This is a genomic window from Paenarthrobacter nitroguajacolicus (assembly GCF_051027655.1).
GTDB lineage: Bacteria > Actinomycetota > Actinomycetes > Actinomycetales > Micrococcaceae > Arthrobacter > Arthrobacter nitroguajacolicus.
This window is the reverse complement of sequence record NZ_CP073234.1, coordinates 788,201-900,520: the sequence shown is the minus strand read 5'-3', so window position 1 is coordinate 900,520 and position 112,320 is coordinate 788,201. Positions and strand designations below refer to the sequence as shown.

Sequence of the window (112,320 nt, the reverse complement as noted above, 5' to 3'; positions counted from 1 at the left end):
GCAGCAAAGAGCTGCTTCGGCCAGTCGGTCCAAAGGCGCCCCGGCTCGAGGGCCAGAGATCTCTGCTTGGTGGATTGCGTTCGCCGCTGCATCGATGCGTTCCTGGCTCATCGCTCACCTTTCCTGTAGCTGTCGGCGTCATCCTCTGCCCGGGTCTGGGCTTCTTCTTCGATGGCGTCCCAGTCCACCGCCTCAACTGGTTCCAGGCGGGCGTCATGCATCCTGGCTTTGTGGATCATGAGCGGGCCAGCAGCACACACAAACGCAAGCATCAGGATGATCATGACCTTGCCTCCTTCTTCTTCGTCCAGAGCTTCAGTGCGCTGTGATTGCGGCTAGGGGTTGTGGACTTCACGTAGCGGTCCTCGAAGCCTTCGATGTAGCCCAAGCTGCGGGCCTTCGTGAACGCCGTCCCAGGCCAATGCGAATCATCCGGCTCACGCATCTCCCGGCGCAGATCATCAGCCGTGAACGTCTCCTGCTTCTCGGCAATCCCGATAATGGTTGCGACCGCGTCTTCCAGCCACTCGTCCTTGTCCTGCTCAAACGCCATCGCCCTCATGACGCCTCCTTCTCTTGGTATCCGCGCCCGTGGCATGAAGGGCAGAAGTCCGCGCCACTGAAGCAGTGCGCGGCTCGGCAACGGCCACCGGATCGGCGGCCAGTACCTTTGCACTTGACGCATTCAGTCCCGCGCCCAGTTGAGTCGCAAGCCTCGCAAGCAACCCCGTCATTGAGTACGCGCTTCATCTCCGAGTAAGTCCGGGGCGCCCTACCATCAGAGCGGGTGTCCATCTCGTGCTTTAGGAGCTCAACAAGGTTGTCCCACTCGGGCATCAGGCGCCCCCACTGGGTTGAACGCCCAGACATGCGCGACTGCAACTGCTCAGTGGTCAATCGGCCCTCGCAGTACTTGATGCACCGGAGCAAGTCACTCGGATCGTGCGGGTGGTCACTCCCGCCGCCGGCAATTGCCCGGGCTGACAAGCCAAGCTGGGTATCCCAACCCCAATTCATGGCTGGTCCTCAAGGTTCCAAAGGCCAAGCTTTCCGGTGGCCGCGAAAGGGATCTCAACAGGGCGAGCATTCTTGAGCACCCAGTGGAAGTGTTCCGGCATCGCCCACTCAGTGCAGAGGCTTCCTGACTCGGCCCAGTTCTGGCACTCGGTAGCGTGGTGGCAGTCGATGACATCCACGGTGCCGATGACCATGCCAGCCAGTAGCTCTTCATCGGCTGGCATTCCCTCAATGCCGATACCGTCAATACCCTCATCCGCCCAGCCCTTGCCAGCGTGGATGAACAGCTGCCCGCGGTGCTTTGTGGGGCGGGAACGGTTCTCGACGTCCTTACCGCCATGGATCAGCGCCCACGCCCACGGCTGCTTCACTGTCAGTGCCTTCATGGCTGCACCTCATACAGCACCGTCACGGGCAAAGCGATCTCGGTGGCCGGCACGAACCACTTGCACCCCGGCGTTGACCACTGCACATGCTCAGCGTCACCCCACCGCTCAAGCGCATGGCCCTCTGCGTCACGGATCACAGCCTCGAATGGCAGCGCATCCAAGTCCTCGATAGTGGCCACCGTGCGGGGCTTCCGGTAACCATCTGCGCACAGTCCGTCCGCGACATGGGCTGCCACGTGGGCTGGGAACGCGCCCGGCTTAGCGGCGTCCCATTCCTCGATAGCAGCGTTGATACGGCCGTCCAAGATGTCACGGGCTATCTCATCCCGCTCGCTTGCTTGTATAGTCGTCATTGAAGTTCTCCTTGATATGGGTTTTGCTGAAGGCGGTCACCGGGCATGGTGGCCGCCTTCCTCTGTGTTGGGCCCGCGCATCGGCGGGCCGCGTTGGCCTGGTTTAGTAGGTGTCGTTCGGCGTCCACGTTCTCGGACGCTTCCTCCCCGGTCGGATCCCAGTGCTGCAAGACATAAGCGAGAGGATCCACAGCGTTACGGGCTTCCTCGTTCTCTTTGCAGATACGTTCGATCCGGCGGGCGGTTTTCTTCATCTCTGAGAAGGTTGCTGTGATGCCGTGTTGCTTGTTGTAGTGGGCGAGTTTGTGCAGATAATCGGTGTTGGAGGGCATGCCAATTAGCCCCGTTCTTCTCGCAAGGGACACGAGAGTGGTGGTTTTTGTACTGCTGTGGGTGTTTGCCCTGATACGGGCGAGGGTGCCGGCGCTATGCGCTGCAGCGGGGGTCTAGCGGGAGGGTGATTCTGCTGGAAGGGAGTCCAGCCACTCGGCGAGGTCGTCGTGTCTGATGACGCCTTTGGAGTTCGCGTATCGGGCGGCCAGGTTGCCGTCTGCTACTTGTTGTTTGAGGGTTCGTACGCTGTAGCCGCTTTGCTCAGCTGCTTCTTCGAATGTGTAGGCGAGTTTCTGGCTCATGATCCGACCTCCGTGAGGGAAGGGGGAAGGAGGACTTTTGCCGGGACGTTGAGTGCGCCAGCGATAGTGCCAATTTCTCGGATGGTTAGGCTGCGTCCTCCTGTGAGGCTGCGGCGTAGAGTTGGGTAGCTGATGCCCGTTGCGTCTGAAAGTGCTCGGGCGTTTGAGCCCTTCACGATCAGGGCATTTGCGATACGGCTACCAATTTCAGTGTCTGCGGTGGGGACTCCATCGCCCTGTTTGGTATTCATGTCAGTACTCTATGTATTCAAACGAGTACTTGCAAGTCCCAACCAAGTACTCGGCGTGTCGGAAACCTGAGTACTCAATTTGGCAACACAAGTAGCCAATAAGTTGCTTCAAGTACTCATATGCACTTAAACTTGCACACATGACAACAACGTATGGGGAAAAACTCGAGGCCGCTCTTTCCACCCAGATCAAGGTGGAGTTAGTTGAGCGAGATATGACCCAAAAGGATCTCGCCGAGGCGATCGGCGTTGGCCGCCCCGCGATGAACCATTACCTCAAGGGTCACAAGAGCATGCCCATGCCGACCTTTATGAAGGTGGCCGAAGCCCTGGGGCTCACGCCAGTAACCTTAATGGCTCGCGCTGAGGCTCGGATCCAGCCAGAATCACAGTCGGCATAATTCCCCGCTTCGCAGCGAGGTCCCCGAACTCTCGGACTGTCATCCGCTGCACTGCACGGCAAAGCGTCCCCGTCCCGCCTTGGGATAGGGGGCGCTCTTCTCTTTTAAGCGCAACCACGACGTTGTGGTTGCGGGCCGCGGTAGTAGCCGGTGCAGTCAGACGCTCAGAGTCCATGTTCTCCCCAGATTCGAATACATTTTCGAGTGAAATGAAAGCTTACGACGCCCCTATGACATCGAAGCAATCCCGCCGCTGCCTGACAGGATTAAGTCCAGACGCGTTAAAAGCTACCTCTATAAGGCTAGAATCTTAAATCAGACACACAATGTGCGAGTAGCGCATCAGTTCTCTTATAGGTACGCTGTGTGTCTATAGAGATGGTTGAATCTTTGTAGCAACATTCAGCCTCCCCGATGTGCAGCGAAAGAGCGGATAGCATCATGGTCATGCCGTTAGGAAGACAACACCAGTCCGGGCCGTTCGCGCAGGCTGTCTCGGAAGAGATCCGCGCAACCATGGCCCGCAAGAGAGTGAACGGGTCGCAGTTGGCGAGGGCGATGAGCGTGTCGCCTAGTTATGTCTCCACGCGCCTCAGAGATACGTTGCCCTTTACCCTGAATGACGTCGAGGCAGTTTGCCAGGCTCTCGGCCTCAGCCTAGAAGAAACAGTGGCGGCTGCCGCACGAACGGCAGCCCAAGCTAAGTAGCACACAAGTAGAGAGCCCCCACCGCTTGGTGGGGGCTCTTCTTATTTGGTGGGTTCGATCATTTTGGACATCTTCTCTAGCGCTGTGGTGAGTCGCTTGATGTCTACCTTGGTTCGGTATGCCTGGGACATTTGCCGGGTGCTGTGGCCGACGATGTCCTTGATGGTGTCCCAGTCCACTCCGGCGGCGTCTAGGAGGTCTACGGCGGTGTGGCGGGCTCCGTGGAGCACGACGTTGGTTGGTAGGCCGGCTTCGGCCAGGAGTTTCGCCCATGCTTCTGTGGCGCTGTCTGGGTCCCATGGGCGGCCGTCGTTGAGGAACAGTAGCCCTTGGCCGCTGTGGGTCTGCATATGGAGCTGCAGGATGGACTTGAGCGGTTCTACGAGCGGGAGGATGCGCCAGCCGCTACTGGACTTGGGGCGAGTCAGATACATCGTTCCCTGAAGGTGCCGCCATTCATAGTCAGCCGGCACTTTGGTGATGTCGCTGATTCGGATGAGCTGCCATGAGAGGTCGAGCGTGTCCGTGATGCGGTCAGCTTCAAGTCCCAGGATCTCGCCGCGTCGGGCGCCGGTGAGTAGGTAGGTTGCCCAGAGTGCGCGGTCAGGCCGGGCTGCGAGGTGCGCCAGGAGTTGAATGGCCTCATCGGCGCTGAGTGCGTGCTGCTGTGGTTTGGCTTTCTTGGGCGGGTCCACCATTTCGCAGACGTTCCGCGTGGCCTTGCCTTCACGCATGGCTGTCTTGAGTGCTGTGGATAGGACGGCGTGCGCTTTGATGGCCGTGTCGGGCCCAACCATCTTGACGTCGGCCGGCCATTCGCTGGGATCCTTCTCGCGCATCTTCAAGGACTTGGGCGTACTCATGATGACCTTGAACATTTGCCGGACGTGATCGGCGGTGAGCTCATCGATCTTCTTCTTTCCAAGCACGGGGATAAGCCAGCCGTCAGTGGTGGACTTGTATGACGCGTATGAGTTGGGCCGGACCTCGTTGGGCGCGATGTCTTCTATCCACCGACACAGCCACGTCTCAAGCTTGAGTCCCGACGTCGGCAGGTCGCCTAGCTGGTTGAGTTCCTTCTTGACCTCGGCCAGCTTCTTCATGGCCACCTTTTTGTCTTTGCTGCGGATGACCTTCCGCCGGCGTTTCCCATCGGGCCCGGGCGGTAACTCAATGGCTACGGTCCACAGTCCACGGGCGTCCTTGAACAGCGCACCCTCACCCTTGCCCCTAGCCACGGGTGGCGCTCTTTATTGTCACTTCATGCTTGCGGTCGCAGCCATCGCAGGTTGCCACTGCGGACCGTTCGATAATCCTGCCATTGACGTCCATGCGGTAGTGCATCGAGAACCATTGCGAGCCGCACGGGCAGATGTGAGTCTCGGTTGCACGGGGCCTGATCTCCACGACGTTTTGAGCGGTCATTTTCTCCCCATTCGGTAGGTGTAGCCATTAGTGTAGCCATGCATACGCTGGAGCGCGCATGCACATGCCCACTTTCCACCCTGCAAATCCGCGGTTTTCTGCGGATCCCTACTCTCAAGTGTAGCCTAGCGTTTCACTCGTAATGAAAAGGTCATCAGTTCGATTCTGATAGGAAGCTCGGTTGAGAACCCCTGGAAATCAAGGATTTCCAGGGGTTCTCGCGTTTCTACCTGACACCCTGACAAATTCGGCAGGATCTAGTCACCCTGCGGCAGTTTCCCTCCTTGTTGCCCATGCCCCGAACCCTGTTCAGTGGAACAGTGATGAAAGCTGGCAATAATTCGGGCTTCGGAGTTTTCCGGGCAACAGGCATTTATGTTGGGGCGATCTTGGGATCGGGGGTGCTGGTCCTCCCGGCTATCGCAGCCCAGGTGGCGGGCCCGGCATCGCTTCTAGCGTGGGGGCTGCTGTTGCTGTTCTGCACCCCCGTTGCGTTCAGCTTCGCTGAAATGTCCAGGCAGCAACCCGATGCGGGTGGGATTGCCACGTTCGTGACCCGGGCCTTTGGTCAACGAGCGTCAGTGGTGGCCGGGTACCTCTTCTATTTCGCTATCCCGTTCGGAGCACCCGCAACCGCTGTGATCGGCGGCGAATACATTGCCCATGCGGCGGGCGGTGGACACGAAACGGCCCTCTTAGCGGCAGGGCTCATCCTTGCGGCAGGTTTCGTGAGCAACGCCGTGGGGATTCGGGTCTCCAGCAAACTGCAACTCCTCCTGATGGCCCTGCTTGTTGCGCTACTGGCGTTCGCCGTCGCGGTTTCGGCACCGTACGCCAGAGTAGAGAATTTCGTGCCGTTCGCCCCGAATGGATACTGGGCTGTGGGCGGGGCTGCGAGCTTGTTGTTCTTCTGCTTCGCCGGATGGGAGGCCGTGACCCACTTGGCCGGGGAGTTCCGCAACCCTGAGCGCGATCTGAAAAGGGCCACTTGGCTGACGCTCGTCGTCGTGGGTGTTGTGTACATCAGCCTCGTGGCTGCATGCGTTGCCGTCCTTGGTCCTGGTCTCGCCGGTAGCAGTGTCCCCGTGGCCGAACTCCTCGGGAAGGGACTGGGTTCGGCGGCTGCCCCGGTGACAGCTATGGCGGCAGCGGTGCTGACGTTCGGTCCGCTCAACACCTTCATTGCCGGCGCCAGTAAATTGGGTGCGCGCTTGGCGTCCGACGGCGTGCTGCCGCGGGTTCTAGCTCGTGGCGCAGGACCAGGTGAAGTGCCTTCTGCGAGCCTTGCTGCACTCGGTGTCATGGCGTCGATTTCCTTCGCGCTGGCCGCTGCAGGAATCCTCAGCATGGAATTCCAGATCGGCGCAGCGTCCTCTTGCTTCACGGCCGTGACGGCTTTCGGCCTGGCTGCGGGAGTTGTTCTCCTGCGCCGCGGTACTGCCGCCTGGTATGGAGTGATCGTCGCCGCCGCTGTGATGGTCGCGGTGCTCCTGTTCAGCGGCTGGGCTTTGGTGGTTCCTGCATTCTTGGGCCTTGCTGCAGTGTGGGCGGGGCGCCTGTTGTTGAAACCTGCAGCGCCACCCACGGCGCGCATCGTGGTGCCTGCTGTCAGCCCACAGGAAAGATCCCGATGAACCACAGTGAGCCCGCGGCAAATGCGGCAAATGCGGGAATAAGACAACCAACAACCATTTTGGACTGCGCGGCCACTTGGTAGGACTCACCGGGATCTGCCGGGTTGTAAGCCACAGCCAGCGGAGACCCTGGTTCAATTTCGACTGCCGTTGAGATGTCCGATTCTCCCCTGTACACATCACCTCGGCCATCGCTGAACTGGTAGTGCGGCCAGCAACGGCGGGTGCGGGAGGAGTTGCCCACGCCGCTGGTCCAGCCGGACCGGCTGCCCGTCACCGTCGCGAGGACTTTTGGCCACCCAGCCATCAATGCCTCCCGACGCTTCATGTCTTTGATGGTGCGCCAGAGCGAGCATACGACCGCGACGACAAACAGCGCCCAGATAACGTACAGCACAATTTTCACAACTGCTCCCCCACAACAGGTCCTCACGATCAGGTCAGGTGCAGCACCCTCTGCGGGAACCCACAGGAAAGTGATGCTGGCAGTCCTGAAGCAGTTCCCTCAAAAAGCCCTTCGATTTCCCCATGGGCCCATCCTAAAGCGGCTGCGATTATTTGGCTCCGGAGCGCAGGAATAGGGAGTCAGTTGACCTGTCGCTCCAATGGTCAAACACCACCAGTCCAACTCTGTCCGTCCGGGTCGATCGATTTCACCCCGGACTCCGGTGCGCTGGGTCACGGAGGCGACTGGCGTCGTCGAGCGTTAACGGCAGGTGCCCCGCCCCTAAGGGGGACGGGGCACCTGGGTCCGGCGTCGGGGTTAGGCGAAGTCGGAGACTGCCGGGTCGGGACCGATGCGTCCTTCAGCGCCGCGGTCCAGGCCGTTGATGGCCTCGACGTCGGTGGCGTCCAGTGTCACGTTGAGCGCTGCGAAGTTCTCCTGGATGCGCGACTCGGTGACGGACTTGGGGATTACCACGTTGCCGATGGCCAAGTGCCAGGCGATGATGACCTGCGCAGGAGTGGCATCATGCTTGGCGGCGATCTCAGCCACGGTGGCGCTTTCGAGCAGCTCGCCACCCTGGCCCAGCGGGGACCAGGCCTGAGTCAGGATGCCCTTGGAAGCGTTGAATTCGCGAAGGTCGGCCTGATTGAAGAACGGGTGCAGCTCTACCTGGTTGATGGCCGGTACAACACCGGTCTCATCGATGATGTGCTGCAGGCCTTCTTTGGTGAAGTTGGAGACGCCGATGGACTTGACCCGGCCACGCTTCTTGAGCTCAATGAGGGCTTTCCAAGTGTCCACGTACTTTTCCTGCTTGGGCTGCTGCCAGTGGATCAAGTACAGGTCCAGCGTCTCGAGGCCGAGGCGATCCATGGACTCCTCGAAGGCAGCGAGGGTGGATTCGTAGCCCTGGTCGGCGTTCCAGAGTTTGGTGGTGATGAAGATTTCCTCGGTGGAAAGGCCGGAGGAAGCAATGGCACGGCCGACGCCTGCCTCGTTGCCGTAGATCTTGGCGGTATCGATGTGGCGGAACCCGGCTTCGAAAGCCTGGCGCACCACCTTTTCGGCTACATCGTCTTCAACTTGCCACACCCCGTAGCCGAGCTGGGGGATGGTGTTGCCGTCGTTGAAAGTAAGTGTTGGTGACGAAGTCATGTTTGCCATCCTGCCAGCAAGCAGTCGCCAAAAGCGCCGAATGTTACGCAGATCAGCTATGCGCTTAACTTCTTGCATGCAGGGAATAAGGGCGCGCGCGGGTAGTTGCTAACGCGCCGCATTTGGCGCAGTTGGGGTTCAGGCTCCTAGTTGACGCTCCGCGTCAGCAACCTGCTCGAAAACTGATTCCGCCCGGCGTCGAACGGACAACGCGCCCACTGGAACGGGTCCCACGGCCAACCTCAACATAGCTGCGGCCTCAGCCGTAGTGGCCAGGGAATTTCCTGCTTTGGATAGGGCCCTGTGAACGCCGGCAAGTCCTCCCGGGACGTCCAAGCCGTCGCTGGGAGACCTTTTCTGGGCTTCGACGCAGATGGTCCTGACCCGAGGCGACAACTCGGCGAGTTCGTTGGCTATTTGCACGAGCTCGTTGTAGAGCTGCTCATCATCCACGCCCTCGAGGACTTGGTGGTACCGATCCAATCCCCGATGAAAACGGTCATGGGCGCGGCGCCACAGCCCCTTGCCAAGCTCCAGATCGTCTTTCCGCCCTTGCCGGACGGCCCCAAAGAAACCCACCTGCGAACTCAGAGGTACTGACCCGGACCGTGATCGGGGTCTTCCCTGCGGCCCTGGGCGGCAGCGCCGGGCGCACCGGGTGCAGCCGCCCGCTGCGGTTGGCCGTTTTCGCCGATGACGATGCCCGGCGCAATCACAGTTCCCGGCGGGAGCTGACGAAGTTGCATCTGAGCGGCAGCGTGCTCTTTGGCAGCTTGCTGTGCGGCGATCGCCGCCTGGATTCCATGGAACAAGCCTTCAAGCCAGCCAACGAGTTGTGCCTGCGCGATGCGAAGCTCCGCATCAGAAGGGGCTTTTTCGTCCGGGAGGGGCAGACTGATCCGTTCCAACTCCTCGATGAGTTCAGGAGCCAGCCCATCTTCAAGTTCCTTGATGGACCGCTCATGAATCTCAGCAAGGCGACCGCGAGCGGCGTCGTCCAATGGCGCGGCCTTAACTTCTTCCAGGAGCTGGCGGATCATGGTGCCGATCCGCATCACCTTGGCCGGCTCATCAACGAGTTCGTGAAGGTTACCTCCCCTGGGTTTGGCGCCCTTCGCCACCTCTTCCGGCTGGGGTTGCTGTCCGTTGGGCGCCTCGAGGCCCTCTTCCAGCGTTGTTCCCTCCACGGGGGTGTCGTCCGAAGCCTCATCCGTGGGCTGAATGTTGTTCAGATCGCTCATTCGTTCATACTCTCACGTGCTCGACGCGAACCCCTGTCCAGGCCCTGGTTTTGGACTTCGTTCGTAGCGAAACTTCGTCGTGCATGCCGCCTCAGCAGCACCTTCCTTGGGGGTTGGTGTCCTGGCGGTCCATCCGGTCCCGCCAGAACTCGCGTTCAGTCATGGCGGGACCGGAATGGCCGGTAGCTTCAAAATGCTCCAGGTACTTCCGGTACGCGTCCTCACCCATGAGCGAGCCCATGTAGGTGGCGAAGCCCCGAAGGCCCTTAACGACGGAATTCATCAGAGCCGGCCCTCATTAGTGGTGGCCGGCCTTCTGCGTTCGTTTCTCCGCAGGCAGGGCGTTCCATTCTGCTAGCAACGTTTTCTCGGCAGCCGTCGGGATGAGCCCCGCCGGTGCGTACACCTTGGAAGGTACAGGCGGGTCTTCGTGGTCCTGACCGCCGCCGGCGCGGATTGCCTTGATGGTTGCCAGTAGGGCGGCGACAATCACGATGATGCTCAAGGTCACGAAGATCACCGAAAGCACGCCCTGGATCATGGTGTTGCGGACCACGGCTTCCATGGCTGCAACGGTCTTGGCTGTACCAAACTCCGTCTTGCCGTCAGCCAGCGCCTTTGAGAACGCCTGATTGTTGGCGAAGTATCCAACTGCCGGGACTGGCGAGAAGATCTTGTGGAAACTGGCCGTGATGGTCACAACCGCCGCGAAAGTCAGCGGAACTGCCACGATCCACAGCCATTTGAACACTCCGCGTTTAGCCGTGATGGCAAGGCAAACCGCCAGTGCAATGGCTGCCAGCAACTGGTTGGCGATGCCGAACAGCGGGAAGAGCGTGTTGATTCCACCCAGCGGATCGGTGACACCCATCAGCAGCACAGCCCCCCAGGCACCCACCATAATTGCGGTGCACAGCCAGGCTCCGGGCCGCCATGAGGCCTCCTTGAACTTGGGGACAAAGTTGCCGATGGAGTCCTGCAGCATGAAGCGGGCAACACGCGTGCCTGCGTCCACTGCGGTAAGGATGAAGAGGGCCTCGAACATGATGGCGAAGTGGTACCAGAAAGCCATCATTCCCGGGCCGCCGATGAACTGCTGCATGATGTGGGCCAAACCGACTGCCAGCGTGGGAGCGCCACCTGAACGGGAGACAATGCTTTCCTCGCCGACGTCCTTCGCGGTTTGAGCCAGCACGTCCGGGGTGATGTTCACATTGGCCAGGCCAAGGCTGTTCACCCACTGGGCTGCAGATTCCACGGTGCCGCCGGTGAGGGCCAGAGGCGCATTCATGGCGAAGTAGATGCCACGGTCGATGGAGATGGCAGCCACCAGGGCCATGATGGCCACGAAGGATTCCATCAGCATTCCGCCGTAACCGATGAAACGGGTCTGCCGCTCCTTCTCAATCAGCTTGGGGGTGGTTCCCGACGAGATGAGTGCGTGGAACCCGGACAGGGCGCCACAAGCGATGGTGACGAACAGGAACGGGAAGAGGGCGCCGGAGAACACCGGGCCGTTCTCCCGGCTGGCGAACTCACTGAACGCCGGGACGGTGATTTCCGGACGCACCACGATGATGGCCAGCGCGAGCATCACGATCACGCCGATCTTCATGAAGGTGGAGAGGTAGTCACGCGGAGCCAGCAGCAGCCAGACCGGCAGGATTGCGGCGATGAACCCGTAAACGATGATGCCCCAGGCAATGGTGACCTTGTCCAGGTGGAAGAAGGCCGCGCCCCACTCGGTGCCGGCGACGGCGCCGCCTCCAATGATGGCCGCCATCAGGAGCACGAAGCCGATGACGGACACCTCCATCACCTTGCCCGGCCGGATGAAGCGCAGGTAGACACCCATGAACAACGCGATGGGGATGGTCATACCCACCGAGAACACGCCCCACGGGCTCTCACCGAGGGCGTTGACCACCACCAGGGCAAGGATGGCCACGATGATGATCATAATGAGCAGCGTCGCCACGAGGGCTGCCGTACCACCGATAACGCCAAGTTCCTCGCGCGCCATCTGGCCGAGTGAACGGCCACCGCGGCGCATGGAGAAGAACATGACCAGGTAGTCCTGTACGGCGCCTGCAAGAACGACGCCGATGATGATCCAGATAGTGCCGGGAAGGTAGCCCATCTGGGCCGCGATGACGGGTCCCACCAACGGTCCTGCACCGGCAATGGCGGCGAAGTGGTGGCCGAACAACACGTTCCTGTCAGTACGGACGTAGTCCTTGCCATCGGCTTTGTACTCGGCAGGGGTAGCGCGGCGATCGTCCGGTTTGAGCAGGTAACGCTCAATGACTTTGGAGTAGAAGCGGTAGCCGATCAGGTACGTGCAGACAGCGGCGAAAACGAACCAGATGGCGTTGACGGTTTCACCGCGCACCAGGGCGAGCATGAACCACGCCACTGCTCCCAGCAGGGAGATAGCAACCCAAAGACCGATCTTGGCGGGGGTCCACCTGCGTTCCTCCGCTTCGCGCACCGAGTCGTCCACAGCCGGGGCGGGCAGGGTGGAATCCAGCCCTTCCGCGAGTCCGGCTTGGTCAGGAATCTTGCCCATATCTCCTCCTTGAGAACTGCTGCGCTGCCGTGGCACGAACGCGCGTCACGGGCAAGCTAGCAAAGAGGTTCCCCGATGCATGGTGAACTCACCGCAGGATGGATTTCGCTGCGGTGAACGGTAGCTACTGTGCGACCAATGGTTGCCTAAGCAATGCCGGCCCCGCCGTTGCCGCGCCCTTGCACCATGCGGGCCTCGCAGAGATCCAACCAGCGAACTTCGGCCTCTGCCTGGAAAATCAATGAATCGAGCACCAGCAGCCACGCAGTATCCGACGATCTTTGGTTGGCGGAGACCGCCTTTCTCGCCTGCGTATGCTCTTGCAGAGCCTTGACCGAGACCTCGCGTTGGGACTGGATCACCGCAGAAGTATCCACGTCAGGAAGCGTCACTGCGAGCGCCAGCTTGATGGCAATTTCGTTCCTTGGAGGATTGCCCCGGTCCACTGCACCAGCGAACCAGGCCTCAACTTCCTCAGCCCCCGCGTCAGTGATGCTGTAGACGACGTGCCCGCCGCCGTCGTCGCCGTCCTTGCTGACTAAACCGTCGCGCTCAAGCCTGTCCAGGGTTGTATAAACCTGGCCGATGTTCAACGGCCAGGCGGCACCAGTACGGTCCTCGAACTCGACTCGCAGCTCATAGCCGTACCTCGGCTGGTCCTGGAGCAGGGCCAGCAGGCTGTGCCGGATGGACATATGGCTCCTCGCTGCAGTCGGGCGGATAAATACAGTTGAACCGGCGGATCAAAGGAGCAGTAGGACCTTGCCCACATGCTCCCCGGAGTCGAAGTACTCGTGCGCTTCCCGAACATTCTCCAAGGGGAAGGACTTGGCAACGAGTGGCCTGATCCTGCCGTCGGTGAGCATGGGCCACACGAACTCGCGCACGGCGGACATGATGATTCCTTTTTCAGCGACAGGTCGCGGTCGGAGGGCTGTTCCGATAACGGCTGCCCTCTTGCTGAGGAGCAGACCCAAGTTGAGCTCCGCTTTTGTTCCGCCTTGCAGACCGATGACGATGAGTCGTCCGTACTCGGCGAGCGCCTCGACGTTCTGTTGCAGATATTTGGCACCGACGACGTCGAGGATCACGTCGGCGCCTTTGCCTCCGTTGTGCGCCTTGAGGCTTTCAGCGAAGTCTTCTTCGGTGTAGTTGATGGCGATATCGGCGCCGAGGAAGGCCTTGGCGGTGCCGACCTTCTCATCAGTGCCGGCCGTGGTGGCCACCTTCGCACCATAGGCTTTGGCCAGTTGAATAGCCATGGTGCCGATGCCACCGGTGGCGCCATGGATGAGTACAGTCTCGCCGGGTTGCAACTGTGCGGTCATCATCAGGTTCGAGTACACGGTGGCGGCAACTTCGGGCAGGGCAGCGGCTGTAACCAGGTCCACGCCTTCAGGGATGCGGAGTACCTGCTCCGCCGGAACGGCGACCTGCTGGGCGTAGCCACCGCCAGACAACAGTGCCACGACTTTGTCGCCGACTGAGAACGCTTTGGTTACGCCGGGGCCGAAAGCCGAAATGCGGCCGGAGACTTCCAGTCCGGGAACTTCCGATGCTCCCGGGGGCGGCGGGTAGGAGCCGCGCCGCTGCTGGACGTCGGCGCGGTTCAAACCCGCGGCCACTACGTCAATCAGGACCTCGCCCTCACCCGGCACTGGTGACGGGACCTCACGGACTTCGAGGACTTCGGGTCCGCCTGGCTCTGAGATATAGACGGCTTTCATGAAGAACTCCCGGTTTCTTGCTTGTTTTCCAGACCCGGGGCAGGGGCTGGAATACGTGATGTTTTGGAACAGCCAACTCCCTATGAAACACTACTAGGCGAGGAAGGTTGTCCGAGCGGCCTAAGGAGCTGGTCTTGAAAACCAGTGTGCGGTAACCCCGTACCAAGGGTTCAAATCCCTTACCTTCCGCGAATGAAATGCCCCGGGTTCCAGAACCCGGGGCATTTTTGTGTCTTGGTGCCTGTCGTGAGGACGCGTGTCTGCGGCGATGCCGCCCGGAACTGAGAACTGGCACCCGGAAGATCATTGAAAGTGTCAGAGGCCCCGCATAGTGTTCTGACTGTCGCCACCCCACTGACATCGGCCGCAGCTTTGGCTGCGGAATAACAACAGGAGCCTCACCTATGCCCAAGCCTGATATCACTCCCGGTTCCCCCTGCTGGATTGACCTCATGACGTCCGATACGGAGAAGGCCAAGGCCTTCTATACGGCTCTTTTCGGTTGGACCTATGAAACCGGAGACCAGGAGAAGTACGGCGGCTACATCACGGCTTCCAAGGACGGCCGGATGGTGGCGGGCATCATGGAGAAGCAGGCGGACATGGGAGCCATGCCGGACGTTTGGTCCACTTACCTCCGCACGGACGACATCAAGGCGACCACCGAGGCCGCTGCCGCCAATGGCGGCCAGGTGTTCCTGGAACCCATGGAGGTCCCTGAGCAAGGCAGCATGGCCATGTACGGGGATGCCTCAGGTGCCGCTATAGGCGCCTGGCAGTTCGGTGAAATGAAGGGCTACGAGATCGCGGCGGAGGCAGGAGCTCCCGCTTGGCATGAGCTACTGGCCAAGGACTACGATTCCGCGGTCACGTTCTACCAGCGTGTCTTCGGCTGGGAGACGGAGGTCATGAGCGACACTCCCGAGTTCCGTTATACGACCCTCGGCGCCGGTGACGACGCCAAGGCAGGCATCATGGACGCTTCCGGATTCCTGCCGGAACAGGTCCCCTCCATGTGGAGCGTTTACTTCGCGGTGGAGGATACGGATGCCGCCGTGGAGCAGGCGTCGGCCCTCGGTGCCACGGTCATGCAGCCCGCCGAGGACACACCGTTCGGGCGTTTGGCCACGTTGTCCGACCCCACGGGAGCTGTTTTCAAGGTCATTCAGGACTCGGGGCAGACCGCCTAATCGGCCGCTTTCCGGGTCCTTGTCCGGACCCTCATTGTTGACCCAGGGTCAACCCTCTATTCATCCGTTCGTGTTCAGCTAGGCCCGAGGCAGCTTTACCCGGGAGTAACTTCCGGTACCCGCCCACTTCATAAGACAGTGGGCGCCATTCATGGAGCCCCACAGGGCTCACTGATGAAAGTTCGAATGGATGAAACTTATGCATTGGAAATCCTTGGCGGGCGCTGTCCTGTCGGCTGGGTTAATCACCGCCCCGTTGACGGCCGCGCCGGCCTCTGCAGCTGATGAGCTCGCCGTCGGCCCTTCCCCGGTGGTGATCAACGAGGCGTATCTCAGCGGTGGCAGCAGCGGTGCCGCCTTCAAGAACAAGTTCGTTGAACTTTACAATTCCTCGGACGCACCGGTCAGCTTGGCGGGCTGGTCGCTGCAATACCGGGCAGCGACGGCCACAGCAGCACCCACAGGAATCACTCCCCTGACGGGAAGCATTCCCGCGAAGGGGTATTTCCTGGTCCAGGGTGCCACCAACAGCGGTACTTCCACGGCACCGGCGCTTCCCACGGCCGATGTGCAGGCCACAGGAACGCTGAATCCCAGCGGAACCACTGGAACACTCGTCCTGGCCAAGCAGGCCACTGCTGTCTCTCCGCTTCCGGCGGGGTCGGTGACGGGCAACGCCGCCATCGCTGACCTCTTGGGCTATGGCAGCTCCAACACCTTCGAGACTGCCGCTGCCACCGCACCTACCAGCAACGCAGACGTCAAAAGCTTGAACCGCGCCAACGGTGTGGACACCGACTCCAACGCCGCGGACTTCAGCCTCAGCGCAACCATCACCCCCACTGCCTCCAACGGTGGCGGAACCCCGCCGGTTGACCCCCAGCCGGAGCCCGGTGTCAAGACCATTGCCGAGATCCAGGGCACCGGTACGGCCAGTCCGTTTGTTGGCAGCACCGTGACCACCAGCGGCAAGGTCACCGCTGTCTACGCAACCGGCGGCTTCAACGGCTACTACGTGCAGACCGCAGGAAGCGGCGGTGAAAGCGCGGGGGCGGCAAGGACGGCGTCGGACGCTTTGTTCGTCTATTCACCCTCAACGACGTCGGCGGTCCAGGCCGGCGACTACGTGCAACTCACCGGTGTCGTCAGCGAGTTCGCCAGCCAAACCCAGCTCACCGTCGAGGCGGCAGGGTTGCAGAAGCTCACCGAAGCGGCGCCGGAGGTGAAGTCCACACCGTTCGCGCTGCCCGCCAATGAGGCCGCACGGGAAAGCCTGGAGGGCATGCTCCTGGCTCCCCAAGGTGACTTTACGGTCACGGACAACTACTCCCTGAACCAGTACGGCGAGATCGGCCTCGCGGCCGGCAAGTCACCGTTGGTGCAGCCGACAGCGGTAGCCAGCTACGGTTCGGCGGAGTACGCCGCTGTGGTAGCGGATAACGCTCTGCGCGGCATCAAGCTCGACGACGGCGCGTCCACCAACTTCCTCAAGGACGCCACCACCAAAGCGCAGCAGTTGCCGTACCTGACCACGTCGGATCCTGTACGCGTTGGCTCCCCGGCGCAGTTCCGGACCGACGTCATCCTGGGCTACGGCAACAACTCCTGGAAGTTCCAGCCACTTACCGCCCTGACCGCGGCCAATGCTGAGTCGGTTCAGCCTGCCAGCTTCACCGCGACCAGGCCTGAAGGTCCTGCGGATGTAGGGGGCAACCTCAAGCTGGCTTCCTTCAACGTACTGAACTACTTCCCCACCACAGGCGACCAGCTCGCCGGCTGCGTCTTTTACACCGACCGAGACGGCAACCCCATCACGGTCAAGGAAGGCTGCAATGCCCGCGGTGCTGCCAACGCCGAGAATTTCGAGCGCCAGCAAAGGAAGATCGTCGCTGCCATCACCAAGTCCGGCGCCGACGTCGTATCCCTTGAAGAGATCGAAAACTCCGCACAGTTCGGCAAGAACCGCGACGACGCCCTCTCCAAGCTGGTGGACGCCCTCAACGTCAAGACCCCCGGGGTCTGGGACTATGTGCGCACACCCGCCAACGCTCCCCCGCTCAGCGACGAGGACATGATTCGCACCGCGTTCATCTACAAGAAGGCAGTGGCGGAGCCCGTGGGTGAGTCCATCATTCACAACGACACCGTGGCCTTTGCCAGTGCGCGCAAGCCGCTGGCACAAGTCTTCAAGCCGGTTGGCGGAGACGATGACAGGAAGTTCATCGCGATCGTGAACCATTTCAAGTCCAAGGGCTCCGCCGCCACCCCGGATGACACGGACAAGGGCCAGGGCGCCTCGAACATTGCCCGCACCAAGCAGGCTGAATCGCTCCTCGCCTTCTCCAAGGACCTCGAGGCCTCCAAGGGCACGGACAAGGTCTTCCTGATCGGCGACTTCAACGCCTACGCCAAGGAAGACCCCATCAACGTCCTCACTGCAGCCGGCTACACCGACCTCGAGGCGGGTACAGGCAAGCACTCCTACCTCTTCGGCGGCATGGTGGGCTCCCTGGACCACATCCTGGCTTCCCCGGCCGCCCACAAGGTGGTCACCGGAACCGACATCTGGAACATCAACTCCGTGGAGTCCGTCGCGCTGGAGTACAGCAGGTATAACAACAATGTGACCAACTACTATGCCGGGGACGAGTTCCGGGCCAGCGACCACGATCCTGTGGTGGTGGGCCTGAACCTTACTGCTGACCAGCCGGCGACAGTTGACTTGCAGTTCCTGGGTATCAACGACTTCCACGGCCGGATCGACTCCAACACAGTCCTCTTCGCCGGAACGGTTGAGAAGCTCCGCGCTGCAGCTGCCCCCGGCGCTACCGCTTTCATTTCCGCCGGTGACAACATAGGCGCTTCCCTCTTTGCTTCTTCGGTAGCGAAGGACCAGCCAACCATCGACGTCCTGAACGCGCTCGAGCTGCAGGCTTCGGCAGTGGGCAACCACGAGTTCGACGGCGGCTGGGCGGACCTGCGCGACCGTGTCGCAGCCGGAGGTGCCAACGCGAAGTTCGCCTATCTGGGTGCGAATGTCTACCAGAAGGGCACCACAACGCCGGTCCTGCCGGAGTACAAGGTCCTGGACATGAACGGCATGCGGGTGGCAGTGATCGGTACTGTCACGCAGGAAGTTCCTTCCCTGGTGACGCCGGCCGGCATTACCGACCTTGAGTTCGGCGACCCTGTGGAAGCCATCAACCGGGTGGCCGCGAAGATCAAAGCCGAAAACCTGGCCGACCTCATCATCGTGGAAAACCACGACGGCGCTGCTTCAGGAACGCCTGAGGGTGCCACATTGGAGCAGGAAGTTGCAGCCGGCGGACCATTCGCAAAGCTGGTCAACGAAACCACTCCGGACGTCGCCGCAATCTTCACGGGTCACACGCACAAGGAGTACGCCTGGGACGCCCCGGTACTGGACGCCAACGGCCAGCCAACCGGCAAGACCCGACCCATCGTACAGACCGGCAACTACGGCGAGAACGTGGGCAGCGTGACCCTCACAGTGGATACCGCAAGCAAATCAGTCACTGCTTACAAGGCCGCCATCGTGGACCGGACAACCGATACCGCTGAAAGCCTTGTCTCTGCCTACCCGCGGGTGGCTACCGTGAAGACCATCGTGGACAAGGCACTCGCCGAGGCTGCCGTCATCGGCAACCAGCCGGTGGGCGCCGTGACCGCTGATATCACCACAGCCTTCACCCCGGATCCGGCCGGCGGTGCACCTAAGCGTGACGATCGCGCGAACGAATCCACGCTCGGCAACCTGGTGGCGGACTCCCTGGTGGACACGCTCAAGGCACCCGAACTGGGTTCCGCGGAGATCGGCGTCGTGAATCCCGGCGGCTTGCGCAACGAGCTCTACTACGCCCCGGACGGCACCATCACCTACGCCGAGGCAAACGCGGTCCTGCCGTTCGTGAACAACCTCTGGACCACGTCCCTGACCGGCGCGCAGTTCAAGACCCTCCTGGAGCAGCAGTGGCAGACAAACGCTGACGGGACCATCCCCAGCCGCCCGTACCAGCAGCTGGGAGTGTCCAAGAACGTCAACTACACCTATGAGGCCGCCCGCCCGGCGGGTGACCGCATCACCGGCATTTGGGTCAACGGCGCTGTGATCGATCCTGCCAAGCAGTACAGGATCGGGACGTTCAGCTTCCTGGCTACCGGCGGTGACAATTTCCGGATCTTCAAGGAGGGCACGGACACCAAGGACACAGGCCTGGTGGACCGCGATGCGTGGATCAAGTACCTGCGCGAGCACAATCCTGTTTCACCGGACTTCGCACGCCGTGCCGTTGCCGTGGCCAACACCACAGCGGCTGAGGTCAAGGCCGGGGACTCCATCGCCTTGGCTGTCTCCAAGCTGAACCTCACCTCGATCGGCAGCCCCGCCAACGCAACGCTGAACGCCGTCTTCGTGGACTCTAAGGGCGCCGCCGTGGCGCTCGGCTCCGTCCCCGTGACCTCAGGGGCCGCCACAGTGGACCTTAAGGTTCCCGCCGCGGCGGCTGCAGGCACCGGCACAGTGGTGCTCACCGCCGTCGAAAGTGGAACCGTGGTGAAGGCCTTGGTGACAGTGGCTGAGAGCGGTCCGAACCCGCCGCAGTGCACCGCCCCTACCAAGCCGTCCAAGTGGTACGACATCGCAGGATGGCTCCGGTACGCCTTTGCGTGGGTGGAGTATCAGAGGTGCCGGAGGGGCTAACCCCCCGAGCCATCCGGCCTGCCGGAAGCACCAGCGGGGCCCCTCACGATCTTCTTCGTGAGGGGCCCCGCGTTTCTGACTTACTGACGGTTTCCGGCCAAGCTGGTGCGTCACCGGCCGAGAATGCTGCGCGCTATCTCGTCGGCATCGCGAAGGGTTCGCTGGCCGCTCGCGTAAGCAGGTCCGGTACGCGGACGGGCCTCAGCGGCAATGGCTGTCCCCCACTGCGACGCAGACAGTTGGAGGCCCAGGACATACAAGTTCCTGGTGATGGAACCGTTCGCGGCCAGAGGCCTGTAAGGATGCGGTTCAACGTCAAGGCCGGTGGTCTGCATGGGCGTGCCCTCAACACTCATCATGATCTTGGTGCGCACCAGCCCATCGGCCATGAGCTGTTCCAGAAGGGGAGACAGGTTGATGCCCACCCTGTTGGCTGGCGACATCGCCTCCACGAGAGTCCTTGCTTCAACCGGAGCGTCGTGGACCCACGGCGAAACCGCCCGGAACACTTTGGCACCGCGGTCCACGCTGAACTTCGGGTCCGGTCCCACGAAACTCACGACGCCGGCACGCGCCAAAGCGGCCAGCTGCTCCGATCGCAGTGCAGGCGCACCGCTTGCCAGTCCTTCAACAAAAGATTCGAACCAGCCGCGCAAACCACCCAGCCACGATTCATCGGTGATGCCCCCGTCCGCTACTACGGATTTGAGGATCGCCCGCCCGGTGTGGAGGGCACCGATCGCCATCTTGACAGGGTCCGCCTCGCCCAGTGCTGATCGTCGGGCATCATCATCAAGGTAGGCCGTGATGGTGGCGTCCAGCTCGCGGCGGGAAGCGAAGGTCCGCCCAGCGAGCGGCGCCGCGAGCCCCCTCAGGTTCAGCCGGCGGGAAGCGACGACGTGTTTTTCCACGACGTTTCCCACCTCGACTTCCCAGTTCGCGGTGGTGTGCGCATGCGGTTGGAGCGCATCCTCAAGGTCGGCGAGGAACTGTGCGGGGTCCTTGATCGCGGCGGGCTGGGACCGCGCAAGTGTTGAGTAATAGGCCCAAAGTGCATCCCGGTGAAGCAACGGCCAGAGGTCATGATCGAACCCCGGCTGGATACCGGCTGCACGGAAGCGGTCCACCGCATCTTCTGTCAGGTAGCGCATGGTGATGCTGCTGGGGTAATAACCCGCCAACCCGGCCTTCGCGCGGTAAGGGGTACCCCTGCGGGACGCTGCAATGATCCTGGGCTCCCGCCCGGAAGCCCGGTACTCAAGGATACCCGTGCCGGGCGTACCAGCCTCGACGAACTTACCGCCGCGCCCCTCCGTCAACTGGCCCATGACATCGAAGAAGTTCAGACCCATGCCCCGGACCAGCACGGGTTCGTTGTCAGGCACGGCCTGCCAATCAACATCGGCAGGCGGCGCGGGCGGGAAGTACCTCAGGCCCTGCTCCTCCGCGGCGCTCTTAAAGGACCGCTGCTCCGGGTTCAACCTGGACTCGATATGGCCCAGAGCGAGGACCACGGAACCGACGGTGAGCGTCTCGCCGTTGTCGAGTTCGACGTCGAACCCGTATTCCTTTTCGCCCTTAACAGGCTGCGCGGCGACGGCGAGCGCCTTATGAAAGGTGACCTCGACGCCGTCGGGAAGCTGTTCAAGCAGCCCCGCCAAAGTTTGGCGCAGGTACCGCCCGTACAGCGCGCGGCTGGGGAAGTCGTGCGATTCGAGGGTGGCCAGTTCCGCCTTCTCTGCATCGTTCAGTCCCCTGCCATCACGACGGCGGGCCTCGCGCCACTGATCGAACGAACCACCCGCGAGCGGTGGGGCGAGTTGAGGGTCCTCAGGAATGAGGGTGGGATAGAACGATTGGGTGTTCATCAAGTAGAGGCGTGACTGCTCCGGCTGCCACACGTGCCCCGACCCGGCCGGATAAGGGTCCACGACATCGATGAGAAGGGTGGTTCCTGGCGGACTGTCCGCAGCCCAGTTCGCGAGCAACCGCTCGAGGACACTGGTGCCCCGAGGGCCGGCCCCGATCAGGGCAACACGGTTGGTTTGCGATTTAGCCACGCTCAAGCCTAACTTCCTGTGACTTGCTTACTGTTGAAGAGTGTTGCTTGGATGGGGCGATGACCACCACAGAAGCTGATCAGTCGCCACTTCCCGAGAATGAGACCGCGCCGGCCCCCGGCCCGCGGCATGCAGCGGACGTCGCGCCTGAGCCGACGGATGAAAACGTTTGGCTTGAGGACATCCACGGCGAAGAGCAGCTGGCGTGGGTCCGCGAGCAGAATGCCCGCACCGAGGAGTTACTGGAGGACGCCGAGTACGCGGCCGTTGAGGCTGGCATCCTGGAGGTCCTCGACTCCAACGATCGCATCGCAATGGTCTCCAAACGCGGCGATTTCTACTACAACTTCTGGAAAGACCAGGAACACCCCAAGGGCCTTTGGCGTCGAACTACGTGGGAAAGCTATCTCACTGAGGAGCCGGAGTGGGACGTCCTGCTGGATATCGACGCCCTTGCCGCCGCCGAAGGCGTTGAGTGGGTATTCCATGGTGTCGGCTTCCTCCGTCCTGCCGACGGCTCCGAGTACCGCCTGGCCATGGTTTCGCTCTCCCCCGACGGCGGCGACGCTGACCGCCACCGCGAGTTCGACGTCGAGTCCCGCACCTTCGTGGAGGGTGGCTTTGACGTGCCGACAGCCAAAGGCAACGTCAGCTGGCTGGATGCCGACACTTTGCTTGTGTCCAGCACGGCGGATGGGCTCCCCGCAACTACGTCCTCCTATGCCCGCACCGGGGTGAAGCTGCGCCGCGGCCAATCGCTGGCCCAGGCAGAGCGCCTCTTCGAAATCCCCGAGGACCACATGTTGGCCATGGTGGCCCACGATTCCACCCCGGGTTATGAGCGGACCTTCGCCGTGGACTACATCGACTTCTACAACCGGAGTACGTCGCTGCTGCGTGACGACGCCTGGGTGGTTATCGATGTCCCCACGGATGTGAACATCAGCGTCCACCGGGATTGGCTGCTGTTCCGTCCGCAGAAGGACTGGGATGTTGCCGGTGTTCTCTACCCTGCCGGGTCCTTGCTGGCCGCGGACTTCGAGTCTTACCTGGCGGGTTCCCGGTCATTGCTGGTCCTGTTCACGCCGGATGCCCACACGTCGCTGCAGTCGTGGAGCTGGACCAAGGACTACCTCCTGCTGAACCTCCTGCGCGATGTGTCCTCCGAAATCCGGGTGTTGGACCCGGCCCGTCCCGATTCTGAAGGCGGCTGGGCCTCCACCGTCCTGGACGCCTGCCCTCCTCTGCATGACGTCAATGCCTATGCCGTGGATGACGAAGACCCTGGCGCTGAAGGCAACGATTTCTGGCTGGTGGCCACCGGCTTCACCACGCCCACCACGCTGACCAGGGGGACACTTGTTGCCGGGGCGGCGAGCCGGCACGCCGAGGTGAAGCGGTCGCCGTCGTTCTTCAACGAGGCCGACTACGAAGTCCAGCAGCACTTCGCTGTTTCTGACGATGGGACCAAGGTTCCCTACTTCCAGGTCGCGTCCAAGGACTTGGTCTTGGACGGCCAAAACCCCACCCAGCTTTCCGGCTATGGCGGTTTCGAAGTTTCCAGGACTCCGGCCTACAGCGGAACAATCGGGCGGGCCTGGCTGGAACGCCGCACCTTGGGCGTATCCTCCGACGACGGAGCTGCCGCACACTCACGCGGTGGTGTCTTCGTTGTTGCCAACATCCGCGGCGGTGGCGAATACGGTCCGTCCTGGCACCGTGCAGCACTTCAGGAGAACCGGCACCGTGCATACGAGGACTTCGCCGCCGTGGCGAAGGACCTCATCTCGCGAGGCGTCACCAGCCGCCGTCGACTCGGCTGCGTAGGCGGTTCCAACGGCGGCCTCCTGGTGGGCAACATGCTGACCCAGTACCCGGAACTGTTCGGGGCTGTTTCCTGCGGGGTGCCACTCCTGGACATGCGCCGCTACACCAAGCTCTCCGCCGGATACTCCTGGATCGCCGAATACGGTGACCCTGATGTTCCGGTCCAGTGGGAGTTCATCCGCACTTTCTCGCCGTACCACTTGCTACACGACGGTGTGGAATACCCTGAGACTTTCATTTGGACAGCCACCTCCGATGACCGTGTGGGACCTGTCCAGGCCCGCAAAATGGCGGCGCGCATGCAGGCCATGGGCATCCCGAACGTCTGGTTCCATGAAGCTCTTGAAGGCGGTCACGCGGGCGCCTCCGACAACAGGCAGGCAGCAGCGCTCCAGGCCCGGAGCAACCACTTCCTGTGGCGTTCCTTGGCCGGAAGCAACTGACAAGAAGCTGTTTTGCGCTAGACGGCACCTTCTGCGTATCCTTGGTGGGCTAGCAATAGCAAAGGGAGACGTGCCAGAGCGGCCGAATGGGCTTCACTGCTAATGAAGTGTGGGGCACAACTCCACCGGGGGTTCAAATCCCCCCGTCTCCGCGAATAGGTCCCGGTTTTCGAACCGGGACCTTTTGCGTTAAGCCCGCTTCACTCCGCCGCTGACCTCCGCCCCGGCATGACGATGGAGGGCAAGGCTATCCCCCGTACTGATCAGCATCAGGAGGGCCATGGCAATAAACGCGCCCTTATAAGCCGCCACTTGGTCTGCCCCGAACACCTGGGTGGTTTCGAATAGGCGCAGGAACAGGGCACCCACGGCGATGCCTGCCGCCGCCGCCAACTGAACGAGCGTCGCAGAAATAGCGTTGGCTGAGGGCAGCTGTCCCGGGACGATGTCCGCGTACTGCACCGAGGCATACGCGGAGAAACCGATGGAGCGGAACGCACCACTGAACAGCAACAAAGCGAATATCAGTGGCTCGGGTGTTCGGGCGTCCAGGAAGGCGCACAACGCGAATGTGACGGCTGAGGCAAACGATGCAAAGACGAGCACCGGTTTGAATCCAAAGCGCCTTATGAGCGGCGTGGTGGCCGGCTTGATTCCGATGTTGCCGACGAACACTGCGGCGACCATGACTCCGGCTTTGAGGGGATCCCAACCAAAGCCGTCCTGGAACATCAAAGGCAGCAGGAAAGGGACCGAGCTGATGGTCAGCCGGTAAATGAAACCACCGGTGGAAGTCGCCCTGAAAGTCCTGGTCCCAAAGACGCTGAGATTGAACAGGGGAACCCCGGCTTTCCGCATCCACCACACGGCACCGGCCAGGGACAGTAACCCGGCAGCAACCACCGCCACGGCAAGCACATTGGACGCGTGGCCTCCCAAGGTCTCCAGCCCAACTACCAGGGCGCCCACGCCCAGTGTGGTGAGCAGCAGCCCGAACCAGTCCAGTCGACGCCGGGCATCAAACTGTGTTCGCGGTACCAGCCTGAGTGCGGCAATGAAAGCGGCCAGGCCGAGAGGGACGTTGATGATGAAGATCCAGTGCCACGACAGGAAGGTGGTGAGAGCACCACCCACCATCGGGGCCAAGACCGGGGCCAACAAGCCAGGCCACACAAGATACGCGGTGGCGCGGAGAAGCTCCGACTTGGGGGTGCCCCTCAACACCACAAGCGTGCCGACCGGAACCATCATGGCTCCGCCCATGCCCTGGGCCACGCGGCTCAGCGTCAGCATGGTCAGGTCCGTGCTGATGGCGCAAAGCAGGGAGGCGATGGTGAACACCGATATCGCCAGGCAGAAGATCCGCCTGGCACCGAACCGCTCGGCAAGCCAACTGCTCAAAGGAATCCCCATCGCCACCGTCACCAAATATGCGGTCATGGTGATGTTGATGTCTGCCGGCGCTACACGGAAATCGGAGGCGATGCTGGGAATGGCAGTGGTGAGGATGGTCCCGTCGAGGAACTCCATGAAGAACGTTGCCGCCACCAACAAGGCCAGGCGGGGCCGCCAACTGGTTTCGCCGGCAGCTTCGACGTCGGCGGTGGGTTTTGTGCTCATGGCTCCGGTCCAAGTTCTGGCTGGTGGCCCGCGACAGGCAAGCAGGCGTGTTTGCTCGATCCTATAGACGCAGGGTGGGAGCGATCACAACATGACGAAGTTCTACCGCCCCTTAGCTGCTCGCACTGGCTCGCGGGGCGGCCCTATCCAGCTTGGGCCAGCGCCAGCGGCAGAACCGCGCCCACACCGGCTTGGCGCAAGGCACGTGCAGATACGGTCATGGTCCAGCGGCTGTCTATGAGGTCGTCCACCAGCAACACAGGCTGCCCACCCGTGCCCGCCAACGCCTGGGCAAGTTCGGGACCAACAACAAGCCTGTCCCAGACACCGGCCAGCCTGTAAGCACTGTTGCCTCCGCGTGCCCCCGTCGGCCCTCCGTGCTGCGGCTGCAGCTGGCCGAGGTACGGCATCCGTCCTATTCCGGCAATTCCCTGTGCCAAGGACTCGACCAGCTGCGGCTTGCTCCGGGACGGGATGCTGATGACCGCCGCGGGTCGTCCGACGCCGCTCCACGGAGTTCCACCCTCGGCTCCGGACCATTCGCGGAGTACCTGGACGCATGCCTGCAGCATGGCAGGATCCACGTCGCGATCCGGTGCCCCGGCCGCGAACAGCTCCCGTAAAGCACCGCCCCAGCCCAAGTCGGTAAGCCTTGCCAGGATCCGCCCTTCGGAAACGCTCTCATCGGGCTTGATCTTTCCCTTGACGGACACACCGAGCCGATCCATCCCACTGGGCCACTGAAGGCGCGGCTCCACCGCTATACCCGCACGCCGGAGAGTTTGGCCTGCGGCGTCGGCCGCCGACGCTGCCACGTCCACCGGGAACCAGCGGCCGGCGCAGTTGTCGCAGCGTCCACAAGCTGCTGCCGTTTCGTCGTCCAAAACCGAGGTGATGTATTCCATGCGGCAGCCGGCCGTGTCCTGGTAGATCACCATGGAATCCTGCTCATCCACACGGGCCTCGGCGATGCGGGCATAGCGCTCGACGTCATAGTTCCACGGCTTCCCGGTGGATCGCCAACCGCCTCCAACGCGCTCTACGGCCCCATCAACTGCCAGGACTTTGAGGAGGAGTTCCAATGGCGTGCGCCGAAGGTCCACTCTGGCTTCCAGCGCGACGGTGGACAGGGCTGAGCCTGCTTCCCCAAGCACCCTCAGCACAGACTCGGCCTTCTCGGCCGACGGCATGGATGCTGTGGCGAAGTACTGCCAAATTTCGCGGTCTTCGGAGCCCGGCAGCAGCAAAACGTCTGCGTTGGCTGCACCACGGCCAGCGCGGCCAACCTGTTGGTAGTAGGCAACCGGTGACGACGGAGCACCAAGGTGGATGACGAAGCCCAGGTCCGGCTTATCAAACCCCATGCCCAGGGCCGACGTTGCCACGAGGGCCTTCACTTGGTTGTCCTTCAACAGTTGTTCAGCACGTTCCCGGTCCGCAGGGTCCGTCCTCCCCGTGTAGGACAGGACATTGTGCCCGGCCTCCGCAAGAAGCCGGGCAGTGTCTTCGGCCGCCGAGACGGTCAGGGTGTAGATGATGCCACTGCCGGGCATGTCGGTGAGGTGTGTCAGCAGCCAGCCCAGCCGATCCCTGGAATCGGGCAGGGTAAGGACACCTAGCCGCAGCGATTCACGCCCGAGTGCGCCACGTATGGTCAAGACTCCGGCACCAAGTTGTTCCTCAATGTCATGGACCACCCTGGAATTGGCCGTGGCTGTGGTGGCCAAAACCGGAACTGACTTTGGCAACTGTGCAATGAGGTCCGCGATGCGGCGGTAATCGGGGCGGAAATCGTGTCCCCAGTCCGAGATACAGTGTGCCTCGTCAATCACCAGGAGCCCGGTGCGACGAATGAGCTCCGGAAGCTGGTTCTCCCTGAAGGAGGGGTTGGTGAGCCGCTCCGGGGAAACCAGAAGGACATCAACCTCATCTGCGGCGAGCTGGGCCAGGACCGTGTCCCATTCCAGGGCATTGGCGGAGTTTATGGCGACAGCCCGCACCCCTGCCCGGGCAGCTGCGGCCACTTGGTCACGCATGAGCGCAAGCAACGGCGACACAATCAGCGTTGGACCGGCGCCGCGGCGGCGCAACAGCAATGAAGCCACGAAGTAAACCGCAGACTTCCCCCAACCTGTGCGCTGGACTACCAGCGCCCGGCGGCCCGCATCCACCAACGCCTCAATGGCTTCATACTGTCCGTCGTGGAACCGCGCTTCCGGGTGGCCCACCAACTCACGAAGGCATGCCAGCGCCTGCTGATGGGTAGGTGATTGCACGGAAACGGCAGCGTTTGGGGAGTTGTTGGCCATCAACCCAGTATTCCAGCCGACCCTGACAGCCAGAACCTGGGTGTCCCGCTATGTGGATAACGGCTATCCACAGGTCATCTATTCAAGTTCAACCCCAACTGCCTTGCCGCAGTAGGATTGAGCCCGTGACTAGCGAGCAGAACAAGACATTCGACCTCTCGGCTTCCTTCAAGGCGTACGACGTCCGGGGCATCGTGGGTGAAACCATCACGGCTGAAATCGTCGAGGCCGTTGGCGCTGCCTTCATCGACATCCTGGGCTTGGAGGGTGAAACGGTACTGGTTGGCGGCGACATGCGTCCCTCCTCTCCGGAGTTCAGCCAAGCCTTTGCCAACGGGGCAGCCACGCGCGGCGCGAACGTCCAGTTGCTGGACCTCATCTCAACCGACGAGCTCTACTATGCATGCGGTGCCCTGAACGCTGCCGGCGCAACGTTTACCGCAAGTCACAACCCGGCTGCGTATAACGGGATCAAAATGGCCAAGGCCGGCGCCCAGCCCATCTCTTCGGAGAGCGGGCTCAAGGAAATCCAGGCCCTCGCTGAGCAGTACCTGAACACCGGCATTATCCCGGCGGCAGGCACCAGAGGCGAGATCGGCGTCCACGACGTTCTGAAGGACTACTCCGAGTACCTGCGGAAGCTCGTGGACCTTTCCGGCTCCCGTCCACTGAAGATCGTGGTCGATGCTGGCAACGGCATGGCTGGTTTGACCACCCCGGCTGTACTCGGCGACAAACTCCTCCCGGCGCTGCCTTTCGAAATCGTTCCCCTGTATTTCGAACTCGACGGCTCGTTCCCCAACCACCCGGCCAACCCCTTGGAGCCGGAAAACCTGCGTGATCTCCAGGCCGCCGTCGTCAAGCACGGCGCCGACATCGGCCTCGCTTTCGACGGCGACGCGGACCGCTGCTTCGTCATTGATGAAAAGGGCGAGCCCGTTTCCCCGTCCGCGATCACCGGCATGGTGGCCCGTCGGGAGATCGCCCGAGCCCAGGCCGCGGGTGAAGAGACCCCGGTGATCATCCACAACCTCCTCACCTCCAAGGCCGTGCCCGAGCTCGTAGCCAAGGATGGCGGCCGTGCTGTCCGGACCCGGGTGGGGCACTCCTTCATCAAGGCCGTCATGGCCGAGGAAGGTGCCGTGTTCGGCGGTGAGCACTCCGCACACTTCTACTTCCGGGATTTCTGGAACGCTGACACCGGCATGCTTGCCGCCATGCACGTCCTCGCTGCCCTGGGTGAGCAAGACGGCCCCCTCTCCGAACTCGGACGCCAATATGAACCTTACGTTTCCTCCGGCGAGATCAACTCCGAGATCGAAGACAAGGCCGGTGCCGTGGAGCGGGTTCGAGTCGATTTCGAAACCGAAGACATCGAAATCGACCACATGGACGGCAGCACGTTCAATGCCAAGGACGGCAGCTGGTGGTTCAACCTTCGCCCGTCCAACACTGAGCCCTTCCTCCGCCTGAACGCCGAAGCCAAGGACCAGGCAACCATGGAGAAGATCCGTGACCGCGTCCTTGCGCTGGTTCGGGCCTAGGAACGGGCCGGCATGACGCAGATTCCGTCCGAGGCTCGCACCTCGCCCGAATCCGAATTGGCTGCAGTCGTGGCCGAGGCTCTTAAGCTGGCCGACGCCCAGTTGGTAATCAACAAGAGTTTTGCTCCGTTCGTCTTCATGCTCGACACCGACGGCTCCGTCCACCGCGGCGAAGTCCCCAAGGAAATTCAGGGGACCATGCCCCCGGACCCGCTGCTGTCCGTGAAACTGACCATTGATCTCTTCTCGGGCCATGCCGAAAACCTCCTCGCGATGGTTGCCGTACTGGATCCGCAGGCGGGTAAGAACGAAGACACGCTCCACTTGTGGGCCGAACACCGCAGTGGCATCAGCCAAAGCATCCGTGTGGACTTCACTCGCAAGAAGTTCCTGAAGCACCCCACCATGAGTGACCCCCGGGTAGAAGCCCAGCAGCCCTACGTTTGGGCCGACGGAGCCGCTCCTGCGGAGGAATGGTGGCATGAGGGGCTCTCCGAGCAGGCCATCCAGGATGTTTTCGATCTTGTTGGAGCGGCCGTACCCTTCGGCCAGGATCAGTTGGGGAAGAACGGCTCGTTGGCGCCGTATGGTGTCACTACCGATCTCACGGGTGAGATCGCGCACCATATGTCATACCAAGAGCCCACCGAGGACGACGAGGTTGATTCGGAAGAGTCCCTCCAGTTATTGACAGACGGTTTCCGCCAAGGGATCCAGTCATTGCGGGGTACGTGCGTTATCAGCGATGTCCGCCTCACCCCCAGTAACGGCGAAGGCGTTGCCTTTGACGCTCTCAGGCTCCACATCGAACACACTGAAGGTCTTTCGATGCTCCTTCTCAAACCCTATGAAATCGACGAACAGTCCCGGACCGTCGCGTTCGGCGAGACAGCAGTGATGCCAACTCCTGCACGGGTGTGGTCCGCATGAGCGAACTGCCCACCAGCGCGCCGGGTGAAGGCGAATCCGTCCAGGACCGCGAACTCCGCGAGACGCTGGGCACAGCGCTTGGGACCGCCCAGGAGCACATCCAGCAGAATGGCGGATTCTTCCCGTTTGGCATCACGCTGTCGAACGATGGTGAACTGCGGATAGTGATGATTGCCCCGGGCGAGCCGGACGAGAACGGCGACGTGGATGCCGGGCAGATGCTGACCGACATCCATGATTTGCTGCGTCAAGGCCGTGATGATTTCAAAGCCGTGGCTGTTGTGAGCGACGTCAGCTTGCCGGACCATGGTACTGACGGCATCCATGGTGCAGCCGAGCACAGGGATGGCGAAGTCCTTGCAGCAATCATTCCCTACACTCCCGCAGTGGACGGTTTCGCGTTCAGTGCCATGGAGCCCGATACCCACGAACCATCCATCTGGGTGGACTAGACCTTATCCTTGAGCTGAGCCCATGAAAATCAACGCCTTCGCAGATGTCAGCCTCCGCGCAATCATGGTGTTGGCCGCGGCTCCAGAGAGCATGCTGCTGACTACCCAAGCGGTGGCGGATGCCGTGGGAACCCCATACAACCATGTCAGCAAGGCGATGGTGCGCCTGCGTGCACTTGGATACATCGATGTTGAGCGGGGACGGTTGGGCGGTTCCCGGCTCAATGAAACCGGTCGGAGGGCGACTGTTGGCGAAGTCCTCAGGCATCTGGACAGTCGGCAGGATCCAGCTGAGTGTCAATCCCCCACCAAGAACTGCCCTCTCATCAATGAGTGCGGGCTGCGCCACGCAATGAACCGGGCCAGGGAAGCGTTCTACACAGAGCTCGATGCCGTGGTTATCGCGTCCCTCCCCCATGCCCGGCAGATGAACCCCGTGTTCCAATCCATCGGGCTCCGGCCGGAGTTCAGGACCCCGGCCACTCAGTCTTAGTCGTAACAGGCACAACAGCACCTCCAACAGCCGGTTCTGTCCGGCTTGCAGAACTCTTCTACGCAGTGTAGAAATTGGGATATAGATATAAGCATTCCAAATGCCTATATATTTGGTCGACCAAATCGACCCCTACAGCCAGGAGAACCATGCTCTCGGAAAAGTCCCGCCCCATCATTGAAGCCACGCTGCCGCTGGTTGGTTCACGGATCGGCACGATCACCGTCGACTTCTACAAGCGACTCTTCGCCGCGCATCCCGAGTTGCTCGATGGGCTCTTCAGCCGCTCCAACCAGCGTTCCGGAGATCAGCAGCGGGCCCTTGCGGGGAGTATCGCCACCTTCGCGACCCACCTCATCAACAATCCGGGCACCCTCCCCGAAAAAGTACTTTCCCGCATTGCGCACAAGCACGCCTCCCTCGGAATCACCGAGGACCAGTACGGAGTGGTCTACGAACACCTCTTTGCAGCCATCGCCGCGGACTTGGCCGACGTCATCACTCCGGAGATCGCTGAAGCATGGACAGAGGTGTACTGGCTCATGGCAGACGCACTGATCAAACTGGAAAGGGACCTGTACGCATCCCAGGCGAACCACAAAATGTGGATGCCCTGGCGTGTGACCGGCAAGGACCCGGCAGGCACTGATGCGGTGACGTTCACCCTGGAACCGGCAGACGACACCCCGGTAACGCCGGCAGAACCCGGTCAGTACGTCAGTGTCAAGGTCCATCTTCCGGATGGCCTGCGCCAGGTGCGCCAGTATTCGCTTTCCGGTGACGCGGGCACGAGCCGGACCTTCACTACCAAGCTGAACGACGGGGGTGAGGTGTCCACCGCCCTGCACGCCGGCGTCGAACCCGGTGACATCCTCGAAATTTCAAACCCGTACGGGGAGATTACCCTCAGAAACGGTGACGGCCCCGTCATCCTGGCCTCTGCGGGTATTGGCTGCACCCCCACCGCTTCCATTCTGCGGTCGCTCGCTGAGACGGGCACGGATCGGCAGGTCCTGGTCCTTCACGCCGACAAGACCATCGAGAATTGGGCACTCAGCGGCCAGATGACCGCGGACGCAGCGCGGATCGACGCGGACCTGCAGCTTTGGCTCGAGTCTCCCCATCCCGGAACCAACCACGGCTTCATGTCGCTGCGTGAACTGGACATGCCCGCAGACGCGTCGCTTTACCTTTGCGGCCCCCTCCCCTTCATGAAGAAGATCCGCGATGAAGCCATTGATGCCGGAATTCCAGTTACCCGGATCCACTACGAAGTGTTCGGCCCGGACGTGTGGCTCGCCAACTAGGGCACGCACTCCAACGGGGACAATAGCCCCAAGCGCGACGGCGGCCCGCCACCTTTCATTCGAAAGGTGACGGGCCGTCGTCGTTCACTTAAGAACGCCATTGTTCCTAAGAGGTCTAGCCCAGACGGTTCTTGAGACCGTCCAGTTCGGACTGAAGCGCCGCCGGGAGCGACTCGCCGAAGTTGGCGAACCATTCCTCGATGGACGCCAACTCGGTTGCCCATTCCTCGGGATCGACACGAACAGCCGACTCAACCTCGGCCGGGGTCATGTCCAGGCCCTCGAGATCGATGGATTCACCGGTCGGCACGAAACCGATCGGGGTTTCCACGGCGTCAGCCTTGCCCTCGAGGCGCTCGATGGCCCACTTGAGCACACGGGCGTTGTCTCCGAAACCAGGCCAGGCGAAGCCGCCTTCAGCCGTGCGACGGAACCAGTTCACCAGGAAGATCTTGGGCAGACGCTCCGGGTTGGCCTTGGCGGACAGGTTTACCCAGTGGTTCAGGTAGTCACCTGCGTCGTAGCCGATGAACGGCAGCATGGCCATCGGGTCGCGGCGGACCACGCCAACAGCACCGGCGGCCGCAGCCGTGGTTTCGGAGGACAGCGTGGAACCCATGAAGATGCCGTTTGACCAGTCGCGGGCCTCGGTGACCAGCGGGATGGTGGTCTTGCGGCGGCCACCGAACAGAATCGCGGACAGCTCAACGCCGTCCGGGCTGAAGTACTCTTCGGCCAGCATGTCGATCTGGTCGATCGGCGTGCAGAAACGCGAGTTCGGGTGCGCAGCAGGAGCGTCCGAGTCCGGAGTCCAGGACTCGCCGCGCCAGTCAGTCAGGTGTGCCGGGGTTTCCTCCGTCATGCCTTCCCACCAAACGCCACCGTCGTCGGTCAGTGCAACGTTGGTGAAGATGCTGTTGCCCTTGGCGATGGCGCGCATGGCGTTGGGGTTGGTGCCCCAGCCGGTACCCGGAGCAACACCGAACAAGCCGGCTTCGGGGTTGACGGCGCGGAGCTCGCCTTCCTTGCCGAAACGCATCCAGGTGATGTCATCGCCAAGCGTCTCAACCTTCCAGCCCTTAATGGTGGGGTCGAGCAACGCGAGGTTGGTCTTGCCGCAGGCGGACGGGAAAGCGGCGGAGACGTAGTAGGTCTTCTGCTCGGGGGAGGTCAGCTTGAGGATGAGCATGTGCTCAGCCAGCCAGCCTTCGTCGCGGGCCATCACCGAAGCGATGCGCAGCGCGTAGCACTTCTTGCCCAGAAGGGCGTTGCCGCCGTAGCCCGAACCGAAGGACCAAATGGAACGCTCTTCGGGGAAGTGCACAATCCACTTGTCGGTGTTGCACGGCCATGCGACGTCGGCCTGACCGGCTTCCAGTGGTGCGCCCAGCGAGTGGAGGGCGGGAACAAAGAAAGCGTCGGTCTGCGTGATGCGGTCCAGGACGTCCGTACCGATGCGGGCCATGATGCGCATGGAGGCAACAACGTAGGCGGAGTCGGTGATCTCGACGCCAAACTTCGGGTCCTCGGCATCCAAGTGGCCCATAACGAACGGAATGACGTACATGGTGCGGCCGCGCATGGAGCCGGCGAAGAGTCCGCGCAGCTTCTGCTTCATCTCGGCCGGGGCCATCCAGTTGTTGGTGAAGCCTGCGTCGCGCTCGTTCTCGGAGCAGATGAACGTCTGCTCTTCTACACGGGCAACGTCGGCGGGGTCAGAGAACGCCGCGAAGGAATTCGGGAACGTTTCCGGGTTCAGCCGCTTCAGCGTGCCGGCCTCGACGAGTTCGTCGGTGAGCTTCTTGTTTTCTGCTTCGCTGCCATCGACCCAGTGGATGCGGTCCGGCTGAGTCAGCTCGGCAACTTCCTCAACCCAGGCCAGCAGGCGTGCATGCGTAGTAGGTGCCTTCTCAAGCAGCGGCAGTCGCGCCAGATCGCCCATTGCGGTTCCCTTCCTCGGGTTCAGTGGTGTGTCCTAAACGATAGGGGCCGCGGACCAGACCAATCCGCTGTCAGACATCGGACATCCGGAGGCGGAGGAAGCGAAAACCGCTAGAAATCAAGGTTTGACAATCGGAAAGGCTGAATTTAAGTGACGAAGGTCACGTAGACCGGTCTAGTTGCGCAGATTACAGCTTCTCGATTTGGAACTTCACATGAACTTCTGTAAAGTTTATTGAGGTTCGAGGGGGTCAGAGAAACAGACCGCCGAGAATCACGCGAAATGCGCCCATAGCTCAGCTGGATAGAGCGTCTGTCTACGGAACAGAAGGTCAGGGGTTCGAATCCCTTTGGGCGCACAGATGAAGACCCGCACCGGTTCGCCGGTGCGGGTCTTTTGTTTTGCCCGGGCACCCAACTAGGTAACAGTAAATGCTCCACTGAGCCCTCATTGGAGCATTTGCTGTTACCTAGTTGGGTAGCCACGGCGGTAGGTGACCCGCACGCAGAAACGCGAGGACCGCCGTCGTACTTTTCACAGAAGTACGACGGCGGTCCCTTGCGATAAGTGCGGAGCGTTTACTCCCCCACGGCCTCGCTGATGCGGCGACGGATGCCGTCGAAATGCCGGTTGAGCAGTTCAGAAGCCGAAACCTTGTCGCCGGCAGCAACTGCCGCGTAGATACCCCGGTGCATCGCAGCGGTTTTTGCCAGGTCCTCGTTGCCCGGGCCGATCTCCACGTGGATCTTCCGGTAGACCTTCCAGAAGACCCCCATGAGATTGATCAGGAGTTCGTTGTTGAGAGGTTCGAAAAGGCGGCGGTGGAACTCGGCATCGGCGGCGACGAAGTTCTCGCCAGCGGCAGCCAGATCTTCCATCTGCTTCACGGCCTCCTCGATGGAGGCAAGCTGTTCCTTGGTCATGACATCCATGGAAGAGCCAATCAGCCCGGATTCGAGAGCCTGGCGTACATCTACCAGCTGGAGGGCTTCAAGTCCCTGATGGCGAAGCGAAAGCCGCCCCCGGAACGTGAGCCCATCAGCCAATGCATCAAAGTTGCTCGGCGCCACAAACATGCCGAAGCCGTGGCGGATCTCAATCACGCCAAGGGCCTGGAGCACCTTGAGGGATTCGCGGAGAGTGTTTCGGCCTACGCCCAGGGCGACAGAGAGCTCACTCTCCGTGGGCAATGGATCGCCAGCCTCGAGCTCACGCTCAAGGATCAATTCCATAATGTCCGACTGCAAGGCACGCAGCCGGGCCTGTGCACTGAACCGCGCCTGCGGAACCACACCGGAAGTTGTCATGGCTTTCTCCTTGCCGATGCACCTGCCCCGCACTCCGGCGAAGGCCAGGTTGGGGAGCATGTGCGGTGTTAATATTGAGGCGAGCGTAGTGCCCACCAAAGAACGGGTAGCTCGCAGCATACAATATCGGATGTCCCACCTCCGTCATAGCTATGAGCCGGGAATTCCCTGAGATTTCCCGCACGGACCGGCCGCAGCCGTCAATTTCCCCTCGCGCAGGTTAACCCCACCGCGCCTTTTCTTACTTGACGTTCCGTTGTGACCGCCCTTACAGTTTCACTACGAGCATCGGACGTCCTACATCCGATAACCCACGAAATGCGAATGGTGAGGCACCTTATGAGCAAGACGATCCAAAGCCTGCCGCTGGTCAACGACGCCAGCCGCCGGAACTTCCTGAAGCTAAGCGGCGCAGTTGGTGCAGCAGCCGCCTTCACGGCAACCCTCTCCGCGTGCGGCGGCGCTGCCAGCACCACCACTGGGTCAACCGCCAACACTGCGGCCATCAACAAGGACCTCATCATTGAGGCAGGCATTTCCTACGCACTGTCCACCGGCTTCGATCCCCTGAGCTCGTCCGGAGCAACACCGATGGCAGCGAACCTGCACATCTTCGAGGGCCTCATTGAACTCCACCCGGCCACGCGTCAGCCCTACAACGCCCTGGCGGCTACGGATCCCAAGAAGGTCAACGACACCACCTACCAGGTGACCGTCCGCGACGGCGCCAAGTTCCACGACGGCTCCCCCGTCACCACCGAAGACGTCGCTTTCTCCTTCATGCGCGTCATCGACCCGGCGAACAAGTCACTGTTCTCCCAGTTCATCCCCTTCATCCAGGACGTCAAGCCGCTCGATGCAAAGACGGTGGAGTTCACACTCAAGTACGCTTTCCCCGGCTTCGGACCGCGCATCTCTGTAGTGAAGATCGTCCCCAAGGCACTCGCGACCGACCTGAAGGCGTTCGACGCCGCACCTGTCGGCTCCGGCCCCTACAAGCTGGTCTCCGCCGTCAAGGACGACAAGATCGTCTTCGAAGCATTTGCCGACTACAACGGCCCCAAACCCGCACTGGCCAAGGGCATGACCTGGCTGCTGCTCTCCGACGCCGCAGCCCGCGTTACCGCAGTCCAGTCCGGCCGTGTCCAAGCGATTGAGGACGTTCCTTACCTGGACGTTGACGGCCTGAAGTCCAAGGTCAAGGTTGAATCCGTCCAGTCCTTCGGCATGCTGTTCCTCATGTTCAACTGTGCCAAGGCGCCGTTCGACAACAAGCTGGTCCGCCAAGCCCTGCATTACGGCATGGACAAGGAAGCCATCATTAAGAAGGCCCTGTTCGGCAACGCCAAGGCTGCCACGTCCTACTTCCAGGAAGGCCACCCGGACTACGTCAAGGCCAAGAATGTCTACGGCTTCGATACCTCCAAAGCCGAGGAGCTGCTGAAGCAGGCGGGTGTCAACACCCTTGAGTTCGAGCTCCTCACCACGGACACCGCCTGGGTCAAGGACGTTGCCCCGTTGATCCTCGAATCCTGGAACAAGATCCCGGGCGTCAAGGTCACCGTCAAGAGCCTTCAGTCCGGCGCCATGTACAGCGATCGCGTTGGCAAGGGCGACTTCTCCGTGGTGGCAGCCCCCGGCGATCCCTCGGTGTTCGGCAACGATGCCGACCTTCTTTTGAGCTGGTTCTACTCAGGCGCAACGTGGATGGACAAGCGCGCGTTCTGGACCACCCCTGAGCGCACCAAGCTGCAGGAACTCATGAACAAGGGCTCGCAGGCTTCCGGTGACGAGGCTAAGAAGATCGTTAGCGAAATTGTGGACATGGTCTCGGACGAAGTTCCGCTGTATCCAGTGTTCCACCGCCAGCTACCCAGCGCGTGGGACGAGAAGAAACTCAACGGCTTCCAGCCCCTGCCCACCACCGGCCTGTCGTTCATCGACGTCGGACGAACCGCCTAAGCACCCTTCGAGTTGTGAGGCCTGCTCTACGGCCTGAATCCCCCGAATAGCGCGCAGAGCAGGCCCCACAACCAGCAGCACCCAACCAACCGGAGAACAAATTGGTCACGATATTGCGTCTGCTTGGCCGCAGGCTTGCAGCATTGCCATTGATGATCCTGGGCATCACGTTGCTCGTCTTCCTCGTCCTGCAGGCCGCTCCCGGCGACCAGGCCAGCTCGGCCCTCGGTGACGGCGCCAGTGAAGAAGCGAAGCAGCAGTACCGCCAGGAAAATGGCCTCAACGATTCCTTGGTCCTGCAGTACTTCCGATTCCTCGGCAAGCTCCTGCAGTTCGACCTCGGCGTCACTACCCCGCCGGCCAAGTCGGTGGCTTCCATGATCGGCTCGGCGTTCCCCCTGACGTTGCAGCTCACCTTCCTGGGTGTCCTCATCGCGATAGTGCTCTCGCTCGCGTTCGGCATCCTCGGCGCCCTCTACCGCGATAAGTGGCAGGACCAGTTGGTCCGCGTCTTCTCCATCGCGGCGATCCCTACGCCGTCGTTCTGGCTCGGCATCCTCCTCATCCAGTGGTTCGCGCTCGGTGCCAACCCGATGTTCCCCTCAGGCGGAATTGCGACGCCGGAATCCGGCTTCGGCGGTTGGCTCAACTCCATGGTGCTCCCGGCTTTGGCGCTCGGCATCCCCGTGTCAGCCTCGCTGATCCGGGTGGTCCGTACCTCCATGGTGGAAGAACTGGACCGCGATTATGTCCGCACCGCTATCGGCAACGGAGTCCCATACCGCGAGGTTGTCTCCAAGAACGTCCTCCGCAACGCGCTCGTCACCCCGGTGACCGTGCTGGGACTTCGCGTGGGCTACTTGCTGGGTGGCGCCGTCGTGATTGAAATGATTTTCGCCCTGCCCGGCATGGGCCAGCTGATTCTCAACGGCATCACCAATCTGGACGTCAACCTTGTCCAGGGCGTGGTGCTCACCATCTCCGTCACCTTTGTTCTGGTGAACATCGTGGTGGACCTTCTCTACCTGCTCATCAACCCCCGAATCAGGACGGTATAGCTCATGCGCAGCAAGCTCGCAGAACGGCTAAGTGCCCCGGGCATTCGTTTCAAGGCCCTGCCGTGGGGTTCCCGTATCGCCCTGCTCTTCCTCATCATGATTGTCCTGGCGGCTATCTTCGCGCCGGTGATCGCACCGCACGATCCTCTGGAGACCTTCATTCCGGCCACCCCGCCTGGCGCCGAGCACTTCTTCGGCACCGACCGTTTGGGCCGCGACATCTTCTCGCGTCTCCTCTTCGGCGCACAGTCATCGCTCCTGATCGGCCTCGGTGCAGTTGCGCTGGCCATCCTTGCCGGCGCCCTCCTCGGTTCCTTCGCCGCGACGTCCAGCAAGTCCGTCAACGAGATCATCATGCGGCTCATGGACATCCTCATGGCGTTCCCCGGCATCGCGCTGGCTGCTGTGTTGCTGGCCGCCTTCGGCAACTCGGTCCCGACAATCATCATCGCGATCGCCATCATCTACACTCCCCAACTGGCACGTGTGGTCCGCGCCAACGTGCTGGCACAGTACGGCGAAGACTACGTCCGTGCCGAACGCGTGATCGGTGCCGGCCGGTTCTACATCCTGGTCAAGCACATCGTCCGCAACACCGCAGCTCCCGTGCTGGTGTTCGCCACGGTCATGGTTGCCGACGCCATCATCCTCGAAGCCTCGCTTTCCTTCCTGGGCGCCGGTGTGCAGGACCCCGCTCCCTCTTGGGGCAACGTCATTTCCTACGGCCGCAACCTTGTCCTGTCGGGCGGTTGGTGGGCGACCACCTTCGCCGGCGTGACCATCCTGCTCACCGTACTGTCCCTTAACATCCTGGCCGAGGGCCTCACCGACGCCATGGTGAACCCGAAGCTGCGCCGCGCGCCGGTAGTGAAGGACGACGACGGCTCCGCCGCAGTTCTGGCCGTGGACACCGAGATTGCAACGTCCGTAGCCCAGCCTTCGGTGGTTGAGGAACACGAGCTCGACGGCGTCCGCGCATCTTCCGGCGGCACCGTCACCTCTGATGTCGGCACTTCAGCCGTCCTCACCGATGTGAAGCTGGCCGCCGCCAACCCGCACCTCCTGTTGGACCGCGAACTGGAACTGCTGGCAGCCATCGAAGCGAAGCGCACGGACCGCCTCCCGCAGGTCTCTCCCGGAGCCCGCAACGTCCTGGAAGTGAAGAACCTGTCCATCCGCTTCCCGGGACGCTTCGGCGACATCGCGATCGTGGACAACGTCTCCTTCACCGTCCGTGAAGGCGAAACCATTGGTCTGGTGGGCGAATCCGGTTGTGGCAAGTCCATCACCTCGCTCGCAGTCATGGGCTTGCTGCCCAAAACGGCGCAGGTCACCGGGTCCATCATGTTCGACGGCAAGGAACTGCTGGACGCCAAGACCCAACACAGCAACCCCAAAGCCTACGAAGGCCTGCGCGGCGAGCAGATTGCCATGGTCTACCAGGACGCCCTGAGCTCCCTGAACCCGTCCATGAAGATCAAGGACCAGATGGAGCAGCTCACCAAGCGTGGCGGCCGCAAGACTCCCGCCGAGCTGCTGGAAATGGTCAAGCTGGATCCCGTCCGGACCCTGGCCAGCTACCCGCACGAGCTCTCCGGCGGCCAGCGCCAACGCGTGCTGATTGCCATGGCCCTCTCCCGTTCGCCCAAGATCGTTGTTGCCGACGAGCCCACCACCGCCCTGGACGTTACTGTCCAGAAACAGGTTGTGGATCTGCTCAACGAGCTCCGCGAACAACTCGGCTTCGCGATGGTTTTCGTCAGCCACGACCTCGCCTTGGTGGCCTCGCTGGCCCACCGCATCACGGTGATGTACGCCGGCCAGGTAGTGGAATCCGCACCGGCATCCGAGCTCCTGCAAAACCCCAAGCACGAGTACACCCGCGGCCTGCTCGGTGCCGTCCTCTCCATCGAAGCCGACGCCGTCCGGCTGCATCAGATCCCCGGCACGGTCCCGTCCCCCAGGGACTTCGCCACGGGAGACCGCTTCGCCCCACGCTCGCAGCGTGCCGACGCCGACCCACGTCAGAAGCTGGTCCTCACCACGGTTTCTTCGGTTGACTCCGCCAACGGCGGCGATGCCGACCACTACTGGGCGAGCCATTTGAAGGAGGATGCGAAATGAGCGAATCAACCGGCGAGCCGGTCATCGAGCTCAAGGACGTCAAGGTCTACCACCACGCACGAACCGGCGGTCTCTTCCGGCAAAACATCGTCAAAGCCGTGGACGGCGTGGACTTCACTATCAGCCGCGGCGAGACCGTGGGCATCGTTGGTGAGTCCGGCTGCGGCAAGTCCACACTCGCGTCAGTGCTTGTGGGGCTTCAGCCGCCGACGTCGGGCAAGGTCTTGTTCCACGGAAAGCCGGCCATCAAGCGGAACGCGGCCATGCGCAAGCAGTTTGGCCGCTCCGTCTCCGTGGTTTTCCAGGACCCGGCAACAGCATTGAACCCCCGCATGACCATCCAGGACATCCTCACGGATCCGTTGCAGATCCATGGCATCGGCAACGCTGCATCCCGCGCTGCCAAGGTCAAGGAACTGTTGGCGCTGGTGGGCTTGCCGCAATCGGCAGCCGAGGTGACGCCGTCGCAGGTTTCCGGTGGTCAGCGCCAGCGTGTGGCGATCGCCCGGGCCCTTGCCTTGGACCCGGACATCATCGTGGCTGACGAGCCGACGTCGGCCCTGGACGTTTCCGTCCGCGCGCAGGTCCTGAACCTGCTGTCCGACCTGAAGACCCAACTGAACCTCGGCATGGTGTTCATCTCGCACGACATCCAGACCGTCCGCTACGTCTCTGACCGCATCTGCGTCATGTACTTCGGCAAGATCGTCGAACAAGGCTCAGCTGCGCAGGTCTTCGACAACCCGAGTAATGACTACACCAAGAAGCTGCTGGGCGCCGCGCCAAGCCTGCTTCACATCTAGTTTTTCCCTTCACAAGCTACAAACAACGGAGAATTCTGTGTCCACTCAGTTCCAGGGCGTCATCCCCCCGGTCATCACCCCCCGCCACGCAGACGGAAGCATCGACACCGCGTCGTTGAAGAACGTCACCAAACACCTGATCGACGGCGGTGTGTCCGGACTTTTCGTCCTCGGCTCCTCCGGCGAAGTACCCTACCTGACCAACGAGGAGCGTGAGCTGGTGGTCTCCACCATCGCCGACGCCAACGCCGGTGCGGTTCCGCTGATCGTGGGCGCCAACGAACAAACCACCAACCGCGTGATCGAGGAAGCACGCAAAGTGGTTGACCTGGGTGCCGATGCGATCGTGGTCACGTCCATGTACTACGCGATTGGCAACGCCGCGGAGACCGAAACCCACTTCCGCAGCATCCACGCCGCAATCGGGAAGCCGATTTTCGCCTACGACGTCCCCGTTCGCACGCACTTCAAACTGCCTACGGATCTCTTGGTCCGCCTCGGCCGCGACGGCGTCATTGCCGGCGTCAAGGACTCTTCGGGAGACGACGTTTCCTTCCGCCAGTTGCTCCTCGCAGCCAGGGACATCCCCAACTTTGATATCTTCACCGGTCACGAAGTTGTGGTGGACGGCGCCCTTCTGGGCGGCGCGCAGGGCGTTGTTCCGGGCCTTGGCAATGTTGATCCGGCCGGTTATCGCCGCCTGTTCGATGCCGCGCAGGCCGGCGACTGGGCCGGCGCGGCAAGGGAGCAGGACCGCCTGGCCGACGTCTTCGAGATCGTCTACACCCCCAATGGCCGCGTGTCCGGCGGAGCCGCTGGTCTGGGTGCGTTCAAGACCGCGCTGCAGGTGATGGGTGTCATCGAGTCCAACACCATGAGCTCGCCAATGCTTTCCTTGAACGACTCCGAGACTGCCGCGATTCGCGAAATTCTGGAGCGGAACGGGCTGGTTTAGGCTTCGATGACCGCTTCCATGACCCACGTGATCGGCGTTGACCTCGGCGGCACCAAAACCGCCGCCGGGGTTGTTGCGCCTTCCGGCGAAGTGCTGATGTCGGAGACCATCCCGACGCTGAACCGCGCCGGTGGCGAAGCCATCCTCGACGCCACTGCAGCGCTGATCTCGGGCTTGGTGGCGCGCGCTGCCGACGCCGGAATTTCGGTTTCCGGCGTCGGCATCGGCTCCGCTGGGGTCATCGATGCCTCTTCCGGGTCCGTCGTGTCTGCGACCGACGCGATTCAAGGCTGGGCCGGCACTTCACTTGTTGCCGGGCTTTCTGCCCGCCTTTCCCTTCCTGCTGCGGCCGTGCGCGCCGTCAACGACGTCCACGCACATGCCCTGGGTGAAGCCTGGCTGGGTGCGGCCGCCGGCTCCTCAAGTTCGCTCATGGTGGCGTTTGGAACGGGAGTTGGCGGAAGTTTTGTGCTGAACGGCGCTCCTGTTTTGGGTCACCGTTTTGTGGGCGGTCATGTAGGGCACTTCGCTTCGCCTTATGCCTCCTGCGACGGAGTTCCGCTGCCGTGTGTGTGCGGTGGATCTGGACACGTGGAGGCTATCGCTTCGGGGCCCGCGGTTTATGAGTCGTACCTGCGGTTTGGCGGTTCTGCCTTAGAGGCATTGGACACCCGGGGCGTGTTTGCGCTGGTTGATCCTGAAGCTCACGACGGGCTCGACGGCGAAGCTGACGCCCGTTTTGGTGGTAGCCGCGCCGCCGCTTTGCGTGCCATCGAAGTTGGCGCAGCAGCAGCGGGCCAGGCCGTGGGCGGACTCATCAACATCCTCGACCCCGAAACCGTGGTGATCTCCGGTGGCTTGGCCGACGCCGGCGAACTCTGGTGGAAGCCTATGGAGTTTGCCTTGCGACAGGAACTGCTGGCTCCCTTGGTTTCCGTGCCCGTTGTTCGGGCACTCCTCGGCAACACCGCTGCCATTGTTGGCGCCGCAAAACTCGTCCTTAAGTAAGGGAGACATCATGATTCTCACCCCCGAAGGCCTCCAAACACTCCGCTCCCAGTTGATCGTCTCTTGCCAGGCCTATCCGGGAGAGCCCATGCGCGATCCCCGGACCACGGCACAGGTGGCCGCGTCAGCGGTCATCGGCGGGGCTGCGGCCATCCGCGTCCAAGGGTTGGCCGACGTGCAGTTCACGCGAACCGCCGTCGAGGTCCCTGTCATTGGCCTCTGGAAAGACGGGCACGACGGCGTCTTCATCACACCAACCCTTCGCCATGCCCTGGCCGTTGCGAATGCCGGAGCGCATGTTGTGGCGATTGATGGAACCCGGCGGGAGCGGCGGGACGGCCTGTCGCTGTCTGAAACTGTCGCCGGAATTCACGCCGAATCACACGCTTTGGTCATGGCAGATTGTGGCTCGTTCGACGACGCGGTTGCCGCAGTCGAGGCTGGGGCAGATCTCATAGGCACCACTTTGTCCGGATACACCGGCGAGCGCCCGAAGACGGAGGGCCCGGACCTGGCGCTGCTTTCACTCATCGCGTCGGCGGACCTTGGCAAGCCACTCATCGCCGAAGGCCGTATCCACACCCCGGCCCACGCCCGCCAAGCCCTCGACGCCGGAGCCTTTGCTGTGGTGGTTGGCACCGCGATCACGCACCCGGCGAGCATCACGGGCTGGTTCAAGGGCGCGATGCAGGCGTAGTTCCTGCGTTGCGAGGCCTACTCTGCACCCCAAAACCCACCCAAAGCCCGCAAAGCGGGCCTCACAACGAACGGGGGGCGCGTTGCGAGGCCTGCTCTGCACCCCAAAACCCACCCAAAGCCCGCAAAGCGGGCCTCACAACGCATACCAACCCGGCGTAGGCTTTCCCCATGACTGCCGAGAGCTCCCGGGAATTCGACGTAATCGTTATCGGCGCGGGCGCCGTAGGGGAAAACGTGGCGGACCGGGTGGTTCGCGGCGGCCTGACGGCGGTGATCATCGAAAGCGAATTGGTGGGCGGCGAGTGCTCATACTGGGCATGCATCCCGTCCAAGGCGCTCCTCCGTCCGGGGAGTGTGCTCCACGCCGCCCAGGTGGTGCCGGGCGCAAAGGAGGCAATCACTGGAACCATTGATGCCGAGGCCGCGCTGAAGCATCGGGATTGGTTCACCAATAACTGGCAGGACGGCAGCCAGGTCGAATGGCTGGACAGCGCCGGCATTGAGTTAATTCGTGGACGCGGCCGCATCACAGGCCCGCGCGAGGTCCAAGTGGATGGGCTCGATGGCAACAGCTACGCGCTGAAGGCCCACCATGCTGTGGTGATCGCGACAGGTTCAACCCCTACCGTCCCGGACATTGATGGCTTGACGGACGTTCCGTTCTGGACCACCCGCGGCGCCACGGCAGCCAAGGAAGTTCCCAAGCGTTTGGTGGTGCTCGGCGGCGGCGTGGCGGGCGTGGAAATGGCACAGGCATTCGCCCGGCTCGGCTCGGATGTCACGCTGATCGCCCGGGGCCGCCTACTGAGCAGCTACCCGGAGGAAGCCGCGAACCTGGTCTCAGCCGGGCTTCGTGCCGATGGCGTAGCTGTTCATCTTCACACCGATGTGGACAAAACTGAGAAGAACGACGACGGCTCGGTGACAGTCACGTTCGACGGCAAAACCACCACCGCCGACCAACTACTGGTCGCCTCGGGACGGCACCCCGCTTTGGCCAATCTGGGCCTGGAAAATGTGGGCGTTGAAGCACAGGACGGTAAGCCCCTGCGACTCACAACCGAAGCCAGCGGATTGGTGGAAGGCCCCGCAAGTGATGGAACCAGCGGATTATGGCTCTACGCTGCCGGCGACGCGGCCGGCAAGGTCCTCCTGACGCACCAGGGTAAATACGAGGCCCGTGCCACCGGTGACGCGATCGTCGCCCGAGCCAACGGCAAGCTCAAAGGAACGCCGCAGCCTTGGAGCCCTTGGGCCCAAACCGCCAATCAGCATGCAGTCCCCAGTGTCGTCTTCACCGATCCTGAGGTTGCCTCCGTGGGCCCGAGCCTGGAGCAGGCATTGTTGCAGGGCAAGAACGTCACCGGTGTGGAACTGCCCATAGATGTGTCCGGCTCCCAGTTGCACTCCCCCGACTACAAAGGCTGGGCGCAAATAGTGGTGGATGAGGACCGGAAGGTGATCCTCGGCGCTACCTTTGTGGGCCCGGGCGTCGCCGAATTGCTCCATTCTGCAACCATCGCGATCGTGGGTGAAGTCCCGCTGGACCGTCTCTGGCATGCAGTTCCGTCGTACCCCACCATCAGCGAAGTCTGGCTAAGGCTTCTGGAAAAGTACGGCCTCTAGAACCCTTATTTGAACTGACTGGTCAGTTTAGTTAGACTTTCAGCAGACACCATTTCTGCGAAAGGCTTCATTGTGCTGTCCGTACAGCAACTCCAGATCAACGGCCGCCGGGACGATCTCCTCCCGGCAACGTCACTGCAAGTCCGCCGCGGTGAACTCCTGCTCGTGGCCGGAGAGGGCCAGGACCAGCGGACCGCATTGGCGTTGGCTCTGAGCGGCCGCATGAAGCCAAGCGACGGCATCCTGAGCTGGGACAACACCACCAAGACCAAGAAAATCCGCCTCGCCAGCGCCTTGGTGGACTCCCCCGGCGTCAACGAACCCGAGCAACACCTGAGTGTCCGCGATCTGGTCACCGAAGACCTCTCCCTGATCCCCCGCCGTTACCGTGGCGCCCTACTGAGCAAGCCCTGGCTGAAGGTCAACAGCTTCGAAGACATCGCCGGACTCTGGATAGAACAAATTCCGGCCACCCGCCGACTTGAACTCCTCACCGCGCTTGCCTTGGCAGATCCGGCCACCGACTTCCTTGTTGTCGACTCCCCGGATCGCCACAGTGCTGATTCCGCGTCGTGGTTACCGCGGCTTCAGGCATTGGCGTCCGACGCCGGGCGGCCACTTGCCGTCGTCGCCGTCGTGGGTTCCCTCCCGGACAACTGGACCGGCCCCGCGGCGGTGATTGGAAACTCCGTCACGCATCCCCCTGAACCGGAAGCGAAACCCGCCCCGACCAAAGAAAAGACAATCCAAACCGGGCCAGCCCAGCCCAAGCCAGCAGCCGCCGTCGAGCCCAAAGCCAAGCACGCGGCCGAACCGGCACCTGAAACATCCGCAGCTGCCCAACCTGAATCCGTAAACCTTCAAAGGACTGCAAAGTGACTGTTCTGCGGCTCGCCCGCTCCGAACTCAAGCGCATGACCGGCGGGCTCCTGCCCAAGCTGACCATCCTCGCCCTGACCATGGTCCCGTTGCTCTACGGCGCCGTGTACCTTTACGCGAACTGGGATCCGTACGGCAACCTGAACCAGATCGACGCCGCCTTGGTGGTGGAGGACACGGGAGCAACGTCGTCGGACGGTACCGAACTGCAGGCGGGCAAGAAGGTGGCAGACAGCCTGGTTGAGGGCCACGTCTTCAACTGGAAGCAGGTATCCAGCGCCGAGGACGCCGATGCCGGTGTTCGTACGGGTGAGTATGCCTTCGCGCTGCGCATCCCCAAGGATTTCTCCGCCAACCTGGTCTCCCCGGGCAGCTTCGACGCCGCCAACCAGGCCATGCTGCACGTCACCACCAACGACGCCAACAATTACCTCCTGAGCACCATCGTGGACAAGCTCACAACAGCCGTCCACTCCACAGTGGCCAAGGAAGTGGGCGAGGAAACCGCCAACCAGCTCCTCACCGGCTTCGGCACCATCCATGCGTCCATCGTGAAGGCTGCTGATGGCGCCTCGGAGTTGGCCACGGGCGTTGGCAAACTCAGTGACGGTGCCGCAACCCTGCACGACGGCACCACTCAGTTAGTGACCGGCGCCGACCAACTCGTGGCCGGCCAGACCCAATTGCGGGATGGCGCGGTACAACTGAACACCGGTGCCGGCCAGCTGAGTTCGGGACTGACCGAGCTCAAGGATAAAACCGCTACCCTTCCTGGTGATTCGCAGAAACTCGCCGACGGCGCAGCGCAAGTAGCCGCCGGAAACGCCGAGCTGAACGCCAAAGTCCAGGACGTCGTCGGACAGCTCGAAGCGGCAGACAAGGGCCTCCGCAACCGCGTGGTGGAATCCAACGCACGACTGGTGACTGCCGGTGTCCTGACACAGGAGCAGGCCGACAAGGTCCTGGCGGACTTTGACGCCGCCGCAGCATCGAGCCCGGTGACGGACGCGAAGACCAAGATTACTGGTGATGCGGCCAAGATCCAGCAGCTATCCGACGGTTCAGCTGCCGTGAGCGCCGGGGCATCCAAGCTCGCCGCCGCGACACCAGCCCTGACCGATGCGATCTCGAAGGCTGCCGACGGCGCCGGGCAACTGAGCACGGGCGCCTCAACGTTGGCCGCGGGGCAGCAAACCGCCCTGGAAGGGGCCGGCAAGCTCGACGACGGCGCCCGCCAACTGGACAACGGCGCCAGCCAGCTCGCCAGCGGCGGAGTCACAGCCTCCGACGGCGCCCACACCCTGGCCACCGAGCTCGCCAAGGGCGCGGGAGACATCCCCAACCCGAACGATGAACAGAAGAGCAGCGTGTCCAAGGTGATCGCGGATCCCGTGGCCGTGGACAACGTCTCCCAGGCCAAGGCGGGCTCTTACGGCGCCGGCCTGGCACCGTTCTTCCTGACCCTCGCACTGTGGATCGGCGTATTCATGCTGGTCCAGGCCATGCGACCCATCACCCAACGGGCCCTCGCCTCGAACGCCCCCGCCTGGAAAATCGCCGTCGGAGGCTGGCTGCCGTTCTTCGTTGTGTCCGTGCTGCAGGCCACCATCCTCACCCTGGTGGTGAATCTCGGCCTGGGCCTGAACCCCGCGCACCCGATCGGGATGTGGCTGTTCATGCTTGCAGCAGTGATGGCGTTCAGCGCGATCATCCAAGGCATCGTGGCGCTCATGGGCACGCCCGGAAAGTTCGTGGTGCTGATCCTGCTGGTCCTGCAGCTCGTTTCGTCGGGCGGAACGTTCCCGTGGCAAACCACCCCCATGCCGCTCCATGTTGTTCACGAGGTCCTGCCTATGGGATACGTGGTCACCGGCATGAGGCACCTGATCTACGGCGGTGAACTCAGCATGATCTGGCCCACCGTACTGGGTCTGCTTGGATACACTTTGCTGGGAGCGGCACTGTCAACGCTCGCTGTCCGCAAACACAAGATGTGGACCCTCAAGACGCTGAAGCCGGAGATCGCAGTATGAGCACCACCGAGCCGGTTCCTTTCCCAGCAGATTCCCACGCAAGCGAATCGGGGCCTGCCGAGAAGAAGCTCCGTCCCGGCCGCACCAACGCCACCAAGCAGCGCCTGTTCGAGGCCTCCATGGAGCTGATCGGCGAGCGCGGCGCTGCGGGGGTAACCGTGGATGAAATCGCGGCCGCCGCGGGGGTGTCCAAGGGGACTGTCTATTACAACTTCGGCAGCAAGTCCGACCTCATTGCGCAGCTCTTGCGGCACGGTGTGGACATCATGCTGGTCCGGCTCCAGGACGTCCGCGGACAGGCCAACGACCCCCTGGAATCCATGACCAACATGGTGGGCCAAGCCATGGAATTCATGGACGACTACCCCTCCTTCGCCCGCCTGTGGGTCAGCGAAAACTGGCGCACTCCCGGTGAATGGAGTGCCGTGTTTGCCGAGCTTCGCGCTGAGCTCCTGGCAGTGATCGGTTCCGCGGTGGAGAGCGTGGCGTCCGGCTACAAGGTTGATGAGAGCATTGCCCGGGGATCCTTGGAGGCGGCAATTTTTGGTGCCATCTTCGTGGTTGGCCTCGACCGGCAGACGTACAACCCTGAGCGCACCCGCGAGCAGAGCGTCGCTGCCGTCATGACCATCATGCATGGATACGTCATCAAGTAGGTTTGGGCAGCCCGTTGTGGGGCCCGCTCTGCACATTTTCACGGGCTCATACGGTGCAGAGCGGGCCTCGCAACGGTACGCAATTGGAATCTGAAGCGGCGTGGCGTGGCCACTTGGTCGGCGATGATTAACCTCATGCGTCACATGGGGAACAGCGGGAAGCTTGCGGTGGTGTCCGCGTTCGTCTCGCTCGGGCTGTTGGTGCTGGCCGCCGTGGTGCTTGAGGAACTGGTGCTGTACTTGTTCCTCGGTTCCGTGCTGATCTGCTACTTGGCGTCCATCGTGCAGGTCTTCAACCGGCGACGCTACTTTGTGGTCCTCCTTGGGGCAGCGGGGACCAGCCTTTTCATCGGTTGCAGCATCGCCTTCCTGCGCATGTGGGGAATCGCGTTCAACCAGGACACCAATGCTCTGGGCAGTGCCGTGAGCACCCAGGATTCAGACATCTACTTTTACTTGGCAGCAGTGGCAGGGTTTGGGACCCTGGGCGTGCTCTTCCTGGGAGCGGTGGTGCCGTCGTTTGGTTCGAGGGCCGGAACTCCAGTTCGACGGCCACCGGCTGTAAAGCGCACTCCCGCACCCCGCAAACCGGCTCCGCGTGCAGGAACCCCCACCAAACGCCCGGCTGCTTCGGCTCCGCGATCGTCCGGTGCAGCGAAGGCTACTCCCGTGAAGCGTCCCGCTCCCCGTACGCCAACGACGCCGGCCAAGCGTCCGGCGTCGAACGCTTCCACCCAACGAAAGCCGGCCGCCAAACGCTAGCTTGCGTTGCGAGGCCCGCTCTACACGCTAACGCGGGACCTTAACGTGCAAAACAGGCCCCACAACGAACCCGCCCTGCGTTGCGAGGCCCGCTCTACACGCTAACGCGGGATCTAAACGTGCAAAACAGGCCCCGCAACGAAAAGGGGTCAGGAGTCGAATCCCAACCCGACGGCGTCGAGCGCTTTGAGGATCAGGTTCCGTTTTCCCTGATTGTGATCGGCGCGGTCCATGGACCAGCGTGTCAGGTTGATGCCCAGGGAAGCGAGCGGCTCAGGAGGGAAGGGCAGGGGCCGTTTCCGGACCATTTCCACCCGGGTGCGTTCGGTATCCAGGCCGGCCAGGAGATCCAGGAGGACGTCGGCTGCAAATGCCGTGGCCCCTACGCCGAGTCCGGTGAATCCTGCCGCATACGCCACCCGTCCCTTCCGCGCCGTGCCGAAGAACGCGCAAAACTGGGTGCTCGAATCGATGGGTCCGGCCCACTTGTGGGTGAACTTCAGGCCCTCGAGCTGCGGAAACGTCGTGAAGAAGTGCGAGGCGATCTTCTCCCACGTCGCTGGCTGGTGCTCGTGCCGCTGGTCCACGCGCCGGCCCCAGAAGTAGAGGGCGTCATAGCCACCGAACAGGATCCTGTGGTCCATGGTAATGCGGTAGTAGTGGAATTGGTTGGCAACATCCCCGATCCCTTGCCGCTGGGACCATCCGATGGACTCCAACTGCTCCGCGCTCAGGGGCTCGGTCATCAGCGCGTAGTCATAGACGGGCACTGTCATCAGCTGGTTCCGTTTGAGCAGTGACGGAAACACGTTGGTACCGAGGACCACGTTGTCCGCTTCCACGTTGCCTCGCTCCGTCACAACGGTGACGCCCTGTTCGTGGTCCTTCAACTCGCGCACGCGGGTGTCCTCGTAGATCACCACGCCCAGCTCCGTTGCCACCCGAGCCAGCTCAAGTCCCAGCTTGTATGGGTGGACCATCGCCACGGAGTCTTTATGCCAGCGGCCGGCCAGGTAGGTGGGAGAGTTGAGCTCTGCCCTCACTGCTTCCTGGTCCAGGAAGACGCTACCGGGGCTTTCGTCCTCCTTGAGCCAAGCCACCTGGTGCGGTTCCACTGCAACGTTCAGTTCACCGGTGCGCTCCCATTCGCAATCCATGCCGTACTTCTCCACGGCTTCCTGCATGCGGTCCAGGTTCTCCATACCCAGCCGGTCGAGGGTCTCCAGCTCATCAGGCCAGCGGTTCTTGCCGTTCTCATGGCCGTGGGTGAGGCTCGCCTCGCAGAAGCCGCCGTTGCGGCCCGAAGCTGCCCATGCCACCCGCTCCCCTTCCAGCAGGATCACCGTCCGGCCGGGATCGCGTTCCTTGGCACGCAGCGCCGTCCACAATCCGGTATAGCCGCCACCGACGATCACGAGGTCCGCGGCAGCGTCGCCGTCGAGTTGAGGGTAGCGTGTGGCTGAGTCCTTGAGGTGGTCGATCCAGAACGGCCGGTGGGCCGCGCCTTCCAAGGCACGGGATACGACGGCGGCCTGCGGCACATTCCGTTCGAAAACGGTGGTATTCACGGGAAATTCTCCTATTTCATGGTCAATCTCTCACCGGTCAGGCAGTGACCGGCTCGGCGTCCCACAATGGCCGGGGACGGGAGGCGATGAGGTTCCGCGTGTAGTCGTCCCCAGGGTCCTCAAGGATTCGAGCCGTCGGCCCCTGCTCCACGATCCGGCCCTGATGCATCACCAGGAGCTCGGAACAAATCCGTGAGACCACAGCCAGATCGTGGGTGACGAACAAGATGGTCAGTCCGAGTTGGTCCCGCAATTCCTCCACGAGCTCAAGAACCTGGGCTTGGACAGAGACGTCCAAGGCGCTGGTGGCCTCGTCCAGCACCAGGAGACGGGGGCGGGCAGCGAGCGCTTTGGCCAGCGCGACCCGTTGCCTCTGCCCACCCGAGAGGGCACGAGGCCGTGCGTCGAAACGTTCCGGTCCGATGCCCACCCGCCCCAACAGGACCCGGGCGTTGTCTTTGGCTTCCTTGCGTCCTTGCTTCTGATGCAGGCGGAAGACATCTGCCACCGCGTTTCCTACAGGGATGCGCGGGTCCAAAGAGAGGTAGGGGTCCTGGAACACGATCTGGACATCCTTGGCCAGGACTTTCCGTTCAGAGGCCTTAAGGGCCCGCCGCGGCCGGGGGACGTCCCGCAACGTGAGTTCACCCGATGTGGCGGTTTCCAGCGCCACCACCAGTCGGGCCAAGGTGGACTTTCCGGACCCGGATTCACCCACAATCCCCAACGACCCACCCTCAGGGAGGCTGAAACCGGCGTCGTCCAAGGCGGTGATGATTTCGCCGCGGGCAGTTGGTACGTTTTCGATAGCCCCGAAACCTTCAGCAGAGGGGACCCCGCGACCACGGGCGCAGCCAAGCCGCCCACTTCAATCACAGGGGTAGCCTCAACCAACTGCCGGGTGTAGTCCTGCTCCGGCGTCAGAAAGACAGTCCGGGTTGGCCCGTGCTCCACCACTTCCCCCCGGCGAAGCACGTAGACGCGTTCACACAAGCTGGCCGCAAGATTGAGGTCGTGCGTAATGAAGAGCATGCCCATTCCCCGTGACTGTTGCTCTTCGCGGAGGAGCCTCACGATCCCCGCCTGGGTAGTGACGTCCAAGGCCGTGGTGGGCTCGTCGCACAGCAACAGATCCGGTGAGTTAAGTAGTGCAGCTGCGATCATGACACGTTGGAGCATGCCGCCCGAGAGCTGATGCGGGTGCTGGTCCATGAGCTCCTTGGCACGTCGCAAGCCCACTTGCTCAAGCTGCTTTATGGCGCGTTCGGTAGCCTCCGCACGGGACAACCCGTCAAACCGGACCAGGGTCTCCGTGAGGAAGTCCCCCACCGTCCGGACCGGGTTGATGCCCGCCCTGGGGTCCTGGAAAATCATGGATGCGTGGCCGCGCCGCAGTTCCATGAGTTGTTTCCCAGTGGCCGTCAGAGTGTCCAGGCCCTGTACGGACACGGTCCCGGAGTACTCGGAGCCGCCCGGGAACAACCCCAGCGCGGCCCGGGTGGTCAGCGACTTACCTGAGCCGGACTCCCCTACCAAGGCGACTGCTTCGCCGTCGTCCACGTGCAGGGAGACGCTGTCCAGCAGCGGCGGCCTGTCCGGAAAGCCGAGCGTAAAGTTCTCAATCTTCAGGAGCTGGCTCATGACAATTTTCCTCCGATGCGGTCTGAAAGTTCTTCGCCGATCACGTTGACGGCCACCACTACCAGCACCACTACCAGGGCGGGCCAGAAGGCGGGCAGGAGGTAGCCGCCCAGGAGCGCGCCCCGGGATTCCTCAATCATGGCGCCCCAGTCGCTGGTGGGAGGTTGGACCCCCAGCCCAATGAAGGAGAGCGCCGCAAGGTCGGCCAACACGTAGCCGAAGTTGAGCGTGGATTGGGCGCCAACTGTTGGAATGAGGTTGGGCAGGACCCGTCCCAGCACCACCCAGGGTGTCCGGAATCCGAGCACCCGGTAGGCCTGGACGTAGGGCCTGCCGCGCTCTGCCACCACCAGGGACTGGGCCAGCCTGGCCACGTAAGGCACATAGGCGATGGTCATGGCCAGGATGGGTGCCAGGAGGCCCTTGCCGAAGAGCGCGATGGCGAGCATGGCAAGCAGCAGCGCCGGGAAAGCGAACAGGAGGTCGAAGAGCCGGCCCAGCACTTTGCCCAACCACCCCTCGGACCAGCCGGCCACCAGGCCCAGCAGCAGACCCAGGACAGTGGAACCGATTACCACGATGGTGGGCCCCAGCAGCGAGGTCCGCCCGCCGTGCATGAGCCGGCTGAGGAGATCACGACCCAGCGCATCCGTCCCCAGCAGGTGCTGTCCGCTTGGACCGGCCAGGACGTTGTTGAGGTCCACATAGTCGGGGTCGTACGGCGCCAGAACCGGGGCGAATAGTGAGAGAAGTACGACGGCGGCGGCAACGGCGAGCGCGCCCCACGCCATGGGTGACAGGAGGCTGCCGTAACGGCGAAGGCCCGCCTGCGGCAGTTGGATGGCTAACGTCATCGGGACTCCGTTCCGGCCGCGATACGCGGATCAATGAGGGGTTGGACGAGGTCCACCACGGTGTTGACCAGGACGAAAGCTGCCACCACCACCATGACGATTGCTTGGACGACGCCGAAGTCGAGCCTGTCGATGGACTGCACCAGGAGCTGCCCGATGCCGGACAGGCCGAACGTCCGTTCGATGATGGCGCTGGAGACCAGGAGGCCGGCCACCAGCACGCCGCTCACGGTGAGGATGGGCCCAAGTGCATTGCGCAGCACGTGGCGTGCCACCACCGATCGACTGGTTGCCACCTCAACGTGTTCGCGGAGCAATTGCTCGTTCATGGAGGAACGGGTCACCCTTGCCACCATGGCGATGTAGGTGATGCCCAAGGCGAGCGCCGGTAGGGTGAGATGCCAGATCCGGTCCCATCCGCCGTCGCCGCTTCCAAAGGAGGGAAACCAGCCCAGGCCCACGGAGAAGAGCGCTACCAAAGCGATGGCTGCCACGAACGGCGGCACTGCCCCCGCGGCGGTGAGCGTGATGAGGATGAAGCGGTCACCGAAGCCCTTGTTGAGGCTGGCCACAATGCCGGCGAACAATCCCAGGACCGTGATGAACACTGCTGCGAGCGCCACAAGTTGCAAGGTGGTGGGCAACCGTCCCAGTAAGACGTCGGAGACATCCTGGCGGTAGGTCAGCGAGCGGCCCCAGTCCCCTTGGAGAATTCCACCTAGCCAGTTCAGGTATTGTTCCCAGGCCGGCTTATCCAGGCCGAACTGCCGGGTGATTTCTTCGAGTGCCTCAGGCTTGGGGCTGCGTCCTCTGAGCAGGAAGCGTGCCGGGTCGCCGGGAACCAGGAAGCGTGAGAAGAACACGGCCAGTGAGGCAACAAACAACGTCAGCACCAGGGCCAGCAGTTTCTTCAGGATGTACACCGCCGGTCGGACTGCGCTGCGTTTATCCCGCTGGCGGGTGGGAGCGCCCGGCGCGGTGGTTGCTTGGACTTGATCTGTAGCGGTCATGTCAGCGACCTCCTATCTGGGCTGCCCACGGGAAGTACATGTAGTTGATGGAAGGGTCCGCCCCGGTGATGCGTTTGCCCAGCCACATGGACGTGACGGTCTCGTAGAGCGGCCCCCACACCACTTCGTCGCTGGCCAGTTTGGCGGCCTGGCCCGTGAGTTTGCCCCGGGCGTCGGGGTCCTGCACGCCGTAGGCGGAGTTCACCAGGTCATCGAATTCCGGGTTGCTCCAGCCGCCGTAGTTGCTGAAATCGCCGGTTCGCAGCACGCTGTACATTTCCAAGGGCTCGGTGCTGGAGAGATACCAAGAGGTCACCAGGAGGTCCACGTTCTTGCGTGACTCAGGGTCTGAGAACAGCGTGGTGTATTTGTCGTTGGACATGGTCTGGATTTCCGGGTCCAGGCCGATCTCCTTGGCTGCCGAAGCGATGGCCCGTGCCGTGATGTCGAAGGCTGCGTTCAGTGACGCGGTGGCGAAGACGAACTTACTACCCTCGGCACCTGCTTCCTTGACAAGTTTCTTGGCTTCTTCCAGGTCATAGGGCGTGGACAGCAGGCCGTCAAAAGCCTCGTCCGTAGTTTGCGATGCAACGTCCTTCCACACACTCTTGGTGGTCAACGCGTCCGTCTTCTTCGCGTACCCCTGTTCGGCCGCCTTGATCAAGGCTTCCCGGTTGATGGCCATCATCAGCGCCTTACGGACCCGTACGTCCTGGAAGGTGCCGCCGAGGTTGGTGAACACCAGGCTTTGCACCGAAGTGTCCTCGCCGAAGTACAGCGAGCCGGCATCTTTGTTGGCTTTCAGGATGTCCATGGCATTGGAAGGGATCGCGAAGCCGCCATCAATTTCGCCGGTCTGGAACGCATTGATGCGTGATGTGGCATCGGGCAGCATTTTGAAGGTGACCTGTTGGGACTTGGCTTGGAGTTCCGGGTCCCAGTAGTCATCGAAGCGTTTGAGGGTGATGCTTTCACCGGCTTCCCATTGCTCGAATTGGAAGGGGCCGGTGCAGTTTACGCCGGTGCTTGAGTTGCCATAGTCCTTGCCGGCAGCTTCCAGCGTTTCGGCGGACTCCACAACGCCTGTTGCTCCCACCAAGGAGCTGTTGAACACGTAGTCCGGCCGGGTGGTGGTCACCGTGACCTCGAAGGCGCCGGTCTTCTCGATGGACTCCACGTTTTGGTAGGCGGAGGCCCAGAAAGATCCCACTTCGGGGTCCACGTGGCGGCTCAAGGAGGCTACGACATCGTCCGCTGTCATCTCGGTTCCGTCGTGGAACTTTACGCCCTGCCGGATGGTGTAGATCCAGGTCAGCGGATCAGGGTTTTCCGCTCCCGTGGCCAGGCCCGGCGCCGTGGACAAGTCAGCGTTCCAGCGGAACAGCGACTCGCACACGTTGGACAGGACAGTGTTGTCCGGGTAGTCGAAGGCGTACGCATAGTCCAGGGAGAACGGCTCCGCGTACATGGCCCAGTTGAAGTTATCGATCTCCTTGGTGGGGGCCGGCGTGGAGTCGGACATGGTGAACTTGGCTCCGTCCGCGGCGTCAGTCACGCTGGCGGGCCGAACACCGCAGCCGCCCAGGACGAGCCCGGCCACGACGGCGGCGACCCCAACCGCGGTGATGCGCGACGGCGTCGTCCGCTGTTTCAAACGCACGGCACCTTGCGCGGGCTGCGGCCTCATGGCATTACCGAGGCGGGTTGAGCTTGACTGTTTCGGGTGAGCACGCGGTCATAGACGCATTCGCCCCCAATCCACGTCTGCGTCACCACCGACCGGTGCAGCTCCTGCGCAGGGAGGTCGAAGACGTTGAGGTCCAGTACGGCGAGGTCGGCGAGTTTTCCTGGTTCCAGCGTTCCCGTTTCCGTGTCCAAGTGGTTGATCCACGCTGAGCCCTGCGTGTAGGCATCCAGGATCTGTTTGAGGCTGAGCTTTTGCGATTCCGGGCCGAGTGGGGGCAGGTCCTCCCCCGGCGCTATGCGGTTTACTGCTACGTGGATGGCCGCAATCGGGTCCGCGGTGGAGACAGGCCAGTCGCTTCCGGCCACCAATCGGGCTCCCGCCGAAGCAAGCTCGCCAAAGGGGTAATGCCTGTCCTCGGCACCCGGTTCCAGGAACGGGAGGGTGAGGGTGTCCATCTGTTCTTCATGGCAGGCCCAGAGAGCCTGGACGTTGGCTGCTGCATTCAGTCCGGCAAACCGTGGAACATCCTCGCTGCGGACCACCTGAAGGTGCGCCAGGTGGTGCCGGTTGTCGTTCGACCTGTTGCTGTCCCGCGCTGCCTCCAGCGCGTCCAAAGCATCCGTCACGGCGCGGTCGCCGAGAGCATGGAAGTGAACCTGCATGCCGGAAGCATCTATCGCGGTGACGAATTCCTTCAGCTCCTCGGGCTCGAAGAATTCGATGCCACGGTTGTCCGTGTGGTGGCCGTGGTGATCGAGGTAGACGTGATGCATTGCGGCTGTGTAATTCTCAGCCACTCCGTCCACCATCACCTTCACGGTGTTGGCATTGAGCTGATGGTGGTCGAAGGAATCGGCCACCCTGTCCCGGCGTTGCGTGATTGCTTCCAGCTGGGCAATGCCGGCTGTCCTGTCCCACCATTGGCATGCGATGACCCGGACTTTCAAGTCTCCCGCCTTCGCCGCGTCCATGTAGACGTCCAGATGATCGGCATGTTCGCCCTCGGGAATGGGAACCCAGGCGTCCTGCCAGGCCGTGATGCCCTGCGATAGCAGCAGTTGCTGGGAGGCGAGCAGGCCTTGGTACGCCAACTCATACGGCACCGCTGGCTTGACCGCATTGAACAGGTCCATGGCCCCCTCATGAACTGTGCCTGCGGGCGTCCCGTCTTCTTCGCGTTCCAGCCGGCCGCCCTCAGGATCAGGTGTTTCCGCGCCGATTCCCGCCGCCTCAAACGCTGCAGTGTTGGCCCACGCGCCGTGGTGGTCCCTGTTGACGAGGTAGACGGGCCGGTCCGGCACCACGGCGTCCAGAAGTTCCCGTGTTGGAGTGCCGCCCGGGAAGAAATCCATGGACCATCCAGCGCCCAGGATCCAGGGTTCATCCGGGTTGTCGGCTGCGTAACGGGCAACCCTCGCCATGGCTTCCTCTGCGCTGGTGGCCTCCGTCAGGTCGCACTGAAGCAATTCGATCCCCGCGAAGATGGGATGGATGTGGGCATCCTGGAAGCCCGGCACCACCAGTTGCCCTTGCAGGTCCACCTTGCGGGTTTTCGGCGTGACCGAACCGTGAAGCTCGTCGGGTGTTCCGACGGCGATGATGCGGCCTTCGGCTATGGCAAGGTTTGCGCGCAGTGGGCCGGCGTCATTGCCGGTGTACACCCATCCGTTCTCAAACAAAATCTCGGCGTGCATGGTCGAGTCCTTTCGTGGGGAAATTCAACTCTGCGAGACACACTATGAGCCGGATCACACTTAAGTCAACAGTGTTGACATCAATGCTGACAAAGACTTTGACTGGTCCTTGAAAGGAGGACGCCATGAATCATGTAGGTTGATAATCAACCCGGGAACGCATGGAAGGCGGACAACTGATGGTGCAGCCAGCACAGTCGACGGACCGCCGAACGCGCCTGGATCCGGCCACCATCATTGACGCCGTCCTGCGGATTTCCAGCCAGGAGCTCGGGGAACGGCTGACCGTGCGGCGGCTGGGACAGGAACTCGAGGTGGACGCCACGGCCGTCTACCGGCATTTTCGGAACAGGGACGCAATCGTCAGGGCAGCACTGGACCAGTTGTTCCTGATGTCAGTTGAGCGCACGTTGGCCACAGCACGCGACCAGGACTGGCGTGCCCGGCTGGAGGCCTATCTTGACGAACTACTCAAAGCCTTCATGCAGCATCCCTCTTTGGGCAGCGAGTCGTTCGCTACGGACACCTATGGCCCCGGCGAGCTAAGGGCAATCGAGTTCGTCCTTCAATGCCTCACCGATGCCGGGCTGGCAGAGGACCGCGTGGTGCACTACTACGCGGCCCTGGAAAGCTACACCCTTGCGCTCGGCGCCGGCATTGCGGTTGAAATCCAGCGGCTCCCGGACTCCGAGGGCCACGATCCTTGGCTCAACCCACGGGTTTTCACGCGCATCACCGGTCGCCCGCTCCTTGAAAAACACCACGCTGCACTGCAAAACCTAGACTCCCTCAAGGCGTTCCAAGCCGGTCTCTCGGCCATCCTGGACAGCGCCGAACGCGAGAGCAAGCAGCAACCGCAGGCCTGACGGGGTGCTGGCGCGACCGGCCGTCTGACCAACAACGCAACCCACCTTCCCCGCGCGACGCCCCATCCGGCGTCGTCCATTCAGCACTGCCCGGACAGCGACGCCCGGCAGGGAAAGCACGGCACCCTCATGCATCAGTTCATCAACGGAAAACTGCTCTCCGGAACCTCTGGCAGCAGCCTCGATGTCATCAATCCGGCCACCTCGGAGGTAGTGGAAACGGTGGGACTCGCTTCACTTGCGGATCTGGAGTCGGCTGTGGCGGCGGCCCGCAGCGCCTTCCCGTCATGGTCGCGCATCGCGCCGGGTGAACGCGCCGGGATCCTGCAGAAATTCGCCCGCATCATCGAAGATCGTGCGGAGGAATTCGCCCGGGTTGAGAGTTCTCAGACGGGCAAACCGCTGCGGCTGACCCGGGAGTTCGACGTCCCCGGCACCATCGACAACATCGATTTCTTCGCAGGTGCCGCACGGCACCTCGAGGGCAAGGCCACCGCCGAGTATTCGCCCCAACACACTTCCTCCATACGCCGGGAATCCATCGGTGTGGTGGGATCCATCGCACCCTGGAACTACCCCCTGCAAATGGCCGCATGGAAGATCCTTCCCGCCATTGCCGCAGGCAACACAATTGTTCTCAAGCCTGCCGAGATCACTCCGTTGACGTCGCTGATGTTCGCACAAGCGCTCAGTGACGCCGGACTGCCCGACGGCGTGGTGAACGTGGTGGTGGGCGACGGCGCCACGGTTGGGGCTGCGCTCATGCGGCACCCCGACGTGGACATGGCCTCTTTTACGGGGTCCACCGCGGTTGGCCGCACAGTTTTGGAGGCCGCGGCCGTTAACTCGAAGCGCGTGCACCTCGAATTGGGCGGCAAGGCACCCTTCGTGGTGTTCGACGACGCCAATCTGGACGCCGCCGTTCATGGGGCCGTGGCCGGTTCAATGATCAACACCGGTCAGGATTGCACCGCAGCCACCAGGGCTATCGTTCACCGCAGCGTGTATGCGGAGTTCGTAGCGAAGGTGGCCGCCCGCTTTGATGGGCTCGTCCTGGGCATCCCCGGGGATACCAACGCCGATCTCGGCCCCCTCGTATCCTTCAAGCAGCGCGACCACGTAGCCGGGATGGTGGACCGCGCCCGCACTTACAGCAAGGTGATGGCAGGCGGATACGCCCCTACGGACGAGGGCCTGGAAAATGGCGCCTTCTACCGACCCACACTGGTTGTTGACGCGGCGCCGGACTCTGAAATTGTGAAGGACGAGGTGTTCGGCCCGGTCCTGGTGGTCCTCCCGTTCGAAACGGACGACGAAGCTATCCACCTGGCCAACGACACCGTCTACGGACTGGCCGCCTCGGCCTGGACGAACAACCTCCAGCGGGCCTTGCGGGCAACCCGCGAGATCCAGGCCGGCTGCGTGTGGGTCAACGACCATGTTCCGATCGTCTCCGAGATGCCCCACGGCGGCTTCAAGCAGTCCGGGTTCGGCAAGGACATGTCCGCCTACTCCTTTGAGGAGTACACCCAGGTGAAGCACGTGATGTTCGAGTTGGAAGGCGTCACCCGGAAAGACTGGCACCGGACCATCTTCAAACTGCGCTGACTCTTCGCGTTGTGGGGCCTGCTTTGCGCGCTTCCGCCCGATCTAGGGCAGCAGAGCGGGCCTCACAACGGGTGTGTCGGGACGGATCCTGCCTCCGGCGCCGAGCACGGCGGTGGCAACTCCGAGGAGCAGGATTAATCCGCCCACGATTTCGGTCAAGGTAGGAATCTCGTTCAGGACAAGCCACGCGGCCGTCATCCCCACCACGGGAACCAAAAGCGTGAAGGGCACGACGTCGGAACTCGGGTACAGCGATAACAAGCGGTTCCAAATGCCGTATCCAATCAGGGACGCAAACACGGCCGTGTAGATCGCACTCAGGATGGTGGCCGGCTGCAGGTCCGTGAGCGTTGCCAACACGGCGTCTGGCCCATCCACTACCAGCGATAAGCCAGCCAACGGAAGCGGCACCACGGCACCGGACCACACCACCAACCCCAAGCCGGAAGCGGCCTTCGTGTGCCGGGCCACCACATTCCCGATCGCCCACGATAACGCCGCGGCAAGAACGATCATGAGCGGCAGAACCGGAGCCACGGCACTTCGCCCCAAGGCCACCACTGCCAAGCCAGCGATGCCCAGCGCCACACCCGCCAATTGGCGCCTACTCGGCCTCTCGCCCAGGAATCTCGCCGCAAGCAAGATGGTGAACAACACTTGTGCCTGCAGCACCAGAGATGCCAGGCCTGCCGGCATGCCAAGCGCCATGCCCAGGTACAGGAGGCCGAATTGACCGGCACTCATGAAGAGCCCGACGCCGACAATCGCCTTCCAGCCCACGTCTGGTTTGCGGATGAACAGGATGAAGGGAAACACCACCAACAAGAAGCGCATGGCGACGAAGAGCAGGGGCGGGACTTCCCTGCCGTTCGTGTGGAGACCGAGATCGATGGCGACGAAGTTAATGCCCCAAAGCACAGCGACCATGAGGGCAAGGGCAGAGTGGCGAAGGTTCACAAGTACACTCTGGCCCGTTTTTGGTTGAAGCACCAGCGTTGAATTCGACAAGGAACAGCGTAGATTTGCTTCATGATCGACATCTCAGCACTTAGGGCCTTGGTGGCAGTGGAGCAGCACGGCTCAGTGGTGGCGGCATCGGACGTTATGGGCTTCAGCCCTTCAGCAATTTCGCAGCAAATCAAGAAACTTGAGAAGCAAACCGGCGTCACTGTGCTGGAACGCAGCGGCCGTGGGGTGCTCCTTACAGAGCGTGGCTTGGCTCTTGCAGGTTATGGCCGTCGGATCATGGGTGAGCTCGAGGAACTGCAAGCCACCCTGCTCGCCGATCCTGCAAAGCCTTCCGGGCTCCTCAGACTCGTCGCGTTTTCCACAGCTTGCAGGGGCTTGGTGGGGCCCATGCTCGGGCGCATCGCAGCTGCCCACCCGGCTCTGGGCATCACCGTACTGGCTGAGGATCCGCGGGAGGCGGTGCAAAGAATTGCCTCTGGCGAGGCCGAACTCGCGGTGGTACATAACTGGAATTCGGTACCCTTGGTGATCCCGGAGAACCTGGTGCATGAAGACCTCTGCATCGACCAAGCCGACGTCCTCGTCAACAGCACCCACGCGCTGGCGGCGAGCACCGCCGTCGAGCCTGAAGACCTTCTGGACGAGACGTGGATCAGCACCCCGGCGGGAGCCATCTGCAACGAAGCACTCCTGCAGATCTTCGCTGGACTGGGCAAGGTCCCCAACATCCGTATTTACGACCCCGACTTCTCCACCCACATCGCCATGGTGGAACAAGGTGTGGCCGTGGCACTCGTACCGAGGCTCGGAAGACCTCCCCTTCCTGACGGAGTCGCGGCCATCCCGGTGATCCGTCCGGTCCAACAACGGTCCGTTGGTGTTGTCTACCGCAAAACGATGACAGCCAGTCCCAACATTCGACTTGCCGTGAACATGCTGCGCGATATAGCGGCTGAGCTACCGCTGCCGCGAAGCTGACCAGGAGCGATCAACGTCACACAGGGGAACATTCGACGCCAGGAAGTGTGTTAGCTTAGGCTAACCTTACCTACCAGCGCCGCCCGGAGCGCGCGACCGTCGAAACTCTTGAAGGGGCCCACCTGTGGAAGCCATCCTCTTTCCCACGGACATGAACCACCACCACACATATGGCTTGGTCAGTTACATCATGATCGACGACGGCCTTTATCCGAGCGCGCACAACCGCCGGGATCCGTACGCGCTTCCTGCGTTCGATGTCCGTGGTCAATGGGTCTACCCCAGCCGCTACAACGAATACCTGGCTCCGCAGTTGCCGGTGTACATGTTCGACGGCGAATTCCTCATTGCAACCGGGCATGGCGAAGAAGCGGCAGGCCTGCCGGTGTTCGAGATCCGCTGCATGTGCATGCCGCAGCTGGCTTAGGGGCGCGGCACCTTGAAGTGCGTCAGCCTGGCGTCCTGGCCGTCGAGCTCAGCCCATGACTTTTCTGTTTCCATTACCGTCAACGCACTCGTTGGGTAACGGTTAGCAGCATCCATGTAAGCGTCGTGGTCCGAATCGCGGGAAGCCAGGTGCATGGCAAGATCCTGAACGCCGGGCATATGCGAGATGACCATCAACGTGGTCACGGTATCGGGTACGTGGTTGATCACCGTCAACATACGGTTGGCTGAGGCGGAGTACAAGCCATCCTCGAGTTTGGGCGTTGGCGCCTTGTCCCCCAACTCATCGCACACCCAAGTGCAGGTCTGACGAGTCCTCAACGCTGACGAACACAGGATGAAGTCGGGCACTACACCATGCTTGAGCAACCACTTCCCCGCCAACGGGGCCTCCCGATGCCCACGCTCCTCCAAGGGGCGCTCATGATCAGGCACTCCCATGGGCCAATCAGCCTTGGCATGCCGCATGATCACCAGGCGCTTGATGTGATGGTCACTCATAACCCAACCCTATCTGCCACAGAGCCCAGCGGCTTCCTGCGGGCCGCCGTCACCAACTTTTGAATTCGCGGCACCCTGGACACGCCGTGCGGGGGGCGTGTCCAGGGTATTTGGCGGCCAATGTGGGTGGTAGAGGCACACGGTTTCCTCGAGATTAAAAGCCGAAAGGCGGCATATCCCTATAGCGCCGTTGTCGCGCGAAGAATGAGCGCAGGCGCAGAGGGATGATGCCGCCTTTCGGCGTTGTGCTACTTAGATCGAGTATTCAGGTGCTGCCCAAACGATAACTTCGGGGTGCTCGTAGAAACGGTAGCCCTGGCCGCGGACCGTGCGGACCGTGTTCGCGAGGCGGCCAAGCTTGGAACGGAGGCGGCGGATGTGCACGTCGATGGTGCGCTCGTTGGGCACCTCTTCGGCGTTGCGCCATAGGCCCTCAAGGAGTTCGTCACGGCCCACGGTGCGGGTGCCGTTCTCGACCAGGTAGTTGAGGAGCTCGAATTCCTTGAATGTCAGGTTCAGCGATTCGCCATCGAGGTGCACTTCGCGGCGGGCGAGGTCGATCAGGACGCCGGACGGACGGGCTTCCTGCTGGGGCGCCGGGCGGGCGGCTTCGGTGCGCTGGCGGGCGGCGACCGTGGGGTCGCCGAAGGTGGAACGCACGACGTCGAGTGCGGACCCGGGTGCCCCGGCGGGGGCAACTGCGACGGCGGCATAGCTCTCGGCGCCGGTCACGAGGGACTGAGCGTAAGCCCGGATTTCCTGGGCAAGCTTGGCAATGGAGGTACCGGCGGCAGCTGCGGTTTCTTCGTCAATGCCCATGTAGAGGACGAATCCGCGGGCCACATTGTCGTTGGCAACGGGGCGGAGCTTGTCCGACTGCGCAATCACCGGGGTGGGCGCAGTCATCGGCGCCGGCTCTGCTGTGGGGACAGCGCGCAGCTGGCCGTAAGAGTTGGGGTTGTAGCCCTGCGGCACGTATCCGGGAGCCTGCTGCCCTGCCCCTTGCGGAGCGGGAGAGTAGCCGGGGCGGTTGCCGAAGCCGGGGCGAAGCCCTGCGTTTGACGCGGCCTTGTTGGCGTTACGGACGGAGATGTGGACGTATCCAGATGCAACTGACATGGAGTGCTTACCTCAAAAGTGAATAGCCGTCATCGCGGCTTCGAATGCTGGTTGTCCCCGCAATGAGTTTGGGGATGGGCGCCCAACGCTGGGCTAGGGGGCGAATGCCTGAAACTTTTTTGGGGTGGAAAGTTAGGCTTGCATTCGACAACAGCGGTCATCATGGCCAGCGGGTGCGCTGGGCCAGGTTGCTGCGGCTGCAGGTGCTGTTGAGTTCTTGTTCACATTGGAAGTGTGCAACGTAACAAAGGCAACACGCAAGTAACAAAGCGCCGAACCGTCCACATTTTGAGACACAGAGGTCTATTGTGTCGCAAATCACAATTCAGTAGGGTCGGTAAATGAACGCCATTTCATTCGGTGTAGTCGGGAAATATTTGCCATCTACTGAATATTCTTCGGCATATCGGGGATGATGTGCATGTCCGTTTCCACTAACCCTCTATCGACGGAATCTCACGATCTGAAACACTTGTTGTCCAATCGGAGCTGATCGTCACAAGCAATTTTCAGCAGAAAATCTGCTACAAGCCGTAGAACGCGGCTGAACCCGGGCCGCCGGAAACCTTGGGCGCGGAAGCGTGTCCGCCAGCCCCCTCCTCGCTAGTCTGATCTCACAGCGTCTTCACAGGATGGGCAAAGCGTTGGCAAACAAGCAGAACGGAGAGTTATCCCATGGCCTCCTCGCACTCCATGACCAACAACCTTCCCGAGCTCTCCCATCCGGACGGCTCCCCCATCCGTGCCCTGGTGGTGGATGACGAACCCAGCCTCGCTGAGCTGATGAGCATGGGCCTGCGCATGGCAGGCTGGTCTGTTGCGATCGCCGGCGATGGTCCGGAAGCAGTAAAGCTAGCCAAGGACTTCCGCCCTGACGTACTGGTCCTGGATGTCATGCTTCCCGGATTCGACGGCGTGGAGGTCCTCAACCGCATCCGCACCTTCGCCCCGGAGGTTCCCGCCCTGTTCCTCACCGCCAAGGACGCCGTGCAAGACCGCATTGTCGGACTCGCGGCAGGCGGGGACGACTACGTCACTAAACCCTTCAGCATGGAAGAAGTCCTCCTGCGCCTCCACCGCCTGGTCCAGCGCTCGGGCGTAGCTGCCATGGACACCGCCGAGCTGGTGGTCGGCGACCTCACGCTCAACGTAGATACCCGGGAAGTAACCCGCGCCGGCCAGGATATTCCGCTCACCGCCACCCAGTTCGAGCTACTGCGCTACCTCATGGAGAACCCCAAACGAGTTGTCAGCAAAGCCCAGATCCTGGACCGTGTGTGGGATTACGACTTCGGCGGCCAGGCCAACATCGTGGAGCTCTACATCTCTTATCTGCGCAAGAAGATCGAAGCCGACCATCCCCCGATGATCCATACCATCCGGGGTGCCGGCTACGTCATCAAGCCTGCGGACTAGCCCTTGGGCACCCTCTCGCGAATGGCCAGGAAGTCCGGAGTGTCGGCCGGACAGACTCAGCTCAGTTGGCTCAATCCCTCCACCTGGCACCTGCGTACACGCTTGGTCCTGGTGGCCATGGCACTATTGATCGCCATTTGCGCTGCTGTGGGGGTGGTCAGCTACGCGTCCATGGACATGGTCTTCAACAGGCAGCTCGACAGGCAGTTGGAGCAGGCGTCCAGCCGCGCGAATGACTTCGGCAGGCCGCCGTCGAACTTTCCGTCATCCCCCGGCAGGCCGGATCCTTTGGAGGCGCGCGGGCAGGCGGCAGGCACGCTCAACGCGAGGATCGACGGCTCCACCGTGCGAAGCTCGGGTTTGATCGACGCCCAAGGTCACCGCGTCTCGCTCTCAGCAGACGATGAGCAGGTCCTGGTGTCGCTTCCCACGGACAACCAACCCGTGGACCGATCGCTGTCCAACGGCGATTACCGGCTTGTGGCAGTCGAAACCACTTATGGCGACGTGATTGTGACGGGCCTGCCGCTGGAGGACAAGCAGAGCGCAGAAGCCTCGCTGGTGTGGACCATGGTGCTGGTCTCGCTGGCTGGGCTGGTGGTGATCGGGCTCGTGGGAACGGTCATCATCCGCCGGACCATGCGTCCTCTTGAGCAGCTCTCCGAGGTGGCCACGAAGGTTTCGCGCCTGCCTCTCGACGCCGGCGAGGTGGCACTTGCGGTGCGCGTACCGCCGTCGGCATCCCACCCCGGAACGGAAGTGGGCAGCGTCGGCTATGCCTTGAACCAGATGCTGAACAACGTTTCGAGCGCGCTGGAAGCACGGCAGGAAAGCGAAACCAAGGTGCGCCAGTTCGTGGCCGATGCCTCGCACGAACTGCGGACTCCCCTGACCGCCATCCGGGGCTACACCGAGCTACTAAGGATGACGGAGAACTTCACCGAGGATGGCCGGAAGTCGCTGGCGCGTGTCCAAAGCCAGTCCGAACGCATGACCACCTTGGTGGAGGACCTTCTTCTACTGGCGCGGTTGGACGAGGGACAGCCTGTCAAAGTTGAGGACGTGGACCTGACACAGCTCGTGATCGAAACGGTCAGTGACGAGAAAGTCATGGCGTCGGATCACATCTGGCAGCTCCAGCTCCCTGATGAGCCCATCACTGTGCGCGGCGATGCCACCCAACTTCATCAGGTGCTGGGCAATTTGTTGTCCAATGCCCGCAAACACACGGATCCAGGTACTACCGTGGTCACAGGCGTCATGCTCTCCGCCGATGGCAGTGCCGTGGTGACAGTGACGGATAACGGCCCCGGAATTCCGAAAGACTTCCAAGGCAGGATCTTCTCCCGGTTTGCCCGCGCTGATGCCGCAAGATCGGGCTCTGAGGGCACCTCCGGACTCGGCTTGTCCATTGTGGAGGCCATCGTTTCAGCGCATGGCGGTAGCGTGGAAGTGACCTCGCGGCCGGGTCGCACGGAATTCACCCTCCGACTCCCTACCGTGAACACCGAAGGCCTATAACGAATCGGGCAAGGCGACTCACCGGCGTCGTGATCTCTGTTACCTAAATGTGACTTCTGTGGAATCCTCCTGTACCGTCGAAAGGGTGGGTCGTCCCTAGCAGGCCCACATCCGGGATGCGCCGAGCTCTGCCACTTCCCGGAGTCCGTTCTTTCTCCGAGGCAGAGACGGGGGACCCAGAGTCTCCGGGCCCAGGCCTTTTTGGCCGGCCCTTGGGGTGAAGCCGCAGCATGATGCGCGGCCGGATGACCTCATCCGAACCCGACAGCTAACTCCGCAGGCGCTGAGAGGTAATCACATGTCTGAATTTAACGATCAGACGCGCCCTTCCGCGCGTCGCCGCGACGAACACAACGCACCGCACACCAAGTCGCAGTCTGTCCTCAAGAACGCAGCCCGCCAGGGTAAGTCCGGCCACCGCATGTCCGTCGTAGCCGGTGTCGTGGCAGCTGCACTGGGCGTTGCATCGCTCGGAACCGCCGCAAACGCCGCACTGACCCTCCCCGAGGCCAGCCGCGTAGCCGGAACCCAGTCCAGTGCGCAGGTCAACACGAACAAGTCGGCCGAGATCTCCGCTTCCCTGGATGCTGCCGCCGAAAAGGGCGCAGCCGACAGGGCCGCCGCGGAAAAGGCAGCTGCTGACAAGGCTGCCGCCGAGAAGGCTGCCGCTGACCAGGCCGCAGCCGCGCAGGCCGCCGCCGAAAAGGCTGCCGCAGACCAAGCTGCCGCCCAAGCCGCCGCTGAGAAGGCTGCTGCTGACGCTGCTGCCAAGCAAGCCGCCGACGCCGCTGCTGCCGCCGCCGCCGCGGAAGCCGCAGCTGCTGCTGCCGCCCCCAAGGCCGTGGACGACCCCGCTGCTGCCAAGGCGTACGCACTGAGCATGCTTGGCAACTACGGCTGGGGCCCGGGCGAAATGACTGCCCTGAACACGCTGTGGGAGAAGGAATCGAACTGGAAGACCACGGCGATGAACGCTTCCAGCGGCGCCTACGGCATCGTCCAGTCCCTGCCTGCTTCCAAGATGGCTACCGTTGGTCCTGACTGGGAAACCAACTACCAGACCCAAATCAAGTGGGGCCTGAACTACATCAAGGAGCGCTACGGATCCCCGTCCGCCGCTCTGGGCTTCCACTTGGCCAACAACTGGTACTAAGCCAGACTGCTTGATTGCCGCGCCCGTTGCCGCCGTTCGCACCAGTACCCACTGGAGCGGATGGCGGGAACGGGCGCGGCTTTGCCGTTTCACAGGTGCGTGGCCGTAGAACGCTATGCCTCCGGTTCGGCCTTCACCGCTCCCCGCACGGCTGCGACGGACGCGGCGACATCCCCGGCGTCCGTAGTCCAATTGCTCACCGAAATCCGTAAGATCTCGCGGCCACGCCACGACGAACCGGACATCCAGACCGCGCCTTCGGCCATGAGCCGCTGGGTGATCCGGTGCGTACGGTCATCGCTTCCGAAACACACCGAGACCTGCGTGAACACGACGTCGTTGAGCACCTCCACGCCAGGGATCGAGGACAGTCCTTCAGCCAAAGCACGGGCATTTGCTGCCAGGCGCTCAACCATGGAAATCACGCCGTCCCGGCCCAGCTGCCTGAGTGCAGCCCAGACCGGGATGCCCCGGGCGCGGCGGGACATCTCCGGAACTTTCTCGAAAGGATCCCCAGGCCCGGCATCAGTGGCAATGAGGTAACTCGTGTGAACGCTGAAGGCACGCCTCAGGGCTTCCGGGCGTGCCACTATTGCCAAGCCACAGTCGTAAGGGACATTCAGGGTCTTATGGGCATCCGTTGCCCACGAATCTGCGTCTTCCACACCCGCCAGTCGGCCTCGCAGCCTCGGGCTCACAGCGGCCCACAAACCAAAGGCACCATCAACGTGCACCCACGCGCCGCGATCGTGTGCCACAGCTATGGCTTCCTCCATGGGATCAAATGCCCCGGAGTGGAGGTTGCCGGCTTGCAGGCAGACCAACGATGGCCCCGGTTGCTGATCCATGGCATCAGCAAGGGCGTCGGGGAAGATCCGGCCCTCGTCGTCGGCGTCTACCGGAACACAGGCGCCCAAACCGAGGTATCGCAATGCCAGATCCACTGCGGCATGCCGTTCCCGGCCGGCAAAGGTTGTGATGCGCGGTGCGCCGCTGAGACCGAGCGCTTCGAGGTCCCATCCGGCCTCGTCCATCAGGTATTGGCGGCCCGCTGCCAACCCCACGAAGTTAGCGGTTGTGGCACCCGTGGTGAATCCGACGTCGGCAGTCGCGGGCAGGTGCAGGAGGTCCAAAAGCCAGGCGGCGGCCGATTCCTCGATGGCAGCGGCGGCGGGAGTGGCGAACCGGAGCCCGGTGTTTTGGTCCCAGGCAGAGACGAGCCAATCAGCGGCCATGGCGGCGGGCAAAGTTCCGCCCATGACCCACCCAAAAAACCGTCCGGACTGGATCGCCATCAAGCCGGGCTCAGCCAGCGCGGCCAGCTCGTCCACTACCTCCGCGGCATCGGTTGCTCCGTCGGGGAGACGCGGCAGGATGCTCTTGGCCACCTGGTCGGCGTCGGATGAAGGGCGGACAGAACGGGTGGGAACCGACGCAAGCCACTCACCGGCGTGGACCATGGCCCGCTCCAATGCAGCACCGTACGCCTCCGGCATCGCAGACATGCGCACAGCCTACGCCCGGTTCACCGCTTGGAACAGACCGCGCAGAAAGGGCTAAAGGGTCAGCGTCAGGAGGTGGCCGCCGTCGTCGTCCTTCACTGCGGTGACGGTGACCGCCGAGTAGTCCGGGATCCGCCACATGCCCGGCTCCAGCTCCGCATTGTGCCTGGCAGCGGCCTTGCCCACCACAACGGTCCGCATCCCCGCGGCGCGCGCGGCGGCGATGCCGGCAGGCGCGTCTTCGAAAACCACGACGTCGGCCGGGTCGGCTCCCAGGAGCGCCGCCGCCTTGAGATAGCCTTCCGGATGCGGCTTGCCGCGCGTGACGGATTCCGCTGTGACCGTTGTGGACGGTATGGCGAGCCCGGCCGCCTGCATGCGGATATCGGCAAGGGTCCGGTCTGCGGAGGTAACCAACGCGATGGCGTCATCGGGCAGCCGCGCCAGCAGGGCTTCTGCTCCGGGAAGCGCAATGACGCCATCGGTACGGGAGCGTTCCATCTCGCCGAGCTCGGCCGTCAATGCCTCGAAATCAGCGCCAGCGGGCGCATACCGGCGAACAGTATCACCGGCCTGGACGCCGTGCGAGGTGCGCAGGATCTCGTTGTAATCCAAGCCGTAGCGCTCGGCGAACTCGAGCCACACTTGCTCAACGATCGCCGTTGAGTCCACCAGCGTGCCGTCCATGTCGAAAAGGACCGCGCGGACGGTCAACACTGATTGCTGGGAGGCGGGTTCGGCAGGATGGCTCATGGGTCCATCCTGCCGCACATCCGGCGTATGGCGGCGAAGTGTGACTTAGCCGTTCGGCCGCTGCGGGATGTATTGCACCGCCCATTTGTTGCCGTCGGGGTCTGCGAAGTAAACGAAGTGGCCCCAATCCTGGACGTCGATATCGCTGACGTCCACGCCGTTGGCCTTGAGCTGCTCATGCGCCTTGTTGATGTCCGCCACCACCACTTGGAGGCTTGGCGCTGTCCCGGGAGGGGCATCGCTGAGGCCCTCCCCGATGGCGATGGAACACGCCGAACCCGGCGGTGTCAGCTGCACGAAACGGATGCCGTCCATGGGACGCTCATCGAAATCGGCGTTGAAACCAACCTTGTTGACGTAGAAATCCTTCGCGCGGTCGACGTCGGACACAGGGACAAACACCAGTTCAAGTTTCCAGTCCATGCGCCACAGGCTAACGGGGCGCGTGGGAAACCGGTAGGGGGCTCCCTAAACTGCGACGCCGTAGAGGCGGTCGCCGGCGTCGCCGAGGCCCGGCACGATGTACGACTTTTCGTTGAGCTTCTCGTCAATCGAGGCCAGGACGATTTTCACGTTGGCGTCGGAGAGCTCTTCTTCCAGCTTGGACAGCCCCTCCGGAGCAGCAAGCAGGCAGATGCAGGTAACGTCCGAGGCGCCGCGCTTGAAGAGGAACTTGATAGCCTCACGCAGGGTGCCGCCGGTGGCGAGCATGGGGTCCAGGACGAAGATCTGCCGGCCGGTGAGGTCCTCGGGGAGCCGCTCAGCGTAGGTGATGATGTCCAAGGTTTCTTCATCACGGGCCATGCCCAGGAAACCCACCTCGGCGGTGGGGACCAGCTTGGTCATGCCCTCCAGCATGCCGAGGCCGGCGCGCAGGATGGGGACCACCAGCGGCGTGGGCTTGGTGAAAGCCGTGCCCACGGTTTTTGTCACGGGGGTCTCGATCTCGACTGGCTGCGTCTTGACCTCGCGGGTGGCTTCATAGGCCAGGAGGGTGACGAGTTCTTCAGTGAGTTGCCGGAAGACCGGTGAAGGGGTGTTCTTATCCCGCAGAACGGTGAGCTTGTGAGCGACCAGCGGGTGGTCCACGACGAGTGTGCGCATCCCCCAAAACTATCATTGAGACATGAGCGCCACCGAGCCGTATCACGCAGAACACATGGCCTGGATGGGCCTTGCCCTGGACGAGGCCCGGTTGGCGCTGAAAACGGACGACGTACCGATCGGTGCCGTGGTGTTGGGGCCCGACGGCGGGGTGCTGGGTTCCGGACGCAACGAACGGGAAGCGCTCGGAGACCCGACGGCCCACGCGGAGGTGGTGGCCATTCGTCAGGCTGCTGCTTCGCTGCGTCAGCGCGCTCACGATGCGGGTTCCGATGGAGATGGCTGGCGCTTGGAGGATTGCACTTTGGTGGTCACCCTTGAGCCGTGTGCCATGTGTGCCGGGGCGATTGTCCTGGCCCGTATTCCCCGCGTCGTGTTTGGCGCGTGGGACGAGAAGGCCGGAGCGGTGGGTTCTGTGTTCGATATCCTCCGCGAGCGCCGCCTCAATCACTGGGTGGAGGTCTACGCGGGCGTCCGCGAGGAGGAGTGCGCAGCGCTGCTGAGGGGCTTCTTCGCAACGCACCGCGTGCCCTGACTCCCCCGCGAGTTGGCACTTAATGCCGATCCGGGTGCCCGGGATGGGCTTTTACTGTCACCTCGGTGGGCGTTCAAGAGTCTCAAGGACGGTGGCGGCAGTGGTGTCCCAGCCGTGGAGATGCTCCCGGGCCGTGAGGGCTCTGCTGCGCCATCGTTCTTGGAGTGCGTGATCGGAGAGCCAGGTCCGGAGGGTGCTGGCGAGGGTGCCTGGGTCACTGAGATCCAGGGCCGCGCCCGCCCCTGTGTCACCCAGTGCTTCCACTGCGCCGGTCCCCTGCCGTACAAGCACGGGGATGCCATGAGCCAACGATTCCGTGACGGACATCCCGAAGCTTTCGGAGCGTGAAATCAGAACACTCAGGTCTGCCCTGTGCCATTGCTCTTCGAGCGCATCGCCGGTCAGCTCGCCAGTGATGCTGATTCGGTTTTCGAGACCGTAATGCTCGACGGCGGCCCTCACCACGGCCGCATAGCTCGGATCAGCGTCGTGGGAGCCTATGAGAGCTGCGGTCCAAGCCAGATCCTGTAACCGGCTGAGCGCCTCTACCAGGAGTGTTTGGCACTTGTTGGGCAGCAACGCGGCAACCGCCACGATGTGCTGTGGTTCGGATCCTTCTGCGGGGTTTGCCCGCTCAGCACCGGGCGTAGCGACGACGATGTACGGCGTCCCATGCCTGGCTCGCAGTTCCCCGGCGGCGTGGGCGCTCGGACAAATGATCCCGGTTGCTGCAGCCAGCGCCTTCGCCTCAAGGTCATGGTGGTCCGCCAACGCCATGTGCGACAGAATCCAGACCTTCGTCCCGGCATTGACCGCTGCGGCGATCTCGTCCGGCGCCCCACTGGCTACCAAGCCGTCGGCCATCACCGTTGTGCCGCCGTCGAGCATGTCAGCGAACCGCTGCCGGTCCATGGGGCTGCCAACCGGCCAATCGCCGTCGACCGTTACTGTCTCAACGTTGACGCCGAGGGCAGTCAGGTGCTCCGCGAGCTTGGCGTTGTACTTGTTGCCGCCGGAACCGTGCCGGACGTTCCCAGGGACCAGGAAGCGGATGTGCACTTACTTGACCGGGAGCTCCAGCGAGTAGCCCGCCCAGGCATCAGGGTTCTCGCGGAGGACGACGTCGATGCCAGTGAGTGCCGGACCGTCCGCCGTGTCCTGGATTTGGGCGGCCATGGCGTCGGCGATGTGCTTCGCGAGAGCCTCCGTGGTGGAGAGCTTGCCCTTGAAGGCGGGGTGTTCGTCGAGGTTCTTGTAATTCAAGTCGGCGAGCACTTCCTCAAGGATGCCGCCGGCGGCACCTATGTCCAGGACGATTGCGTCGTCGTTGAGGGTGGGGCGGCGGAAGGTGACTTCAGCGACGAACGTGGCACCGTGGAGGCCCTGGGCTGGGCCAAACGCTTCGCGGGGAAGGCTGTGGGCGACCATGAAGTGGCGTCGGACGGTCAGGCTGAACATGAATTAATCCTCCGGGTTGGGGTACGCGACCACATGGCAGAAACCGCCGGGCCGTTCTAACAATTTTGTGAGTGTGGTGGGCAGGTTCCTGAACAGGCATTCGCTGGTCAGGAACGTGTCGAACAGCGGATCCCTTAATTCGAGTGCCGCCTGTTCCAAGCGCTGGGCGTTGGTTCGCCGGTGCCGTCTGGGCAGGGCGACAGCACCCACTTGGCTGGAACGGATGTTCAGCCTGCGGGCATGGAAGTCCTCGCCGAGTGGCAGGGTGACTTCTTTGTCGGCAAACCAGGAAAGTTCAATGACATCGGAGTCGTCGCCGGCCAGCTGGAGGCTCAACTTGAGGCCCTCATTGGAGGCGGAGCAGTGGAAGACGATGTCGTTGTCGTCCTTCGCTTCATCGGGAAGTGCGAAGTCCACGTCGATGGTTTCCGCCAGCTTTCGCTTCCCGGGGTCGGCGTCCACCAGTTGCAGGCGGCCCAGCGGATACTTCCGCAGGAGCGTCGCCAGGACACCGCCCACCAAGCCACCACCGACGACGGCGACACGGTCACCCAGCCTCGGGCCGGCTTCCCAGAGGGCGTTGATGGCCACCTCAACGATGCCGGTGAGCACAGCCCGACGTGCTGGTACGTCCTCCGGGATTGCGGTGAGTTGGCTGGTGGCGACCACATAGTAGTCCTGGTGTGGGTGCAGGCTGAAGACCGTTTTTCCCCGCCATTCGTCCGGGCCTTCTTCAACAATGCCGACGTTCAGGTAGCCGTATTTGACGGGCCCCGGGAAGTCGCCTTCCTGGTGCGGGGCCTGCATCAGGTCAGCCACTCGCTCCGGCACGCGGCCCTCGTGGACAACACGCTCAGTGCCGCGGCTGACCCCCGAATACAGCGTCCTGACCAGGGCTTCTCCTTCTTGCCTTGCTGGCAGGACCTCCTGGCGCAGCTCGCCATCGCCCGTTTCCGTGACCCAATAGGCCTGGGCTTCGTGTTCTTGTTCGCGCGAGATAGTCATGGTGCTTACGAATCTATCGGTGGGGGGCTGCTGACGGAAGTTGGCTGTGTATTACCGGCGCGTTAGCTGGTTCTCCTTGCAACTCATCAGGGGCTCGTTTTGGGGAACAGGGCTCAACTCCGGTACCCTATTTCAGTTGGTGACGTGTCCGAGCGGCCGAAGGTGCAACACTCGAAATGTTGTTTGGTGTAAAAGCCAACGTGGGTTCAAATCCCACCGTCACCGCCAATGAGAAAGGCCCTGCTTCCCTTTGTTTATGAGGGAGGCGGGGCCTTTTGCTTTGCCGGAATCAGGTCCAGCAGCCATTCAGCAGCGTCACCGCAAATGCCGGGCGCGAGTAGCGCACTGACGTCGAGCGACACGGCCAGAGACGCGCTCCCCGCGCCCCGGCCTCGAGTTCCTCGTAACGGTTTACCGCTCAGTCCCGCCACTCGCAACGGGGATCAGGAAGCCGAAGTGTACATGCTTTTACGGAAATGAGAGTGTCATGTCAAAAGTTAGTCAATTCCATTGACTAAACCTGTAAAGCTCTCCTAGCCTTCCTCAGAAGGGTTTCATGGCTTTCGTCATCGGATAGGAGCGACATGGTAGGCGTGAGGGACCACACCGGCTTAAAGCGAGAGATGGCGCAACGGCAGTCCTGCCCGTCTATAAGGTTCCGCACACCGCCCCTTACTTTTCGTCGCGTCGGCATCATGCCTGGACCGCGAAGTGGACGGGGACTCACCGGTGATTCCTGAATCCGCGGTACAGGGGGAATATGAGAACCGCTACGGTGATCACGTCGAGGTACCCGTTGAGGTGCAGCACACCGTAAGCCAATTGCTCAATGATGCCTGTGGTGACATCATGCCCTTTGATTTGGGGCCCAAAGCTGACAACCCGCCATTGGCACGACGTCGACGATGGGGTGTGCACCTGCAGTTGGCTCCCCTCGTTGACGATTCCACGTGGGGAATCGGCGACTACGGATCTCTCGTTCGTCTGGGACAGGAGGTGGTCACGCATGGCGCTGACTTCGTGGCCATCGGCCCTACCAACTGGGAGTCGATACTTCCTGATGGTGGACTTGATCCTTCGCCCTACTCACCGGTGAGTCGCCTGCTGTATAGCCTGCTGCATGTTGAAGTGACTACCGTGGCCGGATGGTCCTCAATCCCGCCAGCTGACCGCAAGGAACTATGCCGCCGCGGTGCTCAACTTAATGCAGGCTCCGCGGCAAGTCGCAATGACTTGGATGTATTGAAACTCAAGGCCGAGGCATTGCGATCCATCTTTGCGCATAACGAGCCCCAGGTATCCGGGATTGATCCACGCTCATCGGAGGGCTTGCTGGCGTCCGCACTCGTTCAGTACCTACAGGAGAGACGGGTCGCTGCGCACTACTTCGGCACGCTTGACGAAAAGCAATACGTCGAATTCCTGGTTTGGTTACAGCACGTTGTCAAAGGTCAACTCACTGTTGCTCACGAGGAGCTCCGCGCGGCCGGCATGGATATCGGAATTGTTGCAGATCTTCAGGTTGGCGCCTCTCAAGACGGGATCGACCAAGAAGTCTTCTCTGGGTGCTATTCCCGTACATTGAGCATCGGTACCCCACCGGATGACTACGTTCCAGATGGTCAGAATTGGCGACTCGCCTTCCCCGTGCCGCATCGTGATCAACACCGTCCCTGCGCTCAGACGTTGGCATTAGCCACCGTCGTCGTACCGGTCGGGGGCGTCCGCATAGACCACGTGTTGGGAATACAACGACTATGGGCGCGGCTCCCGGATGGGGCCGGGACCTACGTCCACTTCGATGTGGGGGCCCAAATGGAATCCATCCGCGAGCTTGTTGACCGGGGAAAGTTGGTGGTCGGGGAGGATCTCGGCAATGTTCCAGACGGTTTGCGCGAAGTGCTTGCTGAGAGTGGCGTGTACGGCACCGATGTAGTTTGGTGGACCCGCGGCAGTGACGGATCGCTACGGACAGGTCTCACCACCGAAGGCCGTGAGCAATCGATGTTGCTGATTGCCTTCCACGACACGAGTTCCACGGCCTGTTTCATCACCGGCGAGGATTTACGCCTCCTGGACAGCATGGGTCGGTTGGGAAGAGACCTCACGCAGGCGGAGAAGCAGCGATTCAGCGACCTCGCCGAGTTTGGGGTTGGACCAAACAGTGATGTCGAGGACGCGCTGCTCTCGATCTATACTTTTGCGTTCTCCTCACAACCAGAGCTCGTCAGCATCTACTACCCAGACCTTCTTGGTCTTGATTGCACTGAGAACGTACCTGGTACCGGTCCCGAGGACCATCCAAACTGGGTGCTTACCTACGGCGATCCAGATCTGAGCATTGAAGAGCAACTAGGCGGAAAGTTGGCCCGTCAGCTGCTCGCCCTCAAACGATGAAGATTCGCGACCGCGGCTTTGTACCCTTGGTGATTACGCAGGCTGCATCGAACGTCTGCACCAGCACGAACACGTTTATTGCCATCTGGCTCTTGAGCACGCCCTCGCTACCGACTCTCCTCCTCGGAGTGAATCAAGGCGTATTCCTAGCCACACTCATGCTCGGCACCCGGCTCAATCCGCTGGTCGTCAACTGGCTCGGACTGCGGCGCAGCACTCTCTTGCTGCTCCTGCTCGAGGGGCTCGGATTGGCTGGCCTTGGAGTTTGGATCGCCGGGCAGGCAACGCCCGAACCCAGCTTTCATGATGCTGTCGGCATTGTGGTGCTCGCGGGTATCACCACTTTTGCGGGGGGCCTGAACGGGCCATCTTGGGTCACAGTTGTGGCCCGGTGGGGAGGCGACCCGGCAGGACGATCACGGCGTCTGATGGCCGACAGCGCGGCGTTCCAGTTCGCGGCGGCTGTCGGGCCTTTGGTCGGCTCGATCTTCGTCAGCAGCGCTTCACTCCTCTGGTTGCTGCCATGCCTGAACATGGCAACGAATGCGGCGGCGGCCGCCGTCGTCGGGTGGGGTACACGACGGTACCCCCTGACCGCGGCCAAGTTGCCGGAGGAATCACAGTGCGCGAAGGCCAGCCCCACGCGAGCCAACGCAGACGACACTTGGAAACCGAACCAAGGAGGTTTGCTGATAAGTGTTCGGTCGCTGCCGCTGATCACTTTGCTCGTACTTGCCGCATTTGCTGATCCAGTACGAACCGTCTTACCTCTAATAGTCCGGGAGGCGGGGGGCGCGGCGGGGACACTGGCTTCGACGTCGGCTGCGCTGGCGGTGGCCGCCGCTCTGGCAACGGCCCTGGCCTCTGATAGCGCCTGGGCGATCCGGATAAGCCATTGGATGCGGGCTGGCGGAACCTTCTTGGTACTCAGTCTCGGTACGTTGGCATGGCTGCTCGGGGGCAGTATCGTCGCTTTCATCGCTGGAGCACTCCTGCTCGGGCTAGGGTCTGCCACGCTCTACGGTCAGCTTATGGCCGCCGCTTCCGAGGCAGACCAAGCCGAGGGCCGGGAGACGCGCTATGTTGCCGACGCCATCTTGCTCCGGGCTCTGATCTCATCTCTCTTCGCATTCATACTTACCAGTGGTTGGGGGGACGCGGCACGCACGGCCACCATCGTCGGAGCCTCAGCGCTGTCTGTGATGGGCGTCTACGCCGTTGGTCGGAGCATTCAACGGAGGCTCACCTCATGATTCTCACCGCCGACGAGATCCGCACCCAAGTAGAGGGAGGCAACATCACTATCTCCCCCTTCGAATCTGCGATGCTCAACCCGAACAGTTACAACTACCACCTGGGCCCGACATTGCGCGTCTACCCGCCGGGTGTTCACGACTCCCTGCGTCCGCCGTCGCCCGATGAAGTCGTCATCCCTGCAGAGGGTCTGGTTCTACAGCCGCGGCAGCTCTACATTGGCAACACCGTAGAACGCATCGGGAGTTCTTGTTACGTCCCTTCACTGATCGGTCGATCCAGCCTTGGCCGACTTGGCATGTATCTGCAACTGTCTGCAGACCTGGGCAACCTAGGCGCGTCACACCAGTGGACTCTCGAGATCACCGTCGTTCAACCTCTGCGTGTGTATCCAGGGATGGCGTGTGGGCAGGTCTCGTTCTGGGTTCCCCTCGGAGAAGTGTCCCTGTACGAGGGACTTTTAGGGACATTGTCCCCGCCCACTGTGCCCTCGGCCACCACGATGAGGAAGGCGTTCGACCGATGATTCTCACAGGACCTGCGATCGAGCAGGAAGTGCGCGACGGGACTATTCGAATTGCGCCCTTTGCGGCGAACCAAGTCAATCCCAATAGCTACGACTTGCGATTGGCGCCTCAGTTACTCGTGTATCGCAACCGACACCTCGATGTTGCGGAGGATAACCCGGTGGACAAGATCACAATCGGCCCTGACGGCGTGGTCCTGCAGCCGGACCGCATCTACTTGGGTGGCAGCGTCGAGCACGTCGGTAGCGACCATTACGTGCCGATAGTACGGGCAAAATCAAGCATCGCCCGCCTTGGCCTGTTCGTCCACGTGACAGCTGATCTGATTGACCTGGGATCGCACGGTCCTACCACCTTTCAACTGCACTCGGTTCTGCCGCTGCGCGTGTACCCCCACATGCGGATTGCACAAGTCACCTATTGGGTCCCGAGAGGAAGGATCGAACTTTACGACGGCAAATACAGCCTTGCCAAAGCGCCAATGGCCTCACAGGCCTACCGCGATTTCACCACAACAGGAACCGAGGAGAACACCGTTGATGACAAATCAAACCGTTGACAATGAGGAACGTGCCCGCTACTGGATGTCTGTGCTGGGAGATGACTACCTCCGCAGCCATTTCAGCACCGATCAACCACTGGCGATCCAGCAGTTGACGCATAATCGCTACCGAACCAACCCCCGTACCCTTGTGGACCATACCTTGGCCTGTCTTGATCTCGACGGTACTGAGGCGGTCCTCGACGTCGGGTGCGGCAACGGATTTGTCTTGCGGGATGTCGCGTCGCGAATGCGCTATCCCGGGAGCATCACAGCAATAGACCAGTCGGCGGAGATCCTCAACGTCGCGAAGGAGAATGTGAACTTCACTTGGGTTCCGGTGGATTACATCAACGGCGACGCCCGGCAATTGGACACCCTGATCGAGACGCAGTTCGACTGCGTCATGGCCAATTTCCTCTTTCACTACATCGATAACCCGGGTCAGATGGTGAGCCAGTTGCGAAGGGCCACCGCCGAAGACGGGCTGGCCGTAGTGACTGTTGAGGGTCTGGACTCGATGCCCGAAATGTACCAGCTGCATGAAGAGGCGATGCACGCAGTCGGCATTCCCGCAGACGTTATCGAGCGTGCACCGAAAGGCCGACGCGGCACTCTCTCACCGCATAACGGCCGGGCCATACTGGAGCAGGAGTTTCCCCACGTTACTGAGCACCCCTATGAGGACTGGTTACGCTTCGACGAAGCACGGCCCTTCATGGAGTTCTATGCCTCGGGTCACCGGTACGCAGGGTTGGAGAAGGTCGCGGGGGATAACGTCAGCGAGGAGCAGTTCACAGCACTGTTCCTCGACGTGCAACAGCGGGTTGAGGAGATTATCGACCAGCAGGGATTCTTCCGGTTGTCCAAGGTGAACGTCGTATTCGTGGCCCGGGCCTCATGACCGCAAGAGTTGCTCTGGTAGGGCGGCCGGGAGCAGGAAAAACCTCTTTGGCCGCCGCTTTGAAGGCGAGGGATGGTCACTGGTTGCAGCTCACTATGGCGAGACCGCTCTATGCCGCACAGGCTGCGCTTTTCGATCGGATGGGTGTTCCTCATCACGAGCTCGGACAGGACGGTGAGCTGCTGTCCTTCCTGGGCGGGCACATCCGTCAGCGCGATCCACAGGCACTGACGCGGCGGGTGATTGAACGAGCGGACTGGTTACAGGCACTCTCGAGCGAACGATCGGTTGTCATAAGCGATGCCCGACCTGTGGACTTGGATGAGTTGCGCTACGCCGGCTTCACCGTAGTACTGGTGCGGGCACCGGAAGAACTTAGGCTTGCCCGCTTGCAGGCCCGTGATGATCTAACGGAGAATCCGGACTCGGCGGGCGTGGAGCTCAAAGCTCAGGAACCTACTGCCGACCTCTATGTGGACACTGCTGGATCGCTCGCAGATCTCGAGGCCAGCGCCGAGACTCTGCTGAGAGACTTGCCCGCTGCTCCGTATCCGGCTCAGGCCGAGGCGGTAGCTCTGAAAGAGCTCGGACGAACTCTCTACAGAGAGGCGAGCGCGGCAATCACGGGTGTTTACCGGCCATCGCGGCATCAACTCGGATGCGCGATGCTCGGCGATGACGGGGAGTTGGCCACCGGCGTTCACGTAGAGGCTGAGGTGGGTCGTGCATCGACTTGTGCCGAGAATGGTGCACTGGCTCAAACCATTGCCCGTGGGGCCAAACCCGTCGCCATGATGACGGTGCGTCATCCTCGTCCGGAGGAGACCCGCGATGTGGAGATCATGCCGCCCTGCGGTCTGTGTCGCGAGCTGCTTTGCGGATATGGGCCAGACGCCATGGTCTGGCTGCCCTCTGGACAGGCCCGTCTGAAAGACCTGCTGCTGCACAGGTACGTCGGAACGAAATGGAGAAATAATGGTTGAACAGCTAGTACTCACCAACGTCTATGCGCTGGTTCGCGACCGCCACAACCCAAGTCGCATCCTGCTGCAGCAACGGTGGAAGCCCGAATCAGATCCGGTAAACAGCGGACGTTGGGAGTTGCCGGGCGGTAAATGGCGCGCCTTCGAGCCTTTGGCCGCATGCGCCGAGCGTGAGGTGGAGGAAGAAACCGGCCTCAGCGAGGTGGAGGTGCAGGTCAGCCAGACCGACCACGAGCTGCTGGGGGACAGGGTACAGGTCAGCGAAGCGATTCAGCTGGTACAGATGCTCCAGGGGCCGTATCCCTCACTCCTGGCGATTGTGGACGTCCTGGCATCCGGGTTGCCTCACTCGACTGGAGACGGATCTCGTGAAGTGCAATGGATCGATCAGGAAGCGCTGATTGAGATGTTGCGAAATGAGCCACACACGTTTACAGCGCTCAGCTTCGCAGCACTTCGGCACCGGCTCTTGGCGCAATGACGGTTGGCTCTGCCTGGGTGGGGCGTGTTTCGGCCGCTGACGTAGCCGACTTGGCGTACGTGCAGGCTTGGTCAGCCAAGCAGCGAGGTGTCACCGCAGAGATTGCCGGGGAGCTTGCGTTCTTCGGCCGGCAAGCTCCTCAGCGTCGTAGTGTTTTGGGGTGGACCAGCGCACGGGACACTGCCTTGGTTGAAATCGACGATTCGACCTGGATTGCTCCCCAGGTCCGTCTGCGACAACAACTGCTTTCGGCTGCCGCCGGAGGCGATCTCCTGGAGGAACGTGGTGTACCAACAAGCAACATTCCCAATATTGCTGCCGTCACAGCATCGCTGGTCGCCCAGCGCCGCTGGGCGCTTGTACCATCAGGGCGCCATGATTTTCGGAGTCCGGACAGGCGGGATCCGGAGGTCTCCTGCGCGGTGCCTGTCAGTAGTCGGCTGGGGCGGATTTCGGAGTTCGGGGCCAGCTACAGCCTGTGCTTCAACAGCGGCTACTACATCTGGCTGGAGGAAGAGTTCGCCGACGGATTCGCCAGTAGCGGCGACCCGATCGGACTGGAGGTGGTTGACGGCGTAATTACGTCGCCGCCCACAGCCTCACGCTCGGCGCTGCTGAGGGTGCTGGATGCCTCCGGCAGGGACAAAATGATCATAAGTCAGGTGGACGTGTGTGACCTCACCATCACACTCCCCGGGGGACTTGTCATCCACGGCGAAAGGGCTGCCTGCCGGTGTGTTCGTTCTGTTGACTGCCTCGCCGCCGCTGCAGGCGAGGTTCGCATCCTTACACGGGCACGGGGTGCTGACGCCGCCGTCACAGTGCCCCCGGGTTTCGTCGGACTGACACTGTACGGGCGCCAAGTGGTCCAGATTAGTCGACAGAGCATACCCGGCCCCGCCAATGGGCTCGTCCTCCTCGTTCCAATTCCATCTGCCAAGCGTTTGTTGGAGGAGGTTGGAGACAGTGCTTGGGTAATTTATGACCTCGAACTGGCTGGTTCCCGCGTCTTATCAGGTACTCAAGTGGGGCCCACCGTGCTTCGCGGCTCTGAACCCATCGACGTCGCCAGTGAGGTCGCCGACGGGCACGAGGTGTACCGCCCGACAGAGGAGTTCGGCCACGAGGCTGTACCGCCAGTGGCTCTGACAGTTGAGAAGATTGTGGACGAGCCGCGTGGAAGGGCCGCCGTCGGACTTACTCCTGCGGGAGACGTGTGCGTGCTCGTTGCCGAGGGCTGTGAGCCTCGCTCCATCGAGCCTGGTTATGACATTTTGGGCGCAACCTCAGCGGATATGACTACGGCACTCCTCGAAGCGGGGTGTTGCGACGCCGTTTTGCTCGACAGCGGCGGAGCGGCAAACATCTCACAATTTGGACGCCTTGCCCTACCGCCCGCTGACCGTAACGATGTGGTCGGAGTGGCCTTCGAGCGCTACGTCCCCGGGGCATGGCGCCTTGCGACGTCGGCCGAATCCGGCATGTCGCGAGCTTGGTAGATAACTGCCGTTGGACGCTGGGATGTAGCGTCATCTGGCGTGCTGATGGCTGCATATCAGAGCGAGTTTGATCTGATATGCAGCCATCAGCGGACCTGTTCCGGTGGATCTCTTGCAATGACGGAGTGATTCCGCCAAGTGCTAAGAGCTGAGATCCTGGCCCTCAGCGCACGAGATTAGAACTTGTACTCAAAGCCACCCTTGAGGCCGGACTCGAAAACCAGAAGCCCGGTGGCCGCTGGCACGTCCAGCACAACCTTTCCGGTGACTTTCTCGCCGGGTCCCATGCCAGCGCTGGGGAACTGCTCCGCGTCAGGAATGCACGAGTACGTCGCCATGCTGGCGAGGGAGCCATTGAAGGTGGTGCCGTTGGCTGCAATGTACTTGAAGTCGAAACCGCTCAAGGTGAACTTCGGGTACGCAGACTGAGCCAGCTCAGGCGTGGTCTCAACAGTGATATCAACCGCCACCACGTTGCCATTCTCGGAGGGACGAGCATACGGTTCGGTGCAAGTGACCGGCGTGATGCTGTTGACGGTGAACTTGGTGTGGACGTCGCCGCTCTTGCCGTCACTGATGGTACCGATATCGCCAAAGGCCATCACGAGGTTTCCACGGCTGTTGGTTTCCACATCGTCCGCAGGTGCGGGCGTCGGGGTTGACTTGGTGACAGGTTCAACAGACGGAGCAGTTACCGGGGCAGTGAGGGCTGCGGTTGTTGCGATGCCCTGGCTTACGTTGAACGCGATGCTGGCAAGAATCACTACAGCGGAAACGATGAGGGCGACCAGCTTGTGCCGGTCGTATCCCTCCAGCGGGCGACGATACTTATCAGTCTGCTTGTTGGCCAGAACCAGGATGAGGTCCACCAATGCCCAAATTCCGAGGCCACCAAAGGTAAGAAGCTTGGCAATACCGGTGCCGATCTTGCCAAGGTAGAAGCGGTCAACGCCGAGGACGCCCACCAGCAATGCCAGGAGCCACGTCACAAGGAAGGACTTAGGCGGCGTGGTAGGCGCTTGGAATTGCTGCGGGTATCCCTGAGGCGGCTGGAAAGGCTGGCCGTACGGCTGCTGGAAACCCTCCTGCGGCTGCTGACCGAACGCCGGCGGCGCCTGGTAGCCCTGGGGTGCAGGCGGCTGGTAGCCCTGGGGCACGGGTGGTGGCGTGTAGCCAGGCTGATCTTGACTCATGAGGGTCCTTTCAAACGCCGCGCTTTTAGGCGCGGCTAAACACAAGTGGGTTTGATGCGAGTGGATTGCCTTTGTGCCCTGGCAATGAGTGCGAGCTAAAACTGCGGCGCTAGCCTGTCTAATGCCCCCAAAAGTTGCTCCCCAAAGCACCGGCATATGCACGGTAATTCGGATTTTACAGGGTGGGAGAAGATTAGATTGAACACGACCGGGCTAATGAAACCCGGCTGCCAAGGGGGAATTATGCGTTGCCGCATCACATTGATTGCTATCGCTGCCGTTTCAGTTGGACTGACTGTGGGCTGCTCCGCCGCCAAGCCGCTTGAAGTGGACCCGGCGAGAACGTCAGTCGAATACACGTTTCGAGACAGTTCCGTCCCACCCGAATACCATCGCAGCTACGTGATCAAGGCCTCCAGCACACGGGCCACCATCACTGTGGATTCTTACGGCGATGTCCTCCGTCAGGAAACTACTGCAGTGTCGGCTGAGACGTGGACCAAGGTAACGGATCTGGTTCGCAGCCTGCCGGAACGGACGAAAGACATCAAAACGCAGAAACCTGGCTGCGCAGGTGGCACTGCCTCGAAAATCGTGGTGCGGGAAGGCGATGACCAGCGCTACTCCCGGCACATCGAAGACTGCGGTGGAGGCCCAGTTGCGCCCCTAACGGATACAGCCGCCCCGCTGGAAGCACTCTTCGACATGAGAGACCTCCTGAAAACCAATGGCTGAAGTTTGAGGGGCAGGATCTCAGCACTTTGGGAGATCCAAAGCCGCGAGACCTAACCCTTCGGCGAAGGCAGGCGTAGATTGAGCCCGGATGCCGTAAGACACCCTCGGAACCCACACGGACCGCGGAGGCAGCAATGACCAAGCGCACACAGAAAAGCACCGACTACGCGTTCGTCACGGTGTGGCGGGTGGCAGGCACACGCGAGGAAGTAGTGGACGTCCTGGGCGACGCCGCGGCTCTCAAACAGTGGTGGCCCTCCGTCTACCTCACGGTCACGCCCGTAGCCCAAGGCGGACCGGATGGAGTTGGTGCATGCTTTGACCTTCATACCAAGGGCTGGCTCCCGTACACCTTGCGTTGGCGACTCACCATTACCGAACCCGTGACCCTCGACGGCTTTGCGCTCACAGCCGAAGGTGACCTCAACGGCACGGGCCGCTGGACATTCGAGACTGACGGTCCGGAGGTCGTCATCACCTACAACTGGCGGGTCAGTGCCACCAAGCCCTTGCTTCGCCGTTTGAGTTGGCTCTTCAAACCGGCCTTCTCTGCCAATCATCACTGGGCCATGGCTCGCGGTGAGGAAAGCCTGAAACTTGAGCTCCGCCGTCGACGTTCCGGGTCCGCAGCGAATGTGCCCGAGCCACCGAAGCCAACTTTCGTTCGCTCCTCGAGGCGTTAAGCGGAGCTATCCACATAGGCACCCATCCGGGTCCTGCCCGGCACCGAACTCCCGATAGAATCAAGACGCCGATAATCAAGCAGCAACAGATGAGGGAGGGCCCGTGCGCACATCGCAGTCCCGGGTGCCCTTTCATGCGTTGCGGTCGGGCGCCATCTCGATTGTGGTGGTTCTCCTCGCTGCAGTGGCCCACCTCGTGGGTGGCGGAGAACTTCCCAGCGCACCGGTCCTGCTGGCGCTCGTTGCGCTGACAACCTTGGCTGCCACGCTCGCTACCCGCTTCAAGTTGAACTTTTTCACCATGGCGGGACTCTTGGGCGCCGGACAGTTGGCACTTCACGAAGCCTTCACCGCCTTGAGCCCGATAGCTGTCAGCCAGCAGGAAACAAACCACCACCTCGGTGGCGAAGCCTTCAGCAGCGGGCTGGACATTTCGGCGACACACACCCATGAGCTCGGCACAGCCTTTGGCGCCATGATGTTTGTGGGCCACGTCCTGGCCACCATTGTGTCCGCCGTCATCCTGGCAAAGGGCGAAGATGCCTTGTGGCAGCTCGCCGCCTGGCTGCGTCCGCTGCTCGCCCTGCCCACGTTGGTGTTCAGGCCCGCCGCCGGCGCCTCGCCCGTCGCAGTAGGGGCACCCGACGTCTTCATCCCCCGCCCCTGGCGGAACCTTCGGCAAGACAGCCGCCGCGGCCCGCCCGCCGTCGTCGTACTTACCTAGTTCCGCCCGGCACCTGCGCGCCACAAATTGCGCGCCGCAACAGCAAGCCTTTTGCATGGTGACGGGCTCCATACCCGTACCCCGCGCCGAATATAGCCGGCGCCCCCGAAAGGCAATTCCCATGAAAACCTCGACTCGCCGCACCCTTTCCGCAACCGCCGTCGCCGGTGGAACCGCTGTCCTGATGATGGCCGGCCTGGCCGGAGCATCCGCGCACGTTTCGGCCGATCCGAACAAGACCGCGGCCAATTCGTACGCGCTGGTGACCTTCGGAATCCCTCACGGTTGCGACACCTTCGGCACCACCAAAGTTGCCATTTCACTCCCCGAGGAACTGAACGACGCCCAGCCGACGGTCAACCCCAACTGGACCGTGGAGAAGGTCACGGAGACCCTCGCGGAGCCCAAGAAGCTGGATGACGGCACCTCCATCACCAAGCGCACAAGCCAGATCGTGTACACGGCCAAAGCACCCCTGGACCCACACCTGCGGGACGCCCTTGTTCTGTCGGTCAAGCTCCCCGACGCCGCGGGCAAGACCCTCTACTTCCCCACGCTGCAGACCTGCGAACAGGGCCAGACTGACTGGTCTGAAATCGCCAAGGAGGGTCAGAACGAGCACGATCTCAAGGCCCCTGCCCCGTCGGTAACCATCACTCCGGCCGATGCCGCAGGGGACCATCACGCTGCAACGACGGAATCCACCGAGCCTGCCTCCGCCGTAACGGACGACGGCTCGCAGGCGCGCAGCTGGGCCGGCCTGATCGCCGGCATTGCGGGCTTGGGCTTGGGCGGCGCTGCGTTCTTCCGCAGCCGCTCGGCCAAGCCGGCAGTGGCCAAAGCCGACACGAAGTAGTTGACGTCGGATTGGTGCCCGGAAGATCACAATCCGGGCGCCAATCCGCGCTTCAAGCCGTGGCTGAATTGACTCGCATCATGGCCGGAACAAAGCTGGTGCCCATGTGGACTCAGCGCATCAAAACCGGTCTTGTGACGACGACGGCAGCCGCTGCGCTGTTGCTTCTTGCTGCTTGTGGGCCAAGCCCCAGCCCGTCCGGGACCAGCAGCGCCCCGCCAACCTCCTCGACGCCGTCGGCCTCGGTCCCGGCGACGTCCAGCTCTCCTTCTGCAACAGCCACGACGACGCCCTCACCCTCAGCGTCAGCAACATCCGCAGCACCCGCAGCACCCGCCCTGTGCAAGGCTGCGTCCCTCAGTGCCACAACCGACGCGACCGGCGGCGGTGCGGCCGGCAGCATCTACGAGAAGTTGATACTGACAAACTCCGGCACAGTCCCCTGCATCTTGGAAGGCTTCGCCGGCGTCTCCCTGACTGCCGACGCTAATGGTGAGCCAATCGGCGAACCTGCAACCCGCGAAACCACAACTCCGGTGACCAAGATTGAACTGGTTCCGGGAAAGTCGGCGTGGGCCGAAATCCGTTACACCCAAGCCGGCAACTACGGCGACTGCACTAAGGTGCCCGCCGCCGGTTTCCGGATCTACCCGCCGAACGACACAGCGTCGCTGTTCATCCCGGAGCCCCACGATGCGTGCAGCAATGCGGGCATTAAGCTCCTGACCATCACGGCGTTCCAGGCAGTCTGACCGTCTTCCCACGGCTCCGGCTTATTCTGTCGGAGTCGTGGGGCATGATGGAGGAATGCAGGAGCCGCAGGCGTCGGATGGCGCCATCAGCCGATTCAGCCAGGCAACCAGGGAATGGTTCCTAGGCGCTTTTTCCGAGCCGACACCCGCGCAGGATGGGGCGTGGAACGCGATCTCCTCGGGCTCTCATGCCTTGGTCGTCGCTCCGACTGGCTCCGGCAAGACACTCGCTGCTTTTCTCTGGGCCCTCGATCGCCTGCATTCCAAGCCCAGTGACACATTGCCGGGACTGGAGACCGTCCCGGTCAATGGCAAGGGCCGGGCAAAGCGGCCCAAGACCAAGACGCGCGTCCTCTACATCTCGCCGCTGAAGGCACTGGGTGTGGATGTGGAGCGAAACCTCCGCGCACCCCTCATCGGAATTACCCAAACCGCCAAGCGTTTAGGGCTTCCGGCACCGCTGGTGACAGTCGGCGTGCGTTCAGGAGATACGACGGCGGCCGATCGCCGCACGCTGTTGACCAATCCGCCGGATATCCTCATCACCACCCCGGAATCACTGTTCCTCATGCTGACGTCCCGTGCCCGGGAGACGCTGAGCGAAGTGGACACCATCATCATCGATGAAGTGCATGCCGTAGCAGGCACCAAGCGCGGCGCGCACTTGGCCGTTTCCCTGGAGCGCCTCGACGCCCTGCTTCCGAAGCCTGCCCAGCGCATCGGGCTTTCCGCCACAGTCCAGCCCCGAGAGTTGGTGGCCCAGTTCCTGGCAGGGCAGGCTCCGGTGGAAATTGTCGCTCCGCCATCCAAGAAGAACTGGAACCTCACGGTCACAGTCCCCGTGGAGGACATGTCGGATCTTCAGGGCGCTGCGGGAGCATTCGACTCCGGGCCGGCATCGGGCCTGCAACCCCAGGCTTCCATCTGGCCGCATGTGGAGGAGCAGATCGTGGATCTGGTCCTGTCCAAGCAGTCCACCATTGTCTTTGCCAATTCCCGTCGCTTGGCGGAACGTCTCACAGCCCGACTCAACGAGATCTACGCTGAACGCCAGTTGATGGCGGTGGGCGGTAATGAGTGGGCGGCTCCCGGGGCGACCGAAACCAGCCCCGGAATCCCGGCCTCCACGGCCACTCCTGCGCACATGATGGCGCAGGCTGGAAGCACTACCGGCGCCGATCCTGTGCTGGCCCGCGCGCACCATGGTTCGGTTTCCAAGGACCAGCGGGCCATGATCGAGGACGATCTCAAGTCCGGGAGGCTCCGCTGCGTTGTGGCAACCTCGTCTCTGGAGCTCGGCATCGATATGGGTGCCGTGGACCTGGTGGTCCAAGTGGAGTCACCCCCGTCGGTGGCCAGTGGGTTGCAGCGCGTCGGGCGTGCCGGGCACCAGGTCGGCGAGATCTCCGAAGGAGTGCTCTTCCCCAAACACCGCGCGGATCTCCTGCACACCAGCGTCACCGTTGAACGCATGCTCAGTGGGCAGATTGAACGCCTGAGCATTCCCGCCAACCCGCTCGATATCCTGGCCCAGCAAACAGTGGCGGCTACCGCCTTGGGCAGCATCGACGTTGAGGACTGGTTCAGCACCGTCCGTCGCTCAGCGCCGTTCGCGAGCCTGCCACGCTCGGCTTTCGAAGCCACCCTGGACCTTCTGGCCGGAAGGTATCCTTCAGACGAATTTGCAGAACTACGGCCCCGCATCGTCTGGGACCGGCACGCCGGGACCATTGAGGGCAGGCCCGGTGCCCAGCGCCTTGCTGTCACGTCAGGCGGCACCATCCCGGACCGCGGACTATTCGGTGTTTACATCATCGGTACGGAAGTAGAGGGCTCCGCTTCCCCCAGCAGCGGGGACGGGAGTGAACCGACCGCCTCGGCCCGTGCAGCCAAGGGAGGACGCCGGGTTGGTGAGCTCGACGAAGAAATGGTCTACGAATCCCGGGTGGGAGACGTCTTCGCACTCGGAGCCACCAGTTGGAAGATCGAGGACATCACCCACGATCGCGTGCTGGTCTCCCCTGCCTTTGGGCAACCCGGCAAGCTTCCTTTTTGGAAGGGCGACTCCCTCGGCAGGCCCGTAGATCTGGGCCGCGCCCTGGGTGCTTTCATTCGGGAACTCTCGGCAGCAGACGAAGCCCCGGCCATGGAACGTTGCCAGGCCAGCGGATTGGACGCCTTCGCCGCCAACAACCTGATCCAGTACCTGAGGGAGCAAAAGGAAGCCACGGAGATTGTCCCAAGCGACCGAACTCTGGTGGTTGAACGCTTCCACGACGAACTTGGCGATTGGCGGGTAGTCCTCCACAGCCCGTTCGGCATGCCCGTTCACGCCCCATGGGCACTTGCAGTGGGCCAACGCCTGCAGCAGCGCTATGGCTTGGACGGATCCGCCATGGCGGCCGATGACGGCATCGTGCTGCGCGTGCCCATGATGGAAGACGAGCCACCCGGCGCTGAACTCTTCCTCTTCGACCCGGAGGAACTCGAACAAATTGTCACCGCGGAAGTAGGCGGCAGCGCCCTGTTCGCATCCCGGTTCCGCGAATGTGCAGCCCGCGCCCTGCTCCTCCCCCGGCAGAATCCGGCCAAGCGCCAGCCGCTGTGGCAGCAACGCCAGCGCTCAGCCCAGTTGCTGGATGTCGCCCGGAAGTACCCTTCGTTCCCCATCGTGCTCGAAACAGTCCGGGAATGCTTGCAGGATGTTTACGATCTACCCGCACTGAAAGACATCGCAGCGTCCGTGGAGCGCAGGGAACTGAGGATCGTGGAGACCACCACGCAGCAGCCCTCCCCTTTCGCGAAGTCCTTGCTGTTCGGTTACGTTGCCCAGTTCCTCTACGAGGGCGACTCCCCGTTGGCGGAACGTCGGGCTGCGGCCCTCGCCCTCGACTCCACGCTCCTCAACGAACTCCTGGGCCGCGTGGAACTGCGCGAACTCCTGGACGCCGCCGTCATCGATTCAACAGAGTTGGAACTGCAGCGCCTTGCCCCGGACCGACGGGTTCGAGGAATGGAAGGCGTCGCGGATCTGTTGCGGCTGCTGGGCCCCCTGAGCGTTGAAGAAGTGGCCCAGCGGCTCCAAGGCGTGGAACAGGCCGAGGTTGAAGGCTCGGACCAATTCGACGAAGCTCCGGCGGCTGCGCCACATGGCAGCGTCGTCGACGCCGGATCCCACCTCGCGGCATTGCAGAAAGCCAACCGTGCGCTCAAGGTAACCATCGGCGGCGTCGAGCGTTTTGCCGCAGTTGAGGACGCGGCGCGGCTGCGTGACGCAATCGGTGTTCCGTTGCCCATGGGCGTACCGCTCGCTTTCATTGAGCCAGTCCACGATCCCCTGGGCGACCTCGTTTCCCGGTACGCGCGCACCCATGGCCCCTTCACTGCCGCTGAGGCTGCGGCGAGGCTGGGGCTTGGCGTCGCGGTAGTCAACACCGCCTTGAAGCGGTTGGCTGGCGACGGTCGCGTGGTGGAAGGCGAATTCCGCCCGCACGCCGTCGCGGAGCAGCCTGCGGACGCACCCGACTCAGAGCTCATGAGCGTGGACGCCCCACCGTCCAGCGAGTGGTGCGATGCCGAGGTCCTGCGGAAACTGAGGCGTCGCTCGCTCGCTGCACTGCGGGCCGAAGTAGAGCCCGTGGACACAGCCGCCTACGGCCGGTTCCTGCCGGCATGGCAGAACGTGACCTCGCCGGGTAAGTCCCGAAGCCAGGCGCTGAGGGGGCTGGACGGGATCATCACGGCCGTGGACCAGCTGTCCGGAGTGCCCATCCCGGCATCCGCATGGGAACCCTTGGTACTCGCGAGCAGGGTGGCGGACTACAAACCGGCAATGCTGGACGAACTCATGGCCGCCGGCGAACTCCTTTGGTCCGGCGCAGGCTCCCTGCCCGGAAACGACGGCTGGATCAGCCTCCATGTAGCCGATTCCGCTGAGCTGACGCTCAACCCGGACCCCGAATTCGAACCCGGTGATGCCCAGCAGCGGCTTTTGGAACATTTCAGCGCAGGCGGCGGCTACTTCTTCCGGCAACTGACGGATGTGGCCGGTGGCATGGACGCGGTATTGAGCGACGACGCCGTGGTGTCTGCCCTCTGGGACCTCGTCTGGGCCGGCCGTGTAACAGGCGATACTTTCGCTCCCGTGAGGGCCATGATCGCCGGCGGGAAAACCGCCCACCGGCAAGTAGCCAAAGCGCCGAGGGCACGGACCCCGCGCATGAGCAGGCTTGGCCGTTCCCATGGGACGGGCCTCTTGGGCTCCCCCGGACTAACGGGGGGTCGCTACGGCTCGGTAACAGGTGGCATTGCGCCTGCCCCGCCGTCGGCAGTGGGCCGCTGGTCAGCGCTTCCCGCCCCGGAACTGGACCCCACCATCCACGCCCGCGGCACGGCTGAGCTTTTGTTGGACCGCTACGGCGTGGTGACGCGTGGTTCGGTCATGGCGGAGAACATCATCGGTGGCTTCGGGCTCATGTATAAAGTGCTGGCCCGGTTGGAGGAAGCCGGCCGTTGCCGCCGCGGCTACTTCATCGAGCATTTGGGGGCCGCTCAGTTCGCCGTCCCTGCCACGGTTGACCGGTTAAGGTCGTTCACGGAGGACGCCCGCATCTCCAAAGCCGACCCCTCCGCGCTCGCACTTGCTGCGACCGACCCCGCCAACCCCTACGGCGCTGCCCTTCCTTGGCCTGCGCTCTCTGTCGACGCCGGTTCCGGGCACCGGCCGGGACGCAAGGCCGGAGCGCTGGTGGTGATGGTCGACGGCGCGTTGGTCCTTTACGTGGAGCGCGGCGGCAAGACGCTGCTCACCTTCAGCCAGGACGACGCCGTGCTGACAGTTGCGGCCCAGGCGCTGGTGGATGTGGTGCGCCGTGGGGCCGTGGACAAACTCTTCATGGAGAAAGTCAATGGCCACGATCTCCTGGAAACCCCGATCGCCGTCGCCCTCGCGGCCGCCGGCGCATACTCCACTCCGAAAGGACTCCGTATCCGTGCCTGAAGGTGATTCCATTTGGCGGGCGGCGTCACGGCTGCACGAGGCATTGGCCGGGAAGACCATCCAGGCCTCCGACTTCCGCGTGCCGCGATTTGCCACCCTGAACCTGGCGGGCTGGACCATGGCCGAGGTTGTTCCCAGGGGAAAGCACCTGCTCATGCGCCTGACGGGCCCTGCTGACGAGGAACCCGGCGCCAGCAGGAAACCCCGTGCCCTGACCATCCATTCCCATCTCAAAATGGAAGGGAACTGGATGACCTACCCACCGGGTGGTCGCTGGACCAAACCCGGCCACACTGCCCGGTGCGTGCTCCGCACGGACTCCGTGGACGCCGTCGGGTTCTCGTTGGGCATCCTGGAAGTGGTGCCCACAGCTGAGGAAGACAAGATCGTCGGACACCTCGGGCCGGACCTGCTCGGCCCCGACTGGGACGAGGAAGAAGCGCTGCGCAGGCTTCGCGCCGAACCGGACGTCACCGTCGGATTCGCGTTGCTGGACCAGCGGAAGCTAGCGGGCATTGGCAATATCTACCGATGCGAGGCATGCTTCCTGTCCGGCATTCACCCTGCCCTGCCCATAGGAGACGTCCCTGACCTTGCCAAGACAGTCAATGACGCCAAACGGCTCCTCGGCGAAAACCTGGGTCCCGGGCGGAGGACCACCCTGGGGCCGCGCGCCATGCGTCCCGGGTACTGGGTGTACGGCCGGGAGCGCCAACCCTGCCGGCGCTGCGGCACTGCTGTGCGCCGCGGCCTCCTTGCAGGACCGGACGGCACGGAAGAACGGGACATCTACTTCTGTCCGCGCTGCCAGCCGGCTCCATAGACCAACATTAAGCTCAACAAGGGGCCGGACCTGGCCACTTAAAGCCAGCCAGGTCCGGCCACCAACCGCCGCGCCGGCTGCGCGCACTTGCCAGCCCGGCCCGCTACTCCAGGAAGCTCCCCAGCCGCCCCAGCAATAGCCGCCGGACACCGCAAGCCGCGCGCCGCCGTCGGACGTTTTCTACGCCATCCGCCACCACTTTTGGTTGGTGGAACCGGCGCAATCCCACAGTTGCAACCTCGCACCGTTGGATGAATTCCAGTCAGTCACGTCCACGCATTTGTCCGCCTGCGGGTTCACCAGATCCCCGGCATTGTTCAGGACGAATTGCTGCGCCGGACTGCCGTTGCACCTGGCGAGCTGGACTCGTGAGCCGTTCGCGGTTGATCCCCACGCCACGTCCATGCACTTTCCCAGTGACCGAATGGTGCCGTTGTCAGCAAACGTCCATTGCTCCGACGCTGCCGTATCGCAGTCCCATAATTGCAAGGCGACCCCGTCAGTAGCCTGCCGACCGGCCACATCAATGCACTTGCCGGCATAGCCTTGGATGCGCGTGCCGGCCGCAGAGGAAGGCGCCGCCGGAACGGAAGCAAGCTCGTACACGCGGACGTAATCAATCAGCAGCGACTGCGGAAACGCCGTGTCCGACGCTGGCGCTCCGGGCCAGTAACCGCCCACGGCGAGGTTCAGGAGCAGGAAGAAGTCGTGGTCGAAAACCCACGGGCCGGCAGTTGCTGCCTTGGTCTTTCGTGAGAAGGCCGTTCCGTCGATGTACCAGGTGATGGACTCAGGCCCCCAGTCCACCGTGAACGTGTGGAAAGCATCGCCCAGAGCTTTACCGTCGGGCAGCGTGTAGCTGGCGTTGGAGGCGTTGGCCCCGGAGTAGCCGGGGCCGTGGATGCTTCCCCAGACCGTTCCGGGTTCCTTGCCAACGTTTTCCACGATGTCGAGCTCGCCGCTGGTGGGCCAACCGTCGGTGAAGACGTTGTCGCCGAGCATCCAGAAGGCGGGCCACATGCCTTGCCCCTTGGGCAGTTTGAGTCGGGCTTCGAACCGACCTTGTGTTCGGCTGAACTTGCCGGCGGTCAGGAGGCGCGCGGACGTGTACTGGCACGTGCCGTAGTGGCACTCATATCCCGCAGGGTTCTCCCTCCGGGCGGTGATGGCCATGTTTCCCTGCCCATCGGCTGCAGCATTATTTGTGCTGTTGGTGTAGTACTGCAGTTCGCCGTTGCCCCAGCCGGATCCTCCGGTGTCGTGAGTCCATTTTCCGGGGTCCGGTGCCGTGCCCGCGGGGCCGTTGAATTCGTCGCTCCACACCAGTTCTCCAGGTGCGGGCATACCAGCGGCAGCCAGCGCGGACGGTTCCGGGGCTATGAGGGTAGCTGCGATGGTCAGGCCGGCGACGAGCATCGTCAGGGGCATGAGTCTTCGCTTCATGGTGCCACTCTGAAGGCGTCTGCCCGTGGCACGCAAGCTTTTTCGAAGCGACACGCAAAATGTCACAGCAAGGAAATAATCAACGCAGGTTTACTTTTCAACGCCGTAACGAGGATGAAATATCGGCGGGAGAAAGTGGAAGCAGGAACCAACTGGTTTGCAGATTTCCTTCAAATTTGTTGGCAAAAGGACATTCCGTTCGCAGCCGAATTCCTTCCCTTGAGCATCGAAGATGCAGCTCCAGGCGCGTCAGCCGTGTCCTCCCAAACTTCGCTCTGAGGAGCGTTTGGACATACTGGCGCGCCTTGGCCTTTTCCCCAGCAGTTACCGGAGGCTAAAGATGGGCATTTACAGACAAATACTGGTAAGGATCCTTGCAGTTCTTGTAGTTTCCTTTGGATTGATTTACATCAGCTGGCGCTGGTCGAGCACTGTCGCGTGGGATGCCTGGTGGATCTCGCTGCCCCTCGTGGCCGCGGAGACTTACAGCCTTGGCGAATCGGCGCTTTACGCCGTCACCATGTGGAACGCACGACGACGTCCACCTCCCCCACCTGCCCTGCCGGGCAGATCGGTGGACGTTTTCATCGCCACCTACAACGAGCCGCTGGACTTGGTGCTCAAAACGGCCATCGCGGCAAGAGACATGGAGTGCCCGCACGAAACCTGGATCCTTGACGACGGCGACCGGGCCGAGTTTGCCACCGCAGCCCGGCGGATCGGCGTCGGGTATGTCACCCGCGGTCCTGAGTGGGATGGCCGGCAGCGCTTCGCGAAGGCAGGGAACGTCAACAACGCCCTGTCCATGACAACGGGCGAGTTCGTGGCCATCTTTGACGCAGACCAAGTCCCTGAACCGCGTTTCCTGGACCGCGTGCTGGGCTATTTCGATGCCGAGGAAGTGGCTTTCGTCCAGACCCCACAGCACTTTTGGAATGTTCCGGAACGGGACCCGCTGGGAAGCCAGGCGGAACTCTTCTACGGCCCCATCCAACAGGGCAAGGACGGCTGGGACGCAGCGTTCTTCTGCGGTTCCAATGCTGTCCTACGCCGTGAAGCCCTCATGGCCCTGGGCTTGACCCGCTACACGCGGACAGCCACTGAGCAGACCTGGCGCGCTTTGCGTCGGGGCCGATCGCGTTTGCAGGACCTTCACGGCGAACTGGGCAGGCGTCATCCCGCGGCCATGATCGTTGCAGAACAGGCCTTGGAGGCAGTGGCACGCGCGGAGCATCAGGTGCGCAGAGGCGATGTCCTCGCCGAGATCACTTTCGAACTCCGCATCGCCTTCCATACAGCCGCTCTGGCAGTTCCCGATGCATTGGACGACGTGGTGCCGGAACTTGACGCTGTCTTGGAATCGGTGGATGTGGCCCACACGGACCAAGCACTGGCCATCCACCCTATGGACACCACCACCATCACCGAGGACATGGCAACGGCCATGCACCTGCATGCGATGGGGTGGGGCAGTGTCTACCACCACGAGGTGCTGGTCCATGGGTTGGCCCCTGAGGACGTGTCCACCATGCTCTCGCAGCGGCATCGATGGGCGGCCGGCACCATGCAGGTGTTCTTCAGTGACAATCCGTTGTTTCTTCGGGGCCTCACCGTTGCTCAGCGCCTGATGTATCTGGGCACTATGACGAGTTATCTGAATGGCTTCGCGGCCCTGAGCTACATCGCGGCGCCTGTGGTGTTCCTGGTGGCCGGTACCTACCCGCTGACCGCCAGCCCCGTGGTGTTCTTCTGCCTCTTCCTGCCCTTCTTCATTTCGTGCCAGCTGCTCTTCCAAGTAGCGGGCAACGGGTCGAAGGGATTGTGGCGCGGCCAGCAGTGGTCCTTTGCCCTGTTTCCCACCTGGATCGCAGCCACGTGTTCAGGTGCGGCAGCGGTTTTCCTTGGCAAGCACCTCGCGTTCTCGGTGACAGCCAAGAGCAAGCAGGCCACGGGCCGTGGATTCCAGCATGTCAAGCTACAAGTAATTGCCATGGCGTTGCTCGTTGTGTCCTCGTTGATCGGCATTGCCCGAGTGTCATCCGGGGAAGCGCCGCTCTATCCCACCCTCATCACGTTGGCCTGGGTTGTCTTGGACCTGGCGCTTTTGAGCGTGGTGATCGGTGCCGCGAGGTACCGGGGGCGCGGCGACCACCTCGTTGAACCGATGCCCACTCCCAAGGAGCTCACCAGCGTCCTTGGTGCCACAACCAAACCCACACCCTGACCGCAACCATCAATTAACGCCGTTCCAACCCCCCAGCAAGGAGCGACCCCCATGTCCATGCTCTCCCATGCCCCGAACACCACCTCCACCGCCTTGAAATCGGTGGATCTGACCATCACCGGCGCCTTGGACGCCGCTACCGTTCCCGCTATTCGCCAAGCATCCGCCAAAGCCGCCGCGGACGGCCCCGTCCTGGTCCTGCTGGATGTCGCAGCGGTGACATCGGTGGGAGCATCAGGCGTAGTAGGGGTGCTTGAGGTGCTGCACCTGCTCCGATCGCGCGGCGGCGATCTCCGCCTTTTCGGCGATTCCAGCGAGCTCCAGGAAACCCACCTCCAAGCCCATCTGGGTCACGTCGCGCGTATCTACGCAACTCGCCACGATGCCGTCGACGGCGGTGCGGCACTCGTGCGGCCACGCGGGCTTGCGCCTCGCTTCAGTTGGCGGTCTCTCTTCAGGCGTCGTCATCGCTCCATCGGATGGGGCTGACCGTGGCGCAGATTCCTCCCCCTTTCACGGGACATCCGAACAGAAAACGCCGGCGGGCCAGCCTGCTCATCCCTTTGGTGGTGACGGCCCTCGCTGCCACGGGCCTGGGTTTCGCTTCCAAGGAGGTGGTGCCGGTAGTCCAGGCTCTGTCCCTCTGCCGGGCCGGGGATGCTTCCACCATGATCCCCAAGGACGGTGTGCTTCTGGGCGTGAACCTCGATTGGGACTCGGAGACATTGTCCGAGCACCGGGAAAACCTCGGCCATGATCCGGCGGTGGTAGTGCAATTTTCGGATATTCCCTACGACGACGAAACGTGGGCTCACACCACCAACGCCGTCACCCAGGTCCGCCCAACAGGGGGCGTGTTGCTGCTGACCCTGGAACCGCACGGCGGCCTTGAGACCATGAGCGACGAAGTGATCGCCAAACTGGCCACCGACTTACGGGCCGTCAACGATCAGGGGACGCCCGTCGTCGTACGTTTTGCGCATGAAATGAACGGGTCCTGGTATTCCTGGGGCCAGCAACCGCTGCGTTATGTGGAGGTATTCCGCAAAGTGGCCGCTGCAATTCATGCCGGGGCGCCGGGCTCGTCCATGATGTGGGCCCCGAACTATGGTGGCGGCTACCCGTTTACAGGGGGCCAATTCGCGGCCCGTCCGGGAACTGGCGATTTCGCTGCGCTCGACACGGACCGTGACGGTGCGCTGACCATGGCTGACGACACCTATGCTCCCTACTACCCCGGGGACGACGCCGTGGATTGGGTGGGAGTTTCGCTGTATCACTGGGGCAATCAGCGGCCCTGGGGGAACAACGATATCTCTGAGTCCGGCAAGTTCCTGGCCATGCTGACCGGCACTTATAGCGGCACAGCCGGTGACGACAGTTCCGTCCCGGATTTCTATCAGGTGTACGGTGTGGACCACAACAAGCCGGTGGCCATCCCGGAGACGGCAGCCATCTTCACCCCGGCCCGCGGCGGGGCGTCCGAGCTGGACGTCAAGCAGGCATGGTGGCGTCAGGTCTTCTCCGTTGAAACCCACCAGAAGTACCCGCAGTTGAAGATGATCAACTGGTTTGAGTGGAAGAAGTACGAGATCGAGATTAACGACGACGTCGACTGGCGGAGCGCTGGATCGCCCGCCATCCGAGACGCCTTCAGTGAGGACCTACCGGACTGGTTGCAGTACGGCGAGGACCTGGAGGCCTGCCGCTAAGCGGCGCCTAAGTGGCAGCCGTCAGGCAGCCGGCGCGGCCTCCACGATTTCCGTGGGGGCCGTCGCTTGTGGACGTTCCGGCACCATGAACTTCGGCAGCAACACCTGCACGATCGGGCCGATCGCCAGGGCATAGACCACCGTGCCGACACCAACGGAACCGCCCAGCAGGAAGCCAACAGCCAGGACAACCACCTCGATTCCGGTGCGGACCAGGCGCACGGACCAACCAGTTCGGCGGACAAGCCCAGTCATCAGGCCATCACGGGCACCGGGTCCAAGGCGAGCACCGATGTAGCAAGCGGACGCGATGCCGTTGAGGATCACGGCACCGGCGAGCATGGCGATCTGCCCGCCCAGGTGTGAGAACTCCGGGATGAGCCACAGTCCCAGATCGGCGAAGAGACCCACAAGAATTGCGTTGGCGATGGTTCCGATCCCTGGCATCTGCCGGAGCGGGATCCACAGGAGGAGAACCAGAAAGCTGACCGCGATCACCACAACGCCCATGCTGAAGCCGGTCTTTTCGGATACGCCTTGGTGAAACACATCCCAAGGGTCCAAGCCCAGGCCGGCACGGATAAAGATGGCCAGGGAGATGCCGTACATCGCGAGGCCAATGAGGAGTTGAGTGATTCTTCGGGTCATCATGAAGTACATCATCCAAGAGAACTGGCCTTGTATTCCATAGCCAGTTTGGAATACTGGTCTTATGTCCGGCTCCCTGAATCCCACCGCACTTGTTCGCCTCCTCGGCTCTTGGAACTCCGGCGCCCTGCCCGCCTACCGTGAGCTGGCCGACGTCGTGCGCTTGCTGGTGATGGACGGGCGCATCCCCTTGGACGTCGCTTTGCCAAGCGAGCGGGCACTCGCCCAGACACTCGGACTCAGCCGGACCACGGTCACTGCCGCGTATGCGAGCCTGCGAGAACAGGGATTCCTCACGGCAGGTCAGGGCAGCCGCGGACGGACATGCATCCCCCACCGCACCGAACCAGCAAGCGCGCCTGGGTTCGCGGTTCCCGAGGGGCTTCTGGATCTGGCGTATGCGTCATTGCCGGCCGCCGGCGAGGTAGTGCATCGCGCCTTCGCTGACGCCCTGACCGAGTTGCCGGCCCTCTTGCCCGGGTTCGGATACGACGCGCTGGGGGTGCCGGCCCTCCGCGAAGCCATCACAGAGAAGTACACAGCGGAAGGGGTGCCAACGACGCCGGGCCAGATCCTTGTCACCTCCGGTGCACAGCATGCCCTCAACATTGTGCTGCGCGCCCTGGCCGGAAAGCAGGACCGGGTTCTAGTGGAACACCCCACGTACCCCAACGCCCTGGACGCCATCCGCGCCGCCGGCTGCAAGCCCCTGCCGGTGGCGCTGCCCTCGGGCACTTCGCCAGCCTGGGACATCGATGCGATGGTGGCCACCATGAATCAGCAGCGCCCGGCCGTGGCCTACTTGGTGCCGGACTTCCACAATCCGACCGGGCGCATCATGTCCGACCTGCAACGCAGACGGCTTACGCGGGCGGCCGCTGCTTCCGGAACCGTGCTGGTGGTGGACGAAACCCTGCGTGGGTTGAATCTCGACGGCGTCCGCACCGCGCCGATGTCGTCGTTCAGTCCTGCGGTGGTTTCCATCGGGTCGCTGAGCAAATCGCATTGGGCGGGACTCAGGACCGGGTGGATCCGGGCAGACGAGTCCCTGATTGCCCGCTTTATCGCCACGAGGACAGTCATGGATCTGGGCGGGCCAGTGGTTGAACAACTGGCGGCGGCGCGCCTGGTGCGGTCCTTCGCCGAACCGCTTGATGCCCGGCTTGAGGAGCTCCGGCACAACCGGGAATCATTGCTGGGGTTGCTCGCGGAGCATCTGCCCTCGTGGGAGGTGGAGCGACCGCGGGGTGGACTGACAGCATGGTGCCGACTTCCCACACCATGCAGCACCGCACTGACTGTTCTTGCACCCGACTTCGGCGTGCGCTTGGCAGCTGGACCCCGCTTCGGGGTGGGTGGAGCGTTCGAGCACTACCTGCGCGTTCCCTACACCTTGCCCGCTGCACAGTTGGAGTTCGCCGTCGGTGCGCTTCGCGCCGCCCAGGACAAGCTCGACGCCTCGCCCCACCTCCGCCGGACGCTAAAGACAGAGCGGCCAGCCGCCGTCGCGGTCGCCTAGGCCGCCGCCCGCCTGGTCCCACCCATCCGACCCAACTGAGTCGCAGTTGAGGCCGTTTTGAGGGCTCAAAACGACATGTGCTGCGACTTAGTTGGGGCCGGATCTGCGGATCGCGCCCTCGCGCTCATGCGTTGCTTCGCTGTGTTGCTGCCCGGCCCCACCGGTGTATGCGAGGTTGCCTTTGCCAAGCCGAACAGCGGCATGCCGTTGTACACCACTTCAATACCCGACGCCGGGACTTGGTACGTCTCGTGCCACACGCCAACGTCGCCGCTGCCCGCGAACTCCTTCATGAATTTCCGCCATGGGCCCAGATGCGGCGAATCCCTGTCTGCGGCAAAGCGCCTCAGATGCTCCGGACTTTCCCAGTAGCTGAGCAGGATGGTAGTCCGCCCGAACCACTGCTCGCTGCCAAGGAGACCGGCATCCGGGTTCTTGGCTAGGTGCTGCATCATGGTGGGCATGGCCGACGCCACCTTGGCGACGCGGCCCAGCTTCCACCACCGGTTTGCCCGCATCCCGATGAGGAAGACGGTCACTGTATCGCGCCCGATATCCGCGGTGAAGCGGCCGGGGAAGATCTCCTGTGCCATGTGAATCCTTCAGTTGGGGAACCCCTGATTTTGTTGGATCCGGGTTTCATAACGTTGTTATGAAACAATGTTATGAAACACTGGAGGGCATGGCAAGACCTGTAGTTCATGACCAACACGTCCAGGATCGACTCCTCGCGGTGACCGCCGAACTGGTGGACCGCGAGGGGCCGGCCCGCGTCACCCTTCGTGACGTAGCAGCAGCGGCAGAAACGTCCACCACGGCGATCTACTCCCTCTTCGGCGGTAAAGCGCAACTGCTGACAGCCGCCGTCGACGACGGTTTCCGCTCCTTTGGTGAATCCCAACGTGCTGCGGCGAAGGACGGGCTGCCGGGATTGGGCCGGGCCTACCGCATTTGGGCACTGGAGCACCCGGCCCTTTACCGCCTCATGTTCGGCGGGGCGCTGGCCGCCTATGTTGATTGCAGCCCGACGCCGGCAGTTGCTTCCGGTTCTATGCTCCCCCTGGTGGAGGCGGTAGTCGCCGCCCAATCAGCGGGCGCTCTGGGCAAGGACGACCCCGCGCTCATGGCAATGGCCATCTGGGGACAGGTCCATGGGCTGGTCAGCCTGGAACTTGCGCAGATGAACGATCCCGCCACCGATTGGGCATCGATCTACGAGGCCGCCCTGGAATCCGTGGCCCGGGCCTGGGCGGCCTAACCGGAACTGCTATGCGTAAACCTTCTCCAGGAACGCACCCCAGGCCTTGGCCGTAAGTTCTGCATCGCCGGAGCCGCTGAACTCGTGCACCGTCATCCCGACCGGAGCACCGAATGCGTTCCGACCGAAGAAGCGGTACATCGTATCCGCGGTCCGGAGGCCCAGGAAGTTCTCGTTTGAGAAGTCCACTACCCCGGCCAGCCGCCCCACGCCGTCGACGTCAACATCCACTGCGGTACCGGCGGCTACACCGTCCACATTCAAGGCCTTTTTCAGCTGAACGAATCCATCCACCGTCTGCGAAGAAGCAGGCGCCTGAATGTCCGTGAAAACCACGGGCTTGCCGTCGAAGTACTGCAGGTACTGACCCAACGTGTGCAGGTAGAACTCCGTGTGCTTGCTGGCGCCGTCGTATTGCTCATCCCAGTTCTCGGCAAAGATCCCGCTGTGAACGTAGTGCAGCTTGGCGCGGCCACCCTCCAGCGGCTCAAGGATGTGCTCCAACTGGTTGAACCATCCATCCGGGCCGTCCATGCGGGACACAAGGTGGCTGGGGTATTCCTCGGTGGTCTTCACGTCCGGCCACTGATCCGTGGGGAACATCCAGGCGGGGGTGTCCTTGGTGACCGCCTGCCATACCCGTTCAGGGGTGCCGGGCAGTTCGACGTCCGTCTCAATTTCGAATTTCCGGTTATCAGTCATTGCTTTGGTCCTTTTCTGCTGAGTGCTGGGTTGAGGGTGCTTTCAGTGCCCCGGTTTTGAGTGCGGGGTGAAGTACGACGACGAGGCGGTGCTTGCGTCCGCCGCCCGCCACGGCGGCAGCACCGCCGTCGTGGTACTTGTCCACGAGTTGGGTCACCGCCACACCGAGCTCCTCCGCGAATGCTGCGCGTTCGGCAGCGGAACGGAAGGTGATCTCACCGTCGATCGCGAAGCTGGCCAGTTTCTTCTTTGCCACGGCAGCGCCGGCGATGAGCTTGCCCATTTCCTGCACGGTTCGGGAAGCCAGCGAAAGCAGCCAGAAAGCGGAGAACCGGTCAGAGAAGCGCCGCGGATCGGGTGCCACAGACGCCAAGGCGACAGGCGAGATCAGGTAGGACGCCGCGGTCGAGCGGAGTACGCGCTCGGTGACGTTGCCCTTGCGTCGTTCCTCCACCAGCTCCACCAAACCGTGCCGTTCGAGGGCCTTGAGGTGGTAGTTCACCTTTTGCCTGGGCAACCCGACCTTCGCGGCCAGCTGCGTGGCGGACGCCGGTTCGACGAGCTCCTGCAGGATTCGGGTGCGGATCGGATCCAGTGACGCTTCCGCTGCGGCCGGGTCCTCGATCACTTCGATGTCCAACATGCTTCAAGTATGCTTACCGACAACTATTATTGTCAAGAACTTTTTTATCGTCGGTCTATCTCTCCCGTTGTGAGGCCCGTTTTGCGCCTTTCGGAGCCGCCCAGGGGTGCAGACCGGGCCTCACAACGCAACGCCGGTAGAATTGACCAGTGATGCAATCCCCCCTCCCCGTGCGCGACGGCGTGAACGCGACCCGCCTTCGCCTGCCGGACGAGGGACCGTGGACCACCGCAATGGACTACATGATGCATCGTTGGGGCCATATCGATCCTCAGGGCATCGAGGACCGCTTTGACGCCGGAGAGATCGTGGGCGAAGGCGGCGTACCGCTGAACCGCAGCACCAAGCTGGAGGACCACACCTTCATCTGGTACTACCGCACACTCCCGCCCGAGACCCGCCTGCCCGTGGAAATCAACATCCTCCACCAAGACGAACACATCCTGGTGGTGGACAAACCGCACTTCCTCCCCACAACGCCGGGCGGCACCTACATCCAGGAATCCGCGCTGGTCCGGCTCCGGAACCTGCTCAACCTCCCGGACCTCATCCCCATGCACCGCCTGGACCGAATGACGGCCGGCCTGCTGCTGCTCTCCACCAACCCGGAGACACGCGGCAAGTATCAGGTTCTCTTCGAGAAGCGCCAGGTCCAGAAGGAATACGAGTGCGTGTCCGCCGCGACGCCGGCCGCAGGCTATCCCGCCGTCGGATTCCCGGTGGTTGTCCGCAACCGCATGACCAAGTCCCGCAGTTACCTGCTCGCGGAAGTCATCGACGGAGAACCGAACGCGGAAACCCGCATTGAACAGACAAAAACGTTCGACGCCGGAACTCACCAGCGCGCGTTGTACCGGTTGGAACCGCACACAGGAAAGACTCACCAACTCCGCGTGCACATGGCCTCGCTTGGATTGGGAATCGTCAACGACGCCTTCTACCCGGACTTGCTGGACAAAGCCCCGGACGACTACTCCAAACCCCTGCAGTTGCTGGCCCGCGGCATCACATTTGTGGATCCCATCAGCAAGCAACGCGTGGAATATCGCAGCAAACTGGAGCTCAGCGAAGCCCGCGGCTAAGGGCCTCCCACACCCATTCCACGTGACTCTGAGCAGGACTACCATGAGGATTCCGGGGGGTAGTTTGGCGGGGGTGCGAGATGGACAATTCAGTTGAGCTTCCAGGTGATAGGGCCGCATCAGCCTTCGCCTTCTCTGCTGCTGCAGCGGGTGCCCTCGGTATCGTTACCCTCGCAGCAATGTACGCCGTGGAAGTGCCCAAGGGTGGCCCGTTTGTTTTCGGTGCCATCAACGATGCCACGGGAGCCGTGTTCAACGTTCTCGCTATACCGGTAATCCTCCAAGTTCACCAGCGTCTCCCGAAGGCACCGTGGACCGGGCCATTGAAGTGGGTCACCGTAACAGCATGCGCAGCCGGGGCCACGAGTTCGGCGTTGCTTGTATTCAAGGTCCTGGACTTTGGGCCGTCAACAGCAATTTCCGTTGCGGCCATTGTCGTCCAAGGGGCTTGGTTCTTTGTGGCGAACAACAGACTTCTCCACGTTGAGGACTACCCGCAGGGGCTCGCGAAGCTCGGCCGATTCATCGGCGGAGCCCTCTGGATCGGCCTCCCCTTGGCTGGCCTGGGCTTCCTCCTTCCCGGGCCCGAGTGGCTCCGTTACGGGATCATGGGAGCGGGCTTCATCGCGGGGGCATCGTCCTGGGCCGTCTGGCCCTACTGGTACTTCAAGGCCGGCAGGTTCCTCGGCCACAAACACGCGGCGGGCGTGCCCGGTGGGGCGCCCTCAGCGGCATGAGGTCAGTCACCCCGGGTGAGTCGCTAAACCGCGACTAGGAGTCACCCTTCGGCGAGGAGTTAAACACAGCCCGGAAGATCGCCGTCGTCTCCTCCGAAAACAGTACGAACTCCACCAGCTCAAGCGGGCTATCCTCAGCGCCGGAAGCTGAAGCTGACGACGAAAACGACCTCACGGCGTCGAACGCTACCTCCGCGACCTGACCGGCGTCCCAGCCGTAAATTCCGGCGCTGATCGCAGGAAAGGCGATGGATCGGGCACCAAGACCCGCCGCCACCCTCAGGCTCTGACGGAAGCACGACCCCAGCAGCGCCGGATCGGTTTGACCCGCGTGCCGGTTGGGTCCCACTGTATGGATCACCCAGCGTGCGGGGAGCCGGAAGGCGGGCGTAGCCGCGGCGTCACCTACCGGAAGTCCGTCCTGCAGTTGCGTCCGGCGCAGCTCGCGGCAGGCCTCAAGAAGTTCCGTGCCCGCGGCCCTATGGATGGCGCCGTCCACTCCCCCTCCACCGAGCAGTGACGAATTGGCGGCGTTGACGATCGCGTCAACCCGGCGGGTGGTGATGTCACCGCGCAGAATCTCGATTCGCATGGCGCCAGTCTCACCCCCGAGCGGGGGACGCGGCAAGTGCGGTACCTTTTGCCCATGGACATCATCGCTCCAGAGACATGGGGATCCGCAATTTACCTGTGGATTGTCCCCATTGTGTTGGGCGATGCCATCTTCCCGCCCATCCCCTCCGAGATGGTGGTAATCACCGGCGGGGCGCTCGCAGCCGACGGCCACGCCAACTTCTGGCTCATCCTGTTCCTTGCTGCGTTCGCTTCCTGGCTGGGCGACATGGCAGTGTTCCTGCTGTTTAAACGGCGCATCAGCCACGTTCTGGACCGGTGGTCGTGGGGCCGCCGGGTCCACCGCGGAATCCACGAGGCCATCGCCAAAGCCGGCCGTTCGTCAACCTACGGCGCCATCATCGGCGCTCGGTTTATCCCCGGCGGCAGGCTCGCCACCTCATCCGCGGCGGGCATCGCCAACGTCTCGGTCCGGGGTTTCAGCCTGTGCGCCGGCCTGGGAGCAGTGCTTTGGGCAGTGTGGCAGGTCGGCTTGGGCTACTTCACGGGCTCCACCACCAAGCTTCCCTTTTGGGCCAGCTCACTCATTGGGGTGGGACTGGGCCTGGTCATCGGCGTGGTGGTCGGATTGATCGTTACCCGGCGCCGCGGCAGCCGATCCCCCGTGGACGAACCCTTCGACGCCGACAAGCCCGGCGACGTTCCGCAGCCCGAGTAGCGCTGACTAACTGGTCTAAACCGGCGACCAACGGCCGCGGCTCCGACGCAACACGAAAAGGCTTCCAGTGATAGCTACGCGTTCGACGGCGTCACGCATCATGGCTGCCGACGTCCGGGCTTCGTCGTTCTCGCCCGAGTAATCCCGGTCGCCCACTGTGAAGCGCAGGCTGATCTGGGGTACGCCTCCCACGATGTCGAGCTGGTTCGATTCGACATGGTGGCGGGTTTCCAGCGCTTCCACCGCTGCGGCCATCACCGATTCGGGTGCGTTGCCCGGCTTAAGGCCAGTGATCTTCAACTTGGTCTGGAACGACGGCATCCCACTACCCTAACGCTCTCGCACATCCCACGCCCTTGGACGGATGCCTCTCTCACCGGGTGAGAGAGGCATCCGTGGAATCCCGGGGGGTGTGAGAGAAGGTTTGCTAGCCGGTGTTGCGCAGGCCTGCAGCTACACCGTTGACGGTGATGAGCATGGCCCTTTGGAGCCGCTCGTCGATCTCGCCTCCGGACAACTGCTCCTCGCGCACGCGGCGGAGCAGCTCTACTTGCAGGTAGCTGATCGGGTCCAGGTACTGATCGCGGATTTCGAGTGAACGCTTCAGCGTCGGCTGGGCATCCAACAACTCAATCTCACCCGTAAGCCGTTCGATTTCGGCCACAGTGAGCTCGTACTCGTCGCGGATCATGTGGAACAGCCTGTGCAGTTCCTCCGGGACCAGCGACGAAACGTAATGACCGGCAATTTCCATATCCGTCTTGGCCAAGGTCATTTCCACGTTGGAGATCACAGAGCGGAAGAAGTGCCAGCGGTCCATCATCTCCAGCAGCTGATCGGTGTCGCCGGCTTCGCGGGCGGCTTTCAAGCCGGAGCCCACGCCGAACCATCCGGGAACGATCTGGCGTGACTGGGTCCAACCGAAAACCCACGGAATTGCCCGCAGGCCACCGAGTCCGGCACCTGAATCCGGACGCTTGGAGGGGCGCGAGCCGATGTTCAATGAACCCAGCTGCTCCACCGGCGTAGAAGCGAGGAAGTAGGCCGGAAGCTGGGGATCGTCAATCAATGTGCGGTAGCGGGCGAACGCTGCATCCGAAATGGTTTCCATGACATTGGCGTACCGCTCACGCTCGTCATCCGAGGTGCGCGGAGTACGGTGCAGGGCCGACCCCTGCATCACTGCAGCCAGGGAAAGTTCCAGGTTTTCGCGGGCGAGCTCTGGCAGGGAGTACTTATCCGAAATGACCTCCCCCTGCTCGGTGAACTTGATCTCGCCTTCAAGTACGCCGTTCGGCTGGGCCATGATGGCGTCATAGGTGGGTCCGCCACCGCGGCCCACAGATCCTCCGCGGCCGTGGAACAGGCGCACGCGGACGCCATGCTTGGCAGCTATGTCACGCAGCTTGCGCTGGGTCTTGTGAATCTCCCACTGGCTGGTCATGACGCCCGATTCCTTATTGGAATCGGAGTAACCCAGCATGATCTCCTGAATGTCTCCGCGGAGACGAACAAGTTCCCTGTAGGACGGGTCGGACAGCAACTGGTCCACGATCTCGGCCGAAGCCCGGAGTTCCTCCACCGTTTCCAAAAGCGGAGCGAACCCGATCTTGGCATGGGGCTTGCCGCTGAAGAGATCGATCAGGCCAGCTTCACGCGCAAGAACTGCTGCAGCAAGGACGTCATCGGCACCACGGGTCATGGAGATGATATAGGTCTCCACGACGTCCGGACCGTAGGTGTGCAGGGCCTGGCGGATGCTCCGGAAGACGTCGTACGTGCCGTCCGCAGTGCCTTCAAGCTTGATCGGGTGGCCGGACAGCGGCCGGCGGGAAGCCAACTCGGCCCCAAGGAACATGAAGCGTTCCTCACGCGTCAATTCGCCGTAAGGCTTTTCCGTGCCGAGCCGGTCCACCAACTGCCCCACGGCATCATGGTGGTAATCGGCGTGTTCGCGGATGTCCAGTGTTGCCAGGTGCAAGCCAAAGGCAGCGATTGCCCTGCGGACGCGGGCCAGGGCGCCGTCTGCCACCAATGCGGCGGAATGGTTTCGCAGCGAGGCCTCAAGCAGCCCAAACTCCGCAAGCAACTCAGGAGTGGTGGCGTAGTCACGGCCCGGCTCGTGATAGGTGGAAGCTGAAATACGGCGACCGGTGTTGATGAGCTTGGCCTTGATGCAGGTCAGCTTAAGCCTGTAGGGCTCCTGCGCGTTCAGCTCAAGGATGCGCTTGTCCAGTCCGGGGAGGTTCTTGAGATCCTCAGCGATCGAATCCAACAGCTCCCGGTCGGCCCCAAAGAGTGCCGTCGAGTTGGAGAGCACCGAGATGAGTTCGTCGATGAGGGCAATGCTGATCCGGACTGCATTTTGGTTCTGCAACTGCAGGATTTCCCTGGTGACAGCAGCAGTGACGTTCGGGTTGCCGTCACGGTCGCCACCGATCCACGAACCAAACTTCAAGGGTGCAGCGGCGGCCGGGAGCGTGACGCCATGCTCAGCAAGGAGTTCTGAAAGGTCAGTCAGCATTTCCGGCATTGCATCGGTCAAGATGCTGTTCAAGTAGTAGATGGCGTTCCGAGCCTCATCTACAGGAGTGGGGCGGACCTGGCGGAGCTCGTCGGTCTGCCACATTTGGTCGATGATCTCGGCGAGCTGCCGGTCCTGGCGGCGCCGCGCGGAAGTCCCCTCCGTGGTTGGCTCAGCAAGGACGTCCGATAGTTTGCGGACCTTATCCAACACTGAACGACGTGATGCCTCGGTAGGGTGCGCCGTGAAAATGGGCCGAACGTCGAGCTCGTTGATCACATCCTGCAGGACCTGCGGGCCCGCTTGGCCGGCTATCTCCGAGACTGCTTTTGCCAGCCAGCCGTCCTTTTCCTGCCGGGTACGCAGTCCACGAACGCGATGTACCTGCTCGGCCGCGTTGCTGAGGTGGAAGTAGAACGCAAAGGCACGGACCAAGTCGGTCGCTTGGTCCAGCGGCAGGGAGGCGAGCAACTCGCGAACCTGAGCAACGACGTCGTGCGCGCTCCAAGGGCCGGTGGCATCTGCGCCGCCCCGTGCGGCTTCCTTGGACTCCTTGGTCAGCAAGCGGACCTGCTCCACAAGTTGGAGCAGCTCCGGACCGTGTTGTCGGACCAGGGACTCGCCGAGAAGCGTGGATACGCGCCGCACGTCGGCACGCAGTTCGGCTGCGAGATCGGTGTCTTGATGGGCAGTGTGAACCATTGATACTTACCTTCGGGATCTGGTTTGGCCCGTACACTGCGCTGGATACTGTGAGCCGGATTACTAATGTTTCCTACGGGATCTTACCCGCACGGAACTCAACAAAAGAATGTGTCTCAGATTTTGGCGTCGCCTTCCCCTGCCAGAGTCCCGATGTCAGTAGTTGTAGGTGAAGTTGTTAGGAGCCAGCCCCGGGCCACTCAAGGTGTAGCTCAGTTCGCGGTTTTTCTTATTGCCCTGGGAGTCGGTCAGTACACGGAATTGAAGATCACCCCGTTGCACAGAGCTGCTGGCACAGATGGCAACGCGCCGGCTCTCCAGCGCGCAGGTCCATCCAACCGGCGCTTGAAGGGAACCTTCCTCTATCCATGCATCCGCGGCCACCGAAAATACCGCTTTGCCGCTACCCAAGGGGTTTGCACCTGAGACTTGG

General features: G+C 62.4%; 104 protein-coding genes, 4 tRNA genes, 1 pseudogene and 1 riboswitch (2 of these 110 only partly in view). Of the genes and pseudogenes, 58 read left to right on the top strand and 51 right to left on the bottom strand.

All coding sequences use genetic code 11. The annotated features are described in order from the left end of the window. The 8 genes from KCX59_RS04515 to KCX59_RS04480 form a co-directional block, all read right to left on the bottom strand. A protein-coding gene (locus KCX59_RS04515) for a hypothetical protein (RefSeq protein ID WP_179018627.1) crosses the window boundary here: on the bottom strand, positions 1 to 92 show its beginning. Its footprint begins 178 nt before the window's first position; only the first 92 of its 270 coding nucleotides appear in the window; the start codon lies at positions 90 to 92; the stop codon falls past the left edge of the window. Between the two features lie 15 nt (positions 93 to 107). Continuing rightward, complete coding sequence (locus KCX59_RS04510; protein WP_179018629.1) at positions 108 to 284, bottom strand: hypothetical protein; 177 nt, start codon at positions 282 to 284, stop codon at positions 108 to 110. Next, the gene (locus tag KCX59_RS04505; RefSeq protein WP_179018631.1) at positions 281 to 562 is read right to left on the bottom strand and encodes a hypothetical protein; all 282 of its coding nucleotides are present in this window, start codon (positions 560 to 562) and stop codon (positions 281 to 283) included. Before KCX59_RS04505 ends, KCX59_RS04510 begins: the two co-directional genes overlap by 4 nt. Positions 563 to 1,013: 451 nt before the next feature. Beyond that, positions 1,014 to 1,403, bottom strand: a complete 390-nt coding sequence (locus tag KCX59_RS04500) for an ASCH domain-containing protein (protein WP_179018633.1) — start codon at positions 1,401 to 1,403, stop codon at positions 1,014 to 1,016. Further along, positions 1,400 to 1,759, bottom strand: a complete 360-nt coding sequence (locus KCX59_RS04495; RefSeq protein ID WP_179018635.1) for a hypothetical protein — start codon at positions 1,757 to 1,759, stop codon at positions 1,400 to 1,402. The genes KCX59_RS04500 and KCX59_RS04495 overlap by 4 nt, the downstream gene beginning before the upstream one ends. Continuing rightward, a complete protein-coding gene (locus KCX59_RS04490) occupies positions 1,756 to 2,091 on the bottom strand; it encodes a hypothetical protein (protein WP_179018637.1) in 336 nt (111 codons plus the stop codon). The genes KCX59_RS04495 and KCX59_RS04490 overlap by 4 nt, the downstream gene beginning before the upstream one ends. Before the next feature lie 114 nt (positions 2,092 to 2,205). Next, a complete protein-coding gene (locus KCX59_RS04485; RefSeq protein WP_179018639.1) occupies positions 2,206 to 2,394 on the bottom strand; it encodes a helix-turn-helix domain-containing protein in 189 nt (62 codons plus the stop codon). Next, the gene (locus KCX59_RS04480; RefSeq protein WP_179018641.1) at positions 2,391 to 2,645 is read right to left on the bottom strand and encodes a helix-turn-helix domain-containing protein; all 255 of its coding nucleotides are present in this window, start codon (positions 2,643 to 2,645) and stop codon (positions 2,391 to 2,393) included. Before KCX59_RS04480 ends, KCX59_RS04485 begins: the two co-directional genes overlap by 4 nt. Positions 2,646 to 2,785: 140 nt before the next feature. Between KCX59_RS04480 and KCX59_RS04475 the strand changes: the two genes are divergently transcribed. Continuing rightward, positions 2,786 to 3,046: a helix-turn-helix domain-containing protein gene (locus KCX59_RS04475; RefSeq protein WP_179018643.1), complete on the top strand. Its 261-nt coding sequence runs from the start codon at positions 2,786 to 2,788 to the stop codon at positions 3,044 to 3,046. Between the two features lie 414 nt (positions 3,047 to 3,460). Continuing rightward, positions 3,461 to 3,754 (top strand): helix-turn-helix domain-containing protein, encoded by a 294-nt coding sequence (locus tag KCX59_RS04470; protein ID WP_434122630.1) that lies wholly within the window; start codon positions 3,461 to 3,463, stop codon positions 3,752 to 3,754. A gap of 41 nt (positions 3,755 to 3,795) precedes the next feature. Here the strand turns inward: KCX59_RS04470 and KCX59_RS04465 are convergent, their stop codons facing one another. Together KCX59_RS04465 and KCX59_RS04460 are read right to left on the bottom strand one after the other, a co-directional pair. Further along, positions 3,796 to 4,992, bottom strand: coding sequence for a tyrosine-type recombinase/integrase (locus tag KCX59_RS04465; RefSeq protein WP_179018647.1), 1,197 nt, complete (start codon positions 4,990 to 4,992; stop codon positions 3,796 to 3,798). Next, complete coding sequence (locus KCX59_RS04460) at positions 4,985 to 5,179, bottom strand: hypothetical protein (protein ID WP_179018649.1); 195 nt, start codon at positions 5,177 to 5,179, stop codon at positions 4,985 to 4,987. Before KCX59_RS04460 ends, KCX59_RS04465 begins: the two co-directional genes overlap by 8 nt. A 323-nt stretch (positions 5,180 to 5,502) precedes the next feature. Here KCX59_RS04460 and KCX59_RS04455 point away from each other — a divergent pair, with 323 nt between their 5' ends. Continuing rightward, positions 5,503 to 6,813 (top strand): APC family permease, encoded by a 1,311-nt coding sequence (locus tag KCX59_RS04455; RefSeq protein ID WP_179018651.1) that lies wholly within the window; start codon positions 5,503 to 5,505, stop codon positions 6,811 to 6,813. On the opposite strand, the gene KCX59_RS04450 is transcribed toward KCX59_RS04455, so the two are convergent. From KCX59_RS04450 to KCX59_RS04415, 8 genes are all read right to left on the bottom strand, one after another. Beyond that, the gene (locus KCX59_RS04450; RefSeq protein ID WP_179018653.1) at positions 6,788 to 7,219 is read right to left on the bottom strand and encodes a DUF3592 domain-containing protein; all 432 of its coding nucleotides are present in this window, start codon (positions 7,217 to 7,219) and stop codon (positions 6,788 to 6,790) included. The two genes, KCX59_RS04455 and KCX59_RS04450, sit on opposite strands and share 26 nt — an antisense overlap. 357 nt (positions 7,220 to 7,576) lie before the next feature. After that, positions 7,577 to 8,416, bottom strand: coding sequence for an aldo/keto reductase (locus tag KCX59_RS04445; RefSeq protein ID WP_178993401.1), 840 nt, complete (start codon positions 8,414 to 8,416; stop codon positions 7,577 to 7,579). A 138-nt stretch (positions 8,417 to 8,554) separates the two neighbouring features. After that, positions 8,555 to 8,995, bottom strand: a complete 441-nt coding sequence (locus tag KCX59_RS04440; protein ID WP_091465453.1) for a hypothetical protein — start codon at positions 8,993 to 8,995, stop codon at positions 8,555 to 8,557. An 8-nt stretch (positions 8,996 to 9,003) separates the two neighbouring features. Further along, positions 9,004 to 9,657 carry a bacterial proteasome activator family protein gene (locus KCX59_RS04435; RefSeq protein WP_178993400.1) on the bottom strand — a complete coding sequence of 218 codons (654 nt, stop codon included), beginning with the start codon at positions 9,655 to 9,657 and terminating at the stop codon, positions 9,004 to 9,006. A 91-nt stretch (positions 9,658 to 9,748) separates the two neighbouring features. Continuing rightward, positions 9,749 to 9,940, bottom strand: coding sequence for a YbdD/YjiX family protein (locus KCX59_RS04430; RefSeq protein ID WP_179018655.1), 192 nt, complete (start codon positions 9,938 to 9,940; stop codon positions 9,749 to 9,751). A gap of 15 nt (positions 9,941 to 9,955) precedes the next feature. Next, entirely contained in the window at positions 9,956 to 12,226 is a 2,271-nt protein-coding gene (locus KCX59_RS04425) for a carbon starvation CstA family protein (protein ID WP_179018657.1), read from the bottom strand. 146 nt (positions 12,227 to 12,372) lie between these two features. Next, a complete protein-coding gene (locus KCX59_RS04420; RefSeq protein WP_178993397.1) occupies positions 12,373 to 12,921 on the bottom strand; it encodes a PadR family transcriptional regulator in 549 nt (182 codons plus the stop codon). A gap of 48 nt (positions 12,922 to 12,969) precedes the next feature. Then, positions 12,970 to 13,953: an NAD(P)H-quinone oxidoreductase gene (locus KCX59_RS04415; protein WP_179018659.1), complete on the bottom strand. Its 984-nt coding sequence runs from the start codon at positions 13,951 to 13,953 to the stop codon at positions 12,970 to 12,972. Positions 13,954 to 14,054: 101 nt separating this feature from the next. Here KCX59_RS04415 and KCX59_RS04410 point away from each other — a divergent pair. From KCX59_RS04410 to KCX59_RS04400, 3 genes are all read left to right on the top strand, one after another. Continuing rightward, a tRNA-Ser gene (locus KCX59_RS04410) sits at positions 14,055 to 14,142 on the top strand. A 215-nt stretch (positions 14,143 to 14,357) separates the two neighbouring features. After that, a complete protein-coding gene (locus tag KCX59_RS04405; RefSeq protein ID WP_179018661.1) occupies positions 14,358 to 15,143 on the top strand; it encodes a VOC family protein in 786 nt (261 codons plus the stop codon). A gap of 199 nt (positions 15,144 to 15,342) precedes the next feature. Continuing rightward, complete coding sequence (locus KCX59_RS04400; RefSeq protein ID WP_179018663.1) at positions 15,343 to 19,863, top strand: ExeM/NucH family extracellular endonuclease; 4,521 nt, start codon at positions 15,343 to 15,345, stop codon at positions 19,861 to 19,863. Between the two features lie 110 nt (positions 19,864 to 19,973). On the opposite strand, the gene KCX59_RS04395 is transcribed toward KCX59_RS04400, so the two are convergent. Continuing rightward, entirely contained in the window at positions 19,974 to 21,923 is a 1,950-nt protein-coding gene (locus KCX59_RS04395; protein WP_179018665.1) for an FAD/NAD(P)-binding protein, read from the bottom strand. A gap of 59 nt (positions 21,924 to 21,982) precedes the next feature. Here KCX59_RS04395 and KCX59_RS04390 point away from each other — a divergent pair, with 59 nt between their 5' ends. Further along, entirely contained in the window at positions 21,983 to 24,193 is a 2,211-nt protein-coding gene (locus KCX59_RS04390; RefSeq protein WP_179018667.1) for a prolyl oligopeptidase family serine peptidase, read from the top strand. A 64-nt stretch (positions 24,194 to 24,257) separates the two neighbouring features. After that, a tRNA-Ser gene (locus KCX59_RS04385) sits at positions 24,258 to 24,345 on the top strand. Between the two features lie 37 nt (positions 24,346 to 24,382). Here KCX59_RS04385 and KCX59_RS04380 read toward each other — a convergent pair. Beyond that, entirely contained in the window at positions 24,383 to 25,813 is a 1,431-nt protein-coding gene (locus KCX59_RS04380; RefSeq protein WP_091465441.1) for an MFS transporter, read from the bottom strand. Positions 25,814 to 25,956: 143 nt separating this feature from the next. Then, the gene (locus KCX59_RS04375) at positions 25,957 to 28,122 is read right to left on the bottom strand and encodes a RecQ family ATP-dependent DNA helicase (RefSeq protein WP_179018669.1); all 2,166 of its coding nucleotides are present in this window, start codon (positions 28,120 to 28,122) and stop codon (positions 25,957 to 25,959) included. Between the two features lie 125 nt (positions 28,123 to 28,247). On the opposite strand from KCX59_RS04375, the gene KCX59_RS04370 reads away from it, so the two are divergent. The 5 genes from KCX59_RS04370 to KCX59_RS04350 all read left to right on the top strand — a co-directional run bounded on the left by KCX59_RS04370 (position 28,248) and on the right by KCX59_RS04350 (position 32,848). Further along, positions 28,248 to 29,666, top strand: coding sequence for a phosphomannomutase/phosphoglucomutase (locus tag KCX59_RS04370; RefSeq protein ID WP_179018671.1), 1,419 nt, complete (start codon positions 28,248 to 28,250; stop codon positions 29,664 to 29,666). A gap of 12 nt (positions 29,667 to 29,678) precedes the next feature. Then, positions 29,679 to 30,596 carry a hypothetical protein gene (locus KCX59_RS04365; protein WP_179018673.1) on the top strand — a complete coding sequence of 306 codons (918 nt, stop codon included), beginning with the start codon at positions 29,679 to 29,681 and terminating at the stop codon, positions 30,594 to 30,596. Continuing rightward, positions 30,593 to 31,048, top strand: coding sequence for a hypothetical protein (locus KCX59_RS04360; RefSeq protein ID WP_091465434.1), 456 nt, complete (start codon positions 30,593 to 30,595; stop codon positions 31,046 to 31,048). The genes KCX59_RS04365 and KCX59_RS04360 overlap by 4 nt, the downstream gene beginning before the upstream one ends. Before the next feature lie 22 nt (positions 31,049 to 31,070). Next, positions 31,071 to 31,541 (top strand): RrF2 family transcriptional regulator, encoded by a 471-nt coding sequence (locus KCX59_RS04355; protein ID WP_179018675.1) that lies wholly within the window; start codon positions 31,071 to 31,073, stop codon positions 31,539 to 31,541. Positions 31,542 to 31,690: 149 nt separating this feature from the next. Continuing rightward, positions 31,691 to 32,848 carry a globin domain-containing protein gene (locus tag KCX59_RS04350; protein ID WP_179018676.1) on the top strand — a complete coding sequence of 386 codons (1,158 nt, stop codon included), beginning with the start codon at positions 31,691 to 31,693 and terminating at the stop codon, positions 32,846 to 32,848. A gap of 115 nt (positions 32,849 to 32,963) precedes the next feature. Here the strand turns inward: KCX59_RS04350 and KCX59_RS04345 are convergent, their stop codons facing one another. After that, positions 32,964 to 34,790 (bottom strand): phosphoenolpyruvate carboxykinase (GTP), encoded by a 1,827-nt coding sequence (locus tag KCX59_RS04345; RefSeq protein WP_178993387.1) that lies wholly within the window; start codon positions 34,788 to 34,790, stop codon positions 32,964 to 32,966. Between the two features lie 284 nt (positions 34,791 to 35,074). On the opposite strand from KCX59_RS04345, the gene KCX59_RS04340 reads away from it, so the two are divergent. Beyond that, positions 35,075 to 35,148, top strand: a tRNA-Arg gene (locus tag KCX59_RS04340). A gap of 220 nt (positions 35,149 to 35,368) precedes the next feature. Here the strand turns inward: KCX59_RS04340 and KCX59_RS04335 are convergent. Next, positions 35,369 to 36,097, bottom strand: coding sequence for a FadR/GntR family transcriptional regulator (locus tag KCX59_RS04335; RefSeq protein ID WP_091465427.1), 729 nt, complete (start codon positions 36,095 to 36,097; stop codon positions 35,369 to 35,371). 324 nt (positions 36,098 to 36,421) lie between these two features. Here KCX59_RS04335 and KCX59_RS04330 point away from each other — a divergent pair, with 324 nt between their 5' ends. From KCX59_RS04330 to KCX59_RS04275, 12 genes are all read left to right on the top strand, one after another. Beyond that, complete coding sequence (locus KCX59_RS04330) at positions 36,422 to 38,059, top strand: ABC transporter substrate-binding protein (RefSeq protein WP_179018678.1); 1,638 nt, start codon at positions 36,422 to 36,424, stop codon at positions 38,057 to 38,059. Positions 38,060 to 38,211: 152 nt separating this feature from the next. Next, positions 38,212 to 39,117: an ABC transporter permease gene (locus KCX59_RS04325; RefSeq protein WP_218649604.1), complete on the top strand. Its 906-nt coding sequence runs from the start codon at positions 38,212 to 38,214 to the stop codon at positions 39,115 to 39,117. A gap of 3 nt (positions 39,118 to 39,120) precedes the next feature. Continuing rightward, positions 39,121 to 41,241 (top strand): dipeptide/oligopeptide/nickel ABC transporter permease/ATP-binding protein, encoded by a 2,121-nt coding sequence (locus KCX59_RS04320; protein ID WP_179018682.1) that lies wholly within the window; start codon positions 39,121 to 39,123, stop codon positions 41,239 to 41,241. Next, entirely contained in the window at positions 41,238 to 42,044 is an 807-nt protein-coding gene (locus KCX59_RS04315) for an ATP-binding cassette domain-containing protein (RefSeq protein ID WP_179018684.1), read from the top strand. The genes KCX59_RS04320 and KCX59_RS04315 overlap by 4 nt, the downstream gene beginning before the upstream one ends. A 37-nt stretch (positions 42,045 to 42,081) precedes the next feature. Then, positions 42,082 to 42,999, top strand: coding sequence for a dihydrodipicolinate synthase family protein (locus KCX59_RS04310; RefSeq protein WP_179018686.1), 918 nt, complete (start codon positions 42,082 to 42,084; stop codon positions 42,997 to 42,999). A gap of 18 nt (positions 43,000 to 43,017) precedes the next feature. Next, positions 43,018 to 44,007 carry an ROK family protein gene (locus tag KCX59_RS04305; RefSeq protein ID WP_179018900.1) on the top strand — a complete coding sequence of 330 codons (990 nt, stop codon included), beginning with the start codon at positions 43,018 to 43,020 and terminating at the stop codon, positions 44,005 to 44,007. Positions 44,008 to 44,017: 10 nt separating this feature from the next. Next, positions 44,018 to 44,704, top strand: a complete 687-nt coding sequence (locus KCX59_RS04300) for an N-acetylmannosamine-6-phosphate 2-epimerase (protein ID WP_179018688.1) — start codon at positions 44,018 to 44,020, stop codon at positions 44,702 to 44,704. Positions 44,705 to 44,874: 170 nt separating this feature from the next. Further along, positions 44,875 to 46,332, top strand: a complete 1,458-nt coding sequence (locus KCX59_RS04295; RefSeq protein ID WP_179018690.1) for a dihydrolipoyl dehydrogenase family protein — start codon at positions 44,875 to 44,877, stop codon at positions 46,330 to 46,332. Positions 46,333 to 46,404: 72 nt separating this feature from the next. Continuing rightward, positions 46,405 to 47,211, top strand: a complete 807-nt coding sequence (locus KCX59_RS04290; RefSeq protein ID WP_179018692.1) for an ABC transporter ATP-binding protein — start codon at positions 46,405 to 46,407, stop codon at positions 47,209 to 47,211. Next, the gene (locus KCX59_RS04285) at positions 47,208 to 49,244 is read left to right on the top strand and encodes a YhgE/Pip family protein (RefSeq protein ID WP_179018694.1); all 2,037 of its coding nucleotides are present in this window, start codon (positions 47,208 to 47,210) and stop codon (positions 49,242 to 49,244) included. The genes KCX59_RS04290 and KCX59_RS04285 overlap by 4 nt, the downstream gene beginning before the upstream one ends. Continuing rightward, the gene (locus KCX59_RS04280; RefSeq protein ID WP_178993378.1) at positions 49,241 to 49,900 is read left to right on the top strand and encodes a TetR/AcrR family transcriptional regulator; all 660 of its coding nucleotides are present in this window, start codon (positions 49,241 to 49,243) and stop codon (positions 49,898 to 49,900) included. The genes KCX59_RS04285 and KCX59_RS04280 overlap by 4 nt, the downstream gene beginning before the upstream one ends. A 144-nt stretch (positions 49,901 to 50,044) precedes the next feature. Next, positions 50,045 to 50,662, top strand: coding sequence for a hypothetical protein (locus KCX59_RS04275; protein ID WP_256870538.1), 618 nt, complete (start codon positions 50,045 to 50,047; stop codon positions 50,660 to 50,662). A 149-nt stretch (positions 50,663 to 50,811) separates the two neighbouring features. Here the strand turns inward: KCX59_RS04275 and KCX59_RS04270 are convergent, their stop codons facing one another. The 7 genes and pseudogenes from KCX59_RS04270 to KCX59_RS04240 all read right to left on the bottom strand — a co-directional run bounded on the left by KCX59_RS04270 (position 50,812) and on the right by KCX59_RS04240 (position 59,116). Further along, positions 50,812 to 52,230, bottom strand: a complete 1,419-nt coding sequence (locus KCX59_RS04270) for an NAD(P)/FAD-dependent oxidoreductase (protein WP_179018696.1) — start codon at positions 52,228 to 52,230, stop codon at positions 50,812 to 50,814. 37 nt (positions 52,231 to 52,267) lie between these two features. Further along, on the bottom strand, positions 52,268 to 52,948 hold the full coding sequence (locus KCX59_RS04265; RefSeq protein WP_370629224.1) for an ABC transporter ATP-binding protein: 681 nt from the start codon (positions 52,946 to 52,948) through the stop codon (positions 52,268 to 52,270). A gap of 446 nt (positions 52,949 to 53,394) precedes the next feature. Next, positions 53,395 to 53,871: pseudogene (locus KCX59_RS04260) on the bottom strand (ATP-binding cassette domain-containing protein); the annotation flags it as partial. Further along, on the bottom strand, positions 53,868 to 54,725 hold the full coding sequence (locus KCX59_RS04255) for an ABC transporter permease (RefSeq protein ID WP_179018698.1): 858 nt from the start codon (positions 54,723 to 54,725) through the stop codon (positions 53,868 to 53,870). The pseudogene KCX59_RS04260 and the gene KCX59_RS04255, both read right to left, overlap by 4 nt. Beyond that, the gene (locus tag KCX59_RS04250) at positions 54,722 to 55,735 is read right to left on the bottom strand and encodes an ABC transporter permease (RefSeq protein ID WP_179018700.1); all 1,014 of its coding nucleotides are present in this window, start codon (positions 55,733 to 55,735) and stop codon (positions 54,722 to 54,724) included. Before KCX59_RS04250 ends, KCX59_RS04255 begins: the two co-directional genes overlap by 4 nt. 1 nt (position 55,736) lies before the next feature. Then, complete coding sequence (locus KCX59_RS04245) at positions 55,737 to 57,422, bottom strand: ABC transporter substrate-binding protein (protein WP_179018702.1); 1,686 nt, start codon at positions 57,420 to 57,422, stop codon at positions 55,737 to 55,739. Then, a complete protein-coding gene (locus tag KCX59_RS04240; protein WP_179018704.1) occupies positions 57,419 to 59,116 on the bottom strand; it encodes an amidohydrolase in 1,698 nt (565 codons plus the stop codon). Before KCX59_RS04240 ends, KCX59_RS04245 begins: the two co-directional genes overlap by 4 nt. A gap of 179 nt (positions 59,117 to 59,295) precedes the next feature. On the opposite strand from KCX59_RS04240, the gene KCX59_RS04235 reads away from it, so the two are divergent. Together KCX59_RS04235 and KCX59_RS04230 are read left to right on the top strand one after the other, a co-directional pair. Further along, positions 59,296 to 59,982 (top strand): TetR/AcrR family transcriptional regulator, encoded by a 687-nt coding sequence (locus tag KCX59_RS04235; protein WP_256870537.1) that lies wholly within the window; start codon positions 59,296 to 59,298, stop codon positions 59,980 to 59,982. A 129-nt stretch (positions 59,983 to 60,111) separates the two neighbouring features. Continuing rightward, on the top strand, positions 60,112 to 61,590 hold the full coding sequence (locus KCX59_RS04230; protein ID WP_179018706.1) for a gamma-aminobutyraldehyde dehydrogenase: 1,479 nt from the start codon (positions 60,112 to 60,114) through the stop codon (positions 61,588 to 61,590). A gap of 42 nt (positions 61,591 to 61,632) precedes the next feature. Here the strand turns inward: KCX59_RS04230 and KCX59_RS04225 are convergent, their stop codons facing one another. After that, entirely contained in the window at positions 61,633 to 62,547 is a 915-nt protein-coding gene (locus KCX59_RS04225) for an EamA family transporter (RefSeq protein WP_179018707.1), read from the bottom strand. A gap of 72 nt (positions 62,548 to 62,619) precedes the next feature. Between KCX59_RS04225 and KCX59_RS04220 the strand changes: the two genes are divergently transcribed. Together KCX59_RS04220 and KCX59_RS04215 are read left to right on the top strand one after the other, a co-directional pair. Further along, the gene (locus tag KCX59_RS04220) at positions 62,620 to 63,537 is read left to right on the top strand and encodes a LysR family transcriptional regulator (protein ID WP_179018709.1); all 918 of its coding nucleotides are present in this window, start codon (positions 62,620 to 62,622) and stop codon (positions 63,535 to 63,537) included. 124 nt (positions 63,538 to 63,661) lie between these two features. Then, positions 63,662 to 63,964 (top strand): hypothetical protein, encoded by a 303-nt coding sequence (locus KCX59_RS04215; protein WP_243836673.1) that lies wholly within the window; start codon positions 63,662 to 63,664, stop codon positions 63,962 to 63,964. Here the strand turns inward: KCX59_RS04215 and KCX59_RS04210 are convergent. Both KCX59_RS04210 and KCX59_RS04205 read right to left on the bottom strand, forming a co-directional pair. Next, the gene (locus KCX59_RS04210) at positions 63,961 to 64,485 is read right to left on the bottom strand and encodes a SixA phosphatase family protein (protein WP_091465390.1); all 525 of its coding nucleotides are present in this window, start codon (positions 64,483 to 64,485) and stop codon (positions 63,961 to 63,963) included. The two genes, KCX59_RS04215 and KCX59_RS04210, sit on opposite strands and share 4 nt — an antisense overlap. Positions 64,486 to 64,737: 252 nt before the next feature. Beyond that, entirely contained in the window at positions 64,738 to 65,604 is an 867-nt protein-coding gene (locus KCX59_RS04205; protein WP_017198144.1) for a winged helix-turn-helix domain-containing protein, read from the bottom strand. 675 nt (positions 65,605 to 66,279) lie between these two features. On the opposite strand from KCX59_RS04205, the gene KCX59_RS04200 reads away from it, so the two are divergent. The 3 genes from KCX59_RS04200 to KCX59_RS04190 all read left to right on the top strand — a co-directional run bounded on the left by KCX59_RS04200 (position 66,280) and on the right by KCX59_RS04190 (position 69,694). Next, positions 66,280 to 67,020 carry a response regulator transcription factor gene (locus tag KCX59_RS04200; RefSeq protein ID WP_179018711.1) on the top strand — a complete coding sequence of 247 codons (741 nt, stop codon included), beginning with the start codon at positions 66,280 to 66,282 and terminating at the stop codon, positions 67,018 to 67,020. A gap of 21 nt (positions 67,021 to 67,041) precedes the next feature. Further along, on the top strand, positions 67,042 to 68,541 hold the full coding sequence (locus tag KCX59_RS04195; RefSeq protein WP_179018713.1) for a sensor histidine kinase: 1,500 nt from the start codon (positions 67,042 to 67,044) through the stop codon (positions 68,539 to 68,541). A gap of 133 nt (positions 68,542 to 68,674) precedes the next feature. Further along, positions 68,675 to 68,836, top strand: a riboswitch (cyclic di-AMP (ydaO/yuaA leader). Between the two features lie 3 nt (positions 68,837 to 68,839). Then, positions 68,840 to 69,694 carry a hypothetical protein gene (locus KCX59_RS04190; RefSeq protein WP_179018715.1) on the top strand — a complete coding sequence of 285 codons (855 nt, stop codon included), beginning with the start codon at positions 68,840 to 68,842 and terminating at the stop codon, positions 69,692 to 69,694. A 113-nt stretch (positions 69,695 to 69,807) separates the two neighbouring features. Here KCX59_RS04190 and KCX59_RS04185 read toward each other — a convergent pair whose 3' ends face one another. The 4 genes from KCX59_RS04185 to upp are packed head-to-tail and all read right to left on the bottom strand — an operon-like array spanning position 69,808 to position 73,053. After that, positions 69,808 to 71,199 carry a pyridoxal phosphate-dependent decarboxylase family protein gene (locus KCX59_RS04185; RefSeq protein WP_179018717.1) on the bottom strand — a complete coding sequence of 464 codons (1,392 nt, stop codon included), beginning with the start codon at positions 71,197 to 71,199 and terminating at the stop codon, positions 69,808 to 69,810. Between the two features lie 51 nt (positions 71,200 to 71,250). Continuing rightward, complete coding sequence (locus KCX59_RS04180) at positions 71,251 to 71,949, bottom strand: HAD-IA family hydrolase (protein ID WP_179018719.1); 699 nt, start codon at positions 71,947 to 71,949, stop codon at positions 71,251 to 71,253. Positions 71,950 to 71,994: 45 nt separating this feature from the next. Further along, the gene (locus tag KCX59_RS04175) at positions 71,995 to 72,372 is read right to left on the bottom strand and encodes a VOC family protein (RefSeq protein ID WP_179018721.1); all 378 of its coding nucleotides are present in this window, start codon (positions 72,370 to 72,372) and stop codon (positions 71,995 to 71,997) included. Between the two features lie 45 nt (positions 72,373 to 72,417). Next, positions 72,418 to 73,053, bottom strand: a complete 636-nt coding sequence (gene upp / locus KCX59_RS04170; RefSeq protein ID WP_091465380.1) for a uracil phosphoribosyltransferase — start codon at positions 73,051 to 73,053, stop codon at positions 72,418 to 72,420. Positions 73,054 to 73,075: 22 nt separating this feature from the next. Here upp and KCX59_RS04165 point away from each other — a divergent pair, with 22 nt between their 5' ends. Beyond that, on the top strand, positions 73,076 to 73,588 hold the full coding sequence (locus KCX59_RS04165; RefSeq protein ID WP_178993360.1) for a nucleoside deaminase: 513 nt from the start codon (positions 73,076 to 73,078) through the stop codon (positions 73,586 to 73,588). Between the two features lie 57 nt (positions 73,589 to 73,645). On the opposite strand, the gene KCX59_RS04160 is transcribed toward KCX59_RS04165, so the two are convergent. From KCX59_RS04160 to KCX59_RS04150, 3 genes are read right to left on the bottom strand one after another with little or no spacing between them, the layout of a single operon-like run. After that, a complete protein-coding gene (locus KCX59_RS04160) occupies positions 73,646 to 74,647 on the bottom strand; it encodes a glycosyltransferase family 4 protein (RefSeq protein ID WP_434122629.1) in 1,002 nt (333 codons plus the stop codon). Beyond that, positions 74,648 to 75,046, bottom strand: a complete 399-nt coding sequence (locus KCX59_RS04155; RefSeq protein WP_179018723.1) for a 6-pyruvoyl trahydropterin synthase family protein — start codon at positions 75,044 to 75,046, stop codon at positions 74,648 to 74,650. Between the two features lie 3 nt (positions 75,047 to 75,049). Then, the gene (locus KCX59_RS04150; RefSeq protein ID WP_179018725.1) at positions 75,050 to 76,051 is read right to left on the bottom strand and encodes a zinc-dependent alcohol dehydrogenase; all 1,002 of its coding nucleotides are present in this window, start codon (positions 76,049 to 76,051) and stop codon (positions 75,050 to 75,052) included. Between the two features lie 138 nt (positions 76,052 to 76,189). Between KCX59_RS04150 and KCX59_RS04145 the strand changes: the two genes are divergently transcribed. Continuing rightward, positions 76,190 to 76,279, top strand: a tRNA-Ser gene (locus KCX59_RS04145). A gap of 495 nt (positions 76,280 to 76,774) precedes the next feature. On the opposite strand, the gene KCX59_RS04140 is transcribed toward KCX59_RS04145, so the two are convergent. Continuing rightward, positions 76,775 to 77,059 (bottom strand): hypothetical protein, encoded by a 285-nt coding sequence (locus tag KCX59_RS04140; protein ID WP_256871574.1) that lies wholly within the window; start codon positions 77,057 to 77,059, stop codon positions 76,775 to 76,777. On the opposite strand from KCX59_RS04140, the gene KCX59_RS04135 reads away from it, so the two are divergent. From KCX59_RS04135 to KCX59_RS04100, 8 genes are read left to right on the top strand one after another with little or no spacing between them, the layout of a single operon-like run. Continuing rightward, a complete protein-coding gene (locus KCX59_RS04135; RefSeq protein ID WP_370629227.1) occupies positions 76,964 to 78,448 on the top strand; it encodes a 4-alpha-glucanotransferase in 1,485 nt (494 codons plus the stop codon). The genes KCX59_RS04140 and KCX59_RS04135 overlap by 96 nt on opposite strands. After that, a complete protein-coding gene (locus KCX59_RS04130) occupies positions 78,445 to 79,701 on the top strand; it encodes a hypothetical protein (protein WP_179018729.1) in 1,257 nt (418 codons plus the stop codon). The genes KCX59_RS04135 and KCX59_RS04130 overlap by 4 nt, the downstream gene beginning before the upstream one ends. Beyond that, entirely contained in the window at positions 79,698 to 80,228 is a 531-nt protein-coding gene (locus KCX59_RS04125) for a dCTP deaminase (protein WP_179018731.1), read from the top strand. Before KCX59_RS04130 ends, KCX59_RS04125 begins: the two co-directional genes overlap by 4 nt. After that, positions 80,225 to 80,788 carry a dCTP deaminase gene (locus KCX59_RS04120; RefSeq protein WP_179018733.1) on the top strand — a complete coding sequence of 188 codons (564 nt, stop codon included), beginning with the start codon at positions 80,225 to 80,227 and terminating at the stop codon, positions 80,786 to 80,788. The genes KCX59_RS04125 and KCX59_RS04120 overlap by 4 nt, the downstream gene beginning before the upstream one ends. Further along, a complete protein-coding gene (locus tag KCX59_RS04115; RefSeq protein WP_179018735.1) occupies positions 80,769 to 81,674 on the top strand; it encodes a class I SAM-dependent methyltransferase in 906 nt (301 codons plus the stop codon). Before KCX59_RS04120 ends, KCX59_RS04115 begins: the two co-directional genes overlap by 20 nt. Positions 81,675 to 81,721: 47 nt before the next feature. Then, positions 81,722 to 82,657, top strand: a complete 936-nt coding sequence (locus KCX59_RS04110; RefSeq protein ID WP_179018737.1) for a hypothetical protein — start codon at positions 81,722 to 81,724, stop codon at positions 82,655 to 82,657. Continuing rightward, on the top strand, positions 82,650 to 83,138 hold the full coding sequence (locus KCX59_RS04105; protein WP_179018739.1) for an NUDIX hydrolase: 489 nt from the start codon (positions 82,650 to 82,652) through the stop codon (positions 83,136 to 83,138). Before KCX59_RS04110 ends, KCX59_RS04105 begins: the two co-directional genes overlap by 8 nt. Continuing rightward, positions 83,135 to 84,637, top strand: coding sequence for a hypothetical protein (locus tag KCX59_RS04100; RefSeq protein WP_179018741.1), 1,503 nt, complete (start codon positions 83,135 to 83,137; stop codon positions 84,635 to 84,637). Before KCX59_RS04105 ends, KCX59_RS04100 begins: the two co-directional genes overlap by 4 nt. Before the next feature lie 176 nt (positions 84,638 to 84,813). Here KCX59_RS04100 and KCX59_RS04095 read toward each other — a convergent pair whose 3' ends face one another. After that, positions 84,814 to 85,830 carry a TM2 domain-containing protein gene (locus KCX59_RS04095; protein ID WP_178993356.1) on the bottom strand — a complete coding sequence of 339 codons (1,017 nt, stop codon included), beginning with the start codon at positions 85,828 to 85,830 and terminating at the stop codon, positions 84,814 to 84,816. A 243-nt stretch (positions 85,831 to 86,073) separates the two neighbouring features. Between KCX59_RS04095 and KCX59_RS04090 the strand changes: the two genes are divergently transcribed. From KCX59_RS04090 to KCX59_RS04060, 7 genes are all read left to right on the top strand, one after another. After that, a complete protein-coding gene (locus KCX59_RS04090) occupies positions 86,074 to 86,565 on the top strand; it encodes a hypothetical protein (RefSeq protein ID WP_178993355.1) in 492 nt (163 codons plus the stop codon). Positions 86,566 to 86,699: 134 nt separating this feature from the next. Beyond that, positions 86,700 to 87,248 (top strand): SRPBCC family protein, encoded by a 549-nt coding sequence (locus tag KCX59_RS04085; protein ID WP_178993354.1) that lies wholly within the window; start codon positions 86,700 to 86,702, stop codon positions 87,246 to 87,248. A gap of 103 nt (positions 87,249 to 87,351) precedes the next feature. After that, positions 87,352 to 87,972 (top strand): hypothetical protein, encoded by a 621-nt coding sequence (locus tag KCX59_RS04080; protein WP_179018743.1) that lies wholly within the window; start codon positions 87,352 to 87,354, stop codon positions 87,970 to 87,972. Between the two features lie 121 nt (positions 87,973 to 88,093). Then, positions 88,094 to 88,828, top strand: coding sequence for a YcnI family copper-binding membrane protein (locus tag KCX59_RS04075; protein WP_091465338.1), 735 nt, complete (start codon positions 88,094 to 88,096; stop codon positions 88,826 to 88,828). 80 nt (positions 88,829 to 88,908) lie between these two features. Further along, complete coding sequence (locus KCX59_RS04070; RefSeq protein WP_256870536.1) at positions 88,909 to 89,580, top strand: DUF4232 domain-containing protein; 672 nt, start codon at positions 88,909 to 88,911, stop codon at positions 89,578 to 89,580. 55 nt (positions 89,581 to 89,635) lie between these two features. Then, positions 89,636 to 94,579 (top strand): ATP-dependent helicase, encoded by a 4,944-nt coding sequence (locus KCX59_RS04065; protein ID WP_179018745.1) that lies wholly within the window; start codon positions 89,636 to 89,638, stop codon positions 94,577 to 94,579. Next, positions 94,572 to 95,402, top strand: coding sequence for an Fpg/Nei family DNA glycosylase (locus KCX59_RS04060; RefSeq protein ID WP_178993351.1), 831 nt, complete (start codon positions 94,572 to 94,574; stop codon positions 95,400 to 95,402). Before KCX59_RS04065 ends, KCX59_RS04060 begins: the two co-directional genes overlap by 8 nt. A 180-nt stretch (positions 95,403 to 95,582) precedes the next feature. Here KCX59_RS04060 and KCX59_RS04055 read toward each other — a convergent pair whose 3' ends face one another. Next, positions 95,583 to 96,845 (bottom strand): glycoside hydrolase family 16 protein, encoded by a 1,263-nt coding sequence (locus KCX59_RS04055; protein WP_179018747.1) that lies wholly within the window; start codon positions 96,843 to 96,845, stop codon positions 95,583 to 95,585. Positions 96,846 to 97,185: 340 nt separating this feature from the next. Between KCX59_RS04055 and KCX59_RS04050 the strand changes: the two genes are divergently transcribed. From KCX59_RS04050 to KCX59_RS04040, 3 genes are read left to right on the top strand one after another with little or no spacing between them, the layout of a single operon-like run. Beyond that, a complete protein-coding gene (locus KCX59_RS04050) occupies positions 97,186 to 99,069 on the top strand; it encodes a glycosyltransferase (RefSeq protein ID WP_179018749.1) in 1,884 nt (627 codons plus the stop codon). Between the two features lie 51 nt (positions 99,070 to 99,120). Continuing rightward, on the top strand, positions 99,121 to 99,558 hold the full coding sequence (locus tag KCX59_RS04045; RefSeq protein ID WP_178993348.1) for an STAS domain-containing protein: 438 nt from the start codon (positions 99,121 to 99,123) through the stop codon (positions 99,556 to 99,558). Then, entirely contained in the window at positions 99,549 to 100,781 is a 1,233-nt protein-coding gene (locus tag KCX59_RS04040) for a glycoside hydrolase family 26 protein (protein ID WP_179018751.1), read from the top strand. Before KCX59_RS04045 ends, KCX59_RS04040 begins: the two co-directional genes overlap by 10 nt. 21 nt (positions 100,782 to 100,802) lie before the next feature. Here KCX59_RS04040 and KCX59_RS04035 read toward each other — a convergent pair whose 3' ends face one another. Continuing rightward, positions 100,803 to 101,432 (bottom strand): YczE/YyaS/YitT family protein, encoded by a 630-nt coding sequence (locus KCX59_RS04035; protein WP_178993346.1) that lies wholly within the window; start codon positions 101,430 to 101,432, stop codon positions 100,803 to 100,805. Positions 101,433 to 101,493: 61 nt separating this feature from the next. Between KCX59_RS04035 and KCX59_RS04030 the strand changes: the two genes are divergently transcribed. After that, positions 101,494 to 102,948, top strand: coding sequence for a PLP-dependent aminotransferase family protein (locus KCX59_RS04030; protein WP_179018753.1), 1,455 nt, complete (start codon positions 101,494 to 101,496; stop codon positions 102,946 to 102,948). Between the two features lie 65 nt (positions 102,949 to 103,013). Here KCX59_RS04030 and KCX59_RS04025 read toward each other — a convergent pair whose 3' ends face one another. Beyond that, a complete protein-coding gene (locus KCX59_RS04025) occupies positions 103,014 to 103,541 on the bottom strand; it encodes a DUF4188 domain-containing protein (protein WP_179018755.1) in 528 nt (175 codons plus the stop codon). An 89-nt stretch (positions 103,542 to 103,630) separates the two neighbouring features. On the opposite strand from KCX59_RS04025, the gene KCX59_RS04020 reads away from it, so the two are divergent. Continuing rightward, positions 103,631 to 104,206 carry a TetR-like C-terminal domain-containing protein gene (locus KCX59_RS04020; protein ID WP_179018757.1) on the top strand — a complete coding sequence of 192 codons (576 nt, stop codon included), beginning with the start codon at positions 103,631 to 103,633 and terminating at the stop codon, positions 104,204 to 104,206. Between the two features lie 9 nt (positions 104,207 to 104,215). Here KCX59_RS04020 and KCX59_RS04015 read toward each other — a convergent pair whose 3' ends face one another. Both KCX59_RS04015 and KCX59_RS04010 read right to left on the bottom strand, forming a co-directional pair. Beyond that, positions 104,216 to 104,908, bottom strand: coding sequence for an SRPBCC family protein (locus KCX59_RS04015; RefSeq protein WP_179018759.1), 693 nt, complete (start codon positions 104,906 to 104,908; stop codon positions 104,216 to 104,218). Continuing rightward, the gene (locus KCX59_RS04010; RefSeq protein WP_179018761.1) at positions 104,901 to 105,551 is read right to left on the bottom strand and encodes an ArsR/SmtB family transcription factor; all 651 of its coding nucleotides are present in this window, start codon (positions 105,549 to 105,551) and stop codon (positions 104,901 to 104,903) included. Before KCX59_RS04010 ends, KCX59_RS04015 begins: the two co-directional genes overlap by 8 nt. Before the next feature lie 152 nt (positions 105,552 to 105,703). On the opposite strand from KCX59_RS04010, the gene KCX59_RS04005 reads away from it, so the two are divergent. Further along, a complete protein-coding gene (locus KCX59_RS04005) occupies positions 105,704 to 106,633 on the top strand; it encodes a pseudouridine synthase (protein WP_179018902.1) in 930 nt (309 codons plus the stop codon). Positions 106,634 to 106,713: 80 nt separating this feature from the next. Further along, entirely contained in the window at positions 106,714 to 107,370 is a 657-nt protein-coding gene (locus tag KCX59_RS04000; RefSeq protein ID WP_178993341.1) for a hypothetical protein, read from the top strand. 34 nt (positions 107,371 to 107,404) lie between these two features. Here the strand turns inward: KCX59_RS04000 and KCX59_RS03995 are convergent, their stop codons facing one another. Continuing rightward, a complete protein-coding gene (locus tag KCX59_RS03995) occupies positions 107,405 to 107,962 on the bottom strand; it encodes an O-acetyl-ADP-ribose deacetylase (protein ID WP_179018763.1) in 558 nt (185 codons plus the stop codon). A gap of 54 nt (positions 107,963 to 108,016) precedes the next feature. Here KCX59_RS03995 and KCX59_RS03990 point away from each other — a divergent pair, with 54 nt between their 5' ends. Beyond that, entirely contained in the window at positions 108,017 to 108,661 is a 645-nt protein-coding gene (locus KCX59_RS03990; RefSeq protein WP_091465318.1) for a DedA family protein, read from the top strand. 15 nt (positions 108,662 to 108,676) lie between these two features. On the opposite strand, the gene KCX59_RS03985 is transcribed toward KCX59_RS03990, so the two are convergent. The 3 genes from KCX59_RS03985 to KCX59_RS03975 form a co-directional block, all read right to left on the bottom strand. After that, the gene (locus KCX59_RS03985; protein WP_091465316.1) at positions 108,677 to 108,982 is read right to left on the bottom strand and encodes a hypothetical protein; all 306 of its coding nucleotides are present in this window, start codon (positions 108,980 to 108,982) and stop codon (positions 108,677 to 108,679) included. A gap of 106 nt (positions 108,983 to 109,088) precedes the next feature. Continuing rightward, positions 109,089 to 111,887: a phosphoenolpyruvate carboxylase gene (gene ppc / locus KCX59_RS03980; RefSeq protein WP_179018765.1), complete on the bottom strand. Its 2,799-nt coding sequence runs from the start codon at positions 111,885 to 111,887 to the stop codon at positions 109,089 to 109,091. Positions 111,888 to 112,043: 156 nt separating this feature from the next. Beyond that, a protein-coding gene (locus tag KCX59_RS03975) for a sigma-70 family RNA polymerase sigma factor (protein ID WP_256871555.1) crosses the window boundary here: on the bottom strand, positions 112,044 to 112,320 show its final stretch. The gene runs 1,334 nt beyond the window's last position; only the last 277 of its 1,611 coding nucleotides appear in the window; the start codon falls outside the window, past its right edge; it ends in the stop codon at positions 112,044 to 112,046.

Excerpts from the sequence above, each read along its gene's own strand:
- KCX59_RS04510 (WP_179018629.1), bottom strand. The coding sequence starts at position 284 with ATGATCATCCTGATGCTTGCGTTTGTGTGTGCTGCTGGCCCGCTCATG.
- KCX59_RS04505 (WP_179018631.1), bottom strand. The coding sequence starts at position 562 with ATGAGGGCGATGGCGTTTGAGCAGGACAAGGACGAGTGGCTGGAAGAC.
- KCX59_RS04500 (WP_179018633.1), bottom strand. The coding sequence starts at position 1,403 with ATGAAGGCACTGACAGTGAAGCAGCCGTGGGCGTGGGCGCTGATCCAT.
- KCX59_RS04495 (WP_179018635.1), bottom strand. The coding sequence starts at position 1,759 with ATGACGACTATACAAGCAAGCGAGCGGGATGAGATAGCCCGTGACATC.
- KCX59_RS04490 (WP_179018637.1), bottom strand. The coding sequence starts at position 2,091 with ATGCCCTCCAACACCGATTATCTGCACAAACTCGCCCACTACAACAAG.
- KCX59_RS04485 (WP_179018639.1), bottom strand. The coding sequence starts at position 2,394 with ATGAGCCAGAAACTCGCCTACACATTCGAAGAAGCAGCTGAGCAAAGC.
- KCX59_RS04480 (WP_179018641.1), bottom strand. The coding sequence starts at position 2,645 with ATGAATACCAAACAGGGCGATGGAGTCCCCACCGCAGACACTGAAATT.
- KCX59_RS04475 (WP_179018643.1), top strand. The coding sequence starts at position 2,786 with ATGACAACAACGTATGGGGAAAAACTCGAGGCCGCTCTTTCCACCCAG.
- KCX59_RS04470 (WP_434122630.1), top strand. The coding sequence starts at position 3,461 with ATGTGCAGCGAAAGAGCGGATAGCATCATGGTCATGCCGTTAGGAAGA.
- KCX59_RS04460 (WP_179018649.1), bottom strand. The coding sequence starts at position 5,179 with ATGACCGCTCAAAACGTCGTGGAGATCAGGCCCCGTGCAACCGAGACT.
- KCX59_RS04455 (WP_179018651.1), top strand. The coding sequence starts at position 5,503 with ATGAAAGCTGGCAATAATTCGGGCTTCGGAGTTTTCCGGGCAACAGGC.
- KCX59_RS04445 (WP_178993401.1), bottom strand. The coding sequence starts at position 8,416 with ATGACTTCGTCACCAACACTTACTTTCAACGACGGCAACACCATCCCC.
- KCX59_RS04435 (WP_178993400.1), bottom strand. The coding sequence starts at position 9,657 with ATGAGCGATCTGAACAACATTCAGCCCACGGATGAGGCTTCGGACGAC.
- KCX59_RS04430 (WP_179018655.1), bottom strand. The coding sequence starts at position 9,940 with ATGAATTCCGTCGTTAAGGGCCTTCGGGGCTTCGCCACCTACATGGGC.
- KCX59_RS04425 (WP_179018657.1), bottom strand. The coding sequence starts at position 12,226 with ATGGGCAAGATTCCTGACCAAGCCGGACTCGCGGAAGGGCTGGATTCC.
- KCX59_RS04420 (WP_178993397.1), bottom strand. The coding sequence starts at position 12,921 with ATGTCCATCCGGCACAGCCTGCTGGCCCTGCTCCAGGACCAGCCGAGG.
- KCX59_RS04415 (WP_179018659.1), bottom strand. The coding sequence starts at position 13,953 with ATGAAAGCCGTCTATATCTCAGAGCCAGGCGGACCCGAAGTCCTCGAA.
- KCX59_RS04405 (WP_179018661.1), top strand. The coding sequence starts at position 14,358 with ATGCCCAAGCCTGATATCACTCCCGGTTCCCCCTGCTGGATTGACCTC.
- KCX59_RS04400 (WP_179018663.1), top strand. The coding sequence starts at position 15,343 with ATGCATTGGAAATCCTTGGCGGGCGCTGTCCTGTCGGCTGGGTTAATC.
- KCX59_RS04390 (WP_179018667.1), top strand. The coding sequence starts at position 21,983 with ATGACCACCACAGAAGCTGATCAGTCGCCACTTCCCGAGAATGAGACC.
- KCX59_RS04380 (WP_091465441.1), bottom strand. The coding sequence starts at position 25,813 with ATGAGCACAAAACCCACCGCCGACGTCGAAGCTGCCGGCGAAACCAGT.
- KCX59_RS04375 (WP_179018669.1), bottom strand. The coding sequence starts at position 28,122 with ATGGCCAACAACTCCCCAAACGCTGCCGTTTCCGTGCAATCACCTACC.
- KCX59_RS04365 (WP_179018673.1), top strand. The coding sequence starts at position 29,679 with ATGACGCAGATTCCGTCCGAGGCTCGCACCTCGCCCGAATCCGAATTG.
- KCX59_RS04360 (WP_091465434.1), top strand. The coding sequence starts at position 30,593 with ATGAGCGAACTGCCCACCAGCGCGCCGGGTGAAGGCGAATCCGTCCAG.
- KCX59_RS04355 (WP_179018675.1), top strand. The coding sequence starts at position 31,071 with ATGAAAATCAACGCCTTCGCAGATGTCAGCCTCCGCGCAATCATGGTG.
- KCX59_RS04350 (WP_179018676.1), top strand. The coding sequence starts at position 31,691 with ATGCTCTCGGAAAAGTCCCGCCCCATCATTGAAGCCACGCTGCCGCTG.
- KCX59_RS04345 (WP_178993387.1), bottom strand. The coding sequence starts at position 34,790 with ATGGGCGATCTGGCGCGACTGCCGCTGCTTGAGAAGGCACCTACTACG.
- KCX59_RS04335 (WP_091465427.1), bottom strand. The coding sequence starts at position 36,097 with ATGACAACTTCCGGTGTGGTTCCGCAGGCGCGGTTCAGTGCACAGGCC.
- KCX59_RS04330 (WP_179018678.1), top strand. The coding sequence starts at position 36,422 with ATGGTGAGGCACCTTATGAGCAAGACGATCCAAAGCCTGCCGCTGGTC.
- KCX59_RS04325 (WP_218649604.1), top strand. The coding sequence starts at position 38,212 with ATGATCCTGGGCATCACGTTGCTCGTCTTCCTCGTCCTGCAGGCCGCT.
- KCX59_RS04320 (WP_179018682.1), top strand. The coding sequence starts at position 39,121 with ATGCGCAGCAAGCTCGCAGAACGGCTAAGTGCCCCGGGCATTCGTTTC.
- KCX59_RS04315 (WP_179018684.1), top strand. The coding sequence starts at position 41,238 with ATGAGCGAATCAACCGGCGAGCCGGTCATCGAGCTCAAGGACGTCAAG.
- KCX59_RS04305 (WP_179018900.1), top strand. The coding sequence starts at position 43,018 with ATGACCCACGTGATCGGCGTTGACCTCGGCGGCACCAAAACCGCCGCC.
- KCX59_RS04300 (WP_179018688.1), top strand. The coding sequence starts at position 44,018 with ATGATTCTCACCCCCGAAGGCCTCCAAACACTCCGCTCCCAGTTGATC.
- KCX59_RS04295 (WP_179018690.1), top strand. The coding sequence starts at position 44,875 with ATGACTGCCGAGAGCTCCCGGGAATTCGACGTAATCGTTATCGGCGCG.
- KCX59_RS04280 (WP_178993378.1), top strand. The coding sequence starts at position 49,241 with ATGAGCACCACCGAGCCGGTTCCTTTCCCAGCAGATTCCCACGCAAGC.
- KCX59_RS04275 (WP_256870538.1), top strand. The coding sequence starts at position 50,045 with ATGGGGAACAGCGGGAAGCTTGCGGTGGTGTCCGCGTTCGTCTCGCTC.
- KCX59_RS04255 (WP_179018698.1), bottom strand. The coding sequence starts at position 54,725 with ATGACGTTAGCCATCCAACTGCCGCAGGCGGGCCTTCGCCGTTACGGC.
- KCX59_RS04250 (WP_179018700.1), bottom strand. The coding sequence starts at position 55,735 with ATGACCGCTACAGATCAAGTCCAAGCAACCACCGCGCCGGGCGCTCCC.
- KCX59_RS04245 (WP_179018702.1), bottom strand. The coding sequence starts at position 57,422 with ATGAGGCCGCAGCCCGCGCAAGGTGCCGTGCGTTTGAAACAGCGGACG.
- KCX59_RS04240 (WP_179018704.1), bottom strand. The coding sequence starts at position 59,116 with ATGCACGCCGAGATTTTGTTTGAGAACGGATGGGTGTACACCGGCAAT.
- KCX59_RS04235 (WP_256870537.1), top strand. The coding sequence starts at position 59,296 with ATGGTGCAGCCAGCACAGTCGACGGACCGCCGAACGCGCCTGGATCCG.
- KCX59_RS04230 (WP_179018706.1), top strand. The coding sequence starts at position 60,112 with ATGCATCAGTTCATCAACGGAAAACTGCTCTCCGGAACCTCTGGCAGC.
- KCX59_RS04220 (WP_179018709.1), top strand. The coding sequence starts at position 62,620 with ATGATCGACATCTCAGCACTTAGGGCCTTGGTGGCAGTGGAGCAGCAC.
- KCX59_RS04210 (WP_091465390.1), bottom strand. The coding sequence starts at position 64,485 with ATGAGTGACCATCACATCAAGCGCCTGGTGATCATGCGGCATGCCAAG.
- KCX59_RS04205 (WP_017198144.1), bottom strand. The coding sequence starts at position 65,604 with ATGTCAGTTGCATCTGGATACGTCCACATCTCCGTCCGTAACGCCAAC.
- KCX59_RS04200 (WP_179018711.1), top strand. The coding sequence starts at position 66,280 with ATGGCCTCCTCGCACTCCATGACCAACAACCTTCCCGAGCTCTCCCAT.
- KCX59_RS04195 (WP_179018713.1), top strand. The coding sequence starts at position 67,042 with ATGGCCAGGAAGTCCGGAGTGTCGGCCGGACAGACTCAGCTCAGTTGG.
- KCX59_RS04190 (WP_179018715.1), top strand. The coding sequence starts at position 68,840 with ATGTCTGAATTTAACGATCAGACGCGCCCTTCCGCGCGTCGCCGCGAC.
- KCX59_RS04185 (WP_179018717.1), bottom strand. The coding sequence starts at position 71,199 with ATGTCTGCGATGCCGGAGGCGTACGGTGCTGCATTGGAGCGGGCCATG.
- KCX59_RS04180 (WP_179018719.1), bottom strand. The coding sequence starts at position 71,949 with ATGAGCCATCCTGCCGAACCCGCCTCCCAGCAATCAGTGTTGACCGTC.
- KCX59_RS04175 (WP_179018721.1), bottom strand. The coding sequence starts at position 72,372 with ATGGACTGGAAACTTGAACTGGTGTTTGTCCCTGTGTCCGACGTCGAC.
- upp (WP_091465380.1), bottom strand. The coding sequence starts at position 73,053 with ATGCGCACACTCGTCGTGGACCACCCGCTGGTCGCTCACAAGCTCACC.
- KCX59_RS04165 (WP_178993360.1), top strand. The coding sequence starts at position 73,076 with ATGAGCGCCACCGAGCCGTATCACGCAGAACACATGGCCTGGATGGGC.
- KCX59_RS04155 (WP_179018723.1), bottom strand. The coding sequence starts at position 75,046 with ATGTTCAGCCTGACCGTCCGACGCCACTTCATGGTCGCCCACAGCCTT.
- KCX59_RS04150 (WP_179018725.1), bottom strand. The coding sequence starts at position 76,051 with ATGACTATCTCGCGCGAACAAGAACACGAAGCCCAGGCCTATTGGGTC.
- KCX59_RS04140 (WP_256871574.1), bottom strand. The coding sequence starts at position 77,059 with ATGCGTGACCACCTCCTGTCCCAGACGAACGAGAGATCCGTAGTCGCC.
- KCX59_RS04130 (WP_179018729.1), top strand. The coding sequence starts at position 78,445 with ATGAAGATTCGCGACCGCGGCTTTGTACCCTTGGTGATTACGCAGGCT.
- KCX59_RS04125 (WP_179018731.1), top strand. The coding sequence starts at position 79,698 with ATGATTCTCACCGCCGACGAGATCCGCACCCAAGTAGAGGGAGGCAAC.
- KCX59_RS04120 (WP_179018733.1), top strand. The coding sequence starts at position 80,225 with ATGATTCTCACAGGACCTGCGATCGAGCAGGAAGTGCGCGACGGGACT.
- KCX59_RS04115 (WP_179018735.1), top strand. The coding sequence starts at position 80,769 with ATGACAAATCAAACCGTTGACAATGAGGAACGTGCCCGCTACTGGATG.
- KCX59_RS04105 (WP_179018739.1), top strand. The coding sequence starts at position 82,650 with ATGGTTGAACAGCTAGTACTCACCAACGTCTATGCGCTGGTTCGCGAC.
- KCX59_RS04100 (WP_179018741.1), top strand. The coding sequence starts at position 83,135 with ATGACGGTTGGCTCTGCCTGGGTGGGGCGTGTTTCGGCCGCTGACGTA.
- KCX59_RS04095 (WP_178993356.1), bottom strand. The coding sequence starts at position 85,830 with ATGAGTCAAGATCAGCCTGGCTACACGCCACCACCCGTGCCCCAGGGC.
- KCX59_RS04090 (WP_178993355.1), top strand. The coding sequence starts at position 86,074 with ATGCGTTGCCGCATCACATTGATTGCTATCGCTGCCGTTTCAGTTGGA.
- KCX59_RS04085 (WP_178993354.1), top strand. The coding sequence starts at position 86,700 with ATGACCAAGCGCACACAGAAAAGCACCGACTACGCGTTCGTCACGGTG.
- KCX59_RS04075 (WP_091465338.1), top strand. The coding sequence starts at position 88,094 with ATGAAAACCTCGACTCGCCGCACCCTTTCCGCAACCGCCGTCGCCGGT.
- KCX59_RS04070 (WP_256870536.1), top strand. The coding sequence starts at position 88,909 with ATGGCCGGAACAAAGCTGGTGCCCATGTGGACTCAGCGCATCAAAACC.
- KCX59_RS04065 (WP_179018745.1), top strand. The coding sequence starts at position 89,636 with ATGCAGGAGCCGCAGGCGTCGGATGGCGCCATCAGCCGATTCAGCCAG.
- KCX59_RS04055 (WP_179018747.1), bottom strand. The coding sequence starts at position 96,845 with ATGAAGCGAAGACTCATGCCCCTGACGATGCTCGTCGCCGGCCTGACC.
- KCX59_RS04050 (WP_179018749.1), top strand. The coding sequence starts at position 97,186 with ATGGGCATTTACAGACAAATACTGGTAAGGATCCTTGCAGTTCTTGTA.
- KCX59_RS04045 (WP_178993348.1), top strand. The coding sequence starts at position 99,121 with ATGTCCATGCTCTCCCATGCCCCGAACACCACCTCCACCGCCTTGAAA.
- KCX59_RS04040 (WP_179018751.1), top strand. The coding sequence starts at position 99,549 with ATGGGGCTGACCGTGGCGCAGATTCCTCCCCCTTTCACGGGACATCCG.
- KCX59_RS04035 (WP_178993346.1), bottom strand. The coding sequence starts at position 101,432 with ATGATGACCCGAAGAATCACTCAACTCCTCATTGGCCTCGCGATGTAC.
- KCX59_RS04030 (WP_179018753.1), top strand. The coding sequence starts at position 101,494 with ATGTCCGGCTCCCTGAATCCCACCGCACTTGTTCGCCTCCTCGGCTCT.
- KCX59_RS04025 (WP_179018755.1), bottom strand. The coding sequence starts at position 103,541 with ATGGCACAGGAGATCTTCCCCGGCCGCTTCACCGCGGATATCGGGCGC.
- KCX59_RS04020 (WP_179018757.1), top strand. The coding sequence starts at position 103,631 with ATGGCAAGACCTGTAGTTCATGACCAACACGTCCAGGATCGACTCCTC.
- KCX59_RS04015 (WP_179018759.1), bottom strand. The coding sequence starts at position 104,908 with ATGACTGATAACCGGAAATTCGAAATTGAGACGGACGTCGAACTGCCC.
- KCX59_RS04010 (WP_179018761.1), bottom strand. The coding sequence starts at position 105,551 with ATGTTGGACATCGAAGTGATCGAGGACCCGGCCGCAGCGGAAGCGTCA.
- KCX59_RS04005 (WP_179018902.1), top strand. The coding sequence starts at position 105,704 with ATGCAATCCCCCCTCCCCGTGCGCGACGGCGTGAACGCGACCCGCCTT.
- KCX59_RS04000 (WP_178993341.1), top strand. The coding sequence starts at position 106,714 with ATGGACAATTCAGTTGAGCTTCCAGGTGATAGGGCCGCATCAGCCTTC.
- KCX59_RS03995 (WP_179018763.1), bottom strand. The coding sequence starts at position 107,962 with ATGCGAATCGAGATTCTGCGCGGTGACATCACCACCCGCCGGGTTGAC.
- KCX59_RS03990 (WP_091465318.1), top strand. The coding sequence starts at position 108,017 with ATGGACATCATCGCTCCAGAGACATGGGGATCCGCAATTTACCTGTGG.
- KCX59_RS03985 (WP_091465316.1), bottom strand. The coding sequence starts at position 108,982 with ATGCCGTCGTTCCAGACCAAGTTGAAGATCACTGGCCTTAAGCCGGGC.
- ppc (WP_179018765.1), bottom strand. The coding sequence starts at position 111,887 with ATGGTTCACACTGCCCATCAAGACACCGATCTCGCAGCCGAACTGCGT.